This window comes from Pseudomonas lundensis, from assembly GCF_015377145.2.
Taxonomy (GTDB): domain Bacteria; phylum Pseudomonadota; class Gammaproteobacteria; order Pseudomonadales; family Pseudomonadaceae; genus Aquipseudomonas; species Aquipseudomonas lundensis.
Genome location: NZ_CP062158.2, coordinates 4,348,687 through 4,464,029, shown reverse-complemented (window position 1 = coordinate 4,464,029; position 115,343 = coordinate 4,348,687). Strand labels below are relative to the sequence as shown.

The 115,343-nt window shown below is 59.0% G+C and carries 86 protein-coding genes, 2 tRNA genes and 1 riboswitch (1 of these 89 running past the window's edge); of the genes, 56 read left to right on the top strand and 32 right to left on the bottom strand.

What is annotated here, in order from left to right; translation table 11 throughout:
• The 4 genes in view from rfaP to IF654_RS20845 are tightly spaced (each overlapping or abutting the next) and all read left to right on the top strand, a layout consistent with a single transcriptional unit that may run on beyond the window.
• Window positions 1-50, top strand: partial view of a lipopolysaccharide core heptose(I) kinase RfaP gene (gene rfaP, locus IF654_RS20860; protein ID WP_047273070.1) — the final stretch only. Its footprint begins 757 nt before the window's first position; the window shows 50 of its 807 coding nt (coding positions 758-807); its start codon lies beyond the left edge, outside the window; its stop codon occupies window positions 48-50.
• On the top strand, window positions 50-784 hold the full coding sequence (locus IF654_RS20855) for a lipopolysaccharide kinase InaA family protein (protein ID WP_194862099.1): 735 nt from the start codon (window positions 50-52) through the stop codon (window positions 782-784). Before rfaP ends, IF654_RS20855 begins: the two co-directional genes overlap by 1 nt.
• Window positions 781-1,533 carry a lipopolysaccharide kinase InaA family protein gene (locus tag IF654_RS20850; RefSeq protein ID WP_047273072.1) on the top strand — a complete coding sequence of 251 codons (753 nt, stop codon included), beginning with the start codon at window positions 781-783 and terminating at the stop codon, window positions 1,531-1,533. The genes IF654_RS20855 and IF654_RS20850 overlap by 4 nt, the downstream gene beginning before the upstream one ends.
• A complete protein-coding gene (locus IF654_RS20845) occupies window positions 1,533-2,981 on the top strand; it encodes a lipopolysaccharide kinase InaA family protein (RefSeq protein WP_194862100.1) in 1,449 nt (482 codons plus the stop codon). The genes IF654_RS20850 and IF654_RS20845 overlap by 1 nt, the downstream gene beginning before the upstream one ends.
• Before the next feature lie 96 nt (window positions 2,982-3,077).
• Here IF654_RS20845 and IF654_RS20840 read toward each other — a convergent pair whose 3' ends face one another.
• Both IF654_RS20840 and IF654_RS20835 read right to left on the bottom strand, forming a co-directional pair.
• Window positions 3,078-7,307, bottom strand: a complete 4,230-nt coding sequence (locus tag IF654_RS20840) for a membrane-targeted effector domain-containing toxin (protein ID WP_094987605.1) — start codon at window positions 7,305-7,307, stop codon at window positions 3,078-3,080.
• Window positions 7,308-7,429: 122 nt separating this feature from the next.
• On the bottom strand, window positions 7,430-9,535 hold the full coding sequence (locus tag IF654_RS20835; RefSeq protein ID WP_083332961.1) for a TonB-dependent receptor family protein: 2,106 nt from the start codon (window positions 9,533-9,535) through the stop codon (window positions 7,430-7,432).
• A 173-nt stretch (window positions 9,536-9,708) separates the two neighbouring features.
• On the opposite strand from IF654_RS20835, the gene IF654_RS20830 reads away from it, so the two are divergent.
• From IF654_RS20830 to IF654_RS20795, 8 genes are all read left to right on the top strand, one after another.
• Window positions 9,709-10,035 (top strand): YceK/YidQ family lipoprotein, encoded by a 327-nt coding sequence (locus IF654_RS20830; RefSeq protein ID WP_047273076.1) that lies wholly within the window; start codon window positions 9,709-9,711, stop codon window positions 10,033-10,035.
• A gap of 154 nt (window positions 10,036-10,189) precedes the next feature.
• On the top strand, window positions 10,190-11,947 hold the full coding sequence (locus IF654_RS20825) for a carbamoyltransferase family protein (RefSeq protein ID WP_047273077.1): 1,758 nt from the start codon (window positions 10,190-10,192) through the stop codon (window positions 11,945-11,947).
• The gene (locus IF654_RS20820) at window positions 11,931-13,061 is read left to right on the top strand and encodes a glycosyltransferase (protein WP_047281985.1); all 1,131 of its coding nucleotides are present in this window, start codon (window positions 11,931-11,933) and stop codon (window positions 13,059-13,061) included. Before IF654_RS20825 ends, IF654_RS20820 begins: the two co-directional genes overlap by 17 nt.
• Window positions 13,061-13,957, top strand: a complete 897-nt coding sequence (locus IF654_RS20815) for an antimicrobial resistance protein Mig-14 (RefSeq protein WP_047273079.1) — start codon at window positions 13,061-13,063, stop codon at window positions 13,955-13,957. Before IF654_RS20820 ends, IF654_RS20815 begins: the two co-directional genes overlap by 1 nt.
• Window positions 13,958-14,077: 120 nt before the next feature.
• A complete protein-coding gene (locus tag IF654_RS20810) occupies window positions 14,078-15,472 on the top strand; it encodes a PIG-L deacetylase family protein (RefSeq protein ID WP_047281986.1) in 1,395 nt (464 codons plus the stop codon).
• Window positions 15,473-15,536: 64 nt separating this feature from the next.
• Window positions 15,537-16,421 carry a DUF6625 family protein gene (locus IF654_RS20805; RefSeq protein ID WP_169835832.1) on the top strand — a complete coding sequence of 295 codons (885 nt, stop codon included), beginning with the start codon at window positions 15,537-15,539 and terminating at the stop codon, window positions 16,419-16,421.
• Complete coding sequence (locus IF654_RS20800) at window positions 16,418-17,569, top strand: glycosyltransferase (protein ID WP_047273081.1); 1,152 nt, start codon at window positions 16,418-16,420, stop codon at window positions 17,567-17,569. Before IF654_RS20805 ends, IF654_RS20800 begins: the two co-directional genes overlap by 4 nt.
• Complete coding sequence (locus IF654_RS20795; protein WP_047273082.1) at window positions 17,566-18,450, top strand: glycosyltransferase; 885 nt, start codon at window positions 17,566-17,568, stop codon at window positions 18,448-18,450. Before IF654_RS20800 ends, IF654_RS20795 begins: the two co-directional genes overlap by 4 nt.
• Before the next feature lie 3 nt (window positions 18,451-18,453).
• Here IF654_RS20795 and IF654_RS20790 read toward each other — a convergent pair whose 3' ends face one another.
• Together IF654_RS20790 and IF654_RS20785 are read right to left on the bottom strand one after the other, a co-directional pair.
• On the bottom strand, window positions 18,454-19,671 hold the full coding sequence (locus IF654_RS20790; protein WP_194862889.1) for an acyltransferase family protein: 1,218 nt from the start codon (window positions 19,669-19,671) through the stop codon (window positions 18,454-18,456).
• A gap of 2 nt (window positions 19,672-19,673) precedes the next feature.
• Window positions 19,674-21,542 (bottom strand): bifunctional O-antigen ligase/aminoglycoside phosphotransferase family protein, encoded by a 1,869-nt coding sequence (locus IF654_RS20785; protein ID WP_169835833.1) that lies wholly within the window; start codon window positions 21,540-21,542, stop codon window positions 19,674-19,676.
• A 157-nt stretch (window positions 21,543-21,699) separates the two neighbouring features.
• Between IF654_RS20785 and msbA the strand changes: the two genes are divergently transcribed.
• Window positions 21,700-23,508, top strand: a complete 1,809-nt coding sequence (msbA, locus tag IF654_RS20780; RefSeq protein WP_047273086.1) for a lipid A export permease/ATP-binding protein MsbA — start codon at window positions 21,700-21,702, stop codon at window positions 23,506-23,508.
• A 170-nt stretch (window positions 23,509-23,678) separates the two neighbouring features.
• Entirely contained in the window at window positions 23,679-25,100 is a 1,422-nt protein-coding gene (gene hldE, locus IF654_RS20775) for a bifunctional D-glycero-beta-D-manno-heptose-7-phosphate kinase/D-glycero-beta-D-manno-heptose 1-phosphate adenylyltransferase HldE (RefSeq protein WP_047275041.1), read from the top strand.
• Between the two features lie 48 nt (window positions 25,101-25,148).
• Here the strand turns inward: hldE and IF654_RS20770 are convergent, their stop codons facing one another.
• From IF654_RS20770 to IF654_RS20755, 4 genes are all read right to left on the bottom strand, one after another.
• Window positions 25,149-26,117 carry a hypothetical protein gene (locus IF654_RS20770; RefSeq protein ID WP_047275043.1) on the bottom strand — a complete coding sequence of 323 codons (969 nt, stop codon included), beginning with the start codon at window positions 26,115-26,117 and terminating at the stop codon, window positions 25,149-25,151.
• A 41-nt stretch (window positions 26,118-26,158) separates the two neighbouring features.
• On the bottom strand, window positions 26,159-26,971 hold the full coding sequence (locus tag IF654_RS20765) for an aldo/keto reductase (protein ID WP_047273089.1): 813 nt from the start codon (window positions 26,969-26,971) through the stop codon (window positions 26,159-26,161).
• On the bottom strand, window positions 26,968-28,143 hold the full coding sequence (locus tag IF654_RS20760) for an NAD(P)/FAD-dependent oxidoreductase (RefSeq protein WP_047279935.1): 1,176 nt from the start codon (window positions 28,141-28,143) through the stop codon (window positions 26,968-26,970). Before IF654_RS20760 ends, IF654_RS20765 begins: the two co-directional genes overlap by 4 nt.
• Before the next feature lie 106 nt (window positions 28,144-28,249).
• The gene (locus tag IF654_RS20755) at window positions 28,250-28,582 is read right to left on the bottom strand and encodes a DMT family transporter (protein ID WP_047273091.1); all 333 of its coding nucleotides are present in this window, start codon (window positions 28,580-28,582) and stop codon (window positions 28,250-28,252) included.
• A gap of 147 nt (window positions 28,583-28,729) precedes the next feature.
• Between IF654_RS20755 and waaA the strand changes: the two genes are divergently transcribed.
• Complete coding sequence (waaA, locus tag IF654_RS20750) at window positions 28,730-30,007, top strand: lipid IV(A) 3-deoxy-D-manno-octulosonic acid transferase (protein WP_047273092.1); 1,278 nt, start codon at window positions 28,730-28,732, stop codon at window positions 30,005-30,007.
• A gap of 30 nt (window positions 30,008-30,037) precedes the next feature.
• Here waaA and IF654_RS20745 read toward each other — a convergent pair whose 3' ends face one another.
• Both IF654_RS20745 and IF654_RS20740 read right to left on the bottom strand, forming a co-directional pair.
• Complete coding sequence (locus IF654_RS20745; RefSeq protein ID WP_194862101.1) at window positions 30,038-34,732, bottom strand: dermonecrotic toxin domain-containing protein; 4,695 nt, start codon at window positions 34,730-34,732, stop codon at window positions 30,038-30,040.
• 138 nt (window positions 34,733-34,870) lie between these two features.
• The gene (locus tag IF654_RS20740) at window positions 34,871-36,307 is read right to left on the bottom strand and encodes a TolC family outer membrane protein (RefSeq protein ID WP_047273094.1); all 1,437 of its coding nucleotides are present in this window, start codon (window positions 36,305-36,307) and stop codon (window positions 34,871-34,873) included.
• 182 nt (window positions 36,308-36,489) lie between these two features.
• Window positions 36,490-36,595, top strand: a riboswitch (TPP riboswitch).
• A gap of 154 nt (window positions 36,596-36,749) precedes the next feature.
• Here IF654_RS20740 and thiC point away from each other — a divergent pair.
• Together thiC and cytX are read left to right on the top strand one after the other, a co-directional pair.
• On the top strand, window positions 36,750-38,642 hold the full coding sequence (gene thiC / locus IF654_RS20735; RefSeq protein ID WP_194862102.1) for a phosphomethylpyrimidine synthase ThiC: 1,893 nt from the start codon (window positions 36,750-36,752) through the stop codon (window positions 38,640-38,642).
• A 112-nt stretch (window positions 38,643-38,754) separates the two neighbouring features.
• Entirely contained in the window at window positions 38,755-40,017 is a 1,263-nt protein-coding gene (gene cytX, locus IF654_RS20730; RefSeq protein WP_047279937.1) for a putative hydroxymethylpyrimidine transporter CytX, read from the top strand.
• Window positions 40,018-40,074: 57 nt separating this feature from the next.
• Here the strand turns inward: cytX and IF654_RS20725 are convergent, their stop codons facing one another.
• On the bottom strand, window positions 40,075-40,821 hold the full coding sequence (locus IF654_RS20725; protein ID WP_194862103.1) for an RsiV family protein: 747 nt from the start codon (window positions 40,819-40,821) through the stop codon (window positions 40,075-40,077).
• A gap of 221 nt (window positions 40,822-41,042) precedes the next feature.
• Here IF654_RS20725 and IF654_RS20720 point away from each other — a divergent pair, with 221 nt between their 5' ends.
• From IF654_RS20720 to IF654_RS20680, 9 genes are all read left to right on the top strand, one after another.
• Complete coding sequence (locus IF654_RS20720) at window positions 41,043-41,669, top strand: NUDIX domain-containing protein (RefSeq protein WP_047273098.1); 627 nt, start codon at window positions 41,043-41,045, stop codon at window positions 41,667-41,669.
• Window positions 41,660-42,112 (top strand): DUF1249 domain-containing protein, encoded by a 453-nt coding sequence (locus IF654_RS20715; protein ID WP_047273099.1) that lies wholly within the window; start codon window positions 41,660-41,662, stop codon window positions 42,110-42,112. The genes IF654_RS20720 and IF654_RS20715 overlap by 10 nt, the downstream gene beginning before the upstream one ends.
• 106 nt (window positions 42,113-42,218) lie before the next feature.
• Entirely contained in the window at window positions 42,219-43,034 is an 816-nt protein-coding gene (gene cpdA / locus IF654_RS20710; protein ID WP_047273100.1) for a 3',5'-cyclic-AMP phosphodiesterase, read from the top strand.
• Window positions 43,035-43,145: 111 nt separating this feature from the next.
• Window positions 43,146-43,754 (top strand): YqiA/YcfP family alpha/beta fold hydrolase, encoded by a 609-nt coding sequence (locus tag IF654_RS20705; protein WP_047273101.1) that lies wholly within the window; start codon window positions 43,146-43,148, stop codon window positions 43,752-43,754.
• Between the two features lie 53 nt (window positions 43,755-43,807).
• Window positions 43,808-45,712, top strand: coding sequence for a DNA topoisomerase IV subunit B (gene parE, locus IF654_RS20700; protein ID WP_047275061.1), 1,905 nt, complete (start codon window positions 43,808-43,810; stop codon window positions 45,710-45,712).
• A complete protein-coding gene (locus IF654_RS20695) occupies window positions 45,712-46,689 on the top strand; it encodes an esterase-like activity of phytase family protein (protein ID WP_047273103.1) in 978 nt (325 codons plus the stop codon). The genes parE and IF654_RS20695 overlap by 1 nt, the downstream gene beginning before the upstream one ends.
• On the top strand, window positions 46,686-47,207 hold the full coding sequence (locus tag IF654_RS20690; RefSeq protein WP_047273104.1) for a retropepsin-like aspartic protease family protein: 522 nt from the start codon (window positions 46,686-46,688) through the stop codon (window positions 47,205-47,207). Before IF654_RS20695 ends, IF654_RS20690 begins: the two co-directional genes overlap by 4 nt.
• Window positions 47,208-47,218: 11 nt before the next feature.
• Entirely contained in the window at window positions 47,219-49,483 is a 2,265-nt protein-coding gene (parC, locus tag IF654_RS20685) for a DNA topoisomerase IV subunit A (protein WP_047273105.1), read from the top strand.
• Window positions 49,484-49,663: 180 nt separating this feature from the next.
• Complete coding sequence (locus IF654_RS20680; protein ID WP_169835834.1) at window positions 49,664-50,368, top strand: PqiC family protein; 705 nt, start codon at window positions 49,664-49,666, stop codon at window positions 50,366-50,368.
• A gap of 109 nt (window positions 50,369-50,477) precedes the next feature.
• Here the strand turns inward: IF654_RS20680 and IF654_RS20675 are convergent, their stop codons facing one another.
• Window positions 50,478-52,010, bottom strand: coding sequence for an AhpA/YtjB family protein (locus IF654_RS20675; RefSeq protein ID WP_194862104.1), 1,533 nt, complete (start codon window positions 52,008-52,010; stop codon window positions 50,478-50,480).
• A 132-nt stretch (window positions 52,011-52,142) separates the two neighbouring features.
• On the opposite strand from IF654_RS20675, the gene serB reads away from it, so the two are divergent.
• Window positions 52,143-53,357, top strand: a complete 1,215-nt coding sequence (serB, locus tag IF654_RS20670) for a phosphoserine phosphatase SerB (RefSeq protein WP_194862105.1) — start codon at window positions 52,143-52,145, stop codon at window positions 53,355-53,357.
• Window positions 53,358-53,404: 47 nt separating this feature from the next.
• Here serB and asd read toward each other — a convergent pair whose 3' ends face one another.
• From asd to IF654_RS20655, 3 genes are read right to left on the bottom strand one after another with little or no spacing between them, the layout of a single operon-like run.
• Window positions 53,405-54,256: an archaetidylserine decarboxylase gene (asd, locus tag IF654_RS20665; RefSeq protein WP_047275069.1), complete on the bottom strand. Its 852-nt coding sequence runs from the start codon at window positions 54,254-54,256 to the stop codon at window positions 53,405-53,407.
• A gap of 9 nt (window positions 54,257-54,265) precedes the next feature.
• Window positions 54,266-55,093, bottom strand: coding sequence for a rhodanese-like domain-containing protein (locus IF654_RS20660; RefSeq protein ID WP_194862106.1), 828 nt, complete (start codon window positions 55,091-55,093; stop codon window positions 54,266-54,268).
• Window positions 55,094-55,137: 44 nt separating this feature from the next.
• Window positions 55,138-56,676, bottom strand: a complete 1,539-nt coding sequence (locus tag IF654_RS20655; protein ID WP_047282050.1) for an HDOD domain-containing protein — start codon at window positions 56,674-56,676, stop codon at window positions 55,138-55,140.
• A 165-nt stretch (window positions 56,677-56,841) separates the two neighbouring features.
• On the opposite strand from IF654_RS20655, the gene motA reads away from it, so the two are divergent.
• Both motA and motB read left to right on the top strand, forming a co-directional pair.
• Window positions 56,842-57,693, top strand: a complete 852-nt coding sequence (motA, locus tag IF654_RS20650; protein ID WP_047273111.1) for a flagellar motor stator protein MotA — start codon at window positions 56,842-56,844, stop codon at window positions 57,691-57,693.
• A 3-nt stretch (window positions 57,694-57,696) separates the two neighbouring features.
• A complete protein-coding gene (gene motB, locus IF654_RS20645; RefSeq protein ID WP_047273112.1) occupies window positions 57,697-58,689 on the top strand; it encodes a flagellar motor protein MotB in 993 nt (330 codons plus the stop codon).
• Window positions 58,690-58,731: 42 nt separating this feature from the next.
• On the opposite strand, the gene rsgA is transcribed toward motB, so the two are convergent.
• Complete coding sequence (gene rsgA / locus IF654_RS20640; protein WP_047273113.1) at window positions 58,732-59,763, bottom strand: small ribosomal subunit biogenesis GTPase RsgA; 1,032 nt, start codon at window positions 59,761-59,763, stop codon at window positions 58,732-58,734.
• A 106-nt stretch (window positions 59,764-59,869) separates the two neighbouring features.
• Here rsgA and orn point away from each other — a divergent pair, with 106 nt between their 5' ends.
• On the top strand, window positions 59,870-60,412 hold the full coding sequence (gene orn / locus IF654_RS20635; protein ID WP_047273114.1) for an oligoribonuclease: 543 nt from the start codon (window positions 59,870-59,872) through the stop codon (window positions 60,410-60,412).
• A gap of 169 nt (window positions 60,413-60,581) precedes the next feature.
• A complete protein-coding gene (locus IF654_RS20630) occupies window positions 60,582-61,193 on the top strand; it encodes a trimeric intracellular cation channel family protein (protein WP_047273115.1) in 612 nt (203 codons plus the stop codon).
• Here the strand turns inward: IF654_RS20630 and IF654_RS20625 are convergent.
• The gene (locus IF654_RS20625) at window positions 61,175-61,459 is read right to left on the bottom strand and encodes a DUF3077 domain-containing protein (protein WP_047279941.1); all 285 of its coding nucleotides are present in this window, start codon (window positions 61,457-61,459) and stop codon (window positions 61,175-61,177) included. The two genes, IF654_RS20630 and IF654_RS20625, sit on opposite strands and share 19 nt — an antisense overlap.
• Window positions 61,460-62,080: 621 nt before the next feature.
• Here IF654_RS20625 and IF654_RS20620 point away from each other — a divergent pair.
• Window positions 62,081-63,076: a hypothetical protein gene (locus IF654_RS20620; protein ID WP_047273116.1), complete on the top strand. Its 996-nt coding sequence runs from the start codon at window positions 62,081-62,083 to the stop codon at window positions 63,074-63,076.
• 53 nt (window positions 63,077-63,129) lie between these two features.
• Window positions 63,130-67,812, top strand: a complete 4,683-nt coding sequence (locus IF654_RS20615; RefSeq protein ID WP_194862107.1) for an RHS repeat domain-containing protein — start codon at window positions 63,130-63,132, stop codon at window positions 67,810-67,812.
• 10 nt (window positions 67,813-67,822) lie between these two features.
• On the opposite strand, the gene queG is transcribed toward IF654_RS20615, so the two are convergent.
• Entirely contained in the window at window positions 67,823-68,887 is a 1,065-nt protein-coding gene (gene queG, locus IF654_RS20610) for a tRNA epoxyqueuosine(34) reductase QueG (protein ID WP_047279943.1), read from the bottom strand.
• 62 nt (window positions 68,888-68,949) lie between these two features.
• On the opposite strand from queG, the gene IF654_RS20605 reads away from it, so the two are divergent.
• The 12 genes from IF654_RS20605 to IF654_RS20550 all read left to right on the top strand — a co-directional run bounded on the left by IF654_RS20605 (window position 68,950) and on the right by IF654_RS20550 (window position 83,337).
• The gene (locus IF654_RS20605; RefSeq protein ID WP_194862108.1) at window positions 68,950-69,810 is read left to right on the top strand and encodes an NAD(P)H-hydrate dehydratase; all 861 of its coding nucleotides are present in this window, start codon (window positions 68,950-68,952) and stop codon (window positions 69,808-69,810) included.
• Window positions 69,798-70,271, top strand: coding sequence for a tRNA (adenosine(37)-N6)-threonylcarbamoyltransferase complex ATPase subunit type 1 TsaE (gene tsaE, locus IF654_RS20600; protein WP_047273120.1), 474 nt, complete (start codon window positions 69,798-69,800; stop codon window positions 70,269-70,271). Before IF654_RS20605 ends, tsaE begins: the two co-directional genes overlap by 13 nt.
• A complete protein-coding gene (locus IF654_RS20595; protein ID WP_197432272.1) occupies window positions 70,271-71,695 on the top strand; it encodes an N-acetylmuramoyl-L-alanine amidase in 1,425 nt (474 codons plus the stop codon). The genes tsaE and IF654_RS20595 overlap by 1 nt, the downstream gene beginning before the upstream one ends.
• The gene (gene mutL, locus IF654_RS20590) at window positions 71,692-73,605 is read left to right on the top strand and encodes a DNA mismatch repair endonuclease MutL (RefSeq protein WP_047273121.1); all 1,914 of its coding nucleotides are present in this window, start codon (window positions 71,692-71,694) and stop codon (window positions 73,603-73,605) included. The genes IF654_RS20595 and mutL overlap by 4 nt, the downstream gene beginning before the upstream one ends.
• Window positions 73,605-74,585: a tRNA (adenosine(37)-N6)-dimethylallyltransferase MiaA gene (gene miaA, locus IF654_RS20585; protein ID WP_047275089.1), complete on the top strand. Its 981-nt coding sequence runs from the start codon at window positions 73,605-73,607 to the stop codon at window positions 74,583-74,585. Before mutL ends, miaA begins: the two co-directional genes overlap by 1 nt.
• A gap of 89 nt (window positions 74,586-74,674) precedes the next feature.
• Window positions 74,675-74,935: an RNA chaperone Hfq gene (gene hfq / locus IF654_RS20580; protein ID WP_047273123.1), complete on the top strand. Its 261-nt coding sequence runs from the start codon at window positions 74,675-74,677 to the stop codon at window positions 74,933-74,935.
• 12 nt (window positions 74,936-74,947) lie between these two features.
• Window positions 74,948-76,249 (top strand): ribosome rescue GTPase HflX, encoded by a 1,302-nt coding sequence (gene hflX / locus IF654_RS20575; RefSeq protein ID WP_047273124.1) that lies wholly within the window; start codon window positions 74,948-74,950, stop codon window positions 76,247-76,249.
• Between the two features lie 96 nt (window positions 76,250-76,345).
• Window positions 76,346-77,530 carry an FtsH protease activity modulator HflK gene (gene hflK / locus IF654_RS20570; protein WP_047279946.1) on the top strand — a complete coding sequence of 395 codons (1,185 nt, stop codon included), beginning with the start codon at window positions 76,346-76,348 and terminating at the stop codon, window positions 77,528-77,530.
• The gene (gene hflC, locus IF654_RS20565; protein WP_047273126.1) at window positions 77,530-78,408 is read left to right on the top strand and encodes a protease modulator HflC; all 879 of its coding nucleotides are present in this window, start codon (window positions 77,530-77,532) and stop codon (window positions 78,406-78,408) included. Before hflK ends, hflC begins: the two co-directional genes overlap by 1 nt.
• A gap of 323 nt (window positions 78,409-78,731) precedes the next feature.
• Window positions 78,732-79,919 carry an ATP phosphoribosyltransferase regulatory subunit gene (locus IF654_RS20560; RefSeq protein WP_047273127.1) on the top strand — a complete coding sequence of 396 codons (1,188 nt, stop codon included), beginning with the start codon at window positions 78,732-78,734 and terminating at the stop codon, window positions 79,917-79,919.
• Between the two features lie 54 nt (window positions 79,920-79,973).
• Complete coding sequence (locus IF654_RS20555) at window positions 79,974-81,263, top strand: adenylosuccinate synthase (protein WP_047282001.1); 1,290 nt, start codon at window positions 79,974-79,976, stop codon at window positions 81,261-81,263.
• 139 nt (window positions 81,264-81,402) lie between these two features.
• The gene (locus IF654_RS20550) at window positions 81,403-83,337 is read left to right on the top strand and encodes a methyl-accepting chemotaxis protein (RefSeq protein ID WP_047273129.1); all 1,935 of its coding nucleotides are present in this window, start codon (window positions 81,403-81,405) and stop codon (window positions 83,335-83,337) included.
• A gap of 51 nt (window positions 83,338-83,388) precedes the next feature.
• Here the strand turns inward: IF654_RS20550 and IF654_RS20545 are convergent, their stop codons facing one another.
• From IF654_RS20545 to IF654_RS20510, 8 genes are all read right to left on the bottom strand, one after another.
• A complete protein-coding gene (locus IF654_RS20545) occupies window positions 83,389-84,942 on the bottom strand; it encodes an ABC transporter permease (protein ID WP_047273130.1) in 1,554 nt (517 codons plus the stop codon).
• Entirely contained in the window at window positions 84,942-85,967 is a 1,026-nt protein-coding gene (locus tag IF654_RS20540) for an iron ABC transporter substrate-binding protein (protein ID WP_047273131.1), read from the bottom strand. The genes IF654_RS20545 and IF654_RS20540 overlap by 1 nt, the downstream gene beginning before the upstream one ends.
• Window positions 85,968-86,089: 122 nt before the next feature.
• Entirely contained in the window at window positions 86,090-87,202 is a 1,113-nt protein-coding gene (locus tag IF654_RS20535) for a cytochrome-c peroxidase (protein WP_230683737.1), read from the bottom strand.
• Complete coding sequence (locus IF654_RS20530; protein WP_371913985.1) at window positions 87,199-89,976, bottom strand: secretin and TonB N-terminal domain-containing protein; 2,778 nt, start codon at window positions 89,974-89,976, stop codon at window positions 87,199-87,201. The genes IF654_RS20535 and IF654_RS20530 overlap by 4 nt, the downstream gene beginning before the upstream one ends.
• 183 nt (window positions 89,977-90,159) lie before the next feature.
• The gene (locus IF654_RS20525; protein WP_047273133.1) at window positions 90,160-91,131 is read right to left on the bottom strand and encodes a FecR family protein; all 972 of its coding nucleotides are present in this window, start codon (window positions 91,129-91,131) and stop codon (window positions 90,160-90,162) included.
• A 62-nt stretch (window positions 91,132-91,193) separates the two neighbouring features.
• Window positions 91,194-91,700: a sigma-70 family RNA polymerase sigma factor gene (locus IF654_RS20520; protein WP_047273134.1), complete on the bottom strand. Its 507-nt coding sequence runs from the start codon at window positions 91,698-91,700 to the stop codon at window positions 91,194-91,196.
• A 195-nt stretch (window positions 91,701-91,895) separates the two neighbouring features.
• Window positions 91,896-91,982: transfer RNA gene (locus tag IF654_RS20515), tRNA-Leu, on the bottom strand.
• A gap of 165 nt (window positions 91,983-92,147) precedes the next feature.
• Window positions 92,148-92,234, bottom strand: a tRNA-Leu gene (locus IF654_RS20510).
• Window positions 92,235-92,458: 224 nt separating this feature from the next.
• Here IF654_RS20510 and rnr point away from each other — a divergent pair.
• From rnr to dnaB, 7 genes are all read left to right on the top strand, one after another.
• Window positions 92,459-95,125: a ribonuclease R gene (gene rnr, locus IF654_RS20505; protein WP_047279949.1), complete on the top strand. Its 2,667-nt coding sequence runs from the start codon at window positions 92,459-92,461 to the stop codon at window positions 95,123-95,125.
• Window positions 95,122-95,889, top strand: a complete 768-nt coding sequence (gene rlmB, locus IF654_RS20500; RefSeq protein WP_047273136.1) for a 23S rRNA (guanosine(2251)-2'-O)-methyltransferase RlmB — start codon at window positions 95,122-95,124, stop codon at window positions 95,887-95,889. The genes rnr and rlmB overlap by 4 nt, the downstream gene beginning before the upstream one ends.
• Window positions 95,890-96,124: 235 nt before the next feature.
• Window positions 96,125-96,550 carry a 30S ribosomal protein S6 gene (gene rpsF, locus IF654_RS20495; RefSeq protein WP_003439045.1) on the top strand — a complete coding sequence of 142 codons (426 nt, stop codon included), beginning with the start codon at window positions 96,125-96,127 and terminating at the stop codon, window positions 96,548-96,550.
• Between the two features lie 28 nt (window positions 96,551-96,578).
• Window positions 96,579-96,809: a 30S ribosomal protein S18 gene (gene rpsR / locus IF654_RS20490; RefSeq protein ID WP_003171373.1), complete on the top strand. Its 231-nt coding sequence runs from the start codon at window positions 96,579-96,581 to the stop codon at window positions 96,807-96,809.
• 35 nt (window positions 96,810-96,844) lie between these two features.
• Window positions 96,845-97,741 carry a YybS family protein gene (locus tag IF654_RS20485; protein ID WP_047273137.1) on the top strand — a complete coding sequence of 299 codons (897 nt, stop codon included), beginning with the start codon at window positions 96,845-96,847 and terminating at the stop codon, window positions 97,739-97,741.
• A 19-nt stretch (window positions 97,742-97,760) separates the two neighbouring features.
• Window positions 97,761-98,207: a 50S ribosomal protein L9 gene (gene rplI, locus IF654_RS20480; protein WP_010563337.1), complete on the top strand. Its 447-nt coding sequence runs from the start codon at window positions 97,761-97,763 to the stop codon at window positions 98,205-98,207.
• Between the two features lie 121 nt (window positions 98,208-98,328).
• Window positions 98,329-99,723 carry a replicative DNA helicase gene (dnaB, locus tag IF654_RS20475; RefSeq protein ID WP_047273273.1) on the top strand — a complete coding sequence of 465 codons (1,395 nt, stop codon included), beginning with the start codon at window positions 98,329-98,331 and terminating at the stop codon, window positions 99,721-99,723.
• 16 nt (window positions 99,724-99,739) lie between these two features.
• On the opposite strand, the gene IF654_RS20470 is transcribed toward dnaB, so the two are convergent.
• Window positions 99,740-103,732: a dermonecrotic toxin domain-containing protein gene (locus tag IF654_RS20470; RefSeq protein ID WP_194862109.1), complete on the bottom strand. Its 3,993-nt coding sequence runs from the start codon at window positions 103,730-103,732 to the stop codon at window positions 99,740-99,742.
• Between the two features lie 366 nt (window positions 103,733-104,098).
• Here IF654_RS20470 and IF654_RS20465 point away from each other — a divergent pair, with 366 nt between their 5' ends.
• Window positions 104,099-106,405 (top strand): YgiQ family radical SAM protein, encoded by a 2,307-nt coding sequence (locus tag IF654_RS20465; RefSeq protein ID WP_047279951.1) that lies wholly within the window; start codon window positions 104,099-104,101, stop codon window positions 106,403-106,405.
• A gap of 357 nt (window positions 106,406-106,762) precedes the next feature.
• Here the strand turns inward: IF654_RS20465 and IF654_RS20460 are convergent, their stop codons facing one another.
• Window positions 106,763-106,966, bottom strand: coding sequence for a hypothetical protein (locus tag IF654_RS20460; protein WP_047273140.1), 204 nt, complete (start codon window positions 106,964-106,966; stop codon window positions 106,763-106,765).
• Window positions 106,967-107,293: 327 nt separating this feature from the next.
• On the opposite strand from IF654_RS20460, the gene azu reads away from it, so the two are divergent.
• Complete coding sequence (azu, locus tag IF654_RS20455; RefSeq protein ID WP_047273141.1) at window positions 107,294-107,740, top strand: azurin; 447 nt, start codon at window positions 107,294-107,296, stop codon at window positions 107,738-107,740.
• Between the two features lie 63 nt (window positions 107,741-107,803).
• Here the strand turns inward: azu and IF654_RS20450 are convergent, their stop codons facing one another.
• The 4 genes from IF654_RS20450 to IF654_RS20435 form a co-directional block, all read right to left on the bottom strand.
• Window positions 107,804-108,826 (bottom strand): DUF1338 domain-containing protein, encoded by a 1,023-nt coding sequence (locus IF654_RS20450; RefSeq protein WP_047282004.1) that lies wholly within the window; start codon window positions 108,824-108,826, stop codon window positions 107,804-107,806.
• 179 nt (window positions 108,827-109,005) lie between these two features.
• On the bottom strand, window positions 109,006-109,833 hold the full coding sequence (nadE, locus tag IF654_RS20445; RefSeq protein ID WP_047273143.1) for an ammonia-dependent NAD(+) synthetase: 828 nt from the start codon (window positions 109,831-109,833) through the stop codon (window positions 109,006-109,008).
• 3 nt (window positions 109,834-109,836) lie between these two features.
• A complete protein-coding gene (gene pncB, locus IF654_RS20440; RefSeq protein WP_048376799.1) occupies window positions 109,837-111,051 on the bottom strand; it encodes a nicotinate phosphoribosyltransferase in 1,215 nt (404 codons plus the stop codon).
• 118 nt (window positions 111,052-111,169) lie between these two features.
• A complete protein-coding gene (locus tag IF654_RS20435) occupies window positions 111,170-112,075 on the bottom strand; it encodes a LysR family transcriptional regulator (RefSeq protein WP_048376798.1) in 906 nt (301 codons plus the stop codon).
• A 164-nt stretch (window positions 112,076-112,239) separates the two neighbouring features.
• Between IF654_RS20435 and amaB the strand changes: the two genes are divergently transcribed.
• Window positions 112,240-113,730, top strand: coding sequence for an L-piperidine-6-carboxylate dehydrogenase (gene amaB, locus IF654_RS20430; protein WP_047273146.1), 1,491 nt, complete (start codon window positions 112,240-112,242; stop codon window positions 113,728-113,730).
• A 91-nt stretch (window positions 113,731-113,821) separates the two neighbouring features.
• Window positions 113,822-115,105, top strand: coding sequence for an L-pipecolate oxidase (gene amaA, locus IF654_RS20425; RefSeq protein ID WP_047275121.1), 1,284 nt, complete (start codon window positions 113,822-113,824; stop codon window positions 115,103-115,105).
• Window positions 115,106-115,343: the final 238 nt, after the last annotated feature.

The following is a 115,343-nucleotide window of genomic DNA, read 5'->3' as shown; positions in this document are numbered from 1 at the left end:
AGGCGAAAAAACTCTACGAACGCAAAGTGCGTTATGGGGATGCACTGTAATGGCGGGCTGGAATCTGGACCCGGCCTACAGCGCGCTGGCCCGCGACTTTGGCACCCTGGACGCGGTGTTTGCGCTCAAGGGCGAACACCTGACCCGCGATCCGCTGTCGGAGGTGATCCGCGTTCAGCGCGAGGGCGTGAATTATTACGTCAAGCGCTACACCGGGGCTGGCAAAGGGCTGCGTCGCTATCTGGGCCGCCCGCGCGTGAAGTCCGAATGGCAGAACCTCAAGCGGTTCGCCAAGTGGGGCATTCCGACGGCTGACGTGGTGGCCTGGGGCCTTGAGCGTAAAGGCCTCGCCTACGCCCGTGGCGCCATGATTACCCGCGAACTGCCCAACACCCGCGACCTCTCGGAGCTGGCCGACAACAACGACCCGTTGCTCAAGGACCGGCGTTGGGTCGATGAAGTCAGCCGCCAGTTGGCGCGTTACACCAAGACCATGCATGACCACCGCTTCACCCATAACGATTTGAAGTGGCGCAACTTGCTGATCGACGATCAGGCGCAGCTGTATTTGATCGATTGCCCCAACGGCGACTTCTGGCGCGGTTTCTGGCTCAAGTACCGCATCACCAAAGACCTGGCCTGCCTCGACAAAGTGGCCAAATACCACCTGTCGGCCACCCAGCGCCTGCGCTTTTATTTCCAATACACCGGGCGGATGACGCTCACTGGGGCGGACAAGGAACGCGTCCGTCATATCGTGCGTTTTTTTGAGGGCCGGGAATGACTGATTTTGTGGCAGACGCTGATCGCGCCTTGCTGGAACGCAATGGACTGGCGGATTTCGATGCGTTGTGGAACCTGCAACTCGATGCGGTGGACGAACCCAACACCAGTCGCGGTGGCTGGAGCAGCGTGTTTCGCATGGACCTCGACGGTCAGGGGTTTTACCTCAAACGTCAAAGCAACTACCTGACCCGCACGCTGCACAGCCCGCTGGGTGAGCCGAGTTTCGCCCGCGAGTTCCGTAATATTCAGCGCTATCAGCAGTTAGGCATTCCTGCGCTGGAAGCGGTGTTTTTTGGTGAGCGCAAAGTCGGGGGCGAGCGTCGGGCCATTCTGATGACCCGTGCGCTGGATGGCTGGAATGACCTCGACTCGTTGCTGGAGCAATGGCCCCAGTTGAGCGCACCCCAGCGCCAGGCGATCTTGCAGGCCTGCGGCCAACTGGCGCGGCGTCTGCACGAGGTGCGTCAGGTGCACGGCTGTTTCTACCCCAAGCACATCTTCTTGCAGCCTGATGGCCCGGCGTACCGCGCGCAGTTGATCGACCTTGAAAAAACCCGGCCGTTGCTGTTGGGCCAGCGCGACCGGGTCAAGGATATTGAGCCGTTACTGCGTCGCGCGCAGGTCTGGACTGAAACAGACGTGCGTACGATGCTGGCGGCTTATCTCGATCAGCCCCTGGACAGCGGTTTGGTCGAGGCGTGGTATCAACGTCTGAATGTGCGTCGTAACCAAAAGGAGAACCGCTGATGCGTCTATCCGAATTGCAAAAAACCGGGCGTGCCCCGGGATTGCCGCTGAGTATTGAGCTGGCGGACGCCGCCGGGCCCGCGCACTTGCAACTGCTGACGTTGTTGCGCGTCTTGCCGGGCCAGCGCTATGTTGGCGCCGGTGTCTGGCGTGGTCGCACCGTGCTGGCCAAATTGATGGTCGGCAGCAAGGCTGCGCGCAACTTTGAACGTGAGCTGACGGGTGTGCGCGTGTTGGCCGAGCAGGGGTTGACTACACCGCTGTTGCTGGCAGACGGGTTGCAGGAAGGTGAGGGCGGCTGGTTGCTGTTTGAGTTTCTGGAGCACGCCGAGAGCCTGGGCGACGCGTGGCGCGCCGTTGAGGATTTGCCGGTGCTGGCAGACGAGCAACAAGCTGTATTGGCGCAAGCCCTGGAAGCCATTGCCCGGATGCACCTCAAAGGCGTGTGGCAGCAAGACCTGCATCTGGACAACCTGTTGCGTCAAAACGGCAAACTGTTCGTTATCGACGGTGGCGGTATTTGCGTTGAAACCGCGGGCACGCCGTTGTCTCGACAAAAGGTGCTGGAAAACCTGGGGGTGTTCTTCGCCCAGTTGCCCAAAAACCTTGAGCCGTTTATCGAAGAGTTGCTGGTGCATTACCTGCTCAGTAACGGTGAGCACGCCTTGCCGCTGGAAGCATTGCTCAAGCACGTCGAAAAAGTGCGCGCCTGGCGTCTGAACGACTTTCTCGACAAGGTCGGCCGCGACTGCTCGTTGTTCAGCGTGCAACGTGGGGCGATGGCCTTTCAAGCTGTGCGACGTGAAGAAGAGGACGCGATGCTGCCGGTGCTGGCCAGGGCTGATGCGTTGCTCGATCAGGGCCATCTCTACAAAACCGGCGGCGCAGCGAGTGTCGGCAAGGTTGAAGTAGACGGTCGCATGCTGGTGATCAAACGCTACAACATCAAGGGCGTTGCCCATTGGCTTAAACGCTTCTGGCGCCCAAGCCGCGCCTGGCACTCATGGCGTGAAGGCAATCGGCTGGCGTTTCTCGGTATCGCCACGCCCAAGCCGTTGGCACTGTTGGAAACCCGGTTTTTGTGGTTGCGCACCAAGGCCTATCTGGTCACTGAATACTTGCCCGGGCCGGACATCATTGAGCGTTTTGCGCCTTACGTTGAGAGCGGCGATGCCCCAGAAGCCGAGTTGCAGGCGCTGGATCAGCTGTTTGCTGACTTGATTCGTGAGCGCATCAGCCATGGTGATCTGAAGGGGCATAACGTGTTTTGGGACCCATCACGGGCGCCCGGACGTTGGGCGCTGATTGATCTGGACTCAATGTGCCAGCACCGCAGCACTGCCAGCTTCTCCGCGGCCTACGCTCGTGACAGGGCGCGCTTTATGCGCAACTGGCCGCAGGCTTCAGCGTTGCATCGTTTGCTGGACGAGCGCCTGCCTACGTCCTGATCGATGTGGGTTGACCCGCGCGCGCCTCTGCAAGGCCCCGCCCCTTTCGGCGGAGCCTGACAGACAGGCGCAGTGCCAGACTGCTATGTAGTTAATTTACGGGGCATGCCGCAGGCCGATAGCGTGCAGGTCTTCTATCAAGTCTTTGACGAAAACGTAGCGCTTTTCATGAACGGGTTGCCAGCGAGGGCGCTCGATAAAAAAGTGCCCTGATTCGGTTGTTTTCAAAGGCGTGTAAACGATTTCATTTGAAGTGGATCGATGTATTAACCGTGCGCCTTGCGGGGAGTTGTCGAGCAGGAATGTGCCGGGTTTATCCAGTTGATGTTCAAGCTGCTCTACGCCCAAGGGTGGCCTGCCGGGCTGGGCACCTTGGATGTTTACTTCAAGCCAATAGTCGTTTTTCAGCCATGTATAGTCAGCGCCGGGCCTGTTCTTTATCAGATCACTGATGTCTTGGCGAAGGGTGTAGGGCGTGCCGCAAGCGGCATCGGACACTCGTATGCCGACAGCCCCTTCAAGTTCAGACAGCCCCGGTACACCTTTGAACGTGTTGGTGTGTGAATTGCCTGTCAAGGCGATCCATTTGTGTCCGCCGGTGTCTGCCATATGTTTTTGGATAACACGAGAAGCGACGTAACTGAACATTTCATACCGTTCCAGCTTAAAGGCGGTTATTGGCAAGTCCTGCGAGTAGTAACTGGCCATGCAGTCGAGCGCTTTTATTTCAATCCCGTAACGCCTCGCCTCTCGTACCAGGTTGCTGTAGGTATAGGGGGTGCCCTCGGGCAATTGGTGACCCGCATCCTGGTTTTTCAGAAACTGCTTTAACGGTCGATCCATCTTTCCGGTTTTGAAGTATTTATCGAGCAACGGTTGATGCGCGTCGGTTTGAAGGTGTTCGAGATAAATCACCTTCACCTTGTTTTTAGACAGAGACTTCATGCTCTCGATAAGGATCTTTTTGGCGCCGATGTCCGAATGGCATTCACCGACCACGATGCCGTTGAAGTCTTCATGTAACCGCTTGAAAAAATCCTGTGGCGCCATGGGCTCCGGGAACGTGGGGCGTGCAGCCCGTGGCTTTATAGGGTTGCTTGCGAAAAAGTGTTGAGCGTCGGCCAGCAACTTAAGCCGAAACTCAGTGAAGAACTTAGCCAGCCGTGCGATTTCGGGATTGGGAAAAATATAGTGACTGTCCAAAAACTTGGGCGTGTTTTCAATATGAAGTTGCAGGGCCTTGTTGTATTGCGCAGGCACGTCGTAATGACCTTCAGGCACTACGGGCAGGGCAGCAGGCAGTTCGACATCGGGGTTTCGCAGTGACCGCCAGCCGTTTGGCCCCAGCTTGATTTCCCAGTGCTCCGCAGTTTTACGCAGTTTGTACGGGCCGGCACGCTGTGCTGATCCGCCGGGTGTTTGCACATACACGTTGCGGCCCAGCCAACCTTTGTACACCTCATATACATGGCCGTTTTCCTGTATGTAACGCTTGTTATTGAGGTGATAGATGCCCTGACTGTCGGCCGTATGAGCCGACAGGTTCACGCCAGTCACCCGTGCACTTTCCACGAGGCGTACAGGGGCGCTCTTTCGTTGGAAGAATGGCGCCACCACATTAACGCCCCAGCGCCCGGCCGAGATTTCCCGAACAGGCGTCTGATACGGTGCGTTGGAGTTGCGTTCATCAATCACGCGCCAGGTGTTCTCCAGCGTGTCGTAGCGAGCGCGGTACACGTTGCCGGTTTCATCTTTTATATAGTGCCGCGTTGGCCCGGTTGCGCTTGCAACTGACTCATACACACCGCCGCCATAGGCCCCGCCCGTTTTCAGAAGCAGGTCGCTGCCGGGCTTCGCGCATGCCGCGCCGGGACTGAGTGTTGCTGCTGGGGGTTTGACACGCTGGCGGATGGCGCGCGCGAAAACCGAGGAGCCCGCGAAATCTGAAGCGCCATCGGTCACATGGGTGATAGCCCCCATGAAGTGCAAAAAGGCTTCGTGTTCTTCTTCGCGTGCGAGTGCGTCCACCCCCAGCGTGATTTGGTAAAAGAAGCGCAGCGCCACAATGGGCAGCAGCACGCGGACAGGCAATACGAAGGACACCACATCAACGACGGCCAGCACCGCGTCCTTGGCAGTGTTGACGTTACTTTCGTAGGTGGAGGTCGTTTGCTCATCCGCGTCCCGGAACGCGTAGGACACTTCATTGTTGTATGACGCTTCGAACGCATGGTCATAGATGATCTGCAGCTGGGTGTTGGATTCATCCAGGCCTGCTTTCAACAGGGGCGCGAGGTAAGGCTGGCGAGCGGATGTCACACGCTGTTGCACATAGCTGTGCAAATGCTCGCGGGACATTAACTGCCCCAGCGCCTGACGAGCGTTCGCCACTAGAAACCGGCTATTGTCGAGCGCATCAGGCAGGTAACAGAGCAGCTCGGTGCTTGCGGTCGAACTGAACACCATCACGCCGGGCAGCACGTTCTTATTCACGATCAATAGCTGTGCCCTGATCTGCGCACCCTCGACCTTTGCACGTGTCGCATCATCAGGCTGATCGAGCACGGCTTGTACGATGGCCACTTGCGTGGCGTTCAGGGTGCCGGCCAATTTGGCTTCAAGCAGGTCCAGGCTCAGTTGTGCCCGCTTTAGTGCTACGTAGCGTTCTTTACGCCAGCCGGCTTGTGGCGACGTCACCAACACATGATTCAAGTGTTTTTTATAGCTCTCGCCCACATCGAGCTGGCGGACCAGCGTCTTGATGTAGTCCTTGGTGAGGACCGGGTGCAGGGTGCCATTGGCCTCTATGATCTGGGCCGTGAGCGCAAACGTTACGTCCCACACACCGACATTGGAGAGTGCCAGCTGGGTCAGGCTCATGCGGTGGGTGACGTAGCTGAGCGTGGGGCCGGTCCTGCCGATGCTGTTCCCGGCGGTGTAGGCCGAACCAAACGTGGGGAAGACCACGGGGCCTGTTTGAACCGCTTCAGTGGTCAGGATGCACAGGCTGTCGGGGTCGCACTCAATGCCGTGGTCGGCTTTGATCTGCTGCTTGAGTTGCGTGCGGGCGTAACCCAGCAGCGTGTGTTTCTTACCGCTTTCAGTGATGGGGGAGGCATCCGGGGCTTCGCAGGCGTGCTGTTCATGGATTAGCCGTGCTGTGGCCAGCCGCCATTGCGCTTTTTCATCGTCGGTTGCTGTTTTGAGCCAGTGCGGCAATTGCTTCTCAAACAGGTGGGCATAGCGCGAACGCACAATGGCCGCCGGGTTGATGAACCAGCTCGCGTTCACGGACTGTTCGATCCGTTTGAACAACCGTTGCGGCGACACGAACGTGATCCCTGCGAGGTGATCGCGTCGGACTTCGGCGCAAGCATGCAGCATGTCGTGCTTCAGTTTCTCGATTAAGTCGTTTGCGCAAAACGCCGGGGCCTCTTGTTCGGTTGAAACCAGCCTGACCTGCTCAAGCCCTTGTGTAAGGGGGTGTTCCTTGGCCAGCACCAGGTTAAGTAAAGCGGTGCGCTGGTCAGGGTCCTTGAGCCTGGCGTTGAGTTCCTGTGTCAGCAGATGCAGCGAGTCGAACGCCTCAAGGCCGTTGTCAGGCGTGTAAAACACGACAGTGCGCAGGCTTGAGTCGTCCGTGTCGCTCAGGTGTTTGTCGGTCATGGCAAACACCCCCCTCAGCTTGATATCGGGCATAGGCCTTTCGGCCTTCAGGAAAACTTCGTACAGCCCCTGAGTGGAGGAGTGCTTAGGCAGAACCGAACTGCAGCCGTGAGTGATTGCATCGGCCGCTGCGCGGCTCAGGGTTTGGTCTTCAAGGCGCACCGCAGCCTCGTCCAACAGCAAATGCTGAAGACACTGGGTCAACCATTGGAGGGGAGGCATCGCTTGGAACTCGGCATGCGGCGTTTGCCAGAAGTCAGCCCAAACGTCCTGAATACAAAGGTCATAGTTGCGAATGACATGCTCTAGGTAGCTTTCAAGGTCGGCGGGTGTCAGACCCGGAGTTCGATGCGCCTCGTCCACGGAGTAAGCCTGACTGTAAACATGGTGTTGGCCCTGTACGAAAGTGGGCGGGGTTTGTGCCAGAAAGCTGCCTTCGATCTGCGAGCTGAGGGTCTTGCTGACAAGCACCGGGGACTGCCCCGGCTCGGGCAGGGCTTCGTGATTGATGTGCAAACCTTCGGTCCGGCTGTCTTGGGGAAGCCGCGGGAAGGTTTTGCACAGCCGATGATTAAAGGCCGCCTCCAGCGTGGGCACGTGCAAACGCAGGGTGTGCAGCTTATGTTCAGCGCTTTTGAGGCGATCCAGGTGCGTGGTCATATGACGTCCTTGTCAGAGCCCGCGCGGGGATCGCGCGAGCCAGTGCTGACAGGAGATATGAACGGAGTCGGGCTAGGGTGGTAGATAGTTACTGCCGGTGGCGTTCTCTCGCTTTACACGCCTTAAAAGCTGTACTGCGCGCCAGCTCCCGCGTACCACGAGCGGCCGGGGGCTGCTTCGTAAAAACGGTCGTTGCCGTCGGCCACAATCACCGAGCCCACGTATTGGCGGTCCAGCAGGTTGTCCAGGCGCAGGGTCTGGTGGAAGGTCCAGTGCTCGATCTTCTGCTCAAACTGCGCCCGCCAGTTGAACACACTGTAAGCCGGTGCCGCCTTTTTGCTGTTGGTGTCTTCGACGTACACCTTACTGCGGTACATGCCTTCGACGGCGGTGCTGACCCAGTCGGTCGGCTTCCAGTTCACTTCGGCAAACAGCGTGGTTTGAGGCACGCCGGGCAAGTAGTTGCCTTTGTCCACCGGGCCTTTGGTACTGGCGAAGTCGCTGTCGTAAGTTGCCTGAAGGCGGGTGTAGGCAAGGGTGGTGGTCCAATGCTCGCTGAGCTGGCTTTCGACGCCCAGCTCAAAACCGCGGCGCAGGGTGCGGCCAGCGTTTTGGTAAATAGCTCGGCCTTGGTCATTCTGTAGAACAGAAATTTCATCTTCAGTTGTGATCTGGAAAATAGCGGCGTTAAGGCGGGTATTGCTGAGCTGCGCCTTAAGACCCATTTCGTACTGCGTGCTTTCAGAAGGCTTAAGCCCAAAGTTGAAGCCTTTGTTACCGACCGTGTAAGCCATTTCCGCCTGAGTCGGGGTTTCAAAACCTTTGCCCGCGCTGACATAGCCATGCAGTTCAGGCGTGAAGGCATACATCACGCTCATCGACGGCGTGGCTTTTTCATAACGTTTGTTGCCGCTGTCATCGCCGTTGGTAGCGGTTATAAATTGATCATGTACATCCATTTCCATGGTGCTGTAGCGCAGCCCGGCTTGAACGGTCCAATTGTCGATGGCCCAATTGGCCTGCACGTACGGATCGAGGCTGCGGGCGGTGTCGACTTCGTCGCGAACCAGTGCGCCTTTAACCCCAAGTTGGTTGCCGAGGTAGTTGTTATAACCATGGCGACTGTCCTGGCTTTGGTCGTAATCGAGCCCTGCAATCAAGGTCAGATCCCCCGGAACGCTGTACACCGGTTGCAGCCAGCGCAAGCTGCCGCCATAAAATTTACGGTCGAACTGGACAACGCCGCCCCCTTGTTCATTTGCCGGGTTTGGTTTTGGAGGGTTACCTACCGTTTTTGGAATCGCCAAATACTGAATCACGCTGCGCGTACCGGTGTACGCATTGACCTGCAAGGTCGCGTCGCCAAAGTAGCGCTCGTAGTTCATGCCCAGTTGCTGATGATCGATGCTTTTGCGCGTGTTGTACGTGAGTGCGTTGGGCGTGACTGAGCGCGGATCGGCCTTGTAGGCGTCCCAGCTTTGCCCCAGCGGGTCTTGCGTGCCGTTTTGCTCAAGGCTGCTGTAGATCAGCGCCAGTTTGCTGTCTTCGTCAGGTTTGAGGTTGAGCTTGGCAAAGGTCTGATCGCGGCGGGCAGCGCTGTGGTCGCGGTAGCCGTCGGTGTCCATGCGCGAAGCATCGAGCACAAAACCAACGCCATCGGCAGCGCCTTCGGCCGTGAGATGGTTTTTGCTCAGGCCGTCGCTGCCGACGAGGGTTTCGGCGCCAATACGAGGCGGCCCTTCGCCGTCTCTGGAGAACATCTGAATGACCCCGCCAGCATTACTGCCGTAAAGCGTGGCTGCCGGGCCGCGCAAGACTTCAATGCGCTCGGCGGTGTCGAGATTAAAGGTCGCGGCCTGGCCCTGGCCGTCCGGTGTGCTGGCGGGGATGCCGTCCGCAATCAGTTTGATGCCGCGCACGCCAAACGCGGAGCGGGCACCAAAGCCACGGGACGAGATCTGTAGGTCCTGCGCGTAGTTCTGCCGGTTTTGCACCACCAGGCCTGGAACGCGGGACAGCACTTCCGACGCGTTGATACCCAATTGGCCATCACTGATGTGCTGCTGATTGATGCTGTCTACCGAGTAGGGCAGGTCAAAACTGGGGCTGGCGCTGCGCGAACCCGTGATGACACTGGGGTCGAGTTCCAGTGTGTCAGCAACGCTGAAGGGGGCGAGGCACAGGCCCGGCAGCAAAAGGGCAAAACGGGCGGGTACAAAAAATTTCATGGGGGGTATCGGGGTTCCGTGTGACGCGACCCGTCAGGGCGACGGGTTTCAGGCTAGCAGAGGGGGTGCAGTTTAGCGGGCGTAAGAGCGTTCATACGAGGACTTCAGAAGCCATGACCTGCAAATCAAGTAAGTCGGGTGCTAGGTTGCCCAGTCCTTCTGGAGTCAATCGGATGACCTGCAAACGTGCGTTGTTGTGTGTCTTGCCGTGCCTGTTAATCGGCTGCGGAACCGCCAAAACCCTGATCGGCAGCGATGCGAGCGTGGTCCGGGACCTGAAAAAACAGCGCACATATTGTGAGTCGGTGCCGCGTGTGTATAGCGGTGTGGCGTTCGACCTGTGTGTGATGAATGCCACGCCCAATACCGTCAGTGGCGTGCCCGAAGGGTTTGTGCCGATTTTCTTTTTTGACGTGCTGGCCAGCGCGGTCGTCGACTCGGTGGTGCTGCCCTACACGATTTTTCTGCAGAACCGCGATGGCAGCCTGCTATTGAAGTAGACGGTCAGGGCGCCAGGGCGCGGCAAATAGCGCTGGGTCATTGCGGCACTCTTTACGCTATAATCCCGCCCTTTAGTTGTTTCCTGCTGTGTAGGAAGCACTTCATTTTTTTCAGGCGCCCGCCGCCTGCCTGCATTCAAAAGAGGCACAACCTGTGGCATTGACGATTCTTGGCCTGTCCGGCGCCCTGAGCCATGACCCCTCAGCGGCCCTCTATATCGACGGCAAGCTGGTAGCAGCGGCCGAAGAAGAGCGTTTTGTCCGCGACAAGCATGCAAAGCACCGCATGCCTTACGAGTCCGCGAAGTTCTGCCTTGAACAGGCGGGTATCAAGCCTTCTGACGTTGATGTGGTCGCGATCCCTTTCGCACCGATCAGCTTGTTCGGTGAGGCGCGCTGGCACTATGCCAAGCGTTACTGGTACGCCCCGGATCGCGCGCTCGACGCCATCCTGATGGGCAATCGTCGCTACAAGCGCTATCGCAACAAGATTGTCTGGTGCCTTGAGCAGCTGGGTTTCGATCCGAAAAAAATCAAGATCGAACCGGTTGAACACCACTTGGCGCACGCCTCCAGTGCTTACCACTGCTCGGGTTTCAAAGAGAAAACCGCGATCCTCGGCATCGACGGCAAGGGTGAGTACGCCACCACCTTCTTCGGCTATGGCGAAAACGGCAAGATCACCAAGATCAAGGAATTCTACGACCCGGACTCCCTCGGTGGCCTGTATGGCGCGATCACCGAGTTCCTGGGTTTCGAGATGCTCGACGGCGAGTTCAAGGTCATGGGCATGGCGCCGTACGGCGATGCCAGCAAATATGATTTCTCGCGTCTGGCCTCGTTCGAGAACGGCGAGCTGGTGATTAACACCGAATACGCCAACGTGATCGGCCTGCGTCGTTACAAAGAGAAAGGCAAGGGGTTCTACTTCTCGCCAAAACTGATCGAGTGGCTGGGGCCCAAGCGTGAAGGCGATATCGCCGATGAACCTTACATCCACTACGCGGCCAGCATGCAGGCGCTGTTCGAAAAACTGTCTCTGCAGATGATCGACTACTACTTGGGTGACATCCTCAAGGAAACCGGCAAGCTGGCCTTCGCCGGTGGCTGCGCGCTGAACGTGAAGCTGAACCAGAAGATCATCGCCCGTCCTGACGTCAAGGAGCTGTTCGTGCAGCCTGCCTCCGGTGACGCAGGCACGGCCGTGGGCGCGGCAGCCTACGTGTCCGAAGCCCGTGGCGTGCCGGTCGAGAAGATGGAGCACGTCTACCTCGGCCCTGCGTACAGCAACGAAGACGTGATTGCCGCGTGTGCCCGTCACCCTGGCAAGCCGGCGTACCGCAAGATCAACAACACGCCTGAAAACATCGCCAAAATCATGGTCGATGGCAATCCGGTGGCCTGGTTCCAGGGTCGTATGGAGTTTGGCCCGCGCGCATTGGGCGGCCGTTCAATCATCGGATGCCCGAGCAGCGCAGGCGTGGCTGACCGCATCAACGAGCAAATCAAGTTCCGCGAGCGCTGGAGGCCTTTCTGCCCGTCGATGCTCGACACCGTGGCCCCGCAGATGATCAAGGTCGATCACCCGGCACCGTTCATGACCTTCACCTTTGAAGTGGCGGAAGAATGGAAAACCCGTGTGCCTGAAGTTGTACACGAAGACGGTACTTCGCGCGCTCAGGTGCTCAAGCGTGAATACAACCCGCGCTACTACGACATGATGAAAGCCCTTGAAGTGCTGACCGGTAATGGCGTCTCGCTGAACACCTCGCTCAACCGCCGTGGCGAGCCGATGGTTTGCTCACCGACCGACGCACTGAACATGTTCTTCGGCTCGGATCTGCAGTACCTGATCATGGAAGACATTCTGGTAGTCAAAGACGGCGCGGACGCTTATGACTCGCTCGACTGAGCGTCATGTGTTGCAGTTCTGCCACGGCTATGACGGGCCGTTTCTGGACTGCGCCCGTCAATACGCCAGCCTGTTTGCGGGCACCGGGTACAAGGTCACCACGGTCTTTCTGACCGGGGCGGCCGACCCCGAGGTGGCGGCGGGCTGTGGGTCGGACGAAGTGCTGTTCATGGAATTCAGCTCCAGCGCCATTCGTGGCCTGAAGCTTAGGGCCATTCGCGAGATGCGCAAAATTGCCGCCTCGCGTTCGTTCAGTTTTTGCATCGCCCATCGGTTCAAGCCGATTTACATCGCTTTGTTGGCCACTGACTTGCCGGTGATCGGCGTGCATCACGCGTTTGGCGACTACCAGCGTCGCAGTCGCAAGCTGTTTGCGCACCTGTTCCGTAAGCGCCTGAGCCTGGTGGGCGTCTCGGATGCAGTGCGCGATGACATGCGCGCGTGCTTGCCCAAGTGGCCGACCGGGCGTATTCGTACGCTCTACAACCGTATCGACATTCAGGCGGTACAAGCCAGTCAGTTGCCACGTGCCGAAGCTCGCGCCGACCTTGGCCTGCCCGCTGAAGCCTTCATCGTGGGCAACGTCGGCCGCCTGCATCCCGACAAGGACCAGGCCACGCTGATTCAGGGGTTTGCCAAGGCATTGCCGCAACTGCCTGCTGGCAGTCAGTTGGTGATCATGGGCAAGGGCCGTCTGGAACAGGACCTCAAAGAACTGGCCAAAGCGCTCGGGATCGCCGCTCAGGTGAATTTCCTGGGGCAGGTGCCTGACGCCCGGCGCTTTTTCCGTGCCTTCGATGTGTTTGCGCTGAGTTCGGACCACGAGCCTTTTGGCATGGTGCTGCTTGAGGCCATGGCGGCGGGTGTTCCCCTGCTGGCCACGGCGTGCGGTGGGGCCAAGGAAGTGGTCGAGGGCGTGGGGATCCTGTTCCCGCTGGGCGACGCCGATCATCTGGCTCAAGGTTTACAGCATTTGGCGCAACTCGATGACGCTCAGCGTCAAGCGTGCGGTGAACTGATGCTGGCGCGCCTGCACGAACGCTTCTGCGATCAGGCCGTGCGCGACACCTTCTGGCAGTTGCCGCACGTCACCGACCTGACTGCGGAGTCCTGATGCTTAATCGATTTCAAGGCTGGCGCGAGCGCGGCTGGCGCGCAGTTGACGCGCACACCTATGCCGCTGCCTGGCAGCGTTTTGGTGGCAGCGTCGCGACACACCCACAGGTGGTGGAACGTCTCGCCAACCTGGCCGGCATCCCGGTGCGTTACCTGGCCTGGGAGCACAACGGCGAGCTGAAAGCTGCCATCCCGACCTGGGGACGCGATCTGGCGTTATCCAAAGATGTGCTCAAGCGTCACGGCAAAAAAGGCCTCTTCGATCTGGGCAATGCCGAGTTGATCCTGCCTGCCGCCGCAGACGCACACGCGCCGTTGCGCCATCGTGGGCGCTACTTGTCGCAGCTCAATGAGGGGCGTTTCAGCACCTTGCAGCCGCAAACCGAACAGTTGGCCATGGCGCGCACGCCGGAAGAGCTGTCAAAGAAATTCCGTTATAACCAGCGTCGCGAACTGCGTTTGCTGGAAGAAGCGGGCGGCGTGATACGCCCGGTTTCGACGTTTTCCAGTGTCGAGCTGTCGGCAATCTATTGCGATTTGTTTCTGCGTCGTTGGGGGTTTGTCGCCACCGGGGCCGAGCGTATGGCTGAGGTGATTGAGCTGCTGCGCGAGTTTTTGATGGGATCGGTGATTTTCCTCAACGATGCCCCGATTGCAATCCAGCTGGTGTATCGGGTTGAATCGCCGCAATGGATCAGCGTCGAATACGTCAATGGCGGCGTCGACCCCGAAACCCGTGCGTTCAGTCCCGGCAGTGTGCTGAGTTTTCTCAATACCCAGTCGGCCTGGGAACAGGCCCGTAGCGTCGACAAGCCTCTGCGGTTCTCGTTCGGCCGCGCCGACCGCGAATACAAAGAGCGCTGGTGCAACCCGGTGCCTGTCTTCAAGGTGTGAATGGACGCGCAAGCGCGCGTCTCGCGATGCAACCGGTGCGGAGTGTGAGCTACCGGGTTAACGCCATCACGGGGTCAGCGCGCGTCTAAAGGCAAACCGCCAGCAAACAAGAGCCCAGTCATGACTCGCAAGCAACAACTCCTAAAGCGCCATCGACGCAACAAGCGCATCAGTTTGCTGATCGGCCTGGTGATACTGATTGCCTGCGGTGTGCTGGTGGCCTGGTGGCTGCCGTTAGTACTGGCCGTCCTGGGCTGGATCGCCCACGAAGCGTGGTTTGCCGACCACCTGTTTTACGCGCCTCAAGACGACTATCAGTACCGTTTTGCACCTGATAGCGAGTGCCCGGCTGTTCGCCTTGAAGGCAGTCGCCTGGTACTGGACGCGCCCATTGACCTGTGCGGCAACGAAACCCTGATCCTCGCGCTCAAGGTCAAAAGCAGCTGGCTGGGACGTTTTATCGACCCGTTTGTCGTGTTTTCCGACGACCGCCAAACCTTTGAACGGGGCGTCAATGGCCTGCGCTATGTGAACCTCACGGGCAATGCCGACGCGTTGATCGCAGGTGAGTTGAACGTTCGTGGACGTTATTGCCGGGTCATGGGCCCGCCTCAACTGTGGGTCATGCGCCAGCCTGATTACCGCGAGCAGCGTGTGATGGTGATTGCACCTCACGCCGATGATGCCGAGTTGGCGGCGTTCGGTTTGTACAGTCAGGCCAACGAGGCGTGGATCGTGACCCTGACAGCGGGCGAAATCGAGGCCGAGCACTATCAGCAGATGGGCCTTGGACGCGCTGAAGCGGCTCGGCTCAAGGGCCGTCTGCGCGCCTGGGACAGTTTGGCTGTGCCGCGCTGGGCCGGGGTGCCCGAAGCGCAATGCGCGCAACTGGGTTACTTCTGCCTGCAACTGCCCGCGATGCAGGCAGCGCCCGACCAGCCTGTGCCTTCACGCGAAGCCGACCTGACCGATACTCGGCTGTTTCGCCAGTTGAACGCGTTCGAATTGCCGGGTGACCTGGACGGTGCGCCGACCTGGAACAACCTGTTGGCTGATGTTCGCGCATTGATCTTGCGAGCCCGGCCTGATGTGTTGGTATTGCCGCATCCCGCCATCGATCCACACCCCGACCATGTCTGCGCACATGCAGCGGTCATTGAGGCGCTTGAAGGGCTGGAGTGGCAGCCGCAGACGATTTTGGGCTACGCCAACCATTTGCATGACAATGACCGCTGGCCAATGGGCAACAGCGGTGATGGCATCGCGTTGCCACCGGTGTTCGACACCGCACTCACGTTGCGGCCTTGCTGCCTGTTGTTGAGTTCAGAGCAGCAGCGTGACAAGGCCATGGCGTTGGGCATGATGCATGACCTGCAACCGCGTGCAGCGCTCAAGCGCCGGGTGCGGCGGTCGATACAGACACTCTTGGCTGGCCGAAAGCCATCGCCTTGGGGTGAAAACGAGTTTTTCCGTAAAGCGGTTCGCCGCCATGAGTTGTTTTGGCGGCTCAAATAATAAGAATAACCGTAATCAGGGGCATAGCATTGCCCTCTATCTCGACCTTTACATTGAGTTCCCCGTGATAAAACCATCGCCGCGTATTGTGTTTGTCATTCCATACTTCGGCCAGTGGCCGTTCTGGATGCCTTTTTTCCTGGAAAGTTGCCGGCGCAACCCAGACATTGACTGGCTGCTGTTCAGCGACTGCGGCGTGCCTGACAACCTGCCACCCAACGTAACAATCCAGAGCATCAGCTTTGGCGATTATTGCCGCACGGTGTCTGAGCGTCTGAATATCCACTTCGCGCCCAAAGCTGCTTATAAGTTGTGTGACATCAAGCCCGCGCTGGGTTACATCCATGAAGACCGCCTGCAGGGTTACGATTTCTGGGCGTTTGGCGACATTGACTTGGTGTACGGCAACTTGCGCAGCTACTTCACGGCTGAGCGTCTGTCGCGCTATGACCTGTTCTCGACCCACGAGCGCCGCGTGGCTGGCCATCTGTGCCTGATGCGCAATACGCGCTGCAAGCGCGAGCTGTTCATGAAAATCGAAAACTGGCAGCAGCGTTTTACCGATGATCAGCATCATGCGCTGGATGAAGGCGCATTCAGCCGCATCTTCTTGTGGCGCAAGAATTTTCCGAAGCCCTTGTTTGATCTTGTGGGCAAGTTCAACCCGTTGCGACGTACCAGCGATTTCACCGAGGCCTTCAGTACGCCGGGTGGCTGCATCAAATGGCACGACGGCACAGAAAATTTCCCGGGCCAATGGTTCTGGAAGAACGGCCAATTAACGAATGATCGTGACGGTGACCACACCTTTCCGTACTTTCACTTCGTCTGCTGGAAGCGCAATGAATGGGCGGCCTTGCCCATACCCGATCCCGTCACTGTCCAGCGTCTGGCCGCAGAGCCCGCCTGGATTATTGATGCCACCGGATTCCACCGGGGAGAGCTATGAAACGTTCCAAGGTTTTGCAGTTGCAGCCTGATTACAACGTCAAATCCCACGACTTTGCCGACCTAGCCGAGCAAATCGTGCGTGCGCTGCCCCGTGAGCGTTACGAGATCACCGCCGCGTTTTTGCGCGGGCGCCCCGGTCCGGGCGAGCCGGTGAGCAAAGCGGATCATTCCGTTTACTTCGAGTTCAGCGACAAGGCGCTCAAAGGCATGCGCATCCGCGCGATGTGGGCGTTGTACAAGTTCTGCCGCAAAGAGCAATTCGACGTGGTGATCTGCAACCGGTTCAAGCCGGTCAACATGATGTTGCAGCTTAATCGCTGGCTGAAAATTCCGCTGTGCGTGGGGATTTCCCACGGTTTTGGTGAGTACGATCGCGTCTATCGCCGCAGCCAGGCCAAGCGCCTGATCGACAAGGCGTGGCGTTTTGTTGGCGTATCGCCTGCGGTCAAGCAGTACTTGCTGGACTGCAAATGCGGCTTTACTGACGAAAATACCTACGCGATCACCAATGCCATCGACATTGAGCAGGCCGAAGCCCTGCAATTGCCGCGCGTTCAGGCACGCGAAAAGCTCGGGCTGGATCAAGATGCACGCATGGTGGGGGCCTTGGGACGACTGGTGCCTATCAAGGGGCACCGCTTCTTGTTGCAGGCTTTTGCCGCGTTGAAAGACAAATACCCGAACGCGCAACTGGCGATCATTGGCGCCGGGCGAGAAGAGTCGCGCTTGCGCGAGCAAATCCAGCAGTTGGGCCTCAATGGCCGGGCGCACTTGTTGGGCTTTCAGGAAAACGCCTTGCAGTACGTGCGCGCTTTCGACATCTGGACCATGCCGTCACTGGCCGAGGGGCTGGGGCTGGCATTGTTGGAAGGCATGAGCGGCCACCTGCCGGTGATTGCTACCGAAGTGCCGGCCATGTTGCCGTTGATTCAGGGCGCTGGCGGGCTGGCCGTCAAACCCAGCGATGTCGCCACCCTGACCGCCGCGCTCGATGACTACCTGGCGCTGCCGGACGAAGCCCTGCGCGCCAAGGGCGAACAGGCTTACCGCTATTTGCAGGAGCACCATGACATCGAGGTGTTCCGCCAGGCGTATTTAGATTTGATCGACTCAGGCTTGAGTCAGGCTCGCAAGGAACGCTCATGACACACGCTCAACCGTTGGTGACGGTGATCATCGCCTCGTACAACCACGCCCCTTACATCGAACAAAGCATTCAGAGCGTTCTGGATCAGACGTATCCGAACATTGAATTGCTGGTGGTCGACGATGGCTCGACCGACGACAGCGTGGCGCGCATCCAGCGCTTGCAGGCAGCCCATGGGTTTGATTTTCGCGTGCAGCAGAATCAGGGCCTGACCAACACCCTCAACGGCGCTATCGCGCGGGCCAAGGGTTCGTTGATCGTACCGTTCGGCTCCGACGACATCATGAAACCCGACCGCATTGCGGTTCAGGTGGAATACATGGACGGCAAACCCGAAGTCGGTATTTGCGCGGGCAACATTGAACTGATCGATGCCCAGGGCAATTTATATCCCGAGAAACGCCAGCGCCGTGATGTGCCGTTCCGTCGTCTGGACTTTGATGACATGTTTCTGGAGCGCAAGCCTTACCCGCCGGCGACCACGCTGATGATTCGCCGCGAAGCGCTGGACAAGGTGGGAGGGTTTGACCCGAGCATTCGTCTGGAAGATTTGTACATCGAGTTGAAAATCACCCACGCCGGGTACTTTATCGACGGCCTGAACGTGGTGATGGCGCAATACCGCAAGCACGCGACCAACTCGTACAAAAATCACCGGTTCATGATCGACAGCATTTTGCGCATCTACGCCCTGTTCAGCGATCACCCGCTCTACGACGAGGTGCGGTACAAGTTTCTCAACTCCATGTTCCTCAAAACAGCCAACCGTGACCGGGCGCTGGCCCGAGAACTGCTCAAGCAGATCCCGTTCAAGCACTGGACCGGCAAAACCTGGCGCGGTCTGGGGCGGTTGTATTTTTCGCCGTTGGAAAAGAGCTAAAGGTCAGGCTTCGTCCTTCAAAGACGCGGTTGATTTGAAAGCAAGGCGCTTGCGCAACCTGTGTGTGACGTTCTTGCCTGCTTGCATGCCTGGCTTCTCGATGAATGAGAACGTCAGGCTGCTGACAACAATCAGCAACACGCTACCCACTGCACCCAGTGCAAGAAAGATCAGCGGTTGTTTGATATCCCACAGCATCACCAGCGGCAGACGGTTCATCAATAGCCAGATCATCAGCCCATGCAACAGATATGTGCTGTAGCTGATTTCCCCCATCCAGCGAATGCTGCGCAATTTCAAGGCACCGAACAAGGTATTGCCCGAAGCCACGATGCAAAAGAAACCTGTTAACAGCACCAGCGGTGCAAGCGCGAAGCTTTTGCGGAACATGAACAGCACCACAATGATCAACAAAAGTGCGATGCAGGTGGCGATACGGGACTGGCCCCATGCCACCCATTTAGGCTGGCGTACCCAGTAAGCGGCTGCAATGCCGCCAAGGAAACTCATCAGGATGTGTTTTTTCAGCGAGTGTTCCCAGCCGACAATCTGATACAGCGCATAAATGCCCAGCAGGCATAGCACGGCCTGTTTCCAGTTTTTGCGATAGAGAAACACCATCCCGAACAGCGGCAATGCCATGTAGAAGAACACTTCGTAGCTGAGTGTCCAGGTGACGTTGGAGATCAGCATGCCGGTTTGTGGGTACTGATTGATGTCTGGCCGGTCAAATACCAGCCAGGCCAGGATCTGTTTGGCCACGACCAGCGGCTCATCCTCGAAACGCCAGCCTTGCAGGTAAAACACGCAAAGAATGACCACCAGCAGCAGCGGTAAATAAAGCGGGTAAAGGCGGAATACGCGCGAGATGGCAAAAGCTAGCCAATCATGGTTGCGCCCATGTTTGATCAGTCGTCCCCAGAACAGGAACCCGGTGATCATGAAGAACAGCGCGACACTGGCCAGCCCGATTTGAGCGTAAAAGTAGTTCTGCGGCACGTTGAACACGCCGGTGTGCAAGTAAATCCAGGTAATGGCACTGTGATGGATAAACACCCCGAACGCCAAATACCCGCGCAGTCCATCCACACTGGAAAAACGGTTTTCGCCGACATGCTCAAGGCTTCCCCGGATTCGCGGGAAATAGCGGAGCAACAACGCTGAAGTGGTAATCGCCAGTGCGTAAGCAATCACGGCCCATAACGGGTTGTTGCTCCCCAGGCTCAACTGACGGTGCTCCCAGTCTGGCCCAGCTGTTCAATCTGGCGCCTCAAGCGGCCAACGGCAATTTCCGGGGCAAGGCTGGCATAGCCATCGAGCAACGCTTGCAGCTGCTCTTCGAACAGCCAGCGGCGGTCTTCGGGGTAACGCTGCATGTGGCGCAGGTTGCGTTGACGTAAAGCAAGCCTCAGGGGCAACGGGTACAGGTGCAGGTCGGCAATGTCGATCAGGCCAAACTCACCGTCGTCCATCAGTAAGACGTTGCCCAGATGCAGTGAGCGGAAGTAAACGCCTTGTTCGTGCAGCAACGCCAGAAACTTGCCGAAACGCTCCACCAGCGCCTGTCGCATCGCGCCGGAGCCCATCGACTGCATCACTTGTCGCAACGTTTGGCCAGGCAATGGCTGATACAGCACGCCGCTGCTGCCGTCGGCAAAGACATACAGGTCCAGAATGGCGGGTGCGGTAATGCCCAGTGCTTGCAGGCGCTCGCTATTGACGGCAAAACGCTGTGAATAAGGATTGAAACTGCCGGAGGTATAGCAGCGGCGCTCGCGGAAGAGTTTCAGGAAATTGCCGTTTTCCAGTCGAAGGACTTTTGGTCCCAGGCCGTCCTCTTCGATCACTTTGGCATTGGTCTCAAGAGCCTTGAAGTCGGCTTTGTTCAAGCACTTGACCGGTCGATCGAGAACGGCCTTGAGCCGCTGGCCCACGCTTAATGCCGCGATCAGTGCCAAGGGAATCCATAGCAGGTACCAGTGTTCTTTTGGCCGCGGCAGGATGCCCCCGCCTTCTGTCAGCGCGGCGCCAATGCCGTACACCAGCCAGGCGGAAGCCAGAATGAACAGGGGATTTACGCGGTGGCGCCAGCTGTTGTACAGGCCCCACAGTTGCATGAACGCCCATGGGATAAGGCCAACAATGCCGACGTAGTAAAGAACGCCCAATGCAAAGTTGTGTGGTTCGCTGAGGAAATAGCCGGAGTTTTCGAGTTCCAGCGCCAGTGGAGCTTCATAACCATGGCCGAAGAAAGGCTTTTGCCCGATCAGTTCAAGCGCCATGCCCCACAATTCAAAGCGAAACGAACTGCCACGGCTGAAAATCATCTCGGAGAACAGCGCAAAGACCACCACAGCGCCAGCGATGAGCATGCCCATCAAGGCCAGCGAGCGGCGATTCCAGCAAATGAAACTGAGCCAGATCATGCTCAACACCACCGCGACCAGCGGTGTTCTGGAACCTGTGGCCAGCAGCGCGGCAAACATGATGAGGCACGCGGGGGCCGCTGCCAGAACAATGGCTTGGCGCTTGCTGGTCATGCCGAGGGTCAGCCAGTAAATGCAAAAGAAACCAAACGCATGGGAACTGAGGAGCGGGTTGTCGAAGGCACCAGTGCCCACCATCCGCGCTTCCGGTGAATAGATGCCGGCAAACACATACAAGTTGTAAACGGTCATCACCAGCGCAACGATCGCGGCGCCGAAGAACACAGGTTGCAGGCTTTCGCTGCGGTATTTGACCAGCAGCGAGCACCCCAAAAACAGCATCAGGATATGCAGCGGAGGCTTCAGCAGGCCGAGCGGACTGTTATCGGTCGGGCTCCAGATCAGGGTGATCATTGCCCAGGCGATAAACGCGAGCATGCCCAGGATCAAGGGCTCTTGAAGCAAGGTTTTCATCTCGCGCGGTCGCAAGAGAAGGGCAATCAGTGTCGGAATACTGAACAAACCGTAATACAGTTTGTGGTGGATGCTGCGGTCGGGCACAAAATACAAATCAGATAGAAGCAAAAAAAGCCCGACAGGCAAAAGCCACAGGCAAATGAAATCGAACATCCGATGTTTTGAGTAGCTCAAGTAACTGAATTGCATGCTGAAAGGTTCATTCCAGGTTTTGGATGACCATATTAACGTAATGGCCATTTAATGTCGTTTTAGGCGTCCTGTGAGACCTTGTCCCAACCGGCTGGCAGTACACCAGAGAAGCTGTGATAAAGTCAGCAACCTTTTTTCACAACTGTCGCGTGATATGACCGAATCCAGCCCCAGCTCAAGCGAATCGAGCTTGAAGATCTATCTGCGCCTCCTCAGTTATGTCCGGCCTTATATCGGTCTGTTTCTGCTGAGCATCATCGGCTTCCTTATCTTTGCTTCCACCCAGCCGATGCTGGGCTACATCCTCAAGTACTTCGTGGATGGCCTGTCCAATCCGGATGCGGTGTTGTTCCCCTCGGTTCCCTACTTGCGAGACTTGCGCCTGCTGCAGGCGGTCCCGCTGCTGATCGTCTTGATCGCGGCGTGGCAAGGTTTTGGCTCGTTCCTGGGTAACTACTTCCTGGCCAAGGTTTCGTTGGGCCTGGTCCACGATCTGCGGGTCCAGTTGTTCAACAACCTGCTGGTGCTGCCTAACCGGTACTTCGACAAACACAACTCGGGGCACTTGATCTCGCGCATCACCTTCAACGTGACCATGGTCACCGGTGCGGCCACCGATGCGATCAAGGTCGTCATCCGTGAAGGCATGACCGTGGTGTTCCTGTTTGCGTCGTTGCTGTGGATGAACTGGCGACTGACGCTGGTGATGATCGCCATCCTGCCGCTGATCGCGGTCATGGTCAGCACGGCCAGTAAAAAATTCCGCAAACAGAGCAAGAAGATTCAGGTGGCGATGGGCGACGTGACGCACGTGGCGTCCGAAACCATCCAGGGTTACCGCGTGGTGCGCAGCTTCGGCGGCGAGAAGTACGAGCAACAACGCTTCCTGAAGGCCAGCCAGAGCAACACCGACAAACAACTGCGCATGACCCGTACCGGGGCCATCTACACGCCGATGCTGCAATTGGTGATTTACGTGGCCATGGGCATCCTGATGTTTCTGGTGCTGTACATGCGCGGCGACGCCTCGGCGGGCGACATGATTGCCTACATCACTCTGGCGGGCCTGTTGCCCAAGCCGATTCGCCAACTGTCCGAAGTCAGCTCCACCATCCAGAAGGGTGTGGCGGGCGCTGAAAGCATCTTCGAGCAACTGGACGAAAAACCGGAAGTGGACACCGGTACGGTGGAGCGTGATCACGTCAGCGGTCGTCTCGACGTCCGTCACCTGAACTTCACCTACCCGGACACAGATCGCCAGGTGCTCAAGGACGTGACGTTCACGGCCGAGCCGGGCCAGATGGTGGCGCTGGTCGGGCGCTCGGGCAGCGGCAAGTCGACGCTGGCCAACCTGATTCCGCGTTTCTACCATCACAACTCGGGTGAAATCCTGCTCGACGGCATCGAAATCGAGCAGTACCGCTTGCTCAACCTGCGCCGTCATATCGCGCAGGTGACTCAGCACGTGACCCTGTTCAGTGACACGGTCGCCAATAACATTGCCTATGGCGACCTGGCCGGCGCACCGCGTGCCGATATCGAAAAAGCCGCGCGCGACGCTTATGCCATGGACTTCATCGAGCAACTGCCCCAAGGCCTCGACACACAGGTCGGTGAAAATGGCGTGCTGCTCTCCGGTGGTCAGCGCCAGCGTCTGGCAATCGCGCGGGCCTTGTTGAAAAACGCGCCGCTGCTGATTCTGGATGAAGCGACCTCGGCCCTGGACACCGAGTCCGAGCGCCATATTCAGGCGGCACTCGATCACGTCATGGAAGGGCGCACCACGTTGGTGATCGCGCACCGTCTTTCGACCATCGAGAAGGCTGACCTGATTCTGGTCATGGATCAGGGCCAGATCGTTGAGCGCGGCACCCATACTGAACTGCTGGCGCAAAACGGTTACTACGCGCGCCTGCATTCCATGGGACTGGATGCGCCCCTGACCTCGGGCGATATCGCCTGACCCTGCGCGGGAGACGGGCGTGCCCCTCTCCCGCGTTTGCCCGTGTGTAGGTCGATACGGGTAATGTAAGCCTCGTCTGATTCTCATTCCCCGCGATAAATACCGTGAACTGACCAGCGTTCACCCTGTGTTAATATCGCGCCCCTGTTCATTTTGTATGTGGGTTCTCCATGAAGTTGTCCATGCCGCGATTCGATCAAGCCCCTGTCTTGGTGGTAGGCGATGTCATGCTCGACCGTTATTGGCATGGCGGAACCTCACGGATTTCCCCTGAAGCGCCAGTACCGGTCGTCAAGGTCGAGCAAATCGAAGACCGCCCGGGCGGCGCTGCCAACGTTGCGCTCAACATCGCTGCATTGGGTGCACCTGCTTCACTGGTGGGCGTGACGGGCGATGATGAAGCCGCCGACAGTCTGGCCAATAGCCTGCAAGGTGCAGGCGTACGCGCTCTGTTTCAGCGTATTGCCCATCAGCCGACCATCGTCAAGCTGCGGGTCATGAGCCGTCACCAGCAATTGCTGCGCATCGACTTTGAAGAACCCTTCGCCACGGATGCACTGGCCTTGGGGGCTGAAGTCGACAACTTGCTCGAAGGCATCAAGGTGCTGGTGCTGTCGGATTACGGCAAAGGCGCGTTGAAAAACCATCAAGTGCTGATTCAGGCCGCTCGCGCCAAAGGCATTCCGGTGCTGGCTGACCCCAAGGGCAAAGACTTCTCGGTGTACCGTGGCGCCAGCCTGATCACGCCTAACCTCAGCGAGTTCGAAACCATTGTGGGCGGCTGCACCGATGAGGCCGATCTGGTCGCCAAGGGCGCCCGCCTGATGGCCGATCTCGACCTCGGTGCGCTGCTGGTAACCCGTGGCGAGCACGGGATGACCCTGCTGCGTCCGGGCTTCCCGGCCATGCACTTGCCAGCCCGGGCCCGTGAAGTGTTTGACGTGACCGGTGCAGGCGACACGGTCATTTCTACCTTGGCTGCCGCGATCGCCGCGGGTGAAGAACTGCCCCACGCCGTTGCGCTGGCCAATCTGGCTGCTGGCATTGTGGTGGGCAAACTCGGTACGGCAGCCATCAGCGCGCCGGAACTGCGTCGCGCCATCCAGCGCGAAGAAGGGTCCGAGCGGGGTGTGTTGAGCCTGGAGCAACTGCTGCTGGCTATTGACGATGCACGTGCCCACAACGAGAAAATCGTGTTCACCAATGGCTGCTTCGACATCCTGCACGCCGGTCATGTCACGTATCTGGAACAGGCCCGTGCCCAAGGCGATCGCTTGATCGTCGCGGTCAACGATGATGCCTCGGTGAGCCGTCTCAAAGGCCCGGGCCGTCCAATCAATAGCGTTGACCGCCGCATGGCGGTACTGGCCGGGCTGGGCGCGGTGGACTGGGTCATCAGCTTCCCTGAAGGCACTCCGGAAAACCTGCTGGCTCAGGTCAAGCCTGACGTGCTGGTCAAAGGTGGCGACTACGGCATCGATCAGGTAGTCGGCGCTGACATTGTGTCGGCCTACGGCGGCACGGTGAAAGTGCTGGGGCTGGTCGAGAACAGCTCGACCACCGCCATCGTCGAGAAAATCCGCGGCCAGTAAGGTGTGCGGGCCTGCCCCCAACCTGACCCTTCCCTTATGGGAGAAGGGTCAGGTTGAGGTGTTTTTGCGTTTCACCACCTTTCTGAATATTTGCCTGGCCTTGCCGGTCAAGCGTTTGAGCCTCGACTCTTTGTCCGGTTCGCTCAAGCCCTGCTGTTTGAGCCAGTCCTTCCAGCGAATCCGTTCTTCGCGCACCACCCAGCCTTCCTGAACCGCAAAACTTTCTGCCAGATGCAGGCCACGGGTACTTGCCGCGTGCAATTTGTCTTTGTTCAGGGTGTACAGCTCGGCACACGGCTGGCCATCGGTCAGCGGGATCAGGTACAAATCAGGCCGTTTGCGATCAAGGCGCGCCACCAGTTGATCACCTTCAAGCCGTTCGTCCACATGAAACAGGCTCAGGGATTTGGCTTCTTTGGGCACTTCCAGGCGCAAGTCATAGACCAGTTGCAGCGATGCCGTCGGTAAATGCACGTAGGCCCGCGGACGTTCCAGCAGGGGCTGGCTGCCACAGCGCACGGGACGCGCCGCGCCCGAGTTGGGTGTCAGGCGAAAGGGCAGGGCTTCGCGGTAATGCAGCGCGCTGATGTAGGGTGCCGGTAGCCAGGTCTCGTTAAAGCGTCCGCCGAGCCAGCCTTCGGGGGTTTCCAGCAGGCATTCTTCGGCCACTTCCTGAATGGCGGTGTGCAGCGGCAGATTCACCTCATGGGCCGGGACGTAGCCGGAGATCAGTTTGAGCACCACATCGCCACGATCCTGACGCCGCTGGCGCACCAATACCCAGTAATCGCGGCCCTGCCATTGCAGCGTCAGGCGTACGGACACGCCTAGATTCGCCAACTCCAGCCCGAAGCGCCCGGTATCGGCCACGTCGACCTGTCGGCGCTTTTGCAGGGTTTGCGCAAAGTTGAGCGGCATGCCGACGCTTTGGTAACTCAAGCCTTCGGCAGTGGCCTCGACAAACAGAGCCAGGGTTTTGAAGTCGCTGGGATTCTTGCGGATAAGTGAACGCGGCATGTCGGCTCCTTCTTGCGTCGGGGTCGGCCGCGTCGGCGGCATCAGGGTGTGCGCAACACCTGCGCTACCGTTGCCACGTTGTGGGCCAGGTGCAAAGGATTGATGGTGCCGACAATAGCACTGGCAACCCCATGATGACCAAACACCAGTTCGAAGCTGGCCCGCACCGGGTCAACCCCCGGGCTCAAGCAGACGTGGCCGCTGGCCAGCGCTTTTTTGACCAGAATGGCCTTGCCATGCGCCGCCGCGTAATCGATGACTGGCTTTTCGGCCTGCTCATTCAGGTTGTACGTGACCATGGCGCAATCGCCGGTTTGCAGGGCTTTCAGCCCGCCTTCAACGGTTTTTCCTGACAGGCCGAAGCCCCGGATCTTACCTTCGCGCTTGAGTTCAGCGAGCGTTTCATAGACCTCGCCCTCATTAAGAATGGCCAGATCATTGCCATCGGAGTGCACCAGCACCAGATCGATGACGTCTGTTTCTAAACGCTGAAGGCTGCGCTCCACGGACTGTCGGGTGTGGGCGGCGCTGAAGTCATGGCTGGACTGGCCGTTGACGAATTCTTCACCGACCTTGCTGACGATCACCCATTCATGACGCTGCCCGCGCAACAGCGGCCCGAGGCGTTCCTCACTGCGGCCATAGGCCGGCGCGGTGTCGATCAGGTTGATCCCCAGATCGCGCGCGAGCTTGAGCAGCATGCGTGCTTCGTCATCATCCGGGATCTGAAAACCGCTGGGGTATTTCACCCCTTGGTCACGGCCCAGCTTGACGGTGCCCAGCCCCAGCGGGGACACCGACAGGCCGGTACTGCCCAGCGGGCGATGCAGGTCGTGCAAGGTAGGTTGGCTCATGGCAGCAGTTGCTCCCAGGGTGTCTGGCCCAGTGGCGGGCGTGGCAGCTCAGGCAGGGCAGGGGCATGACCCGGTTTGATGCCGTCCTGCTCCAGGGCTTGCAGCACGCGGTCCGAGAAATCCGGTGCCAGCGCCAGTTTGGTGGGCCAGCCCACCAGCAAGCGGCCCTGATCGGACAGAAAGGCGTTGTCCGGGCGCACCAGACCCGATTGCGCGGGTTCAGCACGGTTGACCCGCAATGTGGCCCATTGCGCCTGGCTCAGGTCGACCCACGGCAGCAGGTTGCTCAGCTCTTTTTGCGCCACGGCGATTTGCTCGGCCGGTTCGCGGGCCACCCCGTCGGCCTCGGCAATATCGCCCCCCAGATACCACACCCACTCGCCATTGGCCGCCGGGTGGGTGGTCACGGTAATGCGCGGCTTGGGACCGCCGCCCAGGCAGTGCGCGTACAGCGGTTTGAGGCTAGGCCCCTTGACCAGCACCATGTGCAAAGGCCGTAACTGTTGCGCGGGAACACTGATGCCTGCACTGGCCAGTAGCTCGGCATTACCGGCCCCGGCGCTGAATACAATGCGTTGCGCGTGGATGTCACGCCCGTCGACCCGCAAGCCTACCCACTCATTGTTATCAAAGAGTGGCTCGATGGATTGGCCTGCGAGCAAACCATCCCCTGCGAGGTTGGCCAGTCGTTCAATCAGGCTCGGCACGTCGACCACCAGCTCGGCCAGGCGGTACACCTTGCCCTTGAAACGCGGGTCTTGGAGGGCAGGCGGCAATTGCTCGCCCTTGACCTGATCGACACGGCCCCGGACGGCCTTGCTGGCGAAGAAGCTGGTGAGGTTGCCCGCCAGTGTGCCCGGTGACCACAGGTAATGGGCCTGGGACAGGATACGAACGCCGCTTAAGTCCAGTTCGCCGTCACCGGCCAGCGCTTCGCGCCAGCGGCGCGGCATGTCGGCAATGGCTTCGGAGGCGCCGGTCAGTGCGCCGTGCAGCGCGTACTTGGCGCCACCATGGATGATGCCTTGAGACTTCACACTTTGGCCGCCACCCAGGCTCTCGCGCTCGACCACAATCGTCGAAAAGCCCTGTTTACGCAGGCGGGCATTGAGCCAGAGGCCGGCGACACCAGCGCCGACAATCAATACGTCGGTGGAAATTACAGATGGCATGGGCGACCTCAGCGTTCAAAGACAAGGCCGGGAGTATACATCCTGATCGCGCCCCTATCAGGCTAACCCTGCGACGCCGGGCTTCAACGCCACGGCGTGCAGCGGGTTAATGACCGGCGGTTTTGGAAAACAGCTGAATCACCACCACGCCCAGCACAATCAGCGCCATGCCCAGCATGGCCGGCACGTCGAGTTTCTGTCCGTAGATAAACAGTGCGGCAACGCTCACCATCACGATCCCCATGCCCGCCCACACAGCGTAGGCAACCCCGACCGGAATGGTGCGCACCACCAGCGTCAGCATCCAGAACGCCGTGGCGTAACCGGCAATCACCAGGACAAGGGGCAAGGGCGTGCTAAAACCTTTGATCGCTTTCATCGATACGGTGGCAATCACTTCGGCGCAAATGGCGATGGCCAAGTAGTAGTAAGCGTTCATGTTGGAGTCCTGAATGAGGGGCGCAGCAATTTAACAGCACGGCATTCTAGTGATTGTAAAAGTGTGTAGCGGTTTTTTATTGCATCTTGCGCGGGCCCTGTTCGGTGCCATCATCGTGGATGTCGTTTTCAAGTAAACTCCGCGCCCATGAATAGAACCCTGTACACCTTGCTGTTTCATCTGGGGCTGCCGCTGGTAGCGATTCGCTTGTGGCTGCGGGCACGCAAGGCGCCCGCTTACGCCAAACGCATCGGTGAACGCTTCGCCCTGAACCTGCCCGTGATGCAGCCGGGCGGGATCTGGGTGCATGCCGTGTCAGTGGGCGAGAGTATTGCTGCCGCGCCCATGATTCGGGCGCTGCTCACACGTTATCCACAGATGCCGATCACTGTGACCTGCATGACGCCGACGGGTTCACAGCGGATCGAGGCCCTGTTTGCCGATGAACCGCGTATTCAGCATTGTTATTTGCCTTACGACTTGCCGTGGGCAGCGGCGCGCTTTTTGGCGCGGGTGCAGCCCAAACTGGCCGTCATCATGGAAACCGAGCTGTGGCCCAACCACATCCACCAGTGCGCCAAGCGCGGGATCCCCGTGGCGCTGGCCAATGCCCGGCTCTCGGCCCGTTCGGCCAAAGGCTATGCGCGTTTCGCCAAACTCACCCGGCCCATGCTCGAAGAAATGAGCTTGATCGCGGTGCAGACCGAAGCCGAAGCCGAGCGCTTCCGTCAGTTGGGCGCGCGTCCCGAGTGTGTGCAAGTGACCGGTTCGATCAAATTCGACCTGACCATCGACCCGCAACTGCTCACCGCGGCGCGGGCGTTGCGTGAGCAATGGCAAGCGCAAGAGCGCCCGGTGTGGATTGCGGCCAGCACCCATGAAGGCGAGGACGAAATCATACTGGCGGCCCATCGACAATTGCTCAGCCACTATCCCGATGCGTTGCTGATACTTGTCCCGCGTCACCCCGAGCGCTTCAACAGCGTGTTCGAGCTGTGCCAGCGTGAAGGTTTCGATACGGTGCGCCGCTCTACGGCCGCCCCGGTCGGCCCGCACACGCACGTGCTGCTCGGGGACACCATGGGCGAGTTACTGTTTTTGTACGCGCTGGCTGACAGCGCGTTCGTTGGCGGCAGTCTGGTGCCCAACGGCGGGCACAACCTGCTGGAACCCGCCGCGCTGGCCAAGCCGGTGCTCAGTGGTCCGCATCTGTTCAACTTTCTGGAAATCGCTGCGCTGCTGCGCAACGCCGGTGCGCTTGAAGAAGTGGAGGATGCCCAGGGGTTGGCCGTTGCCGTTCAGCGTTTGTTCGAGCTGCCTCAAGATGCGCAGCATATGGCACAAGCTGGCCTGAACGTGATGCTGGCCAATCAAGGCGCTTTGCAGCGCTTGCTGGATGGATTGGCGCGCTTGCTGGCGCGCTAAGCCACCCAGGTCTCGCGTGATGAACCGCCCTTAGTTGGCCAGGGGCAAGAACCAGCGCTCAGCCATGGCCTTACCGATCTGGCCACGGTGAATGTTGACGATGGCTTGCCCAGTTTGAGCCGTATTGAGCTGCGAGTAGTAGCTTTGTTTGCGCTGCTCGCCGGTTTTCAAATGGGCGACGGTGTAGCGCTCCTTTGGGGTGTCGAGTTGCTCATAGTGAAAATGGGCATACCACAGGGGCGTCTTGCCCGGCTCGCTGATGGCGTATTCCTGAATGAAGTCCTGACGCTCGCCGGTTAACTGGATACGGCGCCCCAGCCCTGCAATCTGGACGCGTCCTTCGTCGAGCAGGTAGTGCAGGTTGCCGTGGGTGGGCGGCAGTTCAAGGCAAAGTTGAAGGCGCAGCGCCTTGCCTTGCGCTTGAAGCCGCTGGGCGGCGCTGTGCATGTCATTGATCAGGGTCTGGTCGGCGGGCAAACGCGCGGGTTCGGGTTGCTCCAGCCAGGCGGCGTGCAACTCGTCGGCCAACGTGTCGAATTTTGACGCTTCATGGGTGAGGATTTCTTCTATTTCCTGCGGGTGCCGTGCCTGGTTCTTGTATTGCAGGGCTTTGCGCTGAATCGTCTCAAACATGCCGTAGAGTTTGCGCGCCTGACCCTTGATGACATCCAGTGGGCGTTTGGCAATCGGCGCTACCGGGCGTGGCGAGGTGATCTGCACCCACTCGTCCCCGTGTTGCGAATAGGTCGACAGTACTTTGTTGTCGTATGCGTCCCGTATTTCAACCACCTCAATCGGCCACTCCCCGCCCGCTGGCCGAACGCTGCCAATCAGACTCCCTTTGCCACGGGCCTTGATGACTTTTCGCAACGGCCGGCCGGTCGCGGATGGCACGCGTTTGCGGGGCTTTTTGCGGGGTTTTGCCGGGGGTTTGATTTCAGCGGCCAGTTGCGTCGTGGCGTCTTGATAAAGCTGGGTCAACAATTGGCGCAGCTTGTTGAAATAGTTCATCTCCAGTTCTTCGGCGTTGATGAGTTCGATGCCTTGCACGGCATCCAGCGCCTGGCCGTAGTGCTCGACCAGACTGTCCAGCACCTCCAGGCGTCTACCGGATTCCAGCTCCAGGGAGTTGAGCTGGTTGTGGGTGTGGATATATTCCCTGAGGGGGTCGATGGCATTGTCGAGGCTGTCTTGTACTCGAAAGCTGGCCGTTGTTTTCGAACTGGCCAGCTTCAGGCAACTGAGTAAAAAGCTCTTTAGCGTCAGGCTGGTGTGTTCGTCAGGGGACAGGCTGGAAGTCAATTGATTGGCCGCTTCGGTCCCCGCATCGCTCAAGTTGGTCAGTTGGTCGAGGAAGTTGTTTCTGAGTTCCACATACTCGACTGCGCGCTCATTGAGGTCTATTTGCAGTTTGATGAATTGCAGAAAACCTTGTGGGTCAGCGTCACCGGCCGCTTCCAGTTCGGGACCGGGCGTCGTGAACTGAGGCCACTGTCGGGTGAGGATGCGTTGCTCGGTCGCCAGATAGGACAAGGCGACGGAGCGATTGTCGAACACTTTTTGCAGCAGGGAGATCACCACCTTTTCGCTGAACGGGATCTGCAACTGGATGCGCTCACTCATACTGTTCAACAGTTCCTGGTAGGCCATCAGTTGACGCGACAGCGCAGCTTCCAGTCGCGTGCGCAACAGGGCGAGCTGTTCAGGGGTGAAGCGTGGGTCGGTGCTTGCCTGGACATAGATCGAACGGGTTTTCTCCACAATGTCGAAAAGCGACCGTTCCTGATCGAAAAAGCCCTCCAGCGTGGCCTTTAGTTCGTTGATGCGCGCCTGTTTCTGTTGTTGATACGCGGCAATCCGTTTAGGCGGCATGCCGCCGTGCAGGCGTAAGCCCAAATCCAGCGACCAGTTGCCATCAGTGTCTGAGCGAACATTCGGCCCGCACTGGTTGTTGTCGGTGGGTAACACGATGGTGGCGCTTGCCTCCTCATTCAATTGGACTTCATAGAGTTGCGCGTCAATCAGCACGTGCCATTTCTGGTCTATTCGGTACAGGCCTTTGCCTGTACCACTGGCGTGTGCCGGTGGCAGGGGCACCGGGCGGGCAACCTGAAACCTCGCGAGCCGAGTGCGCTGGCTGGCGTCAAGCCGATACGGGCCGAAGAAACTGAAGTCCAGAACGATGCTTTGGGTATTGGGGAACTCACCGGGCAGCGCCACGGCCCCTTCAAAAATTTTGGGGAGCGGAGGAGCGGGCCATTCTTCTGCATTGCGACGTGGGGCGATGGGCCTAAGGGCCATTTTTCTCATCGTCGTCAGCTGTGCCGGTCGGTCGGGTGTGATCCTCGGCGCCAGGTGCAAAAGCACCATGCCGAGGTTAATCAGCACGTCCACCATGGCCAATTCCCGTTCTTCGGCGTCATTGCTGGCCAATGCCGGTATGTCTTGAGCGGCTGAGCGGGCCAGGCTCAACAGCCAGCCCGTCAGCATCAGGGGGCGCGGCAAGCCGGGTAGCAGCAAAAGGCTGTCAAACATCAGGCCGCCACCTTGCAGCAATACCGCCCAGCGGCTTTCACGGTTAGACACCGACTCTGCGTCGGCCTGGTCTACCAGTGCTCGGGCATTGCTGCCGTACAGCGACAACATCAGCTGACCGTTATGCAGGTATTGCAACAACTCACTGCTGGCGCCATCGGTTGCCAGTTGGGCAGGGGCGGGTACTTCACGCGGGGCAAACTCATCCCCCGTGCCGAACCGAACGTAATGCGGCTCAAGGAAACCGCCGTTGTCATAGATCGGGCGGGCACTGTCACTCAACCAGGTCAGTACGCTGGTCTGCAGAGCCCCCGGTTTGACGATGGCGTCGAGCAGCGCGTCCCGGGTGGCGAATTCAAGCAACGATTGCGCATAAAGCGGCCGATAGAGCAGGTGGGGTCCGACGTCGATATTGGCGGGTTCAATGATGAACATGTTGCTCACCACGTCCGGCGTCGCCTCGGGTTTGCGCACCAGGGCCAAATACCGAATGACCACCGTTTGCCCGTCGGTCTCGCGGTCGGCAGCCAGGGTTTTTACCAGCGCTGCCACATAGCGGGCGCCCAACGGTGTTACGCCGTTTTCGTGTTTGAGACTTAACTCCAGCGCGAGCAACGGCAGTTGTACCCGCAGGTGCTCGGCAAACAGGCGCTCGCGTGCTTGCGCATCCGGCGTATTGCTCAACAACAGGTTTTCCAGTCGCTTGGGGTAGTCGCCGCCGATGTTGGCTTGCTCGATCAGCCCTTGACTGCGGGTGATGTAATCAGGTGTCAACCACGTGGGCACACTGAGCCCCAGGCGATGACGCACGGTCAAGCGGCCGGTGGGGCGACCCTGCAAATTTTTCAGCGCCAGCTCGGTCAGGGTCATAGTGACGGGCTCTTCAATGCCAATCGTGCCCGGTAAACCCGTCACCGTATGAAACGTCAGCTCAATGTCGTCAGGGGCGAGCTGGGCTTCGGGTGTTTGCGGCTGAACCTCGGGCTCTAACCGGCTGCGCTCACCCATCATTAGCTGTTGCAGAACATCAACGGTGTAGCTGCGTATATCGGCAATGCCACTCAAAAACGTTTTGCCTTGATGGTTTTTTTTCGTGCTGGCCAGTGCCAGGCTGAATTGGCGGTAGAGCGCTTGATCCGCAAGAGCGGCTTTTTTCAGCCAGTCAGGCAGTTTCTGTTCAAGTGCGGCCAGCGTGTTTGGGGCCAGGCGTGGGGTGCTGATAAATATGCTCGAAGGGTCGGCAATATCTTGGTAGACCGCCTGCAGTTGGGTCCAGCCGAGGCTGGAAGGCAGTTTGAGCATGCTCAGGTTGGTCAACTGCTGATTCAAAATGGCCGCGCTCTGGGCATCAAAAATGTTGCCGTCGAGTTCGAAGCGTTTGATGTGGACTTCTTCAGTGGTCACCGATTGGCCAATACTCCTGCTCCAGGCTCTGGCAAATGAATTGAGGGTTTTGAAGGGTCTGACGGTTGCGCTCGGGGACCAGGAAAGCACCTGGCCAGGCAATTCGATCACCAGTCGCGTGCTCAGTATCGATCGGCTGGTTGAATTGACCAGCGTGGCTTTGGCCAGGTAGGCGCGGGTAGCCCCTTCGCCGTATTGGCCGATCCGGTCCGCACGTTCGGGGCAGTCCAGAATTTGTTTAATGGCTGCGCGGTGTGTGTCGTTCAGGTCGGTTTGTTGCACCACGCTGATGCTCAGGGTGTCCTTGAGCAGATGGCTGAGCCATCGCAAGCGACTGGTTCCGGTATTGGCCTGCGCTGACCAAAAATGCGTCAAGGCGCTTTGTAAGCCGATCGGTACACGCCAGGTCAGCTCTTCGATCACCTCCTTGACGACCGCCATGTCCAGCTTGCCCTCAGCGGGCGCGAGCCAGGTCGGTGGGTCATCGCACAGGTAATAGGGCTGGTTATTGCGCGGGGTGAAGTCCAGCTCGGTGCCACTGCCCAGATACGCCAGCACGGTAGGCATGAACGGTTGCAAATCCCAGCCGATGGTCAAGCGCGGGACGGCCAGTTGGGTGCGTTGCAGGTCGATGATGAGTGTCGGGTATTTTTCGCCAAGGGCGCCGCTGAGCATGCTGCGCACCAGCGCCTCAAGGTCGGGCGGGTTGTCGAACTGTGCCTTGACGGCACTGGCGACGGGAATAAGGGGTGCTGTAGCCGGGACAAGGGCAGGGTATGTAGACATGAGCGTACCTGTGTTGAGTTCCAGAGGTCACACGACCGATGCCGTATTAATGGCCGGAACGCTCACGCACAGGTGGTAGCCGGATATGCCCGGGCAGGGATGATCGCAGCCGGGTGGCCGCGATCACCGAGGGAAGGTTCAGTTGCCGGGCGAGCGCATGTTGGCTTCGGCGGCTTGCGCCAGATCGGGCGGCAGGAAGTCTTTGTCGGGGTTGTAGTCGGCTTTCAGGTAACGCGACAGCGCGTCCAGATCGCCGGGGTTTAGCGTGCCGGCGACTTGCTTGAGGCGCAGGTTGTCGAGGATGTAGTCGTAACGGGTGTTGTTGTAATCGCGCACCGAGTTGTACAGCTGGCGCTGGGCGTCCAGCACGTCGACGATGTTGCGCGTGCCCACCTGATAACCGATTTCCGTGGCCTCCAGCGCGCTCTGGTTGGAAATGATCGACTGCTTGCGCGCCTGAACCTGTTCGACGTCAGTGTTGACCGCACGGTGCAGGTTGCGGGTGTTTTCGACCACCTGACGGCGCAAGCCTTCACGTTGCTGTTCGGTCTGATCGAGGCGCGAGTATGACTCGCGGACCTGCGAACTGGTCAGGCCGCCGCTGTAGATCGGGATATTCAACTGTATGCCGATGCTGCGCTGCGACACGTCACCGCTGTAGCGCTGCTGCAAGGCATTGGGGTTGCTCAGGCCAAAACCGTCGTTGTCGCCGGTCTTGTACTGCGCCACCGCATCGAGGGTCGGCGCGTGACCGGCCTTGCGTTGCTTGAGGGTTTCCTGCGCAGCGTCCACGGCAAAGTTACTGGCCAGCAGATTGAGGTTTTGCTGCGCGGCGGTTTCCACCCAGATTTTGGCGTTGTTCGGTGACGGCGGCAGGATCGGCAGCGTATGGCGCATGCCTTCGATCGAGTTGTACTGACGGTTGGTCAGGGTGATCAGCGCCTCGAACGCGTCATCGACCTGGCGCTGTGCCACGATCCGGTTGGCGCGCGAGGTGTCGTAACTGGCCTGGGATTGCAGCACGTCGGTTTTGTCTGACAGACCCACGTCAAAGCGTTCGCGAGACTGATCCAGCTGGCGCTTGAACGCCGCCTCTTCGGCCTTGGTCGCGGCCAGTGTGTCCTGGGCACGCAACACCGAGAAGTAAGACTCGGCGGTTTGCAGGATCAGGTTTTGTTCCGTGGCCGACAGTTGCAGCGCGGCCTGCTCGTTGACCGATTCGGCGGCTTTTAACTGGAACCAGCGGTCAATGCGAAAGATCGGCTGCGCCAGCGTCGCCTGATACACCACCGCACTGCGTGTAGTGGTCAACGAAGGCTGGTCAATGGAGGTGCGCACGCTGCTCGACTCGGCACCGCCCGACAGGTTGGGCAGCAAGCCGGCGCGGGCCTGCGGCACCACTTCTTTGCGTGCCGCGTAGTCGGCACGGGCGGCCGCCAGGTCGGCGTTGTTATCCACCGCCTCGTGATACACGCTGACCAGGCCTGTCTGGCTGGCCAAGGGGGCCTGGGTTTCCATGGCCATTACGTTGGTCGCACAAGACACGGCGATAGCCAGTGAGAGTTTGCGCAGCATGAGCGATCCCTAGTTCAATAATGCGGAGAAAATAAACTCCCGAGGCCTCGTGTGGCACTCGTGGTGTCAAGACGTAGCGAGTGTAGTAGCGGTGACACCTTGCAACAATGCCGTTGTTGCGACTTTTATCAGGCTGATTATTCCGGGGTTGGCGTTCTGCCTCAGTCTTGTCTAGACTGGCCGGGTTCTTGTCGGGGTGCCTTGCTATGAGGCTGAGATCGAATAATTTCGGATCCCGTTGAACCTGATCAGGTTAACGCCTGCGTAGGGAACAAGATTTCTCGTCACCCGGCGAGTCCTCTTGAGTACCGTCCGGGATCGATTGTTCAAAAAATGAGCAATCGTTCGAGGCCGTCACTCAGCACCCAGTCCTTGGGGCAGTCCGTACATTTTTCAGGTTCTCCCTCCGACAATCCGCCTGGATGCAGTCTGGAGAGCCGTGATGAGTACGACAAAACTAAAAAACGCAATCAACCTCAGTGATTCGGCCAAAGTCGATGAACAGTCGGTCAAGCCCTTTACCCGCTCGCAAAAAGTCTACGTACAGGGCTCACGCCCGGACATTCTGGTGCCGATGCGCGAAGTCAGCCTGGACGTGACGCCCACTGATTTTGGCGGCGAAATCAACGCCCCGGTATTGATCTACGACACCTCAGGCCCCTACACCGACCCGTCGGTGCAGATTGACGTGCGCAAAGGCCTGGGCGATGTGCGCTCGGCCTGGATCGACGACCGAAACGACACCGAACGCCTGCCGGGGCTGAGTTCGAACTTCGGCCAAATGCGCCTTGAAGACGCCGAACTGACCCAACTGCGTTTCGCCCACGTCAAGAACCCGCGTCGGGCAAAGGCCGGTGCCAACGTCAGCCAAATGCACTATGCGCGTCAAGGCATCATCACCGCCGAGATGGAATACGTCGCCATCCGCGAAAACATGAAACTGCAAGAAGCGCGGGCGGCGGGTCTGCTGGACCAGCAACACGCCGGACACAGCTTCGGCGCCAACATCCCGAAAGAAATCACCCCTGAGTTCGTGCGCGAAGAAATCGCCCGCGGCCGCGCCATTATTCCGGCCAACATCAACCACGTTGAGCTGGAGCCCATGATTATCGGGCGCAACTTCCTGGTGAAGATCAACGGCAACATCGGCAACAGCGCGCTGGGTTCTTCGATCGAAGAAGAGGTGGCGAAACTGACCTGGGGCATCCGCTGGGGGTCGGACACCGTCATGGACTTGTCCACCGGCAAGCACATCCACGAAACCCGCGAGTGGATCATCCGCAACTCGCCGGTGCCGATTGGCACCGTGCCGATTTACCAGGCGCTGGAAAAGGTTAACGGCGTGGCCGAAGACCTGACGTGGGAGTTGTTCCGCGACACCTTGATCGAACAGGCCGAGCAGGGCGTGGACTACTTCACCATCCATGCGGGTGTACTGTTGCGTTACGTGCCGCTGACGGCCAAGCGCGTGACCGGCATCGTGTCCCGGGGTGGCTCGATCATGGCCAAGTGGTGCCTGGCGCACCACCAAGAAAACTTCCTCTACACCCATTTCGACGACATCTGCGAAATCATGAAGGCCTACGACGTCAGCTTCTCGCTGGGCGACGGCCTGCGTCCGGGCTCGATTGCCGACGCCAACGACGCGGCACAGTTCGGAGAGCTGGAAACCCTGGGCGAACTCACCAAGATCGCGTGGAAGCACGACGTGCAGTGCATGATCGAAGGCCCGGGCCATGTGCCGATGCAGTTGATCAAAGAGAACATGAACAAGCAGCTTGAGTGCTGCGACGAAGCGCCGTTCTACACCCTGGGCCCGCTGACCACGGACATTGCGCCGGGCTACGACCACATTACCTCGGGCATCGGCGCCGCCATGATCGGCTGGTTCGGGTGCGCCATGCTCTGCTACGTCACGCCCAAGGAACACTTGGGGTTGCCGAACAAGGATGACGTGAAGACCGGGATCATCACTTACAAAATCGCGGCCCATGCTGCCGACTTGGCCAAAGGCCATCCGGGTGCGCAAATCCGAGACAACGCGTTGAGCAAGGCGCGTTTCGAGTTCCGCTGGGAAGACCAGTTCAACCTCGGCCTGGACCCGGACACCGCCCGCTCGTACCACGACGAAACCCTGCCCAAGGACTCGGCCAAGGTCGCGCATTTCTGTTCCATGTGCGGGCCGAAATTCTGCTCGATGAAAATCACGCAGGAAGTGCGCATCTATGCCGCCAACCAGCGCATCGACGCGGTTGACGTTGATGTGGCCCAAGGCCTGGCCGAGCAGGCCGCGCGCTTCAAGCAGGAAGGCAGTCAGCTGTACAAAAAAGTGTGACGTCAGGGCAGCCCCTGTCGAGGCGTGTCACTGCGCCTCGACGGCGGTGACCTGATCAGGCAACGGCCACAGACCCTGACAGGGTTGTCCTCCTCTTTTCGAGACACATTCTTTGAACGTACCCGGCCTGTATTCCCCGGATTCTGCGGTCCCGGCGGACCAGCGTGTCTTCGGTGCACGCGACCTGTTTTCCCTGTGGTTTTCCCTCGGCATTGGCTTGATGGTGTTACAGACCGGCGCGTTACTGGCGCCGGGCCTAGGCCTGTCGGGTGGATTGCTGGCAATCTTTCTCGGCACGCTGGTGGGTGTCGCCTTACTGGCGTCGGTCGGGGTGATTGGCTGCGACACCGGCCTGTCGTCCATGGCCGCGCTCAAGCTCAGCCTCGGCAGTCGCGGTGCGCTGCTCCCGGCGCTGCTCAACGTGCTGCAACTGATCGGTTGGGGCGCGTTTGAAATCATCGTGATGCGCGACGCCGCCAGCCTGCTCGGCGCCCGGGCGTTCAGCGACGCCAGCGTGTTCAGCAACCCGCTGCTGTGGACGTTGTTTTTCGGGGTGTTGGCGACCTTGCTGGCTGTCAGCGGGCCGCTGACGTTTGTGCGCAAAGTCCTGCGCAAATGGGGGATTTGGTTGCTGTTGGCGGCTTGTCTCTGGCTGACGTGGAACCTGTTCTCCAAAGCTGACCTGGGCGCGTTATGGGCGCAAAAGGGCGACGGTTCACTGCCGCTGGCGGTCGGTTTTGACATCGCGATTGCGATGCCATTGTCATGGTTGCCCTTGATCGCGGACTACTCACGCTTTGGCAAACGCGCGAAAAAGGTCTTTGGCGGCACGGCTGCGGGCTTCTTTTTGGGTAACGTCTGGCTGATGAGTCTTGGCGTGGCGTACACCCTGGCGTTTGCCCCCAGTGGCGAGGTGAATGCGTTGTTGTTGGCGCTGGCCGGGGCAGGGTTGGGGATTCCGTTGTTGCTGATTTTGCTCGACGAGTCGGAAAACGCGTTCGCGGACATTCACTCGGCGGCAGTGTCGGGCGGGGTGTTGTGGCGATTGAAGGTTGAACATCTGGCGTTGGTCATCGGGGTGATCTGCACCCTTATCGCCTGCTTTGCGCCGCTGGCGCAGTACCAGAACTTCTTGTTGCTGATTGGCTCGGTGTTTGCGCCGTTGTTTGGCGTGGTGCTGGTGGATCACTTCCTTGTGCGCAAACGCAGCGCGCAGGTGACCACGGCGTTGTTCTGCTGGCCGGCATTGCTGGCGTGGGCGGGCGGGGTGAGTACCTACCACCTGTTGGCCAATGTGTATCCGGATGTGGGTGCGACCTTGCCAGCGTTGGTGCTGGCGGGGGTATTGCAGTGGGCTTTTGGGCGTCGCCGCTAAAAGCCCCTCACCCCAACCCTCTGCCTGTGGGAGAGGGTTGGGGTGGGCTGGGGAGGCTCACCGTTGTGCAGGGAACCACTGCGGCTTGAGAATCCCGTTGAGGCGCGAGTAAGGGATTTTCAGTTCGACATGGCCTTCGGAGTACGGCGCAATGCTGTACACATCGTACTTGAGGACCACATTGTCCTTGAGCAAGGCCACGTGCGGGGTTTGTTGGAACGGCCAGTTTTTGACGAACTCGGGATCGTTACCGAGGCGGGTGCTGATCAACCAGTTGTTGTGTGCGACTTTACCTGCAGCCCAGAAGGCTTTCTCCTGACCTGGAATCAACATGTCCTGCAAGGTCACTTCCCGCTGATCCTGACGCGAATAGTTGATAAAGCCACGGCCTGGCATGCCGTGCGCGCCACCGGTGTCCAGGTAGCTCGACAGCTCAATAATCACCAGGTCGTCATGCTGCTCACGTACCTTGGCCTGCAAATAGCTGCTGTTGCGACTGGCGGCGGTGCGCAAAAACTGTTCGCGGTAGGCATTGAGAGAGGGCGCCAGTTTGTCTTCAGGCGAGAAGACGGTCATTTTCAGCAGGCGGCTTTCGATCAGCGCGTCCAGTTTGGGGTCGCCCTGCGGGTGTACGGTGTCGATGTTCACCAGCGGGCAATCCTGGCCCTTGCACCCGGTCTTGAGCTGTTCCGAGGCATCAGGGGTGAAGGCCAGCGGTTTTGGCGCGGACGCTTGAAATACGCTCTGGCATGCGCCCAGGGTCAGGGCGATGCAGGTCAGGGAGGCAAACTTTAAAAGCGACATGGTCGTCCTTCATCAACAAAAGAAAAGCAAAATTATGGAGGTTCGACTGCCTGCGAGGGCATCCGTTCGCCACTAAGCTTAAAGGTGCCAATTAGAGTTGGTTTGCAGGTGATCCGTCTATCCCCGTGTCAGAAAAGTGGCTGCATCGCGGCGTTCATGCGCGTTAGGATGCGCGATGCCGCGGGCCACCCCGGCAGGAATTAGCCAGCAAGAGGTTTGAAATGACGGATACCACGAAGGCGACTACGCCCCGCACAGTCGAGATCGTCAAGCGCGAACAGTGTTTTAAAGGTTTCTACCAACTGGACCGCGTGCACTTGCGCCACGAACTGTTTGCCGGTGGCATGAGCCGTGAGATCAGTCGCGAAGTGTTTGTGCGCCATGATGCGGTTTGCGTGTTGCCCTACGACCCGCAGCGTGACGAGGTGGTGCTGATCGAGCAGTTCCGCGTCGGCGCCATGGGCAAGACCGACACGCCGTGGCTGATCGAGCTGGTGGCCGGTTTGATCGACAAGGAAGGCGAGGTCAATCCTGAAGACGTGGCCCACCGCGAAGGCGAAGAGGAGGCCGGTGTGACCTTCACCTCGCTGTGGCCGATCACCCGCTACTTCCCGTCGCCGGGCGGCAGCACCGAATTTGTGCACCTGTACGTGGGCCGGTGCAGCACCGAAGGCATTGGTGGCTTGCATGGCCTTGAGGAAGAGGCGGAAGATATTCGAGTGACAGTTTGGGCGTACGAAGATGCGCTTCAGGCAGTACGCGATGGTCGAATTTCCAATGCAGCGAGCATCATTGCCCTGCAATGGCTGGCGCTCAATCGCGCCGAGGTGAGGGGGTTATGGTCGTAAACGGGGTGCGCGACCGTTATCGGGTCGACTTGATTGGCTTGCAGGCTGCCTGCGAGGCCAATTACGCGCGCCTGATGCGTTTGTTGCCCGACATGCGCGAGCAGCCTGATGCGCGGCGCATTGCCGTGACCCAGGGCGATCAGATGCTGGGCGTACTGACCCTTGAAGTGATGCTCGACTGCCCGTACACCAGCACCCTGCGCGTGCGTCAGGAACATAGCTTGCCGTGGTTGCCGGTGCCCGAGTTGCAGGTTCAGGTGTATCACGATGCGCGCATGGCCGAAGTGATTGGCGCCGAGCATGCACGACGCTTTCGCAGCATCTACCCTTATCCCAATGACGCCATGCACCAGCCTGACGAAAAAGCTCAGCTCAATGTGTTTCTGGGTGAGTGGTTGAGCCACTGCCTGACGTGCGGTCACGAATACGCACAAGTCAGGTAACACCGCTTCAAGTCGCTGTCGAATCGCGAGGCTGCGATCGACAGCGCAGGCGCTCAGGCTAATGGCATAATCGCGCCCTTCATCGACGCCCTCCGGGAGAGCCGCCTTGCCGAGTGTTTCCACCCTGACCACTGAAGACCCGGTGCTGCTGGTGCAGCTCTCTGACAGCCACTTGTTTGCTGACGCAAACGGCTCCCTGCTGGGGCTTAACACCGCGCGCAGCCTGCAACAGGTGATCGACCTGGTCAGTGCCGAGCAGCCGTCTGTCGACGTGTTGCTGGCCACCGGCGATCTGGCCCAGGACGGCAGCGTCGCGGCCTACCAGTATTTTCGACAGGCCACCGCCGCGTTGGCGCCCGTGGCGCGCTGGATTCCGGGCAACCATGACGATGTTCAGCAGATGCGCGAGGCGGCCATTCAAAGCCGGTTGATGGAGCCGCGTGTCGATGTTGGCAACTGGCGCATCACGTTGTTGCATTCCAACGTGCTGAATAAAAGCCATGGTTATCTGGAGGACGACCAACTCCAGCGACTGGCGCAATCACTGAGCGAAGCGCCGGAACGTCATCACTTGGTTTGCCTGCATCATCATCCGGTCCCGGTTGGTTGCCAGTGGATTGAGCCCATCGGCCTGCTCAATGCCGACGCGTTCTGGGCGGTGGTGGACCGCTTCCCCCAGGTCAAAGCGGTGTTGTGGGGGCATGTGCATCAGCCTTTCGATCAGCAGCGTAAGGCGGTCAGGTTGCTGGCCACGCCTTCAACCTGTTTCCAGTTCGCGCCCCACAGCGAGGATTTCAAGGTCAGCACCGAGGCGCCCGGCTACCGCTGGCTGCAGCTGAACCCTGATGGCACTTTGGATACCGGGACCTCGCGGGTGGCGCACTTTGACTTCGAACCCGACTACTCCCACGACAAATATTGACCACTGGACAAACTTACAGATGATGGGTCGAGTCATTCACCCCGAGTCAGGCTAAACTGCGCGTCTTTCTCAAGGCTGTGTCTGGCTGAATTTGTACTCGGGAGTAATGGCATGTCGGGTTCCATCTTGTATATCCACGGTTTCAACAGCGCGCCCGAGTCCAAAAAGGCTTCGCAGTTGACGTCGGTGATGCAGCAAATGGGTCTTGGTGAGCAACTGCGTGTGCCAGCCCTGCACCATCACCCGCGACAGGCGATCGCACAGCTTGAGGCCGCCATTGGCGAGCTGGGCAGCCCGCTGCTGGTGGGCAGCTCCCTCGGCGGCTACTATGCGACCTGGCTTGCCGAGCGCCACGGCCTCAAAGCCTTGCTGGTCAACCCGGCCGTCAGCCCGCACCGCATGTTTGACGGTTATCTGGGCACCCAGACCAACCTGTACAGCGGCGAGACCTGGGAGCTGACCCACGATCACGTGAACGCCCTGGCCGAGCTTGAAGTCCCGGCGCCCCGCGATCCGCAGCGCATTCAAGTGTGGCTGCAGACCGCCGATGAAACCCTCGACTACCGCTACGCTGAAACGTACTACGCAGCGTGTGCCTTGCGCATTCAGGCCGGGGGCGATCACAGTTATCAAGGTTTTGCCCGGCAACTGCCCGCGCTGCTGAGCTTTGCCGGAGTAGCAGCAGAACAGTACCAGGCCATCGACTTCGCGGCCCTGTGAGGCACCGGCGAATGGCCTTTATTTTCTTTATTTACGACTGACGACGAGACCCTATGGCCACTCCCAGCGCTAGCTCTTATAACGCCGACGCCATCGAAGTCCTCTCGGGCCTCGACCCGGTGCGCAAACGCCCCGGCATGTACACCGACACCAGTCGGCCCAACCACCTGGCTCAGGAAGTCATCGACAACAGTGTCGACGAAGCCCTGGCCGGTCACGCCAAATCGGTCAATGTCATCCTGCACGCCGACCACTCGCTGGAAGTCAGCGACGACGGGCGCGGCATGCCGGTGGACATTCACCCCGAAGAGGGCGTGTCGGGCGTCGAGCTGATCCTCACCAAGCTCCACGCGGGCGGTAAGTTTTCGAACAAGAACTACCAGTTCTCCGGCGGCCTGCACGGCGTGGGGATCTCGGTGGTTAACGCCTTGTCGACCCAGGTCCGGGTCAAGGTCAAGCGTGATGGCAACGAGTACCAGATGACCTTCGCTGATGGCTACAAAGCCACCGACCTGGAAATCATCGGCACCGTCGGCAAGCGCAATACCGGCACCAGCGTCTACTTTGCGCCGGACCCGAAGTACTTCGACTCCCCCAAATTCTCGGTCAGCCGCCTCAAGCACGTCCTCAAGGCCAAGGCCGTGTTGTGCCCCGGTCTGCTGGTCACGTTTGAAGACAAAAACACCGGCGAAAAAGTCGAGTGGCATTACGAAGACGGCTTGCGTTCCTACCTGGTGGACGCCGTCAGTGAATTCGAGCGCCTGCCCGACGAGCCGTTCTGCGGCACTCTGGCGGGCAATAAAGAAGCCGTTGACTGGGCGCTGCTGTGGCTGCCCGAAGGCGGCGACAGTGTTCAGGAAAGCTACGTCAACCTGATTCCGACGGCGCAGGGCGGCACCCACGTCAACGGTTTGCGTCAGGGCCTGCTCGATGCGATGCGTGAGTTCTGTGAATTCCGCAGCCTGCTGCCGCGTGGCGTGAAACTGGCCCCGGAAGACGTGTGGGAACGCATTGCGTTCGTGCTGTCGATGAAAATGCAGGAGCCGCAATTCTCCGGCCAGACCAAAGAGCGCCTGTCGTCCCGCGAAGCGGCCGCGTTTGTCTCCGGTGTGGTCAAAGACGCGTTCAGCCTGTGGCTCAACGCGCACCCTGAACTGGGCATGCAATTGGCTGAGCTGGCGATCAACAACGCCGGTCGCCGCCTCAAGGCCAGTAAAAAAGTCGAGCGCAAGCGCATCACCCAAGGGCCGGCGTTGCCGGGCAAACTGGCTGACTGTGCGGGCCAGGACCCGATGCGCGCCGAGCTGTTTCTGGTGGAAGGCGATTCCGCTGGCGGTTCCGCCAAGCAAGCGCGGGACAAAGAGTTTCAGGCGATCCTGCCGTTGCGCGGCAAGATCCTCAATACGTGGGAAGTCGATGGCAGCGAAGTGCTGGCCAGCCAGGAAGTGCACAACATTGCCGTGGCCATCGGTGTGGACCCGGGCGCGGCCGACATGAGCCAGCTGCGCTACGGCAAAATCTGCATCCTTGCCGACGCCGACTCCGACGGTCTGCACATCGCGACGTTGCTCTGCGCTTTGTTTGTGCAGCACTTCCGGCCGTTGGTGGACGCCGGTCACGTGTACGTGGCCATGCCGCCGTTGTACCGCATCGACCTGGGCAAAGAGATTTTCTACGCCCTCGACGAGGCTGAGCGTGATGGCATTCTTGACCGTCTGGTGGCCGAGAAAAAACGCGGCAAGCCGCAGGTCACGCGATTCAAGGGGTTGGGTGAAATGAACCCGCCGCAACTGCGTGAAACCACCATGGACCCGAACACGCGTCGCCTGGTGCAGCTCACGCTGGAAGACTTCGCCGCGACCTCCGAAATGATGGACATGCTGCTGGCGAAAAAACGGGCGGGCGACCGTAAGACCTGGCTGGAATCCAAAGGCAACCTGGCGCAGGTGCTGGCCTGATGCGCAGAGCCTTGTTGGCGCTGCAGGTGCTGGCGACCCCGGTAATGGCCGAAACATGGCCAGCACTGGTGTTGCAGTCTGAGCACCCGGTGGAAGGCATGCGCGGCGGCAATCTGTCGGGGCTGGCGGTGTGCCAGGGTGAAATGTGGGCTGTGTCTGACCGCGATGATGATCAGATTTACCGGCTTGATACCCGTTATCCCGAGTGGCTGGCTGAAGCCGTGAGCCTCCATCTACCCCAGCCGCCGAAGACCGGTTTGCCGTGGGGCGTGCGCATGATGGGCAAAGCCATCAGCCCGCTGCGCGGTGGCGATCTCGATTTTGAAGGCATCACCTGCGACGCGGCGGGCAACCGTTACGTGGTCAGTGAATCCCATGCCGGTGTGGTGCTGATCGCGCCGCAGGGCAACGCCTCCTGGCTGAAAATCGACGCCGGTCTGGTGCGTCAGGCGCGGGCCAGCGGCATGCTGCTGCATTTCAATGCCTTGTTTGAAGGCATTGCGATCAACCCGCAAGGCAATCAGATCTGGCTGGCGGCAGAGCGCGAGCGCCGTGGCTTGCTGACCCTGCACAAAAAACAAAGCGTGTGGGCCTGTGAAGACAGCTGCGTAATCATGAGTGAGGCGGGGCCGCAACAGCCGCCACCGCAACTTAAGGCCAAATCGCAGGCCAAGGATTTCGCAGATCTGGCGGTGTTCGAAGGCAAGTTGTTCACCCTCGAGCGCATGGCCTATCGCGTGTGCCGCCGAACGCCTGCCACCGGGCACGTGGAGCGCTGCTGGTCGTTCGCCAATGACGCCCTGACCGCCGCGCGCCGCTACGCCTCGGCCTACGGCAATGCCGAAGCCTTGAGCGTCGACGCTCAAGGGGCCTGGATCGGTGTCGACAATGGCAACCACGTGCGTGCCGATGGCGAGGCGCGTCCGGTGGTCTACCGCTTTGCGGCGCCGCCCGGTGGTTGGGGCGCCCGGTCATGAGCCAGCAGCCACCGGGCAAGCGGGCCGGTCGTGTCTTCATGATCGTGGCCTGGTGTGCGGGCCTGTACCTGGCGACCCAGTTTTTCGGGCGCTGGGAGCAGCGTCAGGAGAACCCCAACCGCGACGTGGTTTCGGAACAGGGCGAAGGCTTCATCGACGTCAAGCTGCAAGCCAACGTGCAGGGGCACTTCGTCGCCAGCGGCCGTATCAACAACGTGCCGGTGGAATTTTTACTGGATACCGGGGCCACCGACGTGGCGGTCCCGCTGGATTTGGCCCGGCAACTGGCATTGCCCAAGGGCGTGCCCGTGACCCTGAATACCGCCAACGGGCAGGCGCAGGGCTATCGCACGCACATCGACCGCCTGCAACTGGGTGCCATTGTGTTGCGCAACGTGCGCGCAGTGGCTGCGCCGGGGCTGGACGGCGAACAGGTGTTGCTGGGTATGAGCGCTTTGAAAAAACTTGAATTCACCCAGCGCGGCGGCACCATGCTGCTGCGCCAGACAACGAACTGAATGAGGTCCGCATGAGCGACTCCCTTGATCTCAGCCTGGACGGCGTAGAACGCCGGTCACTGGCCGACTTCACCGAACAGGCCTACCTCAACTACTCCATGTACGTGATCATGGACCGGGCCTTGCCGCACATCGGCGACGGCCTCAAGCCTGTACAGCGGCGTATCGTCTACGCCATGAGCGAGTTGGGGCTGGACGCAGACGCCAAGCACAAGAAATCGGCGCGTACCGTCGGTGACGTGCTCGGCAAGTTTCACCCCCACGGCGATTCGGCCTGTTACGAAGCCATGGTGCTGATGGCGCAGCCGTTCAGCTACCGCTACACACTGGTTGACGGTCAGGGCAACTGGGGTGCGCCGGACGATCCCAAGTCGTTCGCCGCCATGCGTTACACCGAGGCGCGCTTGTCGCGTTACTCCGAAGTCCTGCTCAGCGAACTGGGTCAGGGCACGGCGGACTGGGTACCCAACTTCGACGGCACGCTGGACGAACCGGCTGTGTTGCCTGCACGTTTGCCGAATATCCTGCTCAATGGCACCACCGGCATTGCCGTGGGCATGGCCACGGACGTACCGCCGCACAACCTGCGAGAAGTCGCCACCGCTTGCGTGCGTTTGCTCGATGAGCCCAAGGCCACGGTTGAGCAACTGTGCGAACACATTCAAGGCCCGGACTACCCGACCGAAGCTGAAATCATCACCCCGCGCGCCGACCTGCTGAAGATCTATCAGACCGGTCGTGGCTCGGTGCGCATGCGCGCGGTGTATCACGTGGAAGACGGCGATATCGTCGTCACCGCCTTGCCGCATCAGGTCTCGGGCGCCAAGGTGCTGGAGCAAATTGCCGCATTGATGCAGGCCAAGCCGACCAAGCTGGCGATGGTGACTGATCTGCGTGACGAGTCGGACCACGAAAACCCGTGCCGCATCGTCATCATTCCCCGCAACAACAAGGTCGACCTCGACGAGCTGATGCAGCACCTGTTCGCCGTGACGGATCTGGAGTCCACGTTCCGCGTCAACATCAACATCATTGGCCTGGATGGCAAGCCGCAGTTGAAAAACCTGCGGGCGCTGCTGGTGGAATGGCTGGAATTTCGTATCAACACCGTGCGGCGCCGCTTGCAGTTCCGCCTCGATAAAGTCGAGCGTCGCCTGCACCTGTTGGACGGTTTGCTGACGGCTTACCTGAACCTCGATGAAGTGATTCACATCATCCGCACCGAGGAGCACCCCAAGGCTGAATTGATTGCACGGTTTGCCCTGACCGAAACACAGGCCGACTACATCCTCGACACGCGCTTGCGCCAGTTGGCCCGTCTCGAAGAGATGAAGCTGCGTGACGAACAAGATGCCCTGCGTAAAGAACAGGCCAAGTTACAAGCGCTGCTCGGCAGCGAAGCCAAGCTGAAAAAACTGGTGCGCAGCGAACTGCTGGAAGATGCCAAAACCTACGGCGATGACCGTCGTTCGCCGATCGTGGCCCGTGCAGAAGCCAAGGCTCTGTCGGAAAACGAGCTTGTCCCGACTGAGCCTGTGACCGTTGTGCTGTCTGAAAAGGGCTGGGTGCGGTGCGGTAAAGGGCATGACCTCGATGCCACCGGGCTTTCCTATAAAGCGGGTGACGGCTACAAAACCGCGGCGGCGGGGCGTTCCAACCAGTTTGCGGTGTTCATCGACTCCACCGGGCGCAGTTATTCGGTGGCGGCGCACACCTTGCCCTCGGCCCGTGGTCAGGGCGAACCGTTGACCGGTCGCCTGACGCCACCACCGGGTGCCAGTTTTGAATGCGTGCTGTTGCCTGAAGACGACGCGCTGTTCGTCATTGCCTCCGACGCGGGTTACGGCTTTGTGGTCAAGGGTGAAGACCTGCAAGCCAAGAACAAGGCGGGTAAAGCCTTGCTCAGCCTGCCCAAGGGCGCCAAGGTCATGCAGCCGCGTCCGGTCACCGACCGCGAGCATAACTGGCTGGCGGCGGTAACCACGGAAGGGCGTTTGCTGATCTTCAAGGTCAGCGACTTGCCGCAGTTGGGCAAAGGTAAAGGCAACAAGATCATCGGTATACCCGGCGATCGCGTGGCCAGTCGCGAAGAATACGTGACCGATATTGCCGTGTTGCCGGACAACGCCACGCTGGTGTTGCAGGCTGGCAAACGCAACCTGTCGCTCAAGCCTGATGACCTCGAACACTACAAAGGCGAACGCGGACGTCGAGGCAACAAATTGCCCCGTGGTTTCCAGCGCGTGGACGCGATGTTGGTAGAAACGCCCAATTAAGCCGGTTTAGAGCGCCCGATCTGCGTTTTTTCGCGTAGATCGGGTCTGCGGCGCTGGAGTCGGGCTGGATATTCGCGGATGATATGGCGCACTTGCGGCACCGCCCCTTGGCGATGTGGCCAGCGACTTTTTCGAGAATCACACTGTGGCGCGCCCGATGGCTGCCACCTGGATGGAATGATGAACGTTCTGCGCCTTCCTTTAATTGCGTTGCTGACCGGTGTGCTCGGTCTGGCGGGGTGCTCCACGCATCAGCCAGCGGCCTTGTACCAACTGGACAGCGGCACCCCCGGCCAGCCCGCGCAAAGCGCCGGCATGGCCGTGGTACTCGGCCCGGTCACCGTGGCTGACTACCTGCAACGTGAAACCCTGCTGCAACGTCAAACCGACGGCAGCCTGAGCGCGGCCACCGATGGTCGTTGGGCAGGTAGCCTGTCGGCGGATATCGATCAACTGCTGCTTCGCCAACTGGCCTGGCGTCTGGACAGCCAGCGCGTGGTATTGGCCCCGGCCCCTGCGGGCTTCGCCCCGGACGTGCAAGTGCTGTTGTCGATTACGCGTCTGGACTCTGGCAAAAATCAGCCGGCCATCCTTGATGCGCAATGGCGTCTGATTGACCGTCGCGGTCAGGTGCGTGATAACCGCATGGTGCATCTGGAAAAACAGCACGATGGCACCACGGCCTCTCAGGTCAAGGCTCAAGGCGAGTTGTTGCAACAGATGAGTCAGCAATTGGCGGTGGCCCTTAAACCCTTGGCCAACCAGCCGCCGTTGGTGGAGTCCCGCAAGCCGGAGCCAAAGCCGGCCCGCAAAGGAGAATCAGACAAGCCCCGCATTCCGATGGCTTCACCGATTCGCACAGACATGGAAGTGTTTCGCTTCTGAGTCAGTGACCACTACAAAAAAATCCCGCATCTGAGCGGGATTTTTTTGCAGGTCAAAAACCCCTCACCCAACCCTCTCCCGGATGGAGAGGGTGAGTGCGTTTGTGGATTTACCCGCGCTTCTCGTGCATGCGCGCCAATTGGCGTTCAAGCATCGACGGGTACGGTTCCATCAAGCGCTCTACACAGCACGCCCCTTCAGGGCTGGCAATCGGGCGGATGCGGGCGCGCTGGCGAATCAGCGCATCGTCACTGATCTTGCGCTCAACCAACAGCAAGTTGCGGCTGTGTTGTGACAGCGCCAGCGCGTCTTGCGCGGTTTCAGTCAGCAGCAAGTCGATCTGGCTCATGCCCGTCAGGCCTTCGCCCACCACCAGCCCCAATTGCAGCTGCAAGGTGATGCCACTGTCTGCCACTTCGATTTGCAAGGCGTGACCCAGTGCGCGCAATAGCTCACCGCAGCAAATGGCGTTGGTCAGGTAGTCGTCGCCGCTGTCTTCGCTGTGGAACAGCATCAGCGTGCTGCCATCGTTGAGCGTGTGCAGCTCGCTGTCATACAGCGAGGCGGCTTGCTCCAGGCAGTCGCGATAACGTTCCAGTAATTCGGTCAGGCGGGCGCGGGGCAGGCGACGCAGTTGATCCTGCGCACCCAGTTGCACGGCCAGCACAGCGCTCGGCTGTGGCGCGGAGGGTGCGGTCGGCTGCGGCTTGGTCAGGGTCGCCGGGGCGGCACTGCCCGTGTCGCGCAGGTCGGCAAACGGGTCTTCGTCGCTGTCGTCTTCTTCCGCATGAACCACGTGCCGCGGGGCCGCTTTGGGGGCTGGCGCAGCAGGCGCTTCGTCAAAGTCCGGGTCGCGCAGGTTGCGCACTTCGAACGAGGGCTCTGGCTCGTCGTCTTCGTAGTCGCTGTCGTCGTAATCGGGCTCAGGTTCTGGCTCGGGCTCTGGCGCAAGCGGTGCCAGGCGAGTGTGAAGCTGGCGCGCCAGATCACCGATTTCATCCTGGCGGTTGATCGCCGGGGTGTAGGGATCAGGCTCGCGCAGCCACACACGCAATTGCAACAACGGGGTGGAGATGTGACGCCCCAGACGCAGGCTCAAGGCCAGCGCCAGCGCCAGCAAAATTGCGCTGAGGATGCCCATGCTTTGCAGGCTGATGGTCATCGGTTGCTGAAACTGGTTCATGTCGAGGCTGATGCGCAGATGCCCGGCGGTCACGTCCTGGAACGTGATCTTGGTCTGGTACATGCCTTCGGCTTCGCCCAGCAGGCCGTTTTTCGGTCGCTCACCGGCTTCTGCGAGGATGCGGTTGTCAACGCTATAAATAGCCGCGTGCGCCACCAACGGGTTTTTCGTCAGGTTATTGAGCAGCACGTTGAGGCTGAGGATGTCATTGGACACCAGCAGCTCGGTGGCAGACGTCGCGGTTTGCGTGGTCAGGCTCTGACCCAGTGCGTCGGCCTGATCATGCATGGCCTGCTTGAATTGCAGGCCCATGACCACGGCGTAAATCACCAGTGCCAGGGCGACCAGAATCACGTTATGGCTGGCAATACGCAGAGCCAGCGGAATGCGGCGATCGCGCAGGGCCCGGAAGATCAGCAGGAAGAAGTTATCGGTTTTGACAGGCGATGGCCGGTTCACTGAGCGCGGCTCTTAGTCCGTTAAATTGGTGCGCAGTATAGCGAGCGGCCCACAGGCGGCAAAGCCTTGGCGATGCCCGATGGTCACTGAAAGTGGGTAGAATGCGTTTTTTTTAGCGAATGGGGGTGTGCCTTGCGCGAAATCGTCTTGATAAACATCACGGGTGAAGACCGTCCGGGTCTCACTGCGGCCATCACCGGTGTGTTGGCCAACAATGGTGTGAACATGCTCGACATCGGCCAGGCCGTCATTCATGGCGTTTTGTCGTTGGGGTATCTGGTTGAAATCGAGCAAGCCGATCAAGTGTCGGCCGTGCTCAAAGACCTGCAACCCCTGATTGCCAATGAAGGGCTGCAACTGCGTTTTGACCCCATTAGCGAAGCGCATTACCAGTGTTGGGTGAACGAACAAAGCCAGAAGCGTCACGTGGTGACATTGATGAGCCGTCAGGTCACCGCCCAGGAGCTGTTACGCGTGACGTCGGTGATCAGCCAGCACGGTTTGAACATTGAACAGACCGATCGCCTGTCCGGCCGCGTGCCGCTGGATGCGCCGACGCGTCTGAGCAAGAGCTGCATCGAGCTGCGCGTCACCGGCGAAGTGGCTGACCTTGATGCCTTGCGTGCCGAGTTCTTCGAGCTGTCGCAGGCGCTCAACATCGACATCGCGCTGCAGGAAGACACCCTGTTCCGTCGTAATCGCCGCCTGGCCGTTTTCGACATGGACTCGACCCTGATTGAAGCCGAAGTCATCGACGAACTGGCCAAAGCCGCGGGTGTGGGCGATCAAGTGGCGCAAATCACCGAACGTGCCATGGCGGGTGAGCTGGACTTCAAGGCCAGTTTCAAAGAGCGTTTGGCCTTGCTCAAGGGGTTGGACGTCGGTGTGCTGGACGCCATCGGTGCATCGCTGCGTTTGACCGAAGGCGCAGAAGTGCTGTTCGCTGAACTCAAGCGTCTGGGCTACAAAACCGCGATTCTGTCCGGCGGTTTCACCTATTTCGCCAAGCAGTTGCAGGCCAAGCTGGGCATCGACTACGTGTTCGCCAATGAGCTGGAAGTGGTGGATGGCAAAGTGACCGGCGTGGCAGTTGAGCCGATCGTTGATGCGCAGCGCAAAGCCGACTTGCTGCGCGAACTGGCGCAAAAGGAAGGTTTAAGCCTGGAGCAGACCATTGCGGTCGGGGACGGCGCCAACGATCTGGCCATGCTGGCCATCGCGGGTCTTGGGGTCGCGTTCCGTGCCAAGCCGCTGGTGAAGAAGTCGGCCAAACACGCGATTTCAACGCTGGGTCTGGATGGCGTGCTGTACCTGTTGGGTCAGCGCGACCGCAACAGCCAGGGTTAATCCGCCACTGTCGTCGCTGCCGCACCCTGCGGCAGCGACACCAGGATTTACTCGCCGATCTTCTGGCCCATCATCACCGGCGAACCCGCCGTCAGCTCTTGCGCCCATTTCACCTGTTCTGGCCCGAACAGCACGATCGCGGTCGAACCCAGTTTGAACCGGCCCAGCTCGGCGCCTTTTTCCAGATGGATCGGCGCACGCGCCGCTTCGTCATAACGAAAGGTTTTCAGCTCGCGTTTGGGCGGCGTGACCAACCCTGCGAACACCGTTTCAATCGAAGCCACGATCATCGCGCCCACCAGCACCACGGCCATCGGGCCGCGTTCGGTGTCGAAAATGCACACGGCGCGTTCGTTGCGGGCGAACAGTTCTGGCACGTTTTCAGCCGTGGTCTGGTTGACCGAAAACAGGCGGCCCGGCACGTAGATCATTTCACGCAGGGTACCGGCCAGCGGCATGTGCACGCGGTGGTAATCCTTGGGCGACAGGTAAATGGTGGCGAACTCACCGCCCATGAACTGCGAAGCCACGGCCGGATCGCCGCCCACCAGTTCCAGCACACTGTAGCTGTGGCCTTTGGCCTGAAACACCCGGCCGTGTTCAATCGCGCCCAGTTGGCTGACCGCCCCGTCGGCCGGGCTCAAAATGGCGCCTGGCGTCTGGTCCAGCGGGCGTGCGCCGTCTTTCAGGGCGCGGGTGAAAAATGCATTGAAGTGCTCGTAAGCGGTGATGTCTTCAACCAGGGCCTGAGACATGTCCACCTGATAACGCTTGGCGAACCAGGTGGTGAAGGCATTTTTGAACCAGCGCACGCGGCACTCGGCAACGCAGCCGGCCAGGCGCGACAGCAGGTGATGCGGCAACAGGTACTGACTCAGGAGAAACAAACGCTTTTTCATGACGGGTCCTTAATGTTTGGCAGGCAGTTCGACGGGAGTGTCGGGGTGGTTGCCCCATTCGCCCCAGGAGCCTGCGTAGCCTTTGACGCGCGGGTAACCGAGCGCCTTGGCCACCAGATACGTAAAGCCAGAACGATGGTGAGTCTGGCAGTGGGTAATCACTTCTTTGTCGGGCGTAATGCCCAGATCCTCAAGGATCTGCGCCATGTCCGTGCGGATGCGCAGGCTACGGGTTTTATCCATGCCTGCGGTCCATTCAAAATTTTTCGCGCCGGGGATATGACCCCCTTTGGCCGCCAGCACTTTTTCGCCGCTGTACTCAGCCGGGCTGCGAGCGTCCCAAATCGCCAGATCGGCAGCGCCCAACCGGCTTTGCAGGTATTCGCGGGTGGCAGTGGGTTCGTCGTGCAGGGTCAGCGTGACCGGTGCGTTTTTAGGCGTCGGAACCTCGTTTGATTCGCGCAGGCCATCGGCGATCCATGCGTGAATACCGCCGTCTACATAGTGATACGCCTTGTGCCCGATCACATCCAGCAGCCAGATAAAGCGGCCCGCCCAACCGCCGCCTTCATCGTCATACACCACGTAGACCGCGTCAGGGTTGTGCCCCACTTCGCTGAACAGTTTTTCGAGCGCGGCTTGAGTGGGTAATAAACCCGGAGCAGGCGGCAGGCCGAGTTGGGTGCGCTTGGGATCAACGAAGCGCGCGCCTGGCACGTGGCCTTGGGCGTAGCGTGCCTCGCTGGTCAGGTCGACAATAATCAGGTTCGCTGCGTCGAGCCGATCATGCAGGTCTTGGGGCTCAATCACCAACGGCAAGCCAGAGAAGTCAGGCATGTGAGGTCTCCAGGGCGAAAAGGGGGCGAATTGTAGCGCAAGCGTCAACGTCCGCGCGTGGTAAAGCTGTTGAGCGCTTTTTCGATGCATTGCACGGTTTTGCCGAAAGCCTGCACGGTGGTCTCAGAAAACGGCCCGCCGCCCTGATCGGCCAGCACCAGCATCACCACGCGGCCGTTGTTGCTGATCGAGCGCAACAGCAGGTGCTCGCCGGGAAACAGGCCGCGCAAACTTTTTGGCAGGACCGCTGTGATCTGCGCATTGTTTTCGGGTGTCAGGCGAAATTGCGCCGGTTGCGTCATCAAGCGTTGCAGGACAGCGCTCTGGTTAATTTGCAGGCTCAAGTCGAAGGCTGCCTTGGGCAATCCGGCAATCTGATGCACGCTCAGGCTGGTCGACGTTTTATCGGCCATCAACAGCAGCACCCGGCGCATGCCGCAGGCCACCAACGCATCGCGGGCGCAGGTGGTCAGGTGCATCGAATTGGTGAACGAACTCGGTTCGGCCAGCAGTTGCCCGCATTGCTTGCGCCACACCACCAGCGATTCGGCTGACGGCGGCGGGGCAGGCAATAAACCCCGGTGCATGCGACGCACGCCCCACGGCCACAACAGGGATTGAGCCGGGTGCCAGAGGTCGGGCATCGAGTGATAGCGCGCGCTGCTGGCCGCGTTCTGGTGAACCAGTTGTTGCAGTTCTTCCAGTGGCATTTGCATGTACAGGCTGGTCAGGTATTGCCAGCGCAAGTTGTGAGGCGTGTCCCAGGCCTGCTGGGCCGACAGGGCCAGGCCATTGGCCAGCAACACAGTGTTTGACGGCTGATTTAACCAGCGGCGCAGGGCCGGGTCAGCGTCCAGACGTTGCTGTTGACGCAAACGATGATGATTGTCGCGGGCGATATGCAACACCCTGACCAGGGTGCGCTGTTCGTCGGTGATGACGGCGTAACCTTGCAGCACCCATTCGGGCAGTCGCCATAATTGCGCCAGCGCGCGGCATATTTCAAACAGGCGCACGCCGAACAGTGTGAGTTCAACTTTGCTTGCGCATTCACCTTTATGAATCACCCGCAGTTCCCACTCTTCGAGCTGTTCGGGGTGAGTGAGTGCCATGGCCCACAGCGGCGACAGAAACAGCAGGCTGCCCCAATAGATTTCTTGCCACAGGCGCGCCAGGCGATTGCCAAACAGGCCGCTGGCTTGTTGCGCAGCGTGCTGGCTAATCAGTTGAATCTGGCGAAAAGCCTGCGGGATTTCTTCCCACGGCAACGCGGGCAGGCGTTCAAGCAGTTCTTGTGTGCGGGCCAGCCCCAGGCGGTTGATCGCTACCTCCAGGCTCTCGGCCGGCTCGCTCAAACTGCCGTGCGTGTGGTGATTGGCGTCGCGGATCAAGCTCAGTGCCAATGCAGGACTGTCTTGCATCAGCTCGGCAATGTCGCGTAACGAGCGGCGATTGTCGTTGATTGCCTTGCAGACGCGCTCGTGGCTGTCTTGCGGGATGGGCAGGCGAACAGCGTCGAGCTGCTTGACCCACGCATCGAGGGTATTGGGGATTGGAGTCGCGTTGCCGGTTTCATTAGCCATGATGGGAGAGTGGTCATCATCCATTGTTTACACGCCCGGAGCGGGCCCAACTGGCTTTTCGCCTTTATGGCCTATAGTCTGGCGCAGTTTTGCCGATAAGTAGAAGAAGAGTTTTTTAACTCTCGAATATGACCTTGAACCCGACGCAGAAGTACCTGAATTCCTATGGCTAAAATTATCGGCATCATTGTCGTGTTCGCGAGCGTGCTCGGCGGATACGTGCTTTCCCACGGCAAGATCGGGGCGCTGATTCAGCCGTTCGAGGTCTTGATTATCGGCGGGGCGGCGTTTGGTGCGTTCCTGCAGGCGAACCCCGGCTACATGACCATGCACGTGATCAAAAAATCGCTCGGCATGTTCGGTTCGCGCTTCACCCACACGTTCTACCTGGAAGTGCTGGGGCTGGTTTACGAGATCCTCAACAAAAGCCGTCGCGAAGGCATGATGGCCATCGAAGGCGACATTGAAGACGCCGCGGCCAGCCCGATCTTCGCCAAATACCCTTCCGTGCTCAAAGATGACCGCATGACCGCGTTTGTTTGCGATTACTTGCGCATCATGTCGTCGGGCAACATGGCGCCCCACGAACTCGAAGGCTTGTTTGACATGGAACTGTTCAGCCTTAAAGAAGAGCTTGAGCACCCGTACCACGCCGTGACCGGGATTGCTGATGGCATGCCGGGCTTCGGTATTGTGGCTGCGGTACTGGGTATCGTGGTGACCATGGCTTCGCTGGGCGACGGCGATCAGGCGATGATCGGCGTGCACGTGGGTGCGGCGCTGGTCGGTACGTTCTTCGGTATTTTGGCGGCCTACGGTTTCTTCGGCCCGCTGGCGACCTCGCTCTCCCACGATGCGAAAGAAGAACTCAACGTGTACGAATCCATCAAGGCGTCGCTGGTCGCTTCGGCCTCGGGCATGCCGCCGTCGCTGGCGGTCGAGTTCGGTCGTAAAGTGCTGTATCCCAAGCACCGTCCGAGCTTTGCCGAGCTGGAACAAGTAGTCCGCGGTCGCTGATCCATGGAAAACAATCAGCCAATCATCATCAAGCGCGTCAAGCGCTTCGCGGCGGGCCACCACGGTGGCGCCTGGAAAATTGCGTTCGCTGACTTTGCTACGGCGATGATGGCGTTCTTCCTGGTGCTGTGGCTGATGTCCACAGCCACCCCGGAACAGAAAATCGCCATTGCCGGTTACTTCAAAGACCCGATCGGGTTCACCGAAACCGGCACGCCGTACATCATCGATTTGGGAGGCACGCCGACCCTGGCGCCGGACACCACCCTCAATCCTGAAGAAAAAATGCAGCCTCAGCCCGACAAGATCACGGTCGACACCGATCAGGTCGAAGGCATGGCCGAGCAAGTCGAGAAAGAACGACTCGAACTGCTGCTTCAGGAGTTGCAGAACAAGGTCGAAGAAAACCCGCAATTGCGCAAATTCAAAGACCAGCTGTTGTTCGAAATCACGCCTGACGGCCTGCGCATCCAGATCATGGACGCGGAAAACCGTCCGATGTTCGACGTCGGCAGTGCGCGCCTCAAGCCTTACTTCGAAGACATATTGCTGGCCATGGCGGACACCATCAAAGCCGTGCCGAACAAAGTCAGCATCAGCGGGCACACCGATGCCACGCCGTATGCCAGCGATGCGGAGTTCGGTAACTGGGAATTGTCGGCCAACCGCGCAAACGCAGCGCGCCGGGCATTGATCGCGGGCAGTTATCCACATGATCAGGTCGCGCGGATTGTGGGTTACGCCTCGTCGGTGCTGTTCGACAAGGTCAACCCGCTGAACCCGATCAACCGCCGCATCGACATCGTGGTGTTGACGAAGAAAGCGCAGCAGGCGATTGAAGGTGAACAGGGCACCGAGATGGCCACGCCGCAGGCGCCGACCACTCCGATTGACCCGATCACCCTGCCGGCTGACCAAGTGCCACCCGCCATGCATGAAGAACGGGAAAAACTGAACCTGTTTGATGACAAGGCGCCAGCAACACCGAAGCCTTGATGCCGCATGCCTTCACCCTCGCTCAGAGGGTGAAGGCATCGTTCAGTAACTCGACTCAGGCAGGCTGGCGATGATCGAACGGTAGCTGTTCATGCGTTGCTGCTGCACGCGGCCATCTTCCAGCGCCATCAGCAAGGCACAGCCCGGCTCGCGGTCGTGCTTGCAGTCGCGGAAACGGCAACGGCCGATCAAATCGTGGAACTCGATAAACCCGGCTTCCACATCCGCCCGGCTCACGTGGCCCAGGCCAAACTCGCGAATACCGGGTGAGTCGATCAGCTCGCCGCCGCCCGGGAAGTGGAACAACCGCGCCGTGGTCGTGGTGTGCGTGCCCTGACCGGAAATTTCGGACAGCGGTCCGACCCGCAGGTTGACCTCGGGCAGCAAGCTGTTGACCAGCGATGACTTGCCCACGCCCGACTGACCCACAAACACACTGATGTGCCCGTCCAGCTTGGCTTGCAACTGCTGCATGCCGTCGCCGTGATGTGCGGACACTTCCAGCACCGGATAACCCAGCTGACGATAAACGCCCAGCAACGCATTCAGCGCTGGGGCGTTTTGCTCGTCAATCAGGTCGGCTTTATTGAGCAACAGCAACGGACGAATCCCCGCGTGCTCGGCGGCTACCAAATAGCGGTCGATCAAGTTGGCGTGTGGCTCGGGCATCGGCGCGAACACAATCACAATCATGTCGACGTTGGCGGCAACCGGCTTGAGCTGGCCACGGCTGTCTGGGCGGCACAGTTCGGTTTTGCGGGGCAACTGGGCGACGATCACGCCAATCCCTTGGTTGCCCGCGCGCCATACGACGGTGTCACCGGTCACCAGGGCTGGCAGGTTGGCACGCAAATGGCACCGGAACATCTGGCCTTTGAGCTCGCCTTCCTGGGCCTCGACTTCGACCTGCACACCGAAGTGCGCGATCACCAGACCGAGTTGCTCGGGGCCCAGATCGCCCCCTTCAAGCGCTTCGACGGCACTGGATTCGCGTTTGGCGGCGCGGGCAGCGCGCTCGCCCTGGATCTTTTCGATGCGCCAGTTTTGGCGACGGTTGAGCTGGCGTTTGGCCATGGGTGTTCCGTGTTGATAAAACGATAAGGAGGGTAAAACGCTGGCGAGTTTAGCACGTGGGCTGCGTGCCTAAGCTAAACTGCGCGACTAAGCCCAGGAGCCTTCTATGCAAAACCCACAGAATTTGATTTGGATTGACCTGGAAATGACCGGTCTGGACCCAGACAACGACGTCATTATCGAAATGGCCACCATTGTCACCGACAGCAACCTCAACACCCTGGCTGAAGGCCCGGTCATCGCCATCCACCACAGCGACGACGTACTGGCGCGCATGGACGAGTGGAACACCCGCACCCACGGTCACAGCGGCCTGACCCAGCGCGTCAAAGACAGCACCACCAGCATGGCCGAGGCCGAGGCACAGACCATTGCCTTCCTCGAACAATGGGTGCCTAAAGGCAAGTCGCCGATCTGTGGCAACAGCATCTGCCAGGACCGTCGCTTTCTTTATACCCACATGAAAACCCTGGAAAGCTACTTTCATTACCGCAACCTTGACGTCTCGACGCTCAAGGAACTGGTGGCTCGCTGGGCACCCGAAGTGCGCGACAGCCTGGTGAAAAAAGGCACGCACCTGGCGCTGGACGACATCCGCGAGTCGATTGCCGAGTTGCAGCACTACCGCAAACACTTCATCAAGTTCTGAAACGCGTGCCGGTCGCCGCTGCCGCCGGCTGCTAAGGGCGCAGCGGCAACCCGTTTTCAGCGGTGGCGTGGCCTGCCGACAACCTTTACAACAGTCGTGCCCACGCCGCCCCCTTTTGGTGCCCGCGCCAACTGAGTAGACTGCGCGCCTTATTGCAAGGAACGCCGCCATGTTGCTGATGCTCTATTTAGTTGCCATTACTGCCGAAGCCATGACCGGGGCGCTGTCTGCCGGGCGTCGGGGCATGGACTGGTTTGGTGTGGTACTGATTGCGTGCGTCACGGCGCTCGGTGGCGGCTCGGTGCGCGACATGCTGCTCGGTCACTACCCGCTGACTTGGGTCAAACACCCGGAATACCTGGTCCTGACCACGTTTGCTGCGCTGGTCACGATCTTCATTGCCCCCTTGATGCGTCACCTGCGCTCACTGTTTTTGGTGCTCGATGCGCTGGGGCTGGTGGCTTTCACCCTGATCGGCTGCATGACCGCGCTGGAAATGGGCCAGGGCATGCTGGTCGCGTCCGTCAGTGGTGTGATTACCGGTGTGTTTGGCGGCATCCTGCGAGACATCTTCTGTAACGACATCCCGCTGATCTTCCGCCGTGAGCTTTACGCCAGCGTTTCATTTGCGGCTGCGTGGTGCTTTTTGCTGTGTACTTACTGGAACATGCCCAACGAGCAGGCAATTTTCGTCACCTTGTTCGGTGGGCTTTTGTTGCGCCTGTTGGCAATCCGCTTTAACTGGGAAATGCCCAAGTTCGTCTACAACGACGCGCACTGAGTCGGCTGTACACCTGCCAAGAGCGCGTCGACCACGGCGCGCGCCATCTCTACGTTATGAATCACGCTCCACAACCGTTCAGCTTCAAAGCGGCTGAGGTGGGAGCTGATGTCGTCGGCGTTCAATTCTGCCCCTTTGAGCAACAACGAGACCTGCTGCAAGGCTTCCTGAGCCGTGACGCCGGGGTTGATGCTGAATAAGGACGAGCCGCAATGGGCCGTGGTGTGCAGGGAATGGAGGGGTGGGTCGGGGACGATTGTTTTCATCGATTTGTGCCCACATTCAAGTTGGAAGAGCTGCTGCAGTTTCGCGGTCAATCGAAAGGTGGCAGTTGTGTGCAGGTTGACAGACCGGGGAGAACAACCAATACCCGGCGCACCCGAAAGTGCCCCGCACACAACGGCCATGACACGGTGAAATGTGGCTAGCGGTTGCCTTACTCGTCCTCATGCGGTCTGTCAAACCCGGTCACTGATCTCTGCGAGACTATCCGCGCATTTCAAATGCCACAAGGCGGTGCGGTTTTTCAAGGAAACATCCCGCAAATGAAAACGACGATGCAGGTGCAGACGTTGCAATTTGTGTGGGAAATTTTTCTAACTTAACGCTCTTTTTGTAGGCGAAAGTTTACCCGTCATGCGGATTTAAATATTCCCTGTGTGCGACAGTGCATCACTCACCTGTCCTGATAATAGTTTTCTGAATTGAATGTTCTTATTTAGGGGGCGTGAACGGTTTCGCTAGCGGAGCAACTTAATTTGATGCGATTGCGGAGAATCAGCCTACAGCTTGTAGAGAACATACGGTTCTCTGTTGTTGAGTGGCTGAGCTAATCTGCAAAGGCATGGAAGGATCTGTGCGATCAAAATTAGACAGGGAGCTTACGTGTGAATGAATTATTAAAGGATAGTGCTGCTGTCGATGTGGGCGACATTGCAGGGGTTTCAAAGTTAAGTGTGGTTTTTGACTCGCATCCCAATAATGTGTCTAAAAAAATTTATGCGAATGAAAGGATGCAAGCGCGAATCACCGTATTAATAAGCTGCATCGATAACAATGGGCGTGATGTTCGCCCTTCGGATGACATGCTTAAAAGCCTTAAACTGATTCACTATCACGGTGGGCATGATCTTGGGTCGCAGTGGATGGTCCGTGAAGTGCCCAACCAATACAGGCATGACATCTCAGGCGCGGGAGGGCGTCAGCGTCGTCACGCCAGCGATGAAGATGAAAACGGGGTGGTGGTTGAGCGCTGGATCAGCTGTAATCAATTGGATGAAACCAGGATAGCTGCCGCTATTACCCTCCCCAATGGTCAGGTGGTGAAAAGCAATAACCCTCACTCTTTAATAGGGGGCAGTGACAGTTCAGTGACATTGGAGGCGATTGCCCCAGTTCGCTATGGCCCTGAGTATTTCCGATTGGAGAAAGTTGCTGAGCCCGCGGACCGAGGACACAAAATTTACAAGTGGTATTTGGGATTGCGTGTGGGCGCAAGCAATATTGCCCTTCAAGACTGGATTACTAAAGATATAGAGGTATTTAGAGGGCAGCCATTTTACTGCGATTCTTGGACGGGAGGCACCATCAACTCTCCCTTGTATGTTGTGGCTACTCTCACTCCCACCGAGAACAAGCAGCTTCATGTCTGGCTGCCTACAGACTCGGCAGACCATTCAGGGCGTTTCAGACAGAACTACATCGTTGATGTGAATGACAGGGCTGGAGAGTTAACCATTGTTCAAGGGCTTTCTGGATGGGGAGATCGAACTCGTCCGGCGAAAAAAAATCCTTGTTTCATCACCGTTATTGACGAGTACGGGACGGAACATGCGCTGCATATTGTCGTTAATGAGTATGAGCAAGGCTTCGAGTTGAAATGACGAAAAGGGGGCGTTCTATTCGCGTGATATATAAAATTTGAAAGGGGTGCGTAATGCCAGTTACGGAAAATAGCGACATTTATTCAAATGCTTTTAACTTTGATAGTTTCCTGTCGGGAGGTGTGGATCCTCGCACAGGTATTTACAGTTGTAGATTGTCGTTGGGCAACGTCCATTCTCATGCGCTCAATGGTCCAGCCCTGCCACTGAGCCTTCACTTCAACCCGCTTAATTCCGTTGATCGCGGTTGTGGTCTCGGCTGGACGCTGGCGGGTACGCGTTATGATCGGACAGCTAAAACGCTATCGCTGGCAGGCGGAGAAACCTATAAAACGCAGGAGTTACCGTCCAGGGTTCTGCTGACGGATCAAAAACTTGAGCGCCACAAATTGCTTGTAATAGGGGAAAACCGCTTCCTCTTGTCCGCTCAAAATGGCCAACGTGAAGAACTGGCCATGATGGGGCTCAGCAACGTTGCAGTGACGCAACGAATATGGAGTGCCAACGGGGCAAGTCTTGAACTGGCGTACACGCTTTATAACGGTCATCCGATGCTCAGCGAGGTGCGCGATAGCCGTCGCACGCTGTTGTCGATCACGCGTACGGGCGCTGGATTAGAGCTCAAGCGCTTTCCCGGTTCCGCTGAGGAAGCCACTTTCGTTATTCATTTAGTTAATAACCGCCTCTCAAGTATTACTTTGCCCGAGGGGGGGCGATGGGAAATACGTTATCTGGTTCTCGACGGGTTGGCCTATGTGTCGCGCTTGTACTCACCCTTGGGAGCCGTTGAGCATATAAGTTACAAAAAAAGGGGGCTGCGCTTTCCTGAGGGGAGCGGCATGCCTGCAATGGCTTCGGTGGCAACACATGCTGTATTCCCGGGTCATGGGCAGCCCTTCATTCACAAGCGCTTCAGCTTTTCAGATACCAACTTTCTAGGCTTTGGGGCGGCCGGTTTCTCATCTGAAACGTCTGGCGACAGGCTGTACAAAGTTGTTGGAGATTACAGCTATGCATCGACCGAAACCCTGATGTCAGGGAGTGAGGTGCACAGTGAAACAGTGCGCACCTTCAACAAGTTTCATTTGCTGGACGCTGAAGTGACTCAGTGCGGTGCCAAAAAAATATCCGAGCGGGTGGATTATCACACTGAGCCAGGCAAGTGCTTCAGGGACCAGCCCGCTCAATGTCGACTGCCAAAGCGCTCGCTGAAGCGCTACGAGGATGTCAAGACAGGCACTTTGCGTGAAGAGGTCACACAGTTTGAATTCGACGCATATGGCAATGAAGTCAAACGTATAACGCCTGATGGCCTTACCACGCTGACAGACTATTTCCCCAGCGAAGGTGCTGACGATTGCCCGGCGGACCCTTTAACGTTTGTACGATTCCCACGTCAAAAAACGGTTTTCTCTGGCACCCACGCGCAAGACCCTCATCACATCACACGATTTCGGTATACCGCCTTACCGTTGCTGGAGGGCTCGACAGTTGCTTCGGTTGTTCCCGTGCGCGAGCAGTTTTTTGTACGTGTGGGTGAAACCGAGGTTCTGCATGAACAAACCGATTATGAATACGCCGCAACACCTCAGGATCCCACTCTGCATGGTCGCCAAGTAGCCAAAACTTCGACCCTCAACGGCTTGGCTACCAAAGAAACGAGTAACTACTCCATCAGTCATCAAGCAGTGACGGTAGAAACTGTACTGACGGGCCATGACGAAAGCCGCGCAACGGACCGCGTTGTTTACTGCGCATTTACGGGAGCATGTTTATCGCGTAGCGAAGAGGACAAGGCGCCTGTCGAATATGAATATGACGCGTTAGGGCGGGTGATACGCGAAACCGTTTCCAAGGCTTCATCCTACGAAGCCTCAAAAACACGGACTTACCAGCTTCCCCAATCCGAGTCGCAGTACCCTACGCTCCTCATTACTGATGTCAATGGTATGCAGCAGCGAGTGACATACGACGGTATTGGCCGTGTCTGCACGATCGAGGAACAAGACGTAGAAAGTACTTCGACCGAACAGCCACTGCGGCTCATCAAGCGCAACCAGTACAACAGCCTGGGTCAGCTTCAGAGCGAAACTGTGACAGACTGGCTGGGAGGCACGCCGTTGGTGCTTCAGACACGCTATGTCTATGACGATTGGGGGCAGGTCAAAACAACGCTGCACCCTGATGGTGTGCAGGCGCATGTCGAGCGATCCCCCGAAGATTTATCGGAGGTCTGCTGGAGGCAGGGGCAAGGTAAAACGGTCACGTTCTTTAATACCCATGGCAAGCCTGTCAGCGTGGAGACCTTCGACTTGCAGGGCGTTAGCCAGTCCAAAACGACCCATGTCTACGATGGCTTTGGCCGATGCATCCGGCAAACAGACCCCGAAGGCAATGAGACAGCATTTGAGTACGACGCCTTTGGGCGCCTCTGTCGAAGCACTTTGCCCGACGCGACGGTTGTAGAAACCCGGTATGCCTTGTTCAGTAGCGAGGAACTGCCGGTGCAAGTTCAAGCGGCTAACAAAGTGATCGGCACCCAGACATTCGATGGCTTGGGCCGTTTGGTCGCAAGCAACACAGGGGGGCGGAAAACGACCTATGAATATGCACCGGGTAGCTCACTTCCACGCGCAGTCACTCGACCTGATGGTCAGCGCAGCACACGTGACTATGAGGCGCAGCTTGATGGCGCTGTGGTCGGACGTACGAGCGCGAATCAAACCGCCGTTTATGGTTATGACCCCCGCTCCGGATTGCTCACTCGCGCCAGCGAACAGGGACGAACCAGCACCTATGAATACTCCCGTGCGGGAAGGCTAAAGCGCGAACAATGGGCCTTGGCGGGGCAGTTGTACGAGGCTTTCTACACCTACTCTCTGGGGGGGCGCGTGCTGAGCCAGATCGGTGTAGACGGTTCGCGAAGCGAACATGGTTATGACGCATTTGGCCGGTTGAAAACCATGAGTAACGGTGCCTTAAAGGCTGAATGCGAGTACAACGCCCTGGGGCAGATGCACATCATCAAAGCCAGTGATGCAGCGCACCAACAGCTCATAACGACCTTGAATTATGACGAGCTGGGAAGGGAAGTGCAGCGCGTGGTGCGCGCCAATGGCATCGAGAAATTCACTCTGAAAACCCGTTACACCCGTGCCAGTAAAGTTGCTCAGCGCAGCCTGTTGAGTAACGGGGTCGTCCTGCGCGATGAGCATTTCGACTATGACCGTCGGGGACGACTTATTCATTACCGGTGTAATGGCTCCCAGCGTCCCTGTAACCCGCTCGGGAAAGAAATTGTGGCCCAGCGCTTCGAATTTGATGCCTGGGACAACATTGTGTTGCTGCAGACAGACTTTGAGGGCGGTCAAAACACTACGACCTACACCATGAGCGAGAGTGATCCGACGCAGTTGATCAAGGTTGAGCACTCTCATGCGGACTATCCAGCGGCGGTTACATTGCGCTATGACGCCAATGGGCATCTGATTCTGGATGCTGCCGGTCGGACGTTGAGTTATGACGGCCTGGGTCGTCTCACACAGGTGTCGCTGGCGGTTAATGCTGCCGTTCGCAAGTACGGCTACGACGCGGGGGATCGGTTGGTTGAGGTGATCGATAGCGACACGGCGCCCAGGCATTTTTTTTACCGTGATGACTGTTTGGTCAATGAAGTGAAAGGCTCGGATACCAAGACGTTTTTCCGTATGGGAAATACGCTGCTGGGGCAGGAGGAGCAAGGGGCAGCGGTACGTACAGTCTTATTGGCGGGTGATTCACAGAAAACCGTATTGGGTGCCTCTGTGACTGATCATTTTTCTTCGGTTGCGTATGACCCTTATGGCAACCGGTCGATGCAGGGTGATGTGCTGACCGGGCTCGGTTTCAATGGCGAGCGGCTTGACTCGGTGACTGAGTGCTACCTGTTGGGCAATGGCTATCGGGCTTACGATCCGTTGCTGATGCGTTTTCAAAGTCCGGACAACCAGAGTCCGTTTGGAGCCGGAGGGTTGAATCCCTATGCCTATTGTTTGGGTGATCCGATCAATCGAAGCGATCCTACAGGGCATTCCGTTTGGGAAGCTCTGCTAGGCGCCGGTATGGCCGCGCTGGGTATCCTGGCAAGTATTGCAACTTTTGGTGCGGCTACACCGCTGGCAATCGCGGGACTGGTGGCGGGCGTGACCAGTGGCATCGCAGGGATTGCCAGTGCTGTATTCCAAGGGGCCTGCCCGGAGTCAGGTGCAGGCGAAATATTGGGTTATGTAAGTCTGGGGCTTGGGCTTCTATCAGTGGGTATAGGCCTTGCCGCCATGGGCAAAGCTTTCAGCCATGTTGGTAATCGTTTGCACGATGCCTTTAAGAGTGGGCTCGATGGAAAAGGGGCGCTGAAGGCCGGAAAGGCAATGGCAAAAGGTGCCAAAGGGAAAACGATTGCACCCACCGTCAAATGGAAGGTTATTGCGCCCAAGCCGAAAAATATACGTTCAGATTTGAGTGAGAGTGCCCTGAATGACTATCAGCGTTTTGTTAGAAGTATTGAAGAGCAGAATTTACACCCGGGTATAGCCGCGCAAAAACTGGGTGACGCCAAGTACACAAGAATGAGTGGCACGGCTAAAAACATACATCAATATGAGATTCGAATAGGTGGAAAGGACCGCGTGACGTTTTTATTGCACAAGGATTCAGTAGAAATACTCCAGGTGGGCGGGCACGCTCTGATGAAGAAGTAAGCCCAAACCCCTAACGCGCCGCGTGCTGATCAAGCGCCCACTGCACATGCTCCTGCACCAGCTCTGACGGGTAATCGCGGCGTGCCTTCAATGCTTCCAGCACAGGAATGGTCGACGGCGCATTGCCCAGTCCCACGGCCAGATTGCGCAGAAAACGCTCATAACCGGCGCGGCGAAGCGGCGAGCCTTCTGTGCTGCTGAGGAACGTGGCTTCATCCCACATGAACAGTTGCGCCAGTTCGGCGTTGTCCAGATTGTGCCGTGGTTTGAAGTCACCTTCGGCCGTGGTACGGGCGAAGCGGTTCCACGGGCACACGATCTGGCAGTCATCGCAACCAAACACCCGATTGCCGATCATGGCCCGCAGTTCGACCGGGATGGCGCTCTTGAGCTCAATCGTCAGGTATGAAATACACCGCCGCGCATCCAGCACATACGGCCCGACAAACGCATTGGTCGGGCAAATGTCCAGACAGGCTGTGCAGCGCCCGCAATGCTCGGTTCCGTGGGGCTCATCTTCGGGCAGCGCCAGGTCGACGAACAGTTCGCTCAAAAAGAAGTAACTGCCTGCCTTGCGATTGAGCACTAAGGTGTTCTTGCCGATCCAGCCTAAACCGGCCTTTTGTGCGATGGCTTTTTCCAGCACCGGGGCGCTGTCGACGAAAGCGCGAAAGCCGAACGGGCCGATCTGGGCTTGAATACGGTCTGCCAGTTGTTGCACGCGCTTGCGGATCAGCTTGTGGTAATCACGCCCCAGTGCGTAACGCGACACGTAGGCTTTTTCAGGCTGGGCCAGTAAGTGCGCCATGTGCGTGTCGCCGGGCAGGTAGTCCATGCGCAGCGAGACCACGCGCAAGGTGCCGGGTACCAGCTCTTCGGGGTGCGAGCGTTTGCTGCCGTGGGCGCCCATGTAGTCCATTTCGCCGTGGTAGCCCGCCGCGAGCCAGCGTTCGAGGTGTTGCTCGTGCTCCCCCAAGTCGAGGCCGGCAATGGCGACTTGTTGAAAGCCCAGCTCGCGGCCCCATTCCTTAATGGATTGAGCGAGAGCGGGCAGGTCGACAGTATTAGCAGGCATGAGGCAAGAGAAACCGGGGCTGAGATGCGTATAATTCTGCCAGACATCGGAGCCCGACACGTATGCCGCAGACCAAACACCTGTTATCTGAACCCGACCTCCTGCGTGCAGCCACGCTGCCACGCCTGCCTGCCCGCGCGCCAGATGCCCATAAAGGCCAGTTCGGGCACGTGCTGCTTATCGGTGGTGACCGAGGTTTTGGCGGCTCGATTACCTTGAGCGCTCAGGCGGCTTTGCGCTGCGGCGCCGGGCTGGTGTCGCTGGCCACACGCCCTGAGCATGTGCCCGCGGCGTTGACCCGCTTGCCTGAAGTGATGACCTCAGGTGTGTCGTCGGCCAATCAGGTGATGGGCCTTTTGGCACAAGCCTCGGTGTTGGTGGTCGGCCCCGGTTTGGGGCAGGCGGCATGGGGCCGTAGCTTGTTGTCCGCAGCGGCGCAGGCAAAAATCCCGCAGGTGTGGGATGCCGATGCGTTGAATCTGTTGTCCAACGCTGACCTAGCCTTGGCTCCGGGCACGGTGATGACGCCGCATCCTGGTGAGGCGGCGCGGTTGCTGGGCATCAGCACTGAACAGGTGCAGGCCGATCGTCCGGCGGCGGCGCGGGCGTTGGTTAAAAAATACTCAGCTGTGTGCGTGCTTAAAGGCGCAGGCAGCCTGATTGCCGGGCTGGAGGGCCAATTGGCGCGCTGCGATCTCGGTCACCCTGCTATGGCCTGCGCCGGGTTGGGTGATGTGCTGGCAGGGGTGATTGGCGCCTTCCTGGCACAAGGCATGGCAGCGTTTGATGCTGCGTGTCTGGCGGTGTGGCTGCATGCCAGCGCCGGAGAGCAACAAGGAACTTTGGGCCGAGGGCTGGCGGCCACTGATTTGATTCCAGCCATTCGTCAGTTGTTGGAGGAACACGCACCGTGCACGAATTAACACTGCAACTGGACGATGAAGCGGCCATGACCGCGTTTGGCGCAAAGTTGGCGGGCATCACGCAAGGCCATGGTCTGATCTTCCTTGAAGGCGACCTTGGAATGGGCAAGACCACCCTGTCACGCGGCCTGATCCGCGGGCTCGGGCATGTGGGCGCGGTTAAAAGTCCGACCTTTACGTTGGTTGAGCCCTACGAGATTGACGACATCCGCGCCTTCCATTTCGACCTTTACCGTTTGGTTGACCCTGAAGAGCTGGAATTTCTGGGCATCCGCGACTATTTCGAAGATGACGCACTGTGTTTGATCGAGTGGCCCGAAAAGGGTGCAGGCTTTTTGCCAAAGCCCGACCTGACCATTACCATTACCCCGCATAACACCGGGCGTTTGCTGAAGCTGACGCCCCAAGGTTCGCGTGGCGAGTCTTGGTGTGCCGCCTTGGCACCGGAAAACAATCAATGATGGGGTTTGGTATGCGCTTTCGCGCGTTAGTGAGTGTCGTTGGAGTGTTGCTCAGTGTCATGGCCGTCAATGCCTTGGCCGCGACTCAGGTAAAAAGCGTGCGGCTGTGGCGTGCCCCGGACAACACCCGTTTGGTGTTTGACCTGACAGGCCCGGTGCAACACAGCGTATTTACCCTCACATCGCCTGACCGTTTGGTGATCGACATCAACGGCGCCACTCTGGCCGGTGCATTGAATGTGCCGACGGCCAACACGCCGATTACCAGTTTGCGTTCGGCGCAACGCACACCCACCGACCTGCGCGTGGTGATTGACCTGAAAAAGGCCGTCACCCCCAAGAGTTTCGTGCTGGCGCCTAACGCCCAGTACGGCAACCGTCTGGTGGTTGACCTGTATGACCAGGGCGTGGACCTGGCGCCAAGTCTGCCTGCCACTAACGTGGCGAAGGTGCCTGTGGTGCCGGTGACCCCTGCGCAGCCTGATGTCACATTGCCCCCGATCCCGAGTGGCAAGCGCAGTGTTGTGGTGGTCATTGACGCAGGCCACGGCGGTGAAGACCCGGGCGCTTCCGGCTCCCGCGGTCAACGCGAGAAAGACGTGGTGCTGGCCATTGCCAAAGAGTTGCAGCGTCAGGTCAACGGCATGAAAGGCTTCCGCGCCGAACTGACCCGCACGGGCGATTACTTCATCCCTCTGCGTGGCCGTACTGAAATTGCCCGTAAAAAGGGCGCCGATCTGTTTGTCTCGATTCACGCTGACGCCGCGCCTTCCAAGGCTGCGTTTGGCGCTTCGGTGTTTGCGTTGTCTGAACGCGGCGCCACCTCTGAAACCGCACGCTGGCTGGCCGACAGTGAAAACCGTTCTGACTTGATCGGCGGTGCCGGTAACGTCAGCCTGGACGACAAAGACCGCATGCTCGCCGGTGTGCTGCTCGACCTGTCGATGACGGCGTCGTTGACCTCCAGCTTGAACGTGGGCCAGAAAGTCCTGACCAACATTGGCCGCGTGACCCCGTTGCACAAGCAACGCGTGGAACAGGCCGGGTTTATGGTGCTTAAATCGCCGGACATCCCGTCGATCCTCGTGGAAACCGGCTTCATCTCCAATGCCAACGAAGCCTCGAAGCTGGCGTCGGCGAATCACCAGCAAGCACTGGCGCGCTCGATCAGCAGCGGTGTTCGCCAGTTCTTCCAGCAAAACCCGCCGCCGGGCACGTACATCGCCTGGTTGCGAGACACGGGCAAAATCGCCCAAAGCGCTCGCGAGCACCGTGTGTTGCCGGGCGAAACGCTGGCCATGATCGCGGTGCGCTATCAGGTTGGCGTGGCCACGTTGCGCTCCAGCAACAGCCTGAAAAGCGATGAACTCAAAGTGGGCCAGACCCTGAGTATTCCGGCTGCTGAACTGGTGTCCAAGCAATGAGTGACGTTGAGCTCACGAGCAGTGCGCGGATTGAACTGCTCAGCCCGCGCCTGGCCAACCAGATTGCTGCGGGCGAGGTGGTTGAGCGTCCCGCGTCGGTGATCAAAGAGCTGCTGGAAAACAGCCTGGACTCCGGCGCCAAGCGCATTGATGTGGACGTTGAGCAAGCCGGTATCAAGTTGTTGCGTGTGCGCGACGACGGCAGCGGTATCTCAAGCGACGATTTGCCTCTGGCACTGGCGCGGCACGCCACCAGCAAAATTCGTGACCTTGAAGACCTTGAGCGGGTGATGAGCCTCGGTTTTCGCGGTGAGGCGCTGGCGTCCATCAGTTCCGTCGCGCGGTTGACCCTGACCTCGCGCACCCGTGGTGCCGATCAGGCGTGGCAAGTCGAAACCGAAGGCCGCGACATGGCGCCTCGGGTTCAGCCGGCGGCCCATCCCGTGGGCACGTCGGTTGAAGTGCGCGACCTGTTCTTCAACACCCCTGCGCGCCGCAAGTTTCTCAAGACTGAAAAAACCGAATTCGATCACCTGCAAGAAGTCATCAAGCGTCTGGCGTTGGCGCGCTTCGACGTGGCCTTCAATTTGCGCCACAACGGCAAGTCGATCCTCAACCTGCACGAGGCGCGTGACGACGTAGCGCGTGCCCGGCGCGTGGCCGCGGTGTGCGGTTCGGCGTTCCTGGAGCAGGCGCTGCCGATTGAAGTCGAGCGCAACGGCTTGCATTTATGGGGTTGGGTGGGCTTGCCGACATTCTCGCGCAGCCAGGCCGACTTGCAGTATTTCTACGTGAATGGCCGGGCCGTGCGCGACAAGCTGGTCGCGCATGCGGTGCGTCAGGCGTACCGCGACGTCCTGTTTAACGGGCGTCACCCGACGTTTGTGCTGTTTTTCGAGGTCGATCCTTCGGTGGTCGACGTGAACGTTCACCCGACCAAACACGAAGTGCGTTTTCGCGACGGGCGCATGGTGCATGACTTTTTGTACGGCACCTTGCACCGTGCGCTGGGTGATGTGCGCCCCGAGGACCAACTGGCAGCTCCGGCACCCGTGCCGGGGGCTGAGCGCCCGACCGGTCTGGACGCGGGGGAGTTTGGTCCGCAAGGTGAAATGCGCCTGGCCGCCCATGTGCTGGAACAGCCGCAGTCCGCGCCCACCCCGCACGTTGCCGGATCAGGCGCCGGAGCGGGGTATCAGTACCAGTACCGCCCACAGCCTGCCACGCCCTCGGTGCCCGCCGAAGAAGCACGCAATGCCTACCGCGAATTTTTCGCGCCGCTACCCGAAGCCAATGCCTCGCCACTGCCTGAAGGGCAGGGCGACATCCCGCCGCTGGGCTTTGCGCTGGCGCAGCTCAAGGGCATTTATATCCTTGCCGAAAACGCGCTGGGCCTGGTGTTGGTGGACATGCACGCCGCGCATGAACGGATCATGTACGAGCGGCTGAAAATCGCCATGGCCAGCGAAGGTTTGAGCGGGCAGCCGTTGCTGGTGCCCGAGTCGATCGCCGTCAGTCAGCGCGAAGCCGATTGCGCTGAAGAACACGCCGAATGGTTCCAGCGCCTGGGCTTTGAATTGCAGCGTCTGGGCCCGGAAACATTGGCCATCCGCCAGATTCCGGCCCTGCTCAAGCAAGCAGAAGCTCAGCGTCTGGTGCATGACGTGCTGGCCGACTTGATGGAATACGGCACCAGTGACCGGATTCAGGCGCACCTCAACGAACTGCTCGGCACCATGGCGTGCCACGGTGCGATCCGGGCCAATCGCCGCTTGGCGATCCCGGAAATGAACGGCTTGTTGCGTGACATGGAAAACACCGAGCGCAGTGGTCAGTGCAATCATGGTCGTCCCACCTGGACCCAAATGGGCCTGGACGACTTGGACAAACTCTTTTTGCGCGGTCGCTGATGACAGGTTCCAACGCATTACCCCCCGCCATTTTTCTGATGGGGCCGACGGCAGCCGGCAAGACCGACCTCGCCATTGAGCTGAGCAAAGTGCTGCCCTGCGAGCTGATCAGTGTTGACTCGGCGCTGGTGTATCGCGGCATGGACATTGGCACTGCCAAGCCTTCGCACGACATATTGGCCAAACATCCGCACCAATTGATCGACATTCTCGATCCCGCCGAGAGCTATTCAGCGGCTGACTTTCGTGCGGATGCGTTAAAGGCCATGGCCGAGATCACCGCGCGCGGCAATATTCCGCTGTTGGTGGGAGGCACCATGCTCTATTACAAGGCATTGATTGACGGGCTGGCAGACATGCCGGCCGCTGATCCCGAGGTGCGTGCGCAGCTCGAAGAAGAGGCGCAGCGCCTGGGCTGGCAGGCTTTGCACGATCAGTTGGCGGCGATCGATCCCGAGTCCGCGGCGCGCATTCACCCCAACGATCCCCAGCGTTTGACGCGTGCGCTTGAGGTCTATCGCGTCAGCGGTCTGAGCATGACTGCGCATCGCCAGAAACAATCTGAGCAATCTACTAAAGCAGCGGCTTCAGGCGCTAGCCAATTGCCCTATACTGTCGCGCATCTGGCCATCGCTCCGGCGCAACGTCAGGTACTGCATGAACGAATTGCACAAAGATTCGGGCAAATGCTGGAACAGGGGTTCATAGATGAGGTCCTAGCCCTGCGTAATAGAAGTGACCTGCATGCGGGGTTGCCGTCTATACGTGCAGTGGGCTATCGACAAGTCTGGGACTACCTCGACGGCAAGCTGTCGCAGGCCGAGATGAAGGAGCGCGGCATCATTGCCACGCGCCAGTTGGCCAAGCGGCAGTTCACCTGGTTGCGCGGCTGGGATGACCTGCATTGGCTTGATAGCCTGGCCTGCGACAATCTGCCACGAGCCTTGAAATACCTGGGATCGGTCTCCATATTGAGCTGAGTCTCCGGAAATGCCGTCTATCCTATGGGTGTGGCGTCATCGACCCTCTAAATTTTGTTTCTTTTTTTATCCTTACAGGAGTGCGGCATATGTCAAAAGGGCATTCGCTACAAGACCCTTACTTGAATACTTTGCGTAAAGAGAAGGTTGGCGTTTCCATCTACTTGGTCAACGGGATCAAGCTGCAGGGGACCATCGAGTCTTTCGACCAGTTCGTGATTCTGCTGAAAAACACCGTCAGCCAAATGGTTTACAAACACGCTATCTCGACAGTCGTTCCTGTGCGTCCAATTCGTCTGCCAAGCGCAGCAGAATCGGAACAAGCAGACGCTGAGCCAGGTAACGCCTGATAGGAGTCTGCTTTGTTCTTTGAGCGCCACGGTGGTGGTGAGCGAGCAATCCTCGTTCACTTGGAAGGTCAGGACCCTGAGGCGCGCGAAGATCCGCAGGAGTTCCAGGAGTTAGCTGTGTCGGCCGGCGCCGAGACCGTCGCGTTTTTTAACGTGCCGCGTCATCGGCCATCGGCCAAGTACCTGATTGGCAGTGGCAAGGTCGAGGAACTACGCGACCTGGTCAAGGCCGAGAAGGTCGACATTGTGATTTTCAATCACGTCCTCACGCCCAGTCAGGAGCGTAACCTCGAACGAGTTTTCGAGTGTCGCGTGCTTGACCGTACCGGGCTGATTCTCGATATCTTCGCTCAACGTGCCCGTACCCATGAAGGCAAGCTGCAGGTCGAACTGGCCCAGCTTGATCACATGAGCACGCGTCTTGTGCGCGGCTGGACTCACCTTGAACGTCAGGGTGGCGGTATCGGTTTGCGCGGGCCGGGTGAAACCCAGCTTGAAACCGACCGGCGTCTGCTGCGCGTGCGTATCAGCCAGATCAAGGCCCGTCTGAAAAAAGTCCGCAGTCAACGCGAGCAGTCCCGTAGAGGGCGCCAACGCGCCGATATTCCTACAGTGTCGCTGGTGGGCTATACCAACGCAGGCAAGTCCACGCTGTTCAATGCGGTGACCGGTTCTGATGTGTTCGCTGCCGATCAGTTGTTCGCCACGCTCGATCCGACCCTGCGTCGTCTGGATCTGGACGACCTGGGGCCAATCGTACTGGCTGACACCGTGGGCTTCATTCGTCATCTTCCGCACAAGCTAGTTGAAGCTTTCCGGTCTACGCTCGAAGAGTCGAGCAATTCGGATTTGTTACTGCATGTGATTGATGCGCACGAACCGGAGCGCATGGCGCAGATCGAGCAGGTGATGGTGGTGCTGAACGAGATTGGCGCCCAGGACTTGCCGATCCTTGAGGTCTACAACAAAATCGATTTGCTTGAAGCGGTCGAGCCGCAGATCCAGCGGGATGCCGATGGCAAGCCGCAGCGGGTCTGGTTGTCGGCCCGCGACGGCGAGGGGCTGGAGTTGCTGCAACAGGCCATTGCCGAGTTGTTGGGCAACGAATTGTTCGTGGGTACCTTGCGCTTGCCGCAGCGTTTTGCTCGACTGCGTGCCCAATTCTTTGAATTGGGCGCGGTGCAAAAAGAAGAACACGACGATGAAGGCGTGTGCCTGCTGGATGTACGCCTGCCGCGAGCCGAGCTTAATCGCCTGGTCAGCCGCGAAGGGATGGAGCCAGCGGTGTTCATCGAAGAACACACTTTGCAATAAAAGCCTCGCAAAGCGGTCGTGCCGCTGTGATAGGCATTCTGTAGCATTGGTCGGCGCGCCGTGGGCGCGTCTTTGCTTTATCAGATGGAGAGCGCTATGGCTTGGAATGAGCCGGGTGGCAACTCGAACAATCAGGATCCTTGGGGTAGCAAACGCCCTAAAAATGGCGACCGCAAGGGACCACCAGATCTCGACGAGGCCTTCCGAAAGCTGCAGGAAAGCCTGAATGGGTTGTTCGGTGGTGGGAAAAAACGTACAGGCGGTAGCGAGGGCGGTTCAAACGGCGGCAAAAGCGCCGGTTTTGGCGTGCTCGGTATCGTGCTGGTCGTCATGGCAGCCGTCTGGCTGTACAGCGCTGTTTACGTGGTCGATGAACAGGAGCAAGCCGTGGTGCTGCGACTGGGCAAGTACTACGACACAGTGGGGCCGGGCCTGAATATCTATTTCCCGCCGTTCGATAAAAAGTACATGGAAAACGTCACGCGTGAGCGTGCGTACACCAAGCAGGGCCAGATGCTGACTGAAGACGAAAACATCGTCGAAGTGCCGCTGACCGTGCAGTACAAGATCAGCAACCTGCGCGACTTCGTGCTGAATGTCGATCAACCGGAAGTCAGTCTGCAACAGGCGACCGACAGCGCCCTGCGTCACGTCGTGGGTTCGACCTCGATGGACAAAGTGCTGACCGAAGGCCGTGAGCAGATGGCGATAGAGATCAAGGAACGCTTGCAGCGCTTCCTCGATACCTACAAAACCGGTATCACCGTGACTCAGGTCAACGTGCAAAACGCCGCCGCACCGCGTGAAGTGCAAGAAGCCTTTGATGACGTGATCCGTGCCCGTGAAGACGAGCAACGTGCCCGTAACCAGGCCGAAAGCTACGCCAACGGTGTGGTGCCGGAAGCACGTGGTCAGGCCCAGCGCATCATTGAAGATGCCAACGGCTACCGTGACGAAGTGGTTTCGCGCGCCAAGGGTGAGGCTGATCGCTTTACCAAGCTGGTTGCCGAGTACCGCAAGGCACCGGAAGTCACGCGTGACCGTCTGTACCTGGACACCATGCAGGACGTCTTCAGCAATACCAGCAAGGTACTCGTGACCGGCAACAAGAACGGCCAGAGCAACCTGCTTTATCTGCCGCTGGACAAAATGATTGAAGGCCGTAATGGCAAGAGCACGCCGGCAACCGGTTCTGCCGCCGCCGCGAGCACCAATAACGATGCTGCTTCACATGTCAGCACCGATCTGCCGCAACAGCCGCGTACCAGGGAGAGCCGCTGATGAGCAATAAATCGCTGATCGCCCTTATTGTCGGCGTAGTCGTGGCAGTGGTGGCCTGGAACAGCTTCTACATCGTCTCGCAAACCGAACGCGCGGTTCTGCTGCGCTTCGGCCGTGTGGTTCAGGCGGATGTCCAGCCAGGCCTGCACGTGAAGATTCCTTACGTTAACCAGGTGCGCAAGTTCGACGCCCGCCTGATGACGCTGGATGCGCCGACTCAGCGTTTTCTGACGCTGGAAAAGAAAGCTGTAATGGTTGATGCCTTCGCCAAGTGGCGCGTGAAAGATGCCGAGCGCTTCTACACCGCCACCTCCGGCATGAAGCAGATTGCTGACGAGCGCTTGTCGCGCCGTCTGGAATCCGGCCTGCGTGACCAGTTCGGCAAGCGCACCCTGCACGAAGTGGTGTCGGGTGAGCGGGATGCCTTGATGGCTGACATCACGGCCTCGCTGAACAAAATGGCTGAAAAAGAGCTGGGCATCGAAGTGGTCGACGTTCGCGTCAAGGCCATCGACCTGCCAAAAGAAGTCAACCGTAGCGTGTTCGAGCGCATGAGCACCGAGCGTGAGCGTGAAGCGCGCGAGCACCGGGCCAAGGGTAACGAGCTGGCGGAGGGCATTCGTGCCGACGCCGACCGTCAACGTCGTGTTCTGCTGGCTGAGGCGTATCGTCAGTCTGAAGAATTGCGCGGTGATGGTGATGCCCAGGCTGCCGCGATTTACTCCAAGGCTTACGGCCAGGATCAAGAGTTCTACAAGTTCTATCGCAGCCTGCGCGCTTACCGCGAAAGCTTTGCGAACAAGAGCGACGTACTGGTCCTGGACCCGAGCAGCGACTTCTTCCGTTACCTGGAAAAGTCCAAGCCGCAGCAACAATAAGGCGTCATGCCGTCCGATTGTGGTCTCTGACGTAACAATCGGGCGCATGCTTTCACTCCGCCTGGCGGGCAAATGGCCTGGCGGGGTGATCCTTTAAGAAAACGTGTGTATGATGCGGCAGCCGGGAAATTCCCGGCTTTTTTGCGTCTGCATGTTTGATTGACCGATCGGCTGGTACAGCGTCGGCAGATTTTTCGAGGAATGTGCTGTGTGAGCCTTTCGTTTAAGGCTTTTTTGCTGTGCGCGTTCAAGACGCAGCCACGTTCTGCTTTACTCAAGGCTCGCCTGCTGGCTGGCCGCCCGGATCATAGGGGAATGGCGTAATGGCAACGGTAGACCGCTGGCTCCTGCCAGATGGCATCGAAGAAGTACTTCCACCTGAAGCAGCCCGCATTGAAGTGGCGCGCCGTCAGGTGTTGGATCTGTTCCAGAGCTGGGGCTATGAGTTCGTCGTCACCCCGCATATCGAATACCTGGAGTCCCTGCTGACCGGGGCTGGCCAGGATCTCGACCTGCGGACCTTCAAGGTTATTGACCCGCAGACGGGTCGCCAGATGGGTTTTCGTGCCGACATCACGCCGCAAGTGGCGCGTATCGACGCGCATACCTTGCGCCGTGCCGGTCCTAGCCGTTTGTGCTACGCCGGCAGCGTGCTGCATGCTCAGCCGCGTGCCCTGTCATCCTCGCGCAGCCCGATTCAGCTGGGTGCCGAGTTGTATGGCGATGCGAGCCCGAGCAGCGACGTTGAAGTCATCAGCCTGATGCTGGCAATGCTGCAACTGGCTGACGTCCCGGATGTCCACATGGACCTGGGGCATGTCGGTATTTACCGTGGTTTGGCCCGTGCGGCCCGACTGTCGGTTGAAGTGGAACAACAATTGTTCGACGCCCTGCAACGCAAGGCGATCGACGAAGTAACGGCCTTGACCGAAGGCTTGCCGGCCGATCTGGCGGACATGCTGCGGGCATTGGTTGATTTGTGTGGCGGTCGCGAGGTGTTGGCTGCTGCGCGTGAGCGACTGGCCAGGGCACCGGCGCAGGTCATGGCGGCTCTGGATGATTTGCTGGCGATTGCCGAGCGGTTGTCGGTGCGTTTCCCGCAGTTGCCGTTGTATTTCGACCTGGGTGAGTTGCGTGGGTATCACTACCACACCGGTGTGGTGTTTGCGGTTTTTGTACCGGGCGTTGGGGACTCCATCGCTCAGGGCGGTCGGTATGACGACATCGGTGCCGACTTCGGTCGTGCCCGTCCGGCAACCGGCTTCTCGACCGATTTGAAAACCCTGGTCACCCTGGGGCGTGCTGAAGTCGAGTTACCGTCTGGCGGTATCTGGATGCCAGACAGCACGGATGCGGCACTCTGGCAGCACGTTTGCCAGCTTCGCAGCCAAGGCCAGCGCGTGGTTCAGGCATTGCCTGGGCAGGCGCTGACCGCCGCCCGCGAGGCCGATTGTGACCGCCAATTGATTCTGCAGAACGGCGCGTGGCAAGTCATGCCGCTCGCTTCTTGAGTTTTCCTGCCGGCGGCTGCCGGCACCAAGTTTGCGCGAATGAGGACAAGTGTTATGGGTAAGAATGTCGTAGTCCTGGGCACCCAATGGGGTGATGAGGGCAAAGGCAAGATCGTTGATCTGCTGACCGAACATGCTGCCGCTGTAGTGCGTTACCAGGGCGGCCACAACGCGGGCCACACGCTGGTTATCGACGGCGAAAAAACCGTATTGCACCTGATTCCGTCGGGCGTGTTGCGCGAAGGCGTGCAATGCCTGATCGGCAACGGCGTCGTGGTTGCTCCCGATGCCCTGCTGCGTGAAATCATCAAGCTGGAAGAGAAAGGCGTACCGGTGCGTGAGCGCCTGCGTATCAGCCCGTCCTGCCCGCTGATCCTGTCCTTCCACGTGGCGCTGGACCAGGCCCGTGAAAAGGCCCGTGGCGAGCTGAAGATCGGTACAACCGGTCGCGGCATCGGCCCGGCTTACGAAGACAAGGTCGCACGTCGTGGCCTGCGTGTCGGCGACCTGCTGAACATGCCGCGCTTTGAAGCCAAGCTGCGTGAGTTGGTGGAATACCACAACTTCATGCTGGTGGGTTTCTACAAAGAACCGGCCATCGACTTCGACAAGACCCTGGCCGAGTGCAAGGAATACGCCGAGCTGCTCAAGCCGCTGATGCTGGACGTGACAGCCGAGCTGCACGACCTGCGTCGCGCTGGCAAAGACATCATGTTCGAAGGCGCGCAAGGTTCGTTGCTCGACATCGACCACGGCACCTACCCGTACGTGACCAGCTCCAACACCACGGCCGGTGGCGTTGCGACCGGTTCGGGCGTAGGCCCGATGTTCCTGGACTACATCCTGGGCATCACCAAGGCGTACACCACCCGCGTGGGTTCGGGCCCGTTCCCGACTGAGCTGTTCGACGACGTCGGCGCTCACCTGGCCAAGCAAGGTCACGAGTTCGGCGCCACCACTGGCCGTGCCCGTCGTTGCGGCTGGTTCGACGCCGTTATCCTGCGCCGCGCTATCGACGTGAACAGCATCTCGGGCATCTGCCTGACCAAGCTGGACGTACTGGACGGTCTGGAAACCATCAACATCTGCATAGGCTACAAAGACGCAGACGGCAACGAGATCGCACCGACCGACGCTGACAGCTACGTGGGCCTGCAGCCTGTGTACGAAGAAGTGCCGGGCTGGACTGAATCGACCGTGGGCGCCAAAACCCTGGAAGAACTGCCAGCCAACGCACGTGCTTACATCAAGCGCGTAGAAGCACTGATCGGCGCGCCGATCGACATCATTTCGACTGGCCCGGACCGCAACGAAACCATCGTTCTGCGTCACCCGTTCGCTTAAGTCGCATGCTGTCAACCAAAGGGCCCTTCGGGGCCCTTTGTTGTTTTTGCCGCGTAGGCCATTCACGGCACGACCCTTGCTGTAGAGAACCTTATCAAAGGTGCCATCAATGTAATGGCACGTCGTAGAGGGGTTCGTCATGTCAGCCATTCTTTCTCTGTTACAAAGCCGACTGTTGCGGCCCGTGTTCGTTACCCTTGGTATCGCTCTTTTGGTGCAAGTGCTGGTCGCGGTTGCACTGACACGGAGCACGGTCACGGCGCTGGAGTCGGACCTGGATGCGCGTTTGGGGGCCGACAGCCAAAAACTATCAGTGGAGCTGGAGCAAGCCGGACGTGAAGTCAAAGGCAGTCTGGAAGGACTGTCTGCGAGTACGCGCCAACGCCTGACGGCAGGTTTGTCCCCGCGCTTGAAAGAAGAACAGGCGCAGGTGCGTACAACGCTTGAAAAAAGCCTGATGGATTCCGCGAACGACATGGCGCAACTGCTTGCCGCCGTAGCGCCGCGTGCCATGTGGGACAGCGACGTCCCCACGCTGTCTGAATTCGCCCGTCGCGCTCAGCGCAACCCCAACGTGCTGTTTGTGGTGTACGACGACGCCACCGGCCAGCACCTCACGCGTTACCTCAACCGTGAAAACCCGATCAACAAGGCACTGCTGGAAAAGGGCCAGGGCGACCGCGCGCTGGATAAAGTGCTGGATGCGGCCCGGCATGATCCGGCGGTGTATTACATCGAAGCCCCGATCAGCCCCAATGGCGTGGAGATCGGCAAAGTCCTCATGGGGGTTTCCACCGCGACGATTGAGCAGGACGTGGCGGCGCTCGATCAGCGGTTTAACGGGTTGATTGCCAGCAGTGAGCAGTTGGTCAGCGACAGCCTGCAAGGGGCAGCGGCCGACAGTGCGGGCGCGTTGCGTTCGCGACTGGAATCGGCCCAGGCCGCCGCGGCCCAAATGCAAGCCAATACCGCCAGCACCGTGCGCGATGCGGCGGACACCCTGCGCTGGCGCATCGGGCTGGGGCTGGCGATTGTCGGGTTTGCTGTCTTGCTGCTGGTGGCCGTGGTGCTGGGGCGGCGGGTGGTCAACAAACTCCTGTTGTTGATCGCAGCGCTGGATGACCTGGCCGCCGGGGAAGGGGACCTGACCAAGCGCGTGGGCCTGAACAGCAAAGATGAAATCGGTGACATGGCGGGCGCGGTCAACCGGTTTGTCGACAAGTTACAGCCCATCGTGCGTGAAGCTGGCGATGTGGCGCAGCGCACGGGTGTCGAAATCGGTGCCATGACCCTGCGCAATGCCGGTGCAGACGCCGCCGCGCAACTGCAGCGGGACGAGGTGGCACAAAGTCTGGATGCCTTGTCGACCATGGCCGATGCCGCGCAAACGGAAAGCCATGCGATGCAGGCGGCGCTCCAGCAGGTGATGGACATTCGCCAGGCCACGGATGAAAACACCCGGACCTCGGCGCAGGTCGGCGGTTTGATCGAAGCCTTGGCGGTGCAAGTGGGGGCGGGCGCCAAAGTCATCGAGCGACTGGCCCAGCAAAGCGAGCAGATCGAAGTGGTGCTTACCGTGATTCACGGTATCGCTGAGCAAACCAACCTGCTGGCCCTCAATGCCGCCATTGAAGCGGCGCGAGCCGGAGAAACCGGGCGCGGGTTTGCGGTCGTGGCCGATGAAGTCCGGGCACTGGCGAGCAAGACACAAAGTTCGACCGGCGACATTCAGGCGCACATTGTGGCCTTGCAGCAAGGCGCGAAAGAAGCGGTCGCCGCTATCGGACTGGCTGGGCGGCAAGCCGATGAAGGGCTGGCGGTGTTGCGCGGGAGCGTGCAATTGCAGAAAACCGTGCAGGCGTCGGTCGAAAAAGTGCATGCCGCCATTGGCGACGCGACCAGGGCCGCAGCCCATCAGGCACAGGGCGCGCATGCGGTGCGCGGACGGGTAGAGGTGATCCATGCGCAGACCGAGCGTGCGGCGCAGGCGGTAAATGAAACCACCGCCAGCGGAAGGGTGCTGGATGGGTTGGCCGCGCAGCTGAAAGCGAGCCTTGGGCAGTTCCGGGCGTGAAATCAAACCACCCTCTCCCCAGTGGGAGAGGGTGGCGTGATGGCGTGCTGTTCAGCGGCTCAAATACATCCGTGTGGTCAGCAAATACACGGGCAGCCCCGACACCAGGATCAGCAGCGCCGCATACGGTGCTGCGGCGGCAAACTCAATGTTTGAGGTGTGCGACCACACTTGCGTGGCCAGCGTGTTCAGCCCGGTCGGGCTCAGCAGCAGGGTCGCGGTCAGCTCTTTCATGGCATCGAGGAACACCAGCGCAAACGCCGCACCCAGCGCCGGGAAGATAATCGGCAATGTCACGCGGCAAAATGCCGAGAACGATGAGGCTCCCAACGTGCGCGCCGCTTCTTCAAGTTGCGGCGCGGCTTTGTTCAGTGCCGTGCGGATCGGGGCTTGTGCCAGCGGCAAAAACAACAAAGCGTATGCGATCAGCAGCAAGGTCGAGGTTTGGTACAGCGCCGGCACGTAATGCAGCGCGAAGTACACCAAGGCCAAGGCAATCACCAGCCCCGGCAAGGCGTGCAGCAGATACGGCAAGCGCTCGGCCCAAATCGCCAACTGACCTTTATAACGCACCACCAGCAACCCCACCGGCACCGCCAGCAGCAGGCACAGCGCTGCACCGCCCAATGCCAGAGACAGCGACGAGAGCAACGCTTCACCGATTTCAGCCATTGGGAACGCCGCCGAGCTGCCTTTAACCAGCCAGTACACCAGCATGCCCAACGGAATGCCGCTGCCAATGATCGCCAGCGCCAGGCAATACGCTTGCCCCGCCAGCGCCAATTTGCCCAGACGCACTTGTCCGGCGTGACGCGCAGCGCCCTGGCCGATGCGTACATGACGCCCCTTGCCACGCACTTTGAGTTCCAGCCACAACAACGTCAGGCACATCACCAGCAACACGGCTGACAGCATCGCCGCATTGGCGTTACTGAATTCCAGTTCGAATTGCTGATAAATCGCGGTGGTGAAGGTTTGCAGGCCGATGATCGACAGCGCGCCGAATTCCACCAGCATGTGCAGGGCAATCAGCAGCGAACCGGCCAGCAACGATGGCCACAGCAGCGGCAGGGTAATCCTGAAAAACACCCCCCAACGATTCTGGCCCAAGGTTCGGGCCGACTCTTCAAGGGCCGGGTCGAGGTTGCGCAATGTGGCCGCAACCGGCAGGAAAATAAGCGGGTATTTGGACAGGCTCATCACCAGAATGGCGCCGCCCAACCCTTCAAAACTGGAACTGAGCGACACCCAGGTGAAACTGCTGACAAACGCCGGGACCGCGAACGGCAGGCACAAAATCACCCCCCATAGGCGGCGTCCCGGCAGGTTGCTGCGTTCGAGCAACCACGCCAGTGACAGCCCGACCAGCGCGCAGGTCACGGTCACGCCCACCATCAGCAGTAACGTGTTGCGCATCAGGCCGAACACATAAGGCCGCCACAACATATGCGCCGCTTGCGCCCACCCGGCCTGCCAGGCTTTGGTGCCGACATACAGCAACGGCAACAGGCTCAACCCGACCAGCAACAGGACGGGCAGCAGCAGCCAGATGGAAGGCCTTTTACGTTTCAGGGTGAAGCGCGCAGGTTGGGCGGCCGCAAGCATCAGAGCAGGCCAACGTCGCGTTCGAGGTCCAGCGCTTCTTCGGCGTTGCCCAGGTCGGCTGGGGTCACTTTGGGCGGTTGCAGTTCATCGAACGGCTTGAGCCCGCGCTCCGAGACCATGCCTTTGCGCATCGGGTATTCGGCGGTGGTGTTGGTAATTACCCGCTGGCCTTCTTCGCTGGCCATGTAGGCCAGCAATTGCTGGGCTTCTTTCGGATGCTTGCTGGCTTTGAGCACGCCTGCGCTGGAGACCGTAATCAAGCCGCCCGCATCACCGTCGGTGAAGTAATGCAGCTTGGAATCCAGTTGGCCTTTTTCGCGCTGCAAGGCAAACCAGTAGTAGTTGTTGACCAACACTGCCGCCACTTCGCCGTTCTCGACCGCTTTGAGCGCCACCATGTTGTTGGTGTAGGTCTTGCCGAACGCGCGCAGGCCCGTCAGCCACTCTTCCGCGGCTTCACGGCCATGCAGCTTGATGATCGCCACGGCTTGTTCCTGAAACGCGCCGCTGGTGGGTACAAAACCGATCTTGCCTTGCCACTCGGGGTCAGCGAAGTCCATCACCGACGCTGGCAGGTCTTTTTCATCGATCTTTTTCGGGTTGAACGCGACCACGCGGGTACGTGCAGTCACGCCGATCCAGGTGCCATTGGCGGCCACGTATTCCTTGGGCAGGGCTTGCAGCGTGGCGTCATCAGCCTTGGCCAGAAAACCCTGTTCGCCCAGGTTGTTCAGGGGCGGGGATTCCTCCGCGTAGAACACGTCGGCGGGCGATCGATCACCTTCTTCCATGATCTGGCTGGCCAATTGATTGCTGCTGCCTTTGCGCACATTCACGTGAATGCCGGTCTTGGCTTCGAACGCGGCGGCGAGGTTGTCACCGACTTCCTTGTGCTGACCGTTATAGAGCGTCAGGGAAACTTTGTCGGCGGCGTAGGCGGTAGGTGCGGTGAGTGTGAGACCAAGAGCGGCGATCGACAGGCCGCGCAGTAGGAATGTCGCAAGCTGGGTATTTCGGAGCATCATTCGCTGGGTTCCTCGCTTGGGTACTACAAAACTTGTAACAATAATAAACGATATTGTTTCTCAAGTGCGCTTGACCCAGCGTCCAATTGCGCAAACGCGACCAACTGTGATGCCGCTTGCCTTCATAGCGTGTCGAGAAAGCTGCGTAAGGCCCGTAATTCATCCTTGTCCATGTTCAGCACTTTCAGGCGTTCGCTGGTGGTGGGGAACAGCGGATCGTTGGCTTGCTGCGCGTTGGGGCGTGGGCGCGGCATGCCCATGTTGTAGAACGCCAGCGTGCCTTCCATATTCACGAACAGGCCGTTGTGCATCCACGGCGCGGTTTTGCTGACCAGCCGCAGAGACGGTGTGCGGAAGGCGCCCACGTCCTCGGGCTTGCCGGTTACTTGGTAGCGCCCCAGGTCTTCGTATTTGCGCCCGTAATAGCTGAGCCCCACGTTGTGGAACTGTTCGTCACTCAAGGCGGGGCCGAAGTGACAGTTCATGCAGCGCGCTTTGGTGCGGAACAGATGCAGGCCGTAAAGCTGCTCTTCGCTCATGCGCTGCGGGCGCCCGCGCAGTAATTGTTCGAACGCGGTCGTGCGGGTGGCCGTCACCAGCGTGCGCTGAAACGTTGCCAAAGCCTGTGCGGTTTTTTCTTGCGTGATCGGCCCTGGACCAAACACTTCGGCAAACTGCGTACCGTAGGACGTGTCTGAATTGAGCCGTTGTAGCAGTTGCGGAATATCGAAGGCCATTTCCACCGGGTCAATGATCGGGTGCATGGCCTGCTGTTCAAGGCTGCCGCCGCGGCCATCCCAGAACAGCGCAGCACTGTAACCGCTCATCACCAGGCTGGGGGCATTGCGGCGGCCGCTTTGGCGGTCATGGCCAAAAGACACGCGTCGACCATCGGCAAACGCCAGGTCGGCTTCATGGCAAGACGCGCAGGCAATCTGCCCTGAACGCGACAGCTTGGGGTCGTTGAACAGTTTTTTGCCGAGCGCCGCTTTGGCATCGCTGAACGGGTTGTCGGGCGGCGCGGGGGCGTGCGCAGGAAGCGCGGCCATCTCTTGCCATTGCACGTCGGCGTCCACAGTGGGCGCAGGCCACTGCGCAACGGGCTGGCGATACAGGTTGGCGATGCAGGTTTTGTAGTCGGCGGCAGTTGCGACGCAGGGCTGAGCCGCGTTCGCGGTGCAGGCGAGCGCGCCCAGCCAGAGCCCAAGCATGCTGCGATGAATGAGTGCTTTCAAAATGTGTAACCCACTTCGACCATAAATTGGCGACCCACTTCAAAGGTTGTCAGGCCCGTGGTGTCGGTGGCGCTGACGATTTGTTTGTCCAGCAGGTTGGTGACATCCAGGTTGACGAACACCGATTGGTCCTTGGCGGTGGGCATTTCCCAGGCCAGGCGGGTGTCCCAGGTCAGTGCCCCGGAAAACGGCGTCTCTTCCCAGACGCGCACGGCAGCGCCCTGAAACTCTGTGGTTTTACCCGTGGCCGCGATCCGGCGGTAGCCGTCGCGGTAACGCAGGAAGTTGCTCCACGTCAGGTGCAGCGGTTCAACTTCGGTGACGGTGGTCAGGCGTGCCGTCCAGGGGCGGTTGTAATTGCTCGCGGGCATGTCCGAATACTTCATGAACTTGCCGTCGTACTGGATCGTCGGGTCTTCCACATAAATGGCGCCAATGTTGGCGCTGTAGTTGGACAGGCCGGTGTTTTGCACCGTGCTCCAGTCCATGGCGAATTGCCCCGTGGTGCGGGTGCTGCCCACTATGAAGGGGCGCAGCGGGGTGATGGTCAGGGTGTAAATGTCGGCTTCGCTTTGGCCGCCGTTGTAATAGGTGTAGTAATTGGCCGCCAGGGTGGTGGGGTCGTCGGTGGGCGCTCCGATCTGTGAGCCCCAGGCGCGGCTGACTTGTTCGCGCCCTTTGCGGTTGACGTATTTGACAGCGAACTCGGTGTCCCACTGCACATGGCTCAGGCCGAGGGTGAGTTCGTCGTCATAGGGCACTTTGAGCTGGTTGAACTTGCTGTCGTTTGGGGTGCGCTTGCTCATTACCCAATCGGCGGACGGGTTGGGGCGTGTGTATTCGGTGTTCATGGCGGCCACCCCGTCGCGCAGTTTGTAGGCGTACAGGTTGCGTCCGTAATACCGGTTGGCGCCAGCGGTGAGGCGGGTCTGGCCGTTGCCGAACACATCCAGTTCCACGGCAAATCGCGGCGCCAGGGTGACTTGTTTCATGTAGTCGTCGCCGTCGATGCGCACGCCGGGTCGTACCGTCAGGCGTTTGTAGCGCATTTCGTCCTGGATATAGAGCGCCCATGAGCGGGTGTCGAAGGACGTTTTACCTTGGGTCACGGTTTTTTTGTTGGCGTATTGGCCTTCCCAGCCATTGACGGTCATGCCCATCGAGCACAACGGGTCATTGGCCGGGCAGGACGTGGCCTTGGCCACTGAATAACTGGTGTAGGGCGTGGCACGTTCGTACATCACCGTGTTTTGCGTCAGCTCCAGACCGGTTTGCACGGCATGATCGACACCCAGCCAGTTGACGCTGTTCCAGTCCGCCTTGAGTTTGTAGGCCAGGGTTTTCTGTGCCTCGTCGATATCCCCGAAACCACCTTCCGTGGCGGTGAGGGCATTGGTCCAGTCTTTGGTTGTGGAGGTGCGCCAGAACACCATGTAATCGCTGTCCGAGGTCCGGGAAGTGTTCATCTGGCTCCAACTGAGGTTTTGCTCAACCCGGGCCAGCGGGGCGTTCCAGACCATGCGCGCGCTGAGGCTGTCACCACCGGCCTTCATCATGCGGCCGGAATAAATAGCGTTCGGGCCGAAGGTTTCAGCGGTTTCAGGCGCATGGGTCACGCTCATGTCCAGCTTCCAGTCCTCGTTGATTTGCCAGGCGGCCTTGAGGAAATAGTTGTCGATGCGTCGGGTCTGAACCTCGTCGGCATTGGCTGTTTGCGTCTGGTTGGAGACTGAAAACACGCGGGTCGGGATGGTGGAGTCCTTGCGCGAGAAGCTGCCGAGCAAGCCGAAGTTGTCGGTCAAGTGCCCTTCGAGCGTGGCGCGGGTGATGATTTTTTTGAATTTCGGCTGGGAGCTGTTACCGAACCCGGCTTCGTAATTCTCCAGATCCGGGTCGTCTTCATTGAGGTGATAACGGGTCCATTCAGAGCGCGTCATTTGTACCGACAGCTTGCCGTGCAGGTCCATGCTCGGGTCGCGGGTGTCGGCCTGGACCACGCCGCCGTTGAAGCCGCCGTATTCGACGGGCACGTTGCTGTCGTAGACCTTGATGTCATTGAGCAGGTCGGTGTCGAGGGCCAGACCCTGACTGCGACCCGGTATTTCGTCCATGTCATCGTTAGTGTTGCCAGGGTCGAGGTCGTTGTTCATGTTCATGCCGTCGACGATGAACAGGTTTTGCCAGGGCTGTGCGCCGTTGATGCTGATGTTGGCCGGGGCGATCTCGCCGGGGGATTTGCTGTTGAGCTGATTGTTATCGAACTGCACGTTAGGGTTGGTGCGCAGCAGGCTGGTGATGTCGCCATTACCGGACGGCAGGCTGTCGATCATTTGCCGGTCGATCACTTGCTCGCCTTGGTACACCGCGTCCATGGCGGTAATGGGTGTGCTTTTGATCATCAGCACGTCGTGTTCGGCAGGCGGCAGAATCGACACGCTGTCGGCGGAGGTGGCTTCCCATTGCAGGCCGCTGCCACTGAGCAGGCGGGCGAGGGCTTTCTCGGGGCTCATGTTGCCGTTCACGGCCGCGCTGTCGTGGGTGGCCAGCAGTGTGCTTTCCGCGCTGACTTGCCAGCCGGACTGGTGTGAGAACGCAATCAGGGCAGTGGCCAACGACTGGGGCGGAATCTGGAAGCGCAGTTGTTGCTGGCTCATTTGAGCCTTCGCCTCAGGGAGCGCGGCGCAGTTCAGTGAGGGCAGAAGCAGGCACGCAGCAAAGCAAAACGACCTGGAGCGAGGCAGGCTGACGCAACAACGCAAACGCGGAGAAGGCATGAGATGACCTACGAAATGAAACGCCATAGTCACTAATGCGAATCTTTATCAGTGACGTTCGTAGGTAAAGACGCCCGGCGAAACAGGATTTCCAGAAATAAATGAAAATAAATTTGAAAGCTGAAAAGGCTGGCGCAGGCACGCCCCGGGAGTGCGTGTTAGCGCCTCGGACGGGTGTGGACGCTAAGGTTTTGCCGAAACGATCAACGTATACGGCACGCTGTCTTGTAACTGTCCGCCAAGCGGCGCGATGGCGGCCTGCAGGGCGCGTTTGGGGTCGCGCAAGTTAAGAGCGGCGGTAATGCGACGTTGGCCGAGGGTTTTGTCTGTCAGCAAAATCAGTCCCGGCTGATAGCGCCGCAATTGTGCGACTACGTCCTCCACCGATTGGTCAATCGCCACCAGTTGCCAGCGCCGCCAGGGTGCGATCTGCTCGTTGGGCAGTTGAGCCAGGCGGGTGCTGTCGTCAGACGCGTTATACCGAAGTTGATCGCCGTGGTGCAGCAGGTGATCGGGAGCGGACGATGATTGCGAGGTCTTGACGGCCACCGTGCCGCTTTCAACGCTGACATCCACGTGACTGCCCTGCAGGTTCACGGCAAACGCCGTCCCGGTTACCCGCACGCGTACAGGGCCGGCATTGACATAGAACGCGCGCGCGGCATCGGGTTGTACCGAGAAAAACGCCTGGCCCCGCAACAACGTCACCTCCCTTTGCTGCGGGTCGAACTGCACGTCCACCAGGCTGTCGCTGTCGAGCAGTACGTGGCTGCCGTCGCTCAAGGTGATGTCGCGGTGTTCAGCCGTGGGGCTGTGAAAGTCGGCGCGCAAGGCTTGCCAGTCCGGCAGCAACATGAACACCGCACAGGCCGCGACGGCTGCGCCGATCAGCGAGCGTTTGCGTCGGCGGAAGTGTCGCGGTGCAGGCGCGGGCGTCAGCACGGGCGAGGGCGCGGGCTCAAGCGGCAGGCTCAGCGCCTCGCCGCTCAAGCGCCAGACTTTCAGGGCTTTGCGGTACGCCGCGTCATGTTCGGGTGCGCTGGCGCGCCAGGCGTACAGCTGTGTGCTCAGTTCGGGGTCGTCAGGGTGTTGCTGAATCAGCAGCAGCCAGTCGAGCGCAGTCTCCCAGACCGGGTTCGGGTTTTCAGACGTCACGGCACACGCCACCCGAAGCAAAAATGTGGGCGGGTGCGACCGGTGGCGGCGTATCGAAAAAGTCAGTCATCGCTCATTTGTTCCGCGCAGTAAGTCAGGGCGTCGCGTACCAATTGATGGGCCAGGCTGACAGAAATCCCCAGGTGTGTGCCGATTTGCTGGAACGTCATGCCTTGCAAACGGTGCAGGATGAACGCTTGGCGGGTGCGTTCCGGCAGGCGCGTCAGAGCATGTTGCAATTTGCGCAGCTCGTCCAGATGCAGGGCTTGCTGCTCGGGCGAAGGTGCGCTGGACATGTGCTCATCGGGCGCATCATCGCGGGTGGTGTGACGATTCTCAAGGCTGACGCGGCGATTGAGGTCAAACGCCAGGTTGCGCACGATTCGATAGAGGTAGCCAACGGGTTGGGTCAAGAGGCTAGTGCTTTCTGCCCCTTGGCTGAATCGTAACCAGGCGTCTTGGACGACATCTTCGGCCTTGGCGCGGCAGCCCACGATGGGGGCGGCATAGTCCACCAGGGCATGGCGATGCGCGAGGTAGAGTTGAAGCCTTTCGTTGGTGTCGGACACGGGGTTCCAGGCGTACGCATGAGCGATCTGAAGATGGCCGGATATTAGTGCGATTGAGATGGATTATCAAATGCAGCGTTAGGCGGCTGATAGAAGGTCTTGGCGGGAGAGGGGAGGTTTCAAAAGACAGAAACTAAAAAGCCCGCTTTCGCGGGCTTTTTGAGTGATTTGCAGCGTAGAGCTGTAAACCTGAATTGGTGCCCAGAAGAAGACTCGAACTTCCACGACCTTGCGGTCACCAGCACCTGAAGCTGGCGTGTCTACCAATTTCACCATCTGGGCAGTATCAGCAACGTTGCCGCTGTTGATGTGGCGCACTATACGGAGCACTTTTAATTCTGTAAACCCCTGTTTTAGTTTTATTAAATCAGTGGCTTAGAACGCAAAAACCCGCTTTCGCGGGTTTTTGTGTGAGGCTGAAGATTGTACTAATCTCCATCTCTAAATTGGTGCCCAGAAGAAGACTCGAACTTCCACGACCTTGCGGTCACCAGCACCTGAAGCTGGCGTGTCTACCAATTTCACCATCTGGGCAGCATCTTCAACGTTGCCGTTGTCGATGGCGCGCACTATACGGATGGCCCTTTGACCTGTAAAGCGTTGTGAATAAAAATATCGAAAATTTTTCGCGAACGGTTACAAGGCAGCCGCAAAGCGCGTCAGAAAGGACTAATAAGGCTCTGAGTGAGTCCGAAATTTCCCGTTTCAATACGCGTATGCCAAACTAACCCGCATATAGACAAGGTGAAAACTATCTAATGGCCGATTGGCAGACCCTCGATCCCGAGGCCGCACGTGAAGCGGAAAAATACGAAAACCCTATCCCTAGCCGCGAGCTGATCCTTCAGCATCTGGCCGAGCGCGGTTCGCCGGCTGCTCGCGAGCAGTTGGTAGAGGAGTTTGGTCTTACCACGGAAGACCAGATCGAAGCCCTGCGTCGTCGCCTGCGAGCGATGGAGCGCGATGCGCAACTTATTTACACCCGTCGTGGCACGTATGCCCCGGTGGACAAACTTGACCTGATTCTCGGCCGCATCAGTGGTCACCGCGATGGTTTCGGTTTCCTGATCCCGGATGACGGCAGTGATGACCTGTTCATGAGCCCGGCGCAAATGCGCCTGGTCTTTGATGGCGACCGTGCGCTGGCCCGTGTTTCGGGGCTGGATCGCCGTGGCCGTCGTGAAGGCGTCATTGTTGAAGTGGTATCGCGTGCTCACGAAACCATCGTGGGCCGTTACTTCGAAGAAGGCGGCATCGGATTTGTCGTCGCCGACAACCCGAAGATCCAGCAAGAAGTGTTGGTCACGCCAGGTCGCAACGCCGGTGCAAAAGTCGGTCAGTTTGTGGAAGTGAAGATCACCCACTGGCCGACGCCGCGTTTCCAGCCGCAAGGTGATGTGCTTGAGGTCGTGGGTAACTACATGGCGCCGGGCATGGAAATCGACATTGCCCTGCGCACGTATGACATCCCGCATGTCTGGCCTGAAGGTGTTGTAAAAGAAGCGCGTCGCCTCAAGCCGGAAGTGGAAGAAAAAGACAAAGAGAAGCGCATCGACTTGCGTCATTTGCCGTTCGTCACCATTGACGGCGAAGATGCACGCGACTTCGATGACGCGGTCTTCTGTGAAGCCAAGCCGGGCAAGTTGCGCCTGTTCTCGGGTGGCTGGAAGCTGTACGTGGCCATCGCCGACGTTTCCAGTTACGTGAAAATCGGCTCGGCGCTGGATGCTGAAGCGCAAGTGCGTGGCAACTCGGTGTATTTCCCTGAGCGCGTGATTCCGATGCTGCCCGAGGAGCTGTCCAACGGCCTGTGCTCCCTGAACCCGAAAGTCGATCGTTTGGCGATGGTGTGCGAGATGACCATCTCGAAAACCGGCGAAATGACCGATTACCAGTTCTATGAAGCGGTGATCCATTCCCAGGCGCGTCTGACCTATAACAAAGTCAGCACCATGCTGGAGCACGCTAAAACCAGCGAAGCCAAGCAACTGCGCAGCGAATACGCCGACGTGGTGCCGCACCTCAAGCAACTTTACTCGCTGTACAAGGTCTTGCTGGCGGCCCGTCACACCCGTGGCGCGATTGATTTTGAAACGCAGGAAACCCGCATTATTTTCGGGTCTGATCGCAAAATCGCTGAAATTCGCCCAACCACCCGCAATGACGCACACAAGCTGATTGAAGAGTGCATGCTGGCGGCCAACGTGGCCACGGCTGAATTCCTCAAGAAGCACGAAATCCCTGCGTTGTACCGCGTGCATGATGGCCCGCCGCCAGAGCGTCTGGAAAAACTACGTGCCTTCCTGGGTGAATTGGGACTGACCTTGCATAAAGGCAAGGACGGCCCTACGCCGAAGGACTATCAGGCCTTGTTGGCCAGCATCAAAGACCGTCCGGATTTCCACCTGATCCAGACCGTTATGCTGCGTTCCCTGAGCCAAGCGGTATACAGCGCTGATAACCAGGGCCACTTCGGCCTGAATTACGAAGCCTACACGCACTTCACATCGCCTATCCGTCGCTACCCGGACTTGCTCACGCACCGTGCGATTCGCAGCGTGATCCACTCCAAAATGGACACCCCGCACGTTCGCCGTGCAGGTGCGATGACCATTCCCAAAGCGCGTATTTACCCGTACGACGAAGCCGCCCTCGAACAGCTCGGTGAGCAATGCTCCATGAGCGAGCGCCGTGCCGACGAAGCCACGCGTGACGTGACCAACTGGCTCAAGTGCGAGTTCATGAAAGACCGCGTAGGCGAGTCGTTCCCAGGCGTTGTCACGGCCGTGACCGGGTTTGGCCTGTTCGTGGAACTGACCGATATCTACGTCGAAGGCCTGGTGCATGTCACGGCCTTGCCGGGTGACTACTACCACTTCGACCCTGTGCACCACCGCCTGGCGGGCGAGCGCACTGGCCGTAGCTTCCGTTTGGGCGACACCGTTGAAGTGCGGGTCATGCGCGTCGATCTCGACGAGCGCAAGATCGACTTCGAGATGGCTGAGAAAACCCTCAGCGCGCCAATCGGTCGTAAAAATCGTGGGGCTGAGAAACCGGCTGCCAAATCGACCAAGCCAGCCGGAAAGCCGAGCGGGTACGACACTGAGAAAGTGGCCGAACCCGCCAAGGCGCCGCGTCGCGCACCTGCCAAGTCCAGCAAAAACTCGGACGACGCCTATCGCCCAAGCGACGCAGCCGCCAAAAATGCCGAGCTGCGTAAAAGCCGTGAATTGAAGCAGGCGCTGCTGAGCGAATCGAAAAACGGCGGTCGGACATCGGCGCCGGGAAAGTCGGGGAGGGCAGCCCCCGCTAAAGATGCGGGCAAGCCTTCCAAGCCAAGCAAACACCGTAAAGGCCCGCCAAAATCGGGCGTCGCGCCTGCCGCCAAAAGCGGCGGGTCGCGCAAACCTAAGGCCAAGTCATGAGTCAGTTGGAAAAAATCTACGGTATTCACGCCGTAGAAGCGTTGCTTCGTCATCACCCAAAACGCGTCAAGCAAGTGTGGCTGGCCGAGGGTCGCAGCGATCCTCGCGTGCAGACGCTGATCACGCTGGCTGATGAAAATCGCGTGCCGGTCGGCAATGCCGAGCGTCGCGAAATGGACGTGTGGGTCGAAGGCGTACACCAAGGTGTCGTGGCTGATGTCAGCCCGAGCCAGGTGTGGGGCGAGGCAATGCTCAACGAGCTGCTCGACCGTACCGAAGGTGCACCGCTGATTCTGGTACTGGACGGCGTAACCGACCCGCATAACCTGGGGGCTTGCTTGCGTACTGCCGATGCGGCAGGTGCTTTGGCTGTCATCGTGCCTAAAGACAAGTCGGCAACGCTGACACCGACGGTGCGAAAAGTTGCCTGTGGTGCTGCGGAAGTCATCCCGTTGGTGGCGGTGACCAACCTTGCAGCGACCCTGAAAAAGCTTCAGCAGCGCGGGCTCTGGATTGTCGGCACTGCCGGTGAAGCCGAGCAGGAGCTGTACGAGCAAGACCTGACCGGGCCGACCATCCTGATTATGGGTGCCGAAGGCAAAGGCATGCGTCGCCTGACGCGTGAGCATTGTGACTACCTGGTGCGCTTGCCGATGGCTGGCAGCGTCAGCAGCTTGAACGTTTCGGTGGCCACAGGTGTTTGCCTGTTCGAAGCCCTGCGTCAGCGCAGCGTTAAAGCCAAGTCGCCCGCTAAAAAGAAATAAGCCAGTTGTGTAGTCGCTGCCGCGCTCTGCGGCAGCGACTCCAGGCAAGGCATGGCCTGATTGTTCAAATAATCACCAATTGCCTTGCGCCTCTGTTGTGCCTTCTCTACAATTGCGCCCCTTGCCGTCATGGCGGGCGCATATGTGCCTCTCTAGGCAAGACACACAAGTGTCATTCACTCCTTGTCTGACCGCTTTTCAGTTAGCGGCAGGCTACAACCCGTAAGGAGCATTCATGCGTCATTACGAAATCATCTTTTTGGTCCACCCGGATCAAAGCGAACAAGTCGGCGGCATGGTAGAGCGTTACACCAAGCTGATCGAAGAAGACGGCGGCAAAATCCACCGTCTGGAAGATTGGGGCCGTCGTCAACTGGCCTACGCAATCAACAATGTTCACAAGGCTCACTACGTGATGCTGAACGTTGAGTGCACTGGCAAAGCCCTGGCTGAGCTGGAAGACAACTTCCGTTACAACGATGCTGTGATCCGTAACCTGGTCATCCGTCGCGACGAAGCCGTAACTGGCCAGTCCGAGATGCTCAAGGCTGAAGAGAACCGCAGTGAGCGCCGTGAGCGTCGTGACCGTCCTGAGCATTCTGACAGCGCCGATGGCGATGACAGCGATAACAGCGACGCCAGCGATAACGCTGACGAGTAATCCACGGACCTTTTGAGGAGCCAATTACATGGCACGTTTCTTCCGTCGTCGTAAATTCTGCCGCTTCACAGCAGAAGAAGTGAAAGAGATCGATTACAAGGATCTCAACACTCTGAAAGCTTACGTATCCGAGACCGGCAAAATTGTTCCAAGCCGCATCACCGGTACTAAAGCTCGTTATCAGCGTCAGCTGGCCACCGCTATCAAGCGCGCCCGCTTCCTGGCCCTGCTGGCCTACACCGACAGCCACGGCCGCTGAGACCGGGCAGTCGACAAGCAGTAAAGGATTGAAGCATGCGCGCCTTAGCTGAGTTCATCATGCGAGGCCGTGTGCAGGCCACGTTAGTCGTGGCCGGATGTGCGGCATTGCCGTTCTTGTTCTGGTTGAGTGCTGCTGCAGGTAGCCTTGTGCTCCTGCGGCGCGGTCCGAGAGATGCGTTAAGCATCCTCTCATGGGCGTTACTGCCGGCCTTGGTCTGGTGGTTTATCGGAGAACCCCGCACCTTGATGGTGTTGCTGGGAACTCTGGGTCTGGCGTTGTTTTTGCGCGCCGGGCAGCCCTGGCACCGCGTGCTGCTGGTCAGCGTGGCGTTGGGTGGTGTGTATGGCGTAATCCTGGGCACGGTTTTCCGCGAACCCATTGGTGCGATGGCGCAAGAGTTGGAAAAACTCTTGCCGCAGGTCCTCAATGGGCTCTACGACAAGTTATCTGACGTAGAGCGAGCGCGCCTTGGAGCACTTATTGCACCTGTCCTGACCGGTTTGATTGCAGCTTTGATGCAGGTCGTCAGCGTGCTGAGCCTGATGCTTGGGCGTTATTGGCAAGCGTTGTTGTACAACCCGGGCGGTTTTGCCAGCGAATTTCGCAGCATCCGCCTACCGCTGGGTCCAGCGCTATTGTTGCTGGCGTGCATGCTGGTCGGTCCGAACTTCGGACCACAAATGGCCATGCTCACGCCGTTGTGCAGCGTAGTGTTGTTCTTCGCCGGGCTGGCCCTGATTCATGGGCTGGTGGCGCAAAAGCGACTGGCCAAGTTTTGGCTGGTGGGGTTGTACGTCACGCTGTTGCTGTTTATGCAGCTGATCTATCCGTTGCTCGTGGTTTTGGCCATTGTCGACAGCCTGATTGATTTTCGCGGACGTTTGGCGCCGAAAGACGTCGATAAAGACTCTGCGAACGGTGAAGGTTAAAAGTTAAGAGGATTTTCACATGCAACTGATCCTTCTGGAAAAAGTCGCAAACCTGGGCAACCTGGGCGACAAAGTAAATGTTAAGGCCGGTTACGGTCGTAACTACCTGCTGCCATACGGCAAAGCCACCGCTGCAACCGCTGCCAACCTGGCTGCGTTTGAAGAGCGTCGCGCTGAGCTGGAAAAAGCAGCAGCTGACAAGAAAGCTTCGGCTGAAACTCGCGCTGCCCAACTGGCTGAGCTGGAAGTGACTATCACTGCCACCGCTGGTGACGAAGGCAAGCTGTTCGGTTCGATCGGCACTCACGACATCGCTGATGCACTGACCGCCTCTGGCGTTGAAGTTGCAAAAAGCGAAGTTCGTCTGCCGAACGGCACTATCCGTAACGTTGGCGAATTCGACGTGGCCGTGCACCTGCACGCCGAAGTTGAAGCAACCGTACGCGTTGTTGTGGTAGCTGCTTAAGCAGTCTGACTGACTGGCACCTTGTGTGTCGGACGGTTAACATCGGGCACGATCCTGTTCACAGGTCGTGCCCTTTGTCTTTCTGCAGACCCTGATTTTCACCCCAAAATTACACGTGGCCATGAACGATATCTCCGCTCCTGAGCAATATGACCTGCAAACCGCATCCCTGAAGGTGCCACCGCATTCCATCGAGGCTGAACAGGCCGTGCTCGGTGGTTTGATGCTGGACAACAACGCCTGGGAACGCGTGCTGGATCAAGTATCGGACGGCGATTTCTATCGACATGACCACCGCCTGATCTTCCGGGCGATCGCCAAGCTGGCGGACCAGAACTCCCCGATTGACGTCGTGACCCTTGCCGAGCAATTGGACAAGGAAGGTCAGACGTCGCAAGTGGGCGGTCTGGGCTACCTGGGCGAACTGGCCAAGAACACCCCGTCGGTGGCGAACATCAAGGCGTACGCGCAGATCGTTCGTCAGCGGGCGACACTGCGCCAATTGATCGGCATCAGTACTGAAATCGCAGACAGTGCGTTCAACCCTGAAGGCCGCACTGCCGAAGAAATTCTCGACGAAGCCGAGCGCCAGATCTTCGCGATTGCCGAGGCCCGGCCTAAAACCGGCGGCCCGGTCAGCGTCAACGATTTGCTGACCAAGGCCATTGACCGGATCGATACGCTGTTCAACACCGACAACGCCATCACCGGGTTGTCCACTGGCTACACCGACCTCGACAACATGACCAGCGGCTTGCAGCCGGCCGACCTGATCATTGTGGCCGGTCGTCCCTCGATGGGTAAAACCACGTTTGCGATGAACCTGGTTGAAAACGCCGTGTTGCGCAGTGAAAAAGCGGTATTGGTCTACTCCCTGGAGATGCCAGGTGAATCGCTGATCATGCGTATGCTCTCGTCCTTGGGCCGCATCGACCAGAGCAAAGTGCGGGCGGGCCGGCTCGAAGACGATGACTGGCCGCGGTTGACCTCGGCCGTCAATCTGCTTAACGACCGCAAACTGTTCATCGATGACACGGCCGGTATCAGCCCGTCTGAGATGCGGGCGCGGACACGGCGCCTGGTGCGCGAACATGGCGACATCGGCCTGATCATGATCGACTACCTGCAATTGATGCAGATCCCGGGTTCGGGCGGTGATAACCGCACCAACGAAATTTCCGAGATTTCGCGTTCCTTGAAAGCACTGGCCAAGGAATTCAACTGCCCGGTGGTGGCACTGTCACAGCTCAACCGCTCCCTTGAACAGCGTCCCAACAAACGCCCGATCAACTCCGACTTGCGTGAATCCGGAGCGATCGAGCAGGACGCCGACGTCATCATGTTCGTGTACCGGGACGAGGTGTATCACCCCGAAACCGAGCACAAGGGCGTGGCTGAAATCATCATCGGTAAACAGCGTAACGGGCCGATCGGTACGGCCCGTCTGGCGTTCATCGGCAAATACACCCGCTTTGAAAACCTGGCGCCCGGCAGTTACAACTTCGACGACGAGTAATGCGTTTCTGCCCGTGTCAGGAGGGTGGCGGGCCGAACATCTTTCTGATGACGGGCTCGCTGTATTGGTAGTTCCAGCGCAACTCTGTACCCGCAGGGATCACGTCATTGGCGACCAGAGCAGTCAATTGCAAGCGCTGCATGGGCTGGGTGCCTTTTTGTACGTCCATATCAAACGGCACGGCCTCGACGTTGTAACCGGACGTGGCCTGCCGCACGGGATAGTTATCTTCGTACTCAAAAATAGTATTGATGCGTGACGTGATGTTGTCGCCAGAGAGCAATACATCATTGGTTAACGCGTCGGGTGCACGTTCGCCGGGTTTAGGTAGCTTGTGGGGTTCGACGGATAACAGATAAGGGTCCTGACGATAAGTAGCCACGATCTTGGGCAGTAACTCCCCACCGTAAAGTCCCAACACTTCATGCTTTTGAAGCGTTCGCCGGGCAATCACCGTCTTTTCTCCTATCAGTGCGGCTTCCTGCGGGAATTTCTGATGCGCTGCCGTGAACGTGGCCACCTCCATTTTGTCTTCATAGAGGCGGGCGACCTTTTCGTACCCTTGCCACTGAATGTAGGGCGTGATTTTGCTTTTGGGGATTCTGATGTCAGAAGTCAGGGACTTACCAATCGCCTGCATGAAGCGTATGCGTAAGGGCTGGCCATCCATGTCACGGATCGGATACCTGCCATTGTTGTATCGGTTATAGACGCGGCGGTAGTTCTGGCTGTGTTGATAGTTTTCTTGTGAACGCATTTTCATGAGTTCCATAAAGCTGAAAGGCTCAGGTGAGAAGCTTTCTTCGGCTGAGGCGTACTCGTCAGATGAGCGTGCCGATTCAAACTCATCGTCTGTCGAGACCATCGACTCAAGCTCGTCATCCGTAGACTCCAGGCCGCTGGTGGGGCTAAGGGGCGGCTGGCTTTCCCCCGCTTCGGCGGCACGACGGATTAAAGGGGAGTCCGGCATGCCTCCCAGCAACTTGCCCTTCTGTGGGTCGATTTCCCACATGCCTTGCGCGTTTTTGCGGACATACGGTTTGTAGGCTCTGGACGGGCTGCGGGCATCAATCAATTGCCACCCCCATGGGTCAGACCTGATGCGGTAAAACCGTTCACCTTCAAGGACGTAGTGCCGGGAGAAACCATCTGCCTGAGTCGGGCCCTCATAGATCCCGTCGGTTCTTAAGGTGAGTTGCTTCGGGGCGGTTGGTTCGGCGAATAATGGATCGAACGGGTGCCCGACTGATGAAACCGGGATGACTTTAGGGCGTAGCAGCCTGGTTGGCAGCCAGATACTGTCCATGTGCCTGAGGCCGAATTCGCGAACGGCTTGTTTGAGCGAACGACTCTGGGTCGCTGCGAACAGGGCCGAACGCTGGGTTGGGGTCAGCGTGAGTTCGATTGCCTTATACAGGTCTGTGGCGCCAGCAATCGGCTCGCCAGTTGAGTGGTGGGGCATAAACAGCTCGCCCTTGGGGGCGAGGATGTAGCGGCCTGTTTCGTTCATTTCGCCTGCACCGCCTTCCAGTGTTCCGCTGGAGAAACCCTGACGTATTTCCAGGCGATGTGATGCGGGCCAGCCCGGTAATCGCTCAAGCAGGGACAGAATGCAGGTCACGCTTTCGGGCGTGGAGGCTGAGTCCAGGTGTATCCCTTCCTTGATACGACTCGTGCTCATCTGCTGTGCGTAGCGGTCAGCTTCCCAGCGCTGCAGATCATCGAGAGGCTTCTTGTGCGCGAGTTGCTCCTCCACCTGCTCGTCGCTGAGCACCGCAAGCAGCTCTTCGCGATGGCTCTGCGACAATTCCGGTCTCAAGTTGCGCAGGTACACGTCCATGCCTGAAGAGGGGGCTTCACTGTGCCTGTACAGCGACGTCAACAACTGCTGCTTATTCGCCTCCAGTTCGTCGGTCAGGCGAATGGCCAACTTATCGAGGCTGCTGAAATACGGCAGGGCTTCTGCCGGCACTTCAATGGGAGTAACGAGGCTGTCGAGGGTGTCGGAAGGCAGCTGTTCTGCCAGTACCTGCAAGAGCTGGCCTTTTGCAAAGCGCGGCTGTGAAACCTTGAGTACGGTGCCTGAACTGCCATGCGCCAACAGCGATCTGTTTTGTGAGTCCACCACCTGTAAAACCCGGTTCTTCGGCCATTCCGGCAGCGAGGCCGTCAGGTAAAACTGAATGAGGGGAGAGTGAGCGGTTTGTTGCGTTCCATCCGCATGGTTGAGTTCAAATGTGTTTATTTCGGCATCCAGATTGAAGCGTTTAATCACATCGCGCAGTAAAGGAGGGGGCCGCAAGACCTCTTGATGGAGTTGCACCAGTGTGGCGCTCTCTTCGTCCGCGATATGCAGAATCGACGCCACGTTGGCGCGGGTGATGTTTGAGGTTTCAGGGATCAACCGCTTAAAAAGCTTCAACAGATCCCAACCTTGCGGATTCTCGTGCTCCAGGCGCCAACTGCCTTTGCCATTGGTGAGTAACGTCGGCCTGTAAGCGTCTTCAGCGTAGGGATGGACCAGTTGCCAGAGCCCGGTCTTCTGATCTCGGTTAACGGCGTGCAGGTGGTCGTCCAGTTTCACGTAATGTTGCTGATCGTGCAGGTACAACCCCTGACCATCTGCAATCGCCTCTTCGGGTAATTCATTGAAATGGCGATAAGGTGTGAGGTCGGGGTTCCACAGCCGTGTGCTTTGGTTGCCCAGTTTTACCCTGACCAAACCGGCCGTGAATCCAGCCGTTTTGACAGCGCCTGCGCTAACCACTGCCAGCGCTACGTTATCGACCACATCCATCAGGCAGTTCAAGGCTTCGTCGCTATCGCCGCGGCTCCAGGCCTCGATGCCGTGAAAAACAGTACTTATTAACTGGGCGCCCGTGACCGCCAGTAACACTTCGCCCACCACAGGAATAAATGACGCCGCGAAGAACAACAAGGTTTTACCGATCTCGCGGTAGTGCTCCATTCGCTGCTCACGAGCGCGTCTGTCGGTCTCGCCTGTGGAGACGACCAAGGCCCTTGCATAGCTTTTAATTTGATTGATCTGTTGTTGAGCAATGGCTTCGAATACATCGCACTGGATATCTGTTCGGGCCACCAGTTGGTCAATGTGCGGAGCTATAACCCCGCGAGAGTACTTCCCCGGCAGGATGTCCAGTGTGGTACCAGAAACAGTAAACAGCGTGCCTTGATATCGGTGTGGCACGAGTCGGTTGAACAGTGCGAGGTAGTGAGGGTTTCTCAGGCGTTTGGCAAGCTCAGCTGCAAGTTCTTCCATCGACGCATGCTGACGAAACAGGGCGAACGGGTCATTCGGGGTATACAGCAGCACCTGATGAGCAACATGTCGGTCGCTGATGACCAGCACGCTGGGCAACGCCACGCCATTGATGGTCAAGTGACTGCACAACAGGCTTGAATGCCGGCCTTCACGGTGCAGATCCAGCAAGGTCTGATAAAGGGAGCTGTTCAGTTTGTCCCGCAGAAGGGCAATGTGTGCGGCGCACTCAAACGCATCTTTTTCCTTCTGGGCGAACAGCATTCTTACTTGATCGTGTGTGCGCCTGGCCTGTGAGCCGAGCAGCGGATCGAAGCATTCATTGAGGTGGCGCTGATACTGACTGCCGAGGTCCAGTGAGCGGCACATGCGTGCAAATCGTGTCGCTGAAAGGTTCAAGGGCGCCTTGAGCGGCGTTGTTTTCGGGTACAGGCCCGTGCCCGTCTCAAGCCCGCCTTCTTCGGCCTCGTCAGGCTGGAAATTCTGCATGGCTGCTTCCAGCAGCGAATGCATTGAATATCCTGCATGGGTTTTGATGAGCCCGAGCAAATGGCTGTTTTTCAAATCCCGCACAAACATGTGCTTGTTGTCATCGAGCGCACCAAGAAATGTCTGTCGCAAGGCTGCATCCAATAAAGGCTGACAAAAAGCCTGCGGGCTTTGGACTTCGTCCAGCAGCGCCTTCAAAGCGTGGCGCGATTGATTGCTCTTGATCAGGCTGCTACGCAAGGTCTGGCGGGTAGCGTGCGGGGCTTGGGTCACCCATTGGGGTAACTGTGACGAAATGAAATCGGCATGCGCCAACGGGATGGGCTCGGGGGCAGGCTCACTTGTGGTTGTTTGATCGGGCTCGTTCATTGACTGCTCCATGGAAGGCGTTGAGTCGCCTCAGGCTATCCACGGATTTTTGGGTAAGGTGTTAGGTATATAGGCTCAAATGCCCGGCTCGAACCTGTACAGGCAAGCGCCGCGAAAGGGTTAGGGGGAAAGCCGACCATTGCCGTCGGAATTGGTTATTTTTTGTGCTATATTCCGCGCCCGCGAATTTCTCCGTAAATGTCGCGTCCTTTTTTGCACTCAACACCGGTCATCGACATGCAAGCAGCGAAGCCAATTTTTGACTATCCCAAGTACTGGGCCGAATGTTTCGGGCCAGCGCCATTCCTGCCAATGAGCAGGGAGGAGATGGATCAGCTTGGCTGGGATTCATGCGACATCATCATCGTGACCGGTGATGCGTATGTCGATCACCCGTCGTTCGGCATGGCCATCATTGGTCGTTTGCTGGAGTCCCAGGGCTTTCGCGTGGGCATCATCGCCCAGCCGAACTGGCAGTCCAAAGACGACTTCATGAAGCTGGGTGAGCCGAACCTGTTCTTCGGCGTCGCCGCCGGCAACATGGATTCGATGATCAACCGCTACACCGCTGACAAGAAAATCCGTTCCGATGACGCCTACACCCCCGGTGGCATGGCGGGCAAACGTCCGGACCGTGCGAGCCTGGTATATAGCCAGCGCTGTAAAGAAGCCTACAAACATGTGCCGATTGTCCTGGGCGGTATCGAGGCTTCCCTGCGTCGTATCGCGCACTACGATTACTGGCAAGACCGCGTGCGCAACTCGATCCTGATCGACGCGTGTGCCGACATCCTGCTGTACGGCAACGCCGAACGCGCGATCGTCGAAGTGGCTCAACGCCTGTCGTACGGTCACAAGATCGAAGACATCACCGATGTGCGCGGCACCGCGTTCATTCGTCGTGACACGCCCAAAGACTGGTACGAAGTCGACTCCACGCGCATCGACCGTCCGGGCAAGATCGACAAGATCATCAACCCGTACGTGAACACGCAGGACACCCAGGCCTGCGCCATCGAGCAGGAAAAAGGCCCGGTTGAAGACCCGAGTGAAGCCAAGGTCGTGCAGATCCTGGCCAGCCCGCGCATGACCCGTGACAAAACGGTGATCCGTCTGCCGTCCGTCGAAAAGGTCCGTGCCGATGCGGTGTTGTATGCTCACGCCAACCGTGTGCTTCACCTCGAAACCAACCCGGGCAACGCCCGTGCGCTGGTGCAGAAGCATGGCGAAGTGGACGTCTGGTTCAACCCGCCTCCGATTCCGATGACCACTGAAGAGATGGACTACGTGTTTGGTATGCCTTACGCACGTGTTCCGCACCCTGCGTATGGCAAGGAAAAAATTCCTGCCTACGACATGATTCGCTTCTCGGTGAACATCATGCGCGGCTGCTTTGGCGGCTGTACCTTCTGCTCGATCACCGAGCACGAAGGCCGGATCATCCAGAACCGCTCCGAAGAATCGATCATTCGCGAAATCGAAGAGATCCGCGACAAAGTGCCTGGCTTCACCGGCGTCATTTCTGACCTCGGCGGCCCGACCGCGAACATGTACCGCATAGCCTGCAAAAGCCCGGAAATCGAATCCGCGTGCCGCAAGCCGTCGTGCGTGTTCCCCGGCATCTGCCCGAACCTGAACACCGACCACTCGTCGCTGATCCAGCTGTACCGCAGCGCCCGTGCCTTGCCGGGTGTGAAGAAGATCCTGATTGCCTCCGGCCTGCGTTACGACCTTGCGGTCGAGTCGCCGGAATACGTCAAAGAGCTGGTGACCCACCACGTCGGCGGTTACCTGAAGATCGCCCCGGAACACACCGAGGAAGGTCCGCTCAACCAAATGATGAAGCCGGGCATTGGCAGCTATGACAAGTTCAAGCGCATGTTCGAGAAGTACACCAAGGAGGCAGGCAAAGAGCAGTACCTGATTCCGTACTTCATCGCCGCTCACCCCGGCACCAAAGACGAAGACATGATGAACCTGGCGCTGTGGCTCAAGGGCAACGGCTTCCGGGCGGATCAGGTGCAGGCGTTCTACCCCTCGCCAATGGCCACGGCCACGGCGATGTACCACTCGGGCAAGAACCCGCTGCGCAAGGTCACGTACAAGAGTGACTCGGTGACCATCGTCAAGAGCGAAGAGCAGCGTCGTCTGCACAAGGCGTTTTTGCGTTATCACGACCCCAAAGGCTGGCCGATGCTGCGTGAAGCATTGACCCGCATGGGCCGCGCTGACCTGATCGGTTCGGGCAAGGATCAACTGATCCCGTTGCATCAGCCCGCCACTGACAGCTATCAGAGTGCCCGTCGTAAAAACTCGACACCGGCCGGTAGCCACAAAGTGGCCAAGGACTCCACCACCAAGATCCTCACCCAGCACACCGGCCTGCCGCCACGCGCCAGCGACGGTGGCAACCCGTGGGACAAGCGTGAGCAAGCCAAGGCTGCGGCATTTGCCCGTAACAAGCAGGCTGCCAAAGAGCGCCATGAAGCGGCCAAAGGCGGCAAAGGCAAAAAGCCTGCGCGCAAGCCCGTCGTCCCGCGCTAACCGTCTGGTAGCGGCTACTGCTTTCTGCCCGTAGCCGCTGCCTTGGCACGCCGTTGTGATCGAATGCACAGCGTTCGGTCAGACCGATCTCGCGTGCCAACCCAACCCTGATCGTCACTCAAAGACGCCTGAGCCGTGTTGCTCGGCGCGTCGGCGGCTGCCGGGTTTTCAGGTGGTGCGCTGGGAGGCCTGCCACACGCGCGCAGGTCGAAGGCAATACGTCTTGCAGGAATGGAGCGTGAAGGGCGTCAGACGATGTTACAAGGCGGTCAGGGTGACTGCGAGGATCAACAGCCGGGCTGCTGATCCTGATCACAGATCCTGTGGGCCGGGTTGTGGATAACCGGGCCGAGGGTGTTACGCGTTAGGGGCTTTGTCTTCTTGAGCTGCGCCAGTCTCTTGCGCTTCAACGTCAACGTCACCTTCAGTGTCGACGTCCTGCTCCAGTTCTGCGGCGCCACCTTCAGCGGCAGCCTTCTTGCGTTGCAGCTTCTCTTCTTTCTTCTGCTCTTTAGCCAGGTCTCTTTGACGCTTTGCGAAGTTGTAGTTTGGTTTGGCCATGGGCGATCCTCTTGCGCTCGAAGGTGAGGTGAGCGGTGGGTATTCTGCCCTGTATTAGTGCTTAGCCGTTAGCCGGGTTTTTGCAAGGCTGTTTTTCGCGTCTGAAACATAACCCTGGCTGCCATGAAAAGTCGGGTTTTACGCGGGATCACTTATTCTCCAAAAAACCAGAACATGACCTAAGGTTATAAGCCCGCCGTTCGTCTAGCAGGCTATTACACCGGATTAAAACGTTGCGCCATGATCCAGGTCATTGGAATCGAGACGATTTTCGGGCAACCTGTATACAAATTGTGGATTTTTAATACCCTGCCTTGGAGATACACCATGTTTGCCAAAGTTGTTGCGGTATCCCTTTTGACTCTGGCCAGCGGCCAACTGTTGGCTGCTGAATGCAAAGTGACTGTCGATTCGACTGACCAGATGTCGTACAACACCAAAGAAATCACCATCGACAAGTCCTGCAAAACCTTCACGGTAGAACTGACCCACTCTGGCAGCCTGCCGAAGAACGTGATGGGTCATAACTGGGTGCTGAGCACGAAGGCGGACATGATGGGTGTCTCGACCGATGGCATGGCCGCGGGTATCGACAAGAACTACCTCAAAGACGGTGACACCCGCGTGATCGCCCATACCAAAATTATCGGTGCTGGCGAGAAAGACTCGGTCACGTTTGACGTTTCCAAACTCAAAGCCGGTGAAGAATATGAATTCTTCTGCACCTTCCCAGGCCACAACTCGATGATGAAAGGCGCCGTGGTACTTAAATAACCCCGCGCAGCGTTTAAAACAGCCCTGACAGGTTTACGCCGTCAGGGCTGTTTTCGTTTTGCCTCAGGCGTTTGACGCCGTCATTTTGAAGATTCCCTGGGCATTGCTGCTGTCGAAGTTCAGGTCCAGGCGTTGCGTCGCCGGGTCTGTCTCGCGCTGAATGAACTCTACAAACGAGCCCGGCACCTGATGCTCGCGGTACACCCCGTGTTCATCCACCAGCCCGCGTGTCACGGTGCAGGCCCGATAGGCCGTCTGCATGACCCGTCCTGATGCCGACACTTCAATGCTGTCTTTCATTGGGCGCTGGAGGTCGCGTTGTTGCGCGACCGTGGCGTGCAGATCGCTGACGCGGTCGGTCAGGTGGTTGAAACTGTTGCCTTCGGTCGCGATCCAGGCCATTTCGGCGCTTTCCTGGAGCAGACACTGATAATCGGCCTCTTGCACGGCACCGTGCTGGCGATCAAACGCGTGGTACAGACCTTGTAACACCTGTTGCGCGTCACGCAGGCTGCAATGGCGGGTCAATTGCAGGCGGTGAAGGATGGCCTTGTGCTCAGCGTTGAGCGGGTCGCGGCTGCTGCTGACCACCCGGCTGACCGCCTGTTGAAACCCCTCGCTGAAGCGCCCCGGGTGCAATTCCGACACAAAAAACTGTGCAATGTCCTCAGGCAAGTCCATGTGTCGGTAGCCCCAGCCGGTCATGTTCAACGGGGTCAGGGGATAGGTGCGCACATCGGTAAAGCCCAACGGCTCCAGTAACCGAGAGAACGCCAGACGGCCCCGGGGCAGCTCGCCATTTACCGGCCAGTCCACCGTGCGAATGGCGCCATGATCGAACACCACTTTGCGCCCTAGCTGTGCTTGCTCTTGCACATAACGTCGGCCATCCGGCACCGCGTCCACCAGCTTGTGCAGCAGGCACAGGTTCAGCGCTTCAGCGAGCCATGCCCGATGCAGCGCCTGCGGGTGCCAACTGAAATCCAGCAGGCCCTGTGGGACTTCAACATGCTCGCGCAACCAGTGAGCGGCGGGTTGGCCGATTGCAGACTCGACCAGCGAAAACAAACCATCGAAAGCAGACATGGCGGACAAGGCTCTGGCGACAAAACGAGCGTCTATCAAAGCCCTTGGGACGGCGTGCCACAAGCGAAAAAAAATGCGGGGTTCATTCCGTTTTTTCTGGCTGGGGAATCAGCCACGTCTCACCCCCGTTCCTCTCCTTTCGAGAGAGGGGCGGGCGATTTCAACAGGTGTCCTACGGCTCACGGCGCAAACGGCATTTCACGTTTGTGATGGGTTTTTTCATACGTTTTGCAAATGATGTCGAAGGCTTGCTCGCTCACCGGCTCGCCGTGCAGGAAAGCATCAATCTCGGCATAGGTGACGCCGTGGGACGCTTCGTCGGGCTTGCCCGGTTCCAGGTCTTCGAGGTCCGCCGTCGGGACTTTTTCGACCAGCGATTCCGGGGCCCCGAAGAAGCGCGCAATGGCCCGTACCTGGTTTTTGACCAGCCCGCTGAGCGGGGCCAGGTCGCACGAGCCATCCCCGAACTTGGTGAAGAAGCCCATCACCGCTTCTGCCGCGTGGTCGGTGCCGATGACCAGCCCGCCTGTTGCGCCCGCGATGGTGTATTGCGCCACCATGCGCATCCGCGCCTTGGTATTGCCCAGTACAAAATCCACCGTGGCCGGGGGTTTGCCTTCGAACGAGGCAACTTCAGCGGCCAGCGCCTTGACGGCAGGGCCGATATTGACGGTCTGGCGCTCGTCCGGGTTGATGAAATCCACGGCGGCGGTGGCATCAATTTCGTCGTGCTGCACACCGTAGGGCAGGCGCACGGCGATAAAACGGTAGCGCTCATCGCCGGTCTGCTCGCGCAGTTGCTTGACCGCGCGTTGCGCCATCAGGCCAGCGGTCAGTGAATCGACGCCTCCGCTGATGCCCAGTACCAGGGTTTTGAGCCCGGCATTGTTCAGGCAGCACTGGATAAAGGTAATCCGGCGCGCAACTTCAGCTTCAAGGGCATCGTCGTCTTTAAACGGTGGCTGGACATTGAGGTCTTTGGCGATCTGACGCTGTACGGCCTGCATGATTCACTCCTTGGGAGAATGTTCAGGAACTTGGAAAACGTGGCGCAAATAGGCGGCGAAATTAGGATCGGAACAGTGCGTCTTGCCCGGTTCATCTGAAATTTTCGCCACGGGGGAGCCGTTGCAGCCGGTCATTTTAAGCACGATGCTCATGGGCTCAACCCCCGGGATGTCGCAGGTCAGGTTGGTCCCGATGCCGAAGCTGACGTTGATGCGGCCACGCAACGCGCGAAAGATGTCCAGCGAACGGGGCAGGGTCAGGCTGTCGGAGAACACCAGCGTCTTGCTCATTGGGTCAATGCCCAACTGGTGGTAATGCGCGATGCACTTTTCAGCCCACACCACGGGGTCGCCCGAATCGTGGCGCAAACCGTCAAACAGCTTGGCGAAGTACAGGTCGAAATCCTTCAGGAACGCATCGGTGGTGATGCAATCGGTGAGCGCAATCCCCAGCAGGCCGCGGTATTCGCGCACCCAGCAGTCCAGCGCGGCGCTTTGGCTGTCGATCAGCCGCGGGCCGAGTTGCTGATGCGCCATGATCCATTCGTGGGCCATGGTGCCCAATGGCTTCATGTCCAGCTCGCGGGACAGGTTGACGTTACTAGTGCCCACGAATTTGCCGGGGAAGTCGTGCTTGAGCACGTTGACCACTTCCTCTTGTACCCGGTACGAAAACCGACGACGTGTTCCGAAATCGGCCACCTGCAACCCTGCCAGTTCATCGGCGCTGGCATTGGCCTGCAACCAGTCAAACTTGCGGTACAACTGCTCGCGGGCCTGGGACAGCACCGTGTTGGCATACCGCGATCGGTTGCGCACCTCACTGACAATCGCCAGCAACGGCACCTCAAACAGAATCACATGCAGCCACGGGCCGCGCAGGCGAATGAAAAGCTCGCCGTTTTCGATCCCGGTATGGACATAGCGCAGGTTGAACCGAAACAGGCCCAGGAAGCGTATGAAGTCGGGCTTCATAAACGTAATCCGCTCCAGAAAACCGAGTTGGTCCTGACTCATGTTGACGTCGGCCAAACGCTCGATCTGATGCCGGATTTCGCTCAAATACGGGCGTAAATCTTCGTGATTACGGCAACGAAACTCCCATTCAACTTCCACGTTGGGATAGTTGTGCAGCACCGCCTGCATCATGGTCAATTTGTAGAAGTCGGTGTCGAGCAAGTTCTGCACGATGCGATCGGCAAACACACTCTCGCTCATAACGCGAATCTCCCTGCTGGCCGTGCCTGATTGCCACGGCTTTCAGCGCTTTCAATGAATGACGCTAGTGGCGCATATCCGCGTGCGGTTGTGCCAGTGGTTTTTGCTTCGAGAACGGCTACAACGGGTGTTCTTCTTTAATTTGCTCCATCATCCAGCTCACAAACGCCTTGACCTTGGGAACTGCGGCCGCGTGTTCCGGGTAGGCGAGGTAATACGCATCGTGACTGGGTAACGCGTATGGCCAGGCAATGACCAGTGTGCCGTCAGCCAATTCTTCTTCGACCAGAAAGCGCGGCAGCAGTGCAACCCCGCAGCCCACTTGAGCCGCCCGGATGCACATATAGAACGTGTCAAAACGCGGGCCGTGATAACTGTGATCCGTGTGCAGGCCCTGGCTTTCGAACCATTCATGCCACGCTTGCGGGCGCGAAGCGTTTTGCAACAGGACCAGATCGGTCAACTGCGTCGCGTCGACGAACGCGGTAGCGGGCAGGCTCGATGGCGCGCACACCGCCACCAGCGATTCGCCGAACAGCTTCAGGGATTCGGTGCCGGGCCGGGCGCCTTGGCCGAAGTAGAACGCCAGATCGCTGCGCCCTTGCAGCAGCTCATCGGCTTCCTGTTCATTGCATACATCCAGATGAATCTGCGGATGTCGCAGACGCCAGCCTTTAAGGCGTGGGACAAGCCAGCGAGCGCCGAAGGTCGAAGGTGTAGAGACACGCAGGACCTCTGTTTCTCCGCCGTAGGAACGCAGCGTGTGCGTCGACATTTCCACTTGGGTCAGGATTTTTCGGACTTCTACAAGGTACAAATCCCCGGCTGGCGTCAGCTGTAGACGGCGCCGCACCCGGCGAAACAGCAAGTGCTGCAGCAACTCTTCCAGTTGCGCGACCTGTTTACTGACGGCGCTTTGAGTCAGGTTCAGCTCTTCAGCCGCACGGGTGAAGCTCAGGTGGCGAGTCACCGCTTCAAAACACTGCAAGGCAGTGATCGAGGGCAGGTAGCGTTTATTGAGCATGGCAGCCTCTGCTTCTTGTTGTTCGCTGACGTTACCAGCGCTGCATGAATTTTCGGAATGATATCTCGCTTAAAGGTCGTTTGTTGGCGCGGGATGTGCCAGCTACAACTAAAGACCTGAGCCGCAACCGGCGGCGAACGTTTTCATGTTGAAGGAGTGCCTGCATGGTCGCTGCATTGCTGGATCGTTTAGGGGTTGACCCTGCGCTGTACCAACAGGGTAAACAGCCCGTTCACACACCGATTGATGGCAGCCAGATTGGCGCCGTGCACTGGGAAGGTGCGGCGCAAACCGAGCAGCACGTGACCCGTGCCGAGCACGCATTTGAAGCCTGGCGCACTGTGCCGGCGCCACGTCGCGGTGAGCTGGTGCGGCAATTCGGTGACCTGCTGCGCCAATACAAGACCGATCTTGGCGAGCTGGTGTCCTGGGAAGCCGGCAAAATCACCCAGGAAGGCTTGGGTGAAGTGCAAGAAATGATCGACATTTGCGACTTCGCGGTCGGCCTGTCGCGTCAGCTGTATGGCCTGACCATTGCTTCGGAACGCCCCGGTCACCACATGCGCGAAACCTGGCACCCGCTGGGCGTGGTCGGTGTCATCAGCGCGTTCAACTTCCCGGTCGCGGTGTGGGCGTGGAACACCACGCTGGCGCTGGTGTGCGGCAACGCAGTGATCTGGAAACCGTCCGAGAAAACCCCGCTCACCGCCCTGGCGTGTCAGGCGCTGTTTGACCGGGTGCTGAGCACTTTCAGTGACGCCCCTGAGCATTTGAGCCAAGTGATTATCGGTGGCCGCGAGGCAGGCGAAGCGTTGGTCGACGACCCGCGTGTGGCGTTGATCAGTGCCACCGGCAGCACCCGTATGGGCCGAGAAGTGGCGCCCAAAATTGCCGCGCGCTTTGCCCGCAGCATCCTCGAACTGGGTGGCAATAACGCCATGATCCTCGGCCCGAGCGCCGATCTGGACATGGCCGTGCGCGCCATCCTGTTCAGTGCCGTGGGCACGGCCGGGCAGCGTTGCACCAGCTTGCGCCGCCTGATTGCGCACGAATCGGTCAAAGAAGAAATCCTCACCCGCCTCAAGACCGCGTACGCCAACGTGCGCATCGGCCATCCGCTGGAAGGCAACCTGGTTGGCCCACTGATCGACAAACACAGTTTTGACAACATGCAGGATGCGCTCGAACAGGCCTTGAGCGAAGGCGGGCACGTCTTCGGTGGACAACGCCAACTGGCCGACCAGTACCCACATGCGTACTACGTCAGCCCGGCCATTGTTGAAATGCCCGAGCAGAGTGAGGTGATGTGCAACGAAACCTTTGCGCCGATCTTGTACGTGGTTGGCTACAGCGAGTTTGACGAAGCCCTGCGCCTGAACAACGCGGTGCCGCAAGGCTTGTCGTCGTGCATTTTCACCACCGATGTGCGCGAGGCGGAGCGCTTTATGTCGGCCACCGGCAGTGATTGCGGGATTGCCAACGTCAACATCGGGCCCAGCGGTGCCGAGATTGGCGGCGCCTTTGGTGGCGAAAAAGAAACCGGCGGCGGGCGTGAGTCGGGTTCGGATGCCTGGCGCGGCTACATGCGGCGTCAGACCAATACCGTCAACTACTCGCAAGAACTGCCGCTGGCGCAGGGTATTACGTTTGATTGAGGTAGGACGCTTGCCCTCACCCCAACCCTCTTCCTTCGGGAGAGGGCCAGGGTGAGGGCTTCTGGTTAAGTTTCAGGTGTGGAGCTTGGCAATGCCTTTACGCGAAGAATGTCTGTGGGAAAGCCTCACGCCGCAACGTCCTCAAGCGCCTGCCTTCAAGGGCGAATTGAGCGTTGACGTTTGCGTGATCGGTGCAGGTATTACGGGGTTGTCAGCCGCCATTCATTTGCTCGAACAGGGCAAAAGCGTGTGTGTGCTGGAGGCGCATCGCACCGGGCATGGTGGTTCGGGGCGCAATGTGGGGCTGGTCAACGCGGGGCTGTGGATCCCGCCCGACGAAATCGAAGCCGGATTTGGCAAAGCCGTGGGCAGTCAGCTCAATCGCATGCTCGGGGCTGCGCCAGCGCTGGTGTTCGACCTCGTCGACAAATACCGCATTGATTGCCAGTTGCGCCGCGAAGGCACCTTGCACATGGCCCACAACGCCAAGGGTGAAGCCGATCTGCGCAGCCGCGAGCAGCAATGGCGACTGCGCGGTGCTCCGGTGCAACTGCTCACCGGCGCGGCGTGCGAAGCGGCCACCGGCACCTCGAAAATCGCCGCGGCCTTGCTGGATCGCCGCGCGGGCACACTCAACCCCATGGCCTACACCTCGGGGCTGGCCAAGGCCGCGGGTGATCTGGGCGGGCGGCTGTTCGATCATTCCCCGGTCACCGGGCTGGAGCGCCAGGGGCAACGCTGGTCCGTGCAAACCGAGCGCGGCGCCGTGAATGCCGAACAGGTGGTTCTGGCCTCGAATGCCTACACCGAGGGTGAATGGACTGACCTGCGACGTAACTTTTTCCCAGGGTATTACTACCAGGTTGCCTCCAAGCCTCTGACAGACGAAACCGCGCAACGCATCCTGCCCGGTGGGCAAGGCTCGTGGGATACACGCCAGGTACTCAGCAGTATTCGGCGGGATGCCGATGGCCGTTTATTGCTGGGCAGCCTCGGCAATGGCAATCAGAAACCCGGCTGGTTCCTCAAAGCGTGGGCCGACCGTGTGCAGCAGCACTACTTCCCGTATTTGAAAGGCGTGGAGTGGGAATGCACCTGGACGGGATGTATTGCGTTCACCCCTGATCACTTGATGCGTTTATTTGAACCGGCGCCCGGTCTTGTGGCAGTCACCGGTTACAACGGACGCGGGGTCACCACGGGCAGCGTGGTGGGCAAGGCGTTTGCCGACTATTTGTGTCACGGCGACGCCACGGCGCTGCCCATTCCGTTTTCGTCCATGCAGCCCCTCTATGGCACCGGTTTGCGCAGTTGTTTATACGAGGCAGGTTTTTCCCTGTATCACGCCGGGCAATGTTTACGGATCGTGATTTAGTCCGCCGTTTATGTGTGTAACGGCTAGCCTCTAATGGTGCGCCCTGTAGCAGCGATGCACCGCGAGTGTGCAGTTCGGTGACGTCGCGGGTTACAGGTCGATTGGGCGCTGCAGGGCAACCCGGTTGCAAGGTTGAAGACTCAAGGTGGCGCCTGCTGAAAACAAACAGTTACACCTTCCTCGGTTTAGACGGTTGCACGGCCAATAAAAATGGGCTCGAAACAGTCGACAGAACAAT

Bases quoted from the DNA above. Each gene is read 5' to 3' on its own strand.
- hfq (WP_047273123.1), top strand. From the start codon at position 74,675: ATGTCAAAAGGGCATTCGCTACAAGACCCTTACTTGAATACTTTGCGT.
- asd (WP_047275069.1), bottom strand. From the start codon at position 54,256: ATGAAAAAGCGTTTGTTTCTCCTGAGTCAGTACCTGTTGCCGCATCAC.
- IF654_RS20810 (WP_047281986.1), top strand. From the start codon at position 14,078: ATGACTCGCAAGCAACAACTCCTAAAGCGCCATCGACGCAACAAGCGC.
- motA (WP_047273111.1), top strand. From the start codon at position 56,842: ATGGCTAAAATTATCGGCATCATTGTCGTGTTCGCGAGCGTGCTCGGC.
- IF654_RS20695 (WP_047273103.1), top strand. From the start codon at position 45,712: ATGCGCAGAGCCTTGTTGGCGCTGCAGGTGCTGGCGACCCCGGTAATG.
- IF654_RS20845 (WP_194862100.1), top strand. From the start codon at position 1,533: ATGCGTCTATCCGAATTGCAAAAAACCGGGCGTGCCCCGGGATTGCCG.
- IF654_RS20540 (WP_047273131.1), bottom strand. From the start codon at position 85,967: ATGATGCTCCGAAATACCCAGCTTGCGACATTCCTACTGCGCGGCCTG.
- hldE (WP_047275041.1), top strand. From the start codon at position 23,679: ATGAAGTTGTCCATGCCGCGATTCGATCAAGCCCCTGTCTTGGTGGTA.
- IF654_RS20745 (WP_194862101.1), bottom strand. From the start codon at position 34,732: ATGTCTACATACCCTGCCCTTGTCCCGGCTACAGCACCCCTTATTCCC.
- IF654_RS20530 (WP_371913985.1), bottom strand. From the start codon at position 89,976: ATGCCTTCTCCGCGTTTGCGTTGTTGCGTCAGCCTGCCTCGCTCCAGG.
- IF654_RS20625 (WP_047279941.1), bottom strand. From the start codon at position 61,459: ATGAAAACAATCGTCCCCGACCCACCCCTCCATTCCCTGCACACCACG.
- mutL (WP_047273121.1), top strand. From the start codon at position 71,692: ATGAGTGACGTTGAGCTCACGAGCAGTGCGCGGATTGAACTGCTCAGC.
- IF654_RS20850 (WP_047273072.1), top strand. From the start codon at position 781: ATGACTGATTTTGTGGCAGACGCTGATCGCGCCTTGCTGGAACGCAAT.
- orn (WP_047273114.1), top strand. From the start codon at position 59,870: ATGCAAAACCCACAGAATTTGATTTGGATTGACCTGGAAATGACCGGT.
- parE (WP_047275061.1), top strand. From the start codon at position 43,808: ATGGCCACTCCCAGCGCTAGCTCTTATAACGCCGACGCCATCGAAGTC.
- IF654_RS20595 (WP_197432272.1), top strand. From the start codon at position 70,271: ATGGGGTTTGGTATGCGCTTTCGCGCGTTAGTGAGTGTCGTTGGAGTG.
- IF654_RS20785 (WP_169835833.1), bottom strand. From the start codon at position 21,542: ATGCAATTCAGTTACTTGAGCTACTCAAAACATCGGATGTTCGATTTC.
- thiC (WP_194862102.1), top strand. From the start codon at position 36,750: ATGAGTACGACAAAACTAAAAAACGCAATCAACCTCAGTGATTCGGCC.
- IF654_RS20755 (WP_047273091.1), bottom strand. From the start codon at position 28,582: ATGAACGCTTACTACTACTTGGCCATCGCCATTTGCGCCGAAGTGATT.
- rnr (WP_047279949.1), top strand. From the start codon at position 92,459: ATGGCCGATTGGCAGACCCTCGATCCCGAGGCCGCACGTGAAGCGGAA.
- IF654_RS20740 (WP_047273094.1), bottom strand. From the start codon at position 36,307: ATGCTGCGCAAACTCTCACTGGCTATCGCCGTGTCTTGTGCGACCAAC.
- IF654_RS20460 (WP_047273140.1), bottom strand. From the start codon at position 106,966: ATGGCCAAACCAAACTACAACTTCGCAAAGCGTCAAAGAGACCTGGCT.
- rplI (WP_010563337.1), top strand. From the start codon at position 97,761: ATGCAACTGATCCTTCTGGAAAAAGTCGCAAACCTGGGCAACCTGGGC.
- IF654_RS20690 (WP_047273104.1), top strand. From the start codon at position 46,686: ATGAGCCAGCAGCCACCGGGCAAGCGGGCCGGTCGTGTCTTCATGATC.
- queG (WP_047279943.1), bottom strand. From the start codon at position 68,887: ATGCCTGCTAATACTGTCGACCTGCCCGCTCTCGCTCAATCCATTAAG.
- hflK (WP_047279946.1), top strand. From the start codon at position 76,346: ATGGCTTGGAATGAGCCGGGTGGCAACTCGAACAATCAGGATCCTTGG.
- waaA (WP_047273092.1), top strand. From the start codon at position 28,730: ATGAATAGAACCCTGTACACCTTGCTGTTTCATCTGGGGCTGCCGCTG.
- hflC (WP_047273126.1), top strand. From the start codon at position 77,530: ATGAGCAATAAATCGCTGATCGCCCTTATTGTCGGCGTAGTCGTGGCA.
- IF654_RS20715 (WP_047273099.1), top strand. From the start codon at position 41,660: ATGGTCGTAAACGGGGTGCGCGACCGTTATCGGGTCGACTTGATTGGC.
- IF654_RS20680 (WP_169835834.1), top strand. From the start codon at position 49,664: ATGAACGTTCTGCGCCTTCCTTTAATTGCGTTGCTGACCGGTGTGCTC.
- IF654_RS20435 (WP_048376798.1), bottom strand. From the start codon at position 112,075: ATGCTCAATAAACGCTACCTGCCCTCGATCACTGCCTTGCAGTGTTTT.
- rsgA (WP_047273113.1), bottom strand. From the start codon at position 59,763: ATGGCCAAACGCCAGCTCAACCGTCGCCAAAACTGGCGCATCGAAAAG.
- motB (WP_047273112.1), top strand. From the start codon at position 57,697: ATGGAAAACAATCAGCCAATCATCATCAAGCGCGTCAAGCGCTTCGCG.
- miaA (WP_047275089.1), top strand. From the start codon at position 73,605: ATGACAGGTTCCAACGCATTACCCCCCGCCATTTTTCTGATGGGGCCG.
- dnaB (WP_047273273.1), top strand. From the start codon at position 98,329: ATGAACGATATCTCCGCTCCTGAGCAATATGACCTGCAAACCGCATCC.
- IF654_RS20855 (WP_194862099.1), top strand. From the start codon at position 50: ATGGCGGGCTGGAATCTGGACCCGGCCTACAGCGCGCTGGCCCGCGAC.
- parC (WP_047273105.1), top strand. From the start codon at position 47,219: ATGAGCGACTCCCTTGATCTCAGCCTGGACGGCGTAGAACGCCGGTCA.
- IF654_RS20705 (WP_047273101.1), top strand. From the start codon at position 43,146: ATGTCGGGTTCCATCTTGTATATCCACGGTTTCAACAGCGCGCCCGAG.
- msbA (WP_047273086.1), top strand. From the start codon at position 21,700: ATGACCGAATCCAGCCCCAGCTCAAGCGAATCGAGCTTGAAGATCTAT.
- IF654_RS20830 (WP_047273076.1), top strand. From the start codon at position 9,709: ATGACCTGCAAACGTGCGTTGTTGTGTGTCTTGCCGTGCCTGTTAATC.
- IF654_RS20560 (WP_047273127.1), top strand. From the start codon at position 78,732: ATGGCAACGGTAGACCGCTGGCTCCTGCCAGATGGCATCGAAGAAGTA.
- rpsF (WP_003439045.1), top strand. From the start codon at position 96,125: ATGCGTCATTACGAAATCATCTTTTTGGTCCACCCGGATCAAAGCGAA.
- rpsR (WP_003171373.1), top strand. From the start codon at position 96,579: ATGGCACGTTTCTTCCGTCGTCGTAAATTCTGCCGCTTCACAGCAGAA.
- rlmB (WP_047273136.1), top strand. From the start codon at position 95,122: ATGAGTCAGTTGGAAAAAATCTACGGTATTCACGCCGTAGAAGCGTTG.
- IF654_RS20770 (WP_047275043.1), bottom strand. From the start codon at position 26,117: ATGCCGCGTTCACTTATCCGCAAGAATCCCAGCGACTTCAAAACCCTG.
- IF654_RS20765 (WP_047273089.1), bottom strand. From the start codon at position 26,971: ATGAGCCAACCTACCTTGCACGACCTGCATCGCCCGCTGGGCAGTACC.
- IF654_RS20725 (WP_194862103.1), bottom strand. From the start codon at position 40,821: ATGTCGCTTTTAAAGTTTGCCTCCCTGACCTGCATCGCCCTGACCCTG.
- amaB (WP_047273146.1), top strand. From the start codon at position 112,240: ATGGTCGCTGCATTGCTGGATCGTTTAGGGGTTGACCCTGCGCTGTAC.
- IF654_RS20630 (WP_047273115.1), top strand. From the start codon at position 60,582: ATGTTGCTGATGCTCTATTTAGTTGCCATTACTGCCGAAGCCATGACC.
- IF654_RS20605 (WP_194862108.1), top strand. From the start codon at position 68,950: ATGCCGCAGACCAAACACCTGTTATCTGAACCCGACCTCCTGCGTGCA.
- IF654_RS20655 (WP_047282050.1), bottom strand. From the start codon at position 56,676: ATGGCTAATGAAACCGGCAACGCGACTCCAATCCCCAATACCCTCGAT.
- IF654_RS20820 (WP_047281985.1), top strand. From the start codon at position 11,931: ATGACTCGCTCGACTGAGCGTCATGTGTTGCAGTTCTGCCACGGCTAT.
- IF654_RS20450 (WP_047282004.1), bottom strand. From the start codon at position 108,826: ATGTCTGCTTTCGATGGTTTGTTTTCGCTGGTCGAGTCTGCAATCGGC.
- IF654_RS20795 (WP_047273082.1), top strand. From the start codon at position 17,566: ATGACACACGCTCAACCGTTGGTGACGGTGATCATCGCCTCGTACAAC.
- IF654_RS20840 (WP_094987605.1), bottom strand. From the start codon at position 7,307: ATGACCACGCACCTGGATCGCCTCAAAAGCGCTGAACATAAGCTGCAC.
- IF654_RS20720 (WP_047273098.1), top strand. From the start codon at position 41,043: ATGACGGATACCACGAAGGCGACTACGCCCCGCACAGTCGAGATCGTC.
- IF654_RS20550 (WP_047273129.1), top strand. From the start codon at position 81,403: ATGTCAGCCATTCTTTCTCTGTTACAAAGCCGACTGTTGCGGCCCGTG.
- IF654_RS20485 (WP_047273137.1), top strand. From the start codon at position 96,845: ATGCGCGCCTTAGCTGAGTTCATCATGCGAGGCCGTGTGCAGGCCACG.
- IF654_RS20615 (WP_194862107.1), top strand. From the start codon at position 63,130: ATGCCAGTTACGGAAAATAGCGACATTTATTCAAATGCTTTTAACTTT.
- IF654_RS20815 (WP_047273079.1), top strand. From the start codon at position 13,061: ATGCTTAATCGATTTCAAGGCTGGCGCGAGCGCGGCTGGCGCGCAGTT.
- IF654_RS20835 (WP_083332961.1), bottom strand. From the start codon at position 9,535: ATGAAATTTTTTGTACCCGCCCGTTTTGCCCTTTTGCTGCCGGGCCTG.
- IF654_RS20545 (WP_047273130.1), bottom strand. From the start codon at position 84,942: ATGCTTGCGGCCGCCCAACCTGCGCGCTTCACCCTGAAACGTAAAAGG.
- IF654_RS20465 (WP_047279951.1), top strand. From the start codon at position 104,099: ATGCAAGCAGCGAAGCCAATTTTTGACTATCCCAAGTACTGGGCCGAA.
- nadE (WP_047273143.1), bottom strand. From the start codon at position 109,833: ATGCAGGCCGTACAGCGTCAGATCGCCAAAGACCTCAATGTCCAGCCA.
- azu (WP_047273141.1), top strand. From the start codon at position 107,294: ATGTTTGCCAAAGTTGTTGCGGTATCCCTTTTGACTCTGGCCAGCGGC.
- IF654_RS20800 (WP_047273081.1), top strand. From the start codon at position 16,418: ATGAAACGTTCCAAGGTTTTGCAGTTGCAGCCTGATTACAACGTCAAA.
- IF654_RS20760 (WP_047279935.1), bottom strand. From the start codon at position 28,143: ATGCCATCTGTAATTTCCACCGACGTATTGATTGTCGGCGCTGGTGTC.
- IF654_RS20660 (WP_194862106.1), bottom strand. From the start codon at position 55,093: ATGCCTGACTTCTCTGGCTTGCCGTTGGTGATTGAGCCCCAAGACCTG.
- IF654_RS20555 (WP_047282001.1), top strand. From the start codon at position 79,974: ATGGGTAAGAATGTCGTAGTCCTGGGCACCCAATGGGGTGATGAGGGC.
- pncB (WP_048376799.1), bottom strand. From the start codon at position 111,051: ATGAGCGAGAGTGTGTTTGCCGATCGCATCGTGCAGAACTTGCTCGAC.
- amaA (WP_047275121.1), top strand. From the start codon at position 113,822: ATGCCTTTACGCGAAGAATGTCTGTGGGAAAGCCTCACGCCGCAACGT.